The organism is Mesorhizobium sp. WSM4898 (genome assembly GCF_029625845.1).
GTDB lineage: Bacteria > Pseudomonadota > Alphaproteobacteria > Rhizobiales > Rhizobiaceae > Mesorhizobium.
Genome location: NZ_JARTVQ010000003.1, coordinates 605,195 through 716,147, shown reverse-complemented (window position 1 = coordinate 716,147; position 110,953 = coordinate 605,195). Strand labels below are relative to the sequence as shown.

The 110,953-nt window shown below is 63.4% G+C and carries 118 protein-coding genes, 4 tRNA genes and 2 pseudogenes (1 of these 124 only partly in view); 69 read left to right on the top strand and 55 right to left on the bottom strand.

The annotated features are described in order from the left end of the window. A protein-coding gene (locus P9228_RS18325) for a substrate-binding domain-containing protein (RefSeq protein WP_067000691.1) crosses the window boundary here: on the bottom strand, positions 1-815 show its 5' portion. Its footprint begins 265 nt before the window's first position; the window shows 815 of its 1,080 coding nt (coding positions 1-815); its start codon is at positions 813-815; the stop codon falls past the left edge of the window. A gap of 173 nt (positions 816-988) precedes the next feature. Between P9228_RS18325 and P9228_RS18320 the strand changes: the two genes are divergently transcribed. Both P9228_RS18320 and P9228_RS18315 read left to right on the top strand, forming a co-directional pair. After that, positions 989-1,123: a hypothetical protein gene (locus tag P9228_RS18320; protein ID WP_278054710.1), complete on the top strand. Its 135-nt coding sequence runs from the start codon at positions 989-991 to the stop codon at positions 1,121-1,123. Positions 1,124-1,179: 56 nt separating this feature from the next. Beyond that, positions 1,180-1,317 carry a hypothetical protein gene (locus P9228_RS18315; RefSeq protein ID WP_095801262.1) on the top strand — a complete coding sequence of 46 codons (138 nt, stop codon included), beginning with the start codon at positions 1,180-1,182 and terminating at the stop codon, positions 1,315-1,317. A 44-nt stretch (positions 1,318-1,361) separates the two neighbouring features. On the opposite strand, the gene P9228_RS18310 is transcribed toward P9228_RS18315, so the two are convergent. Together P9228_RS18310 and P9228_RS18305 are read right to left on the bottom strand one after the other, a co-directional pair. Continuing rightward, entirely contained in the window at positions 1,362-1,736 is a 375-nt protein-coding gene (locus P9228_RS18310; RefSeq protein ID WP_278054707.1) for a DUF423 domain-containing protein, read from the bottom strand. Positions 1,737-1,766: 30 nt separating this feature from the next. Then, positions 1,767-3,011, bottom strand: a complete 1,245-nt coding sequence (locus tag P9228_RS18305; RefSeq protein WP_278054706.1) for a multidrug efflux MFS transporter — start codon at positions 3,009-3,011, stop codon at positions 1,767-1,769. Positions 3,012-3,129: 118 nt separating this feature from the next. Between P9228_RS18305 and P9228_RS18300 the strand changes: the two genes are divergently transcribed. Together P9228_RS18300 and P9228_RS18295 are read left to right on the top strand one after the other, a co-directional pair. After that, positions 3,130-3,795 (top strand): GntR family transcriptional regulator, encoded by a 666-nt coding sequence (locus tag P9228_RS18300; protein ID WP_067330206.1) that lies wholly within the window; start codon positions 3,130-3,132, stop codon positions 3,793-3,795. Between the two features lie 114 nt (positions 3,796-3,909). Beyond that, complete coding sequence (locus P9228_RS18295) at positions 3,910-4,881, top strand: glycosyl transferase family 90 (protein ID WP_067330017.1); 972 nt, start codon at positions 3,910-3,912, stop codon at positions 4,879-4,881. A gap of 39 nt (positions 4,882-4,920) precedes the next feature. Here the strand turns inward: P9228_RS18295 and P9228_RS18290 are convergent, their stop codons facing one another. Then, positions 4,921-5,964 carry an aldo/keto reductase gene (locus P9228_RS18290; protein ID WP_067330020.1) on the bottom strand — a complete coding sequence of 348 codons (1,044 nt, stop codon included), beginning with the start codon at positions 5,962-5,964 and terminating at the stop codon, positions 4,921-4,923. A 264-nt stretch (positions 5,965-6,228) separates the two neighbouring features. On the opposite strand from P9228_RS18290, the gene ppk2 reads away from it, so the two are divergent. Then, a complete protein-coding gene (gene ppk2, locus P9228_RS18285; RefSeq protein ID WP_278054704.1) occupies positions 6,229-7,149 on the top strand; it encodes a polyphosphate kinase 2 in 921 nt (306 codons plus the stop codon). A gap of 41 nt (positions 7,150-7,190) precedes the next feature. On the opposite strand, the gene P9228_RS18280 is transcribed toward ppk2, so the two are convergent. The 3 genes from P9228_RS18280 to P9228_RS18270 form a co-directional block, all read right to left on the bottom strand. Beyond that, complete coding sequence (locus P9228_RS18280; protein ID WP_278054703.1) at positions 7,191-7,838, bottom strand: dihydrofolate reductase family protein; 648 nt, start codon at positions 7,836-7,838, stop codon at positions 7,191-7,193. Positions 7,839-7,984: 146 nt separating this feature from the next. Then, a complete protein-coding gene (hemB, locus tag P9228_RS18275) occupies positions 7,985-9,016 on the bottom strand; it encodes a porphobilinogen synthase (RefSeq protein ID WP_278054701.1) in 1,032 nt (343 codons plus the stop codon). Positions 9,017-9,195: 179 nt separating this feature from the next. Then, on the bottom strand, positions 9,196-10,011 hold the full coding sequence (locus P9228_RS18270; protein ID WP_067330032.1) for a DUF2066 domain-containing protein: 816 nt from the start codon (positions 10,009-10,011) through the stop codon (positions 9,196-9,198). A 167-nt stretch (positions 10,012-10,178) separates the two neighbouring features. On the opposite strand from P9228_RS18270, the gene P9228_RS18265 reads away from it, so the two are divergent. The 15 genes from P9228_RS18265 to P9228_RS18195 all read left to right on the top strand — a co-directional run bounded on the left by P9228_RS18265 (position 10,179) and on the right by P9228_RS18195 (position 25,860). After that, positions 10,179-11,222 carry an enoyl-CoA hydratase/isomerase family protein gene (locus tag P9228_RS18265; RefSeq protein ID WP_067330035.1) on the top strand — a complete coding sequence of 348 codons (1,044 nt, stop codon included), beginning with the start codon at positions 10,179-10,181 and terminating at the stop codon, positions 11,220-11,222. Next, entirely contained in the window at positions 11,219-11,641 is a 423-nt protein-coding gene (locus P9228_RS18260) for a DUF6163 family protein (protein ID WP_278054700.1), read from the top strand. The genes P9228_RS18265 and P9228_RS18260 overlap by 4 nt, the downstream gene beginning before the upstream one ends. Positions 11,642-11,880: 239 nt before the next feature. Next, a complete protein-coding gene (locus tag P9228_RS18255) occupies positions 11,881-12,396 on the top strand; it encodes a winged helix DNA-binding protein (RefSeq protein WP_067001002.1) in 516 nt (171 codons plus the stop codon). Between the two features lie 176 nt (positions 12,397-12,572). After that, positions 12,573-13,025, top strand: coding sequence for a hypothetical protein (locus P9228_RS18250; protein WP_095824862.1), 453 nt, complete (start codon positions 12,573-12,575; stop codon positions 13,023-13,025). A 334-nt stretch (positions 13,026-13,359) separates the two neighbouring features. Continuing rightward, positions 13,360-14,613 (top strand): L,D-transpeptidase family protein, encoded by a 1,254-nt coding sequence (locus P9228_RS18245; RefSeq protein WP_278054695.1) that lies wholly within the window; start codon positions 13,360-13,362, stop codon positions 14,611-14,613. 138 nt (positions 14,614-14,751) lie between these two features. After that, on the top strand, positions 14,752-16,392 hold the full coding sequence (locus tag P9228_RS18240) for a Na+/H+ antiporter (RefSeq protein WP_278054694.1): 1,641 nt from the start codon (positions 14,752-14,754) through the stop codon (positions 16,390-16,392). A gap of 126 nt (positions 16,393-16,518) precedes the next feature. Next, positions 16,519-17,832, top strand: a complete 1,314-nt coding sequence (gene glyA, locus P9228_RS18235; protein ID WP_067000730.1) for a serine hydroxymethyltransferase — start codon at positions 16,519-16,521, stop codon at positions 17,830-17,832. Between the two features lie 79 nt (positions 17,833-17,911). After that, positions 17,912-18,490, top strand: coding sequence for a hypothetical protein (locus P9228_RS18230; protein WP_067330212.1), 579 nt, complete (start codon positions 17,912-17,914; stop codon positions 18,488-18,490). 217 nt (positions 18,491-18,707) lie between these two features. Continuing rightward, complete coding sequence (gene nrdR, locus P9228_RS18225) at positions 18,708-19,187, top strand: transcriptional regulator NrdR (protein WP_059184872.1); 480 nt, start codon at positions 18,708-18,710, stop codon at positions 19,185-19,187. A gap of 2 nt (positions 19,188-19,189) precedes the next feature. Next, the gene (gene ribD / locus P9228_RS18220) at positions 19,190-20,317 is read left to right on the top strand and encodes a bifunctional diaminohydroxyphosphoribosylaminopyrimidine deaminase/5-amino-6-(5-phosphoribosylamino)uracil reductase RibD (protein ID WP_278054693.1); all 1,128 of its coding nucleotides are present in this window, start codon (positions 19,190-19,192) and stop codon (positions 20,315-20,317) included. A 61-nt stretch (positions 20,318-20,378) separates the two neighbouring features. Next, the gene (locus P9228_RS18215) at positions 20,379-20,996 is read left to right on the top strand and encodes a riboflavin synthase (protein ID WP_095801276.1); all 618 of its coding nucleotides are present in this window, start codon (positions 20,379-20,381) and stop codon (positions 20,994-20,996) included. Positions 20,997-21,280: 284 nt separating this feature from the next. Further along, complete coding sequence (gene ribH, locus P9228_RS18210; protein ID WP_067000738.1) at positions 21,281-21,775, top strand: 6,7-dimethyl-8-ribityllumazine synthase; 495 nt, start codon at positions 21,281-21,283, stop codon at positions 21,773-21,775. Beyond that, the gene (gene nusB / locus P9228_RS18205) at positions 21,772-22,266 is read left to right on the top strand and encodes a transcription antitermination factor NusB (protein WP_095824739.1); all 495 of its coding nucleotides are present in this window, start codon (positions 21,772-21,774) and stop codon (positions 22,264-22,266) included. The genes ribH and nusB overlap by 4 nt, the downstream gene beginning before the upstream one ends. After that, a complete protein-coding gene (locus P9228_RS18200; protein ID WP_278054689.1) occupies positions 22,263-23,483 on the top strand; it encodes an MFS transporter in 1,221 nt (406 codons plus the stop codon). Before nusB ends, P9228_RS18200 begins: the two co-directional genes overlap by 4 nt. A 235-nt stretch (positions 23,484-23,718) precedes the next feature. Then, positions 23,719-25,860 (top strand): sodium-translocating pyrophosphatase, encoded by a 2,142-nt coding sequence (locus P9228_RS18195; RefSeq protein ID WP_067330052.1) that lies wholly within the window; start codon positions 23,719-23,721, stop codon positions 25,858-25,860. A 139-nt stretch (positions 25,861-25,999) separates the two neighbouring features. On the opposite strand, the gene P9228_RS18190 is transcribed toward P9228_RS18195, so the two are convergent. Further along, positions 26,000-26,515, bottom strand: a complete 516-nt coding sequence (locus tag P9228_RS18190) for an outer membrane protein assembly factor BamE (protein WP_067000750.1) — start codon at positions 26,513-26,515, stop codon at positions 26,000-26,002. A gap of 117 nt (positions 26,516-26,632) precedes the next feature. Between P9228_RS18190 and P9228_RS18185 the strand changes: the two genes are divergently transcribed. From P9228_RS18185 to P9228_RS18155, 7 genes are all read left to right on the top strand, one after another. Continuing rightward, positions 26,633-27,175 (top strand): ubiquinol-cytochrome C chaperone family protein, encoded by a 543-nt coding sequence (locus tag P9228_RS18185; RefSeq protein WP_278054686.1) that lies wholly within the window; start codon positions 26,633-26,635, stop codon positions 27,173-27,175. 11 nt (positions 27,176-27,186) lie between these two features. After that, positions 27,187-27,735: a DUF177 domain-containing protein gene (locus P9228_RS18180; RefSeq protein ID WP_278054684.1), complete on the top strand. Its 549-nt coding sequence runs from the start codon at positions 27,187-27,189 to the stop codon at positions 27,733-27,735. 130 nt (positions 27,736-27,865) lie between these two features. Then, positions 27,866-28,936 (top strand): phosphate acyltransferase PlsX, encoded by a 1,071-nt coding sequence (gene plsX, locus P9228_RS18175; RefSeq protein ID WP_278054682.1) that lies wholly within the window; start codon positions 27,866-27,868, stop codon positions 28,934-28,936. A 9-nt stretch (positions 28,937-28,945) separates the two neighbouring features. Next, positions 28,946-29,917 carry a beta-ketoacyl-ACP synthase III gene (locus P9228_RS18170; RefSeq protein ID WP_067000775.1) on the top strand — a complete coding sequence of 324 codons (972 nt, stop codon included), beginning with the start codon at positions 28,946-28,948 and terminating at the stop codon, positions 29,915-29,917. A 102-nt stretch (positions 29,918-30,019) separates the two neighbouring features. After that, complete coding sequence (locus tag P9228_RS18165; RefSeq protein WP_067000778.1) at positions 30,020-30,343, top strand: integration host factor subunit alpha; 324 nt, start codon at positions 30,020-30,022, stop codon at positions 30,341-30,343. 125 nt (positions 30,344-30,468) lie between these two features. Beyond that, positions 30,469-31,008 (top strand): MerR family transcriptional regulator, encoded by a 540-nt coding sequence (locus P9228_RS18160; protein WP_067000781.1) that lies wholly within the window; start codon positions 30,469-30,471, stop codon positions 31,006-31,008. Between the two features lie 105 nt (positions 31,009-31,113). After that, the gene (locus P9228_RS18155; RefSeq protein WP_095778647.1) at positions 31,114-31,416 is read left to right on the top strand and encodes a DUF883 family protein; all 303 of its coding nucleotides are present in this window, start codon (positions 31,114-31,116) and stop codon (positions 31,414-31,416) included. A gap of 106 nt (positions 31,417-31,522) precedes the next feature. On the opposite strand, the gene P9228_RS18150 is transcribed toward P9228_RS18155, so the two are convergent. The 3 genes from P9228_RS18150 to P9228_RS18140 all read right to left on the bottom strand — a co-directional run bounded on the left by P9228_RS18150 (position 31,523) and on the right by P9228_RS18140 (position 33,211). Further along, positions 31,523-31,783, bottom strand: coding sequence for a hypothetical protein (locus P9228_RS18150; RefSeq protein ID WP_067000787.1), 261 nt, complete (start codon positions 31,781-31,783; stop codon positions 31,523-31,525). A 405-nt stretch (positions 31,784-32,188) separates the two neighbouring features. Next, the gene (locus P9228_RS18145; protein WP_278054676.1) at positions 32,189-32,383 is read right to left on the bottom strand and encodes a hypothetical protein; all 195 of its coding nucleotides are present in this window, start codon (positions 32,381-32,383) and stop codon (positions 32,189-32,191) included. Between the two features lie 228 nt (positions 32,384-32,611). After that, positions 32,612-33,211, bottom strand: coding sequence for a hypothetical protein (locus P9228_RS18140; RefSeq protein WP_278054674.1), 600 nt, complete (start codon positions 33,209-33,211; stop codon positions 32,612-32,614). A gap of 303 nt (positions 33,212-33,514) precedes the next feature. Here P9228_RS18140 and P9228_RS18135 point away from each other — a divergent pair, with 303 nt between their 5' ends. Both P9228_RS18135 and P9228_RS18130 read left to right on the top strand, forming a co-directional pair. Further along, on the top strand, positions 33,515-33,781 hold the full coding sequence (locus P9228_RS18135; protein WP_067330074.1) for a helix-turn-helix transcriptional regulator: 267 nt from the start codon (positions 33,515-33,517) through the stop codon (positions 33,779-33,781). 176 nt (positions 33,782-33,957) lie between these two features. Further along, entirely contained in the window at positions 33,958-34,416 is a 459-nt protein-coding gene (locus P9228_RS18130) for a YbaK/EbsC family protein (protein ID WP_278054672.1), read from the top strand. 44 nt (positions 34,417-34,460) lie between these two features. On the opposite strand, the gene P9228_RS18125 is transcribed toward P9228_RS18130, so the two are convergent. The 5 genes from P9228_RS18125 to P9228_RS18105 form a co-directional block, all read right to left on the bottom strand. Then, positions 34,461-34,537 (bottom strand) — tRNA-Pro (locus P9228_RS18125). A 54-nt stretch (positions 34,538-34,591) separates the two neighbouring features. Beyond that, the gene (locus P9228_RS18120) at positions 34,592-35,839 is read right to left on the bottom strand and encodes an O-antigen ligase family protein (RefSeq protein WP_278054952.1); all 1,248 of its coding nucleotides are present in this window, start codon (positions 35,837-35,839) and stop codon (positions 34,592-34,594) included. Positions 35,840-35,904: 65 nt separating this feature from the next. Continuing rightward, a complete protein-coding gene (locus P9228_RS18115) occupies positions 35,905-37,437 on the bottom strand; it encodes an undecaprenyl-phosphate glucose phosphotransferase (protein WP_278054671.1) in 1,533 nt (510 codons plus the stop codon). Positions 37,438-37,575: 138 nt separating this feature from the next. Next, positions 37,576-38,706, bottom strand: a complete 1,131-nt coding sequence (locus P9228_RS18110; RefSeq protein ID WP_095824732.1) for a glycosyltransferase family 4 protein — start codon at positions 38,704-38,706, stop codon at positions 37,576-37,578. 8 nt (positions 38,707-38,714) lie between these two features. Continuing rightward, positions 38,715-39,278 (bottom strand): polysaccharide biosynthesis/export family protein, encoded by a 564-nt coding sequence (locus P9228_RS18105; RefSeq protein WP_278054670.1) that lies wholly within the window; start codon positions 39,276-39,278, stop codon positions 38,715-38,717. Positions 39,279-39,541: 263 nt separating this feature from the next. On the opposite strand from P9228_RS18105, the gene P9228_RS18100 reads away from it, so the two are divergent. Beyond that, on the top strand, positions 39,542-41,746 hold the full coding sequence (locus tag P9228_RS18100) for an exopolysaccharide transport family protein (protein ID WP_278054669.1): 2,205 nt from the start codon (positions 39,542-39,544) through the stop codon (positions 41,744-41,746). 54 nt (positions 41,747-41,800) lie between these two features. Here P9228_RS18100 and P9228_RS18095 read toward each other — a convergent pair whose 3' ends face one another. After that, on the bottom strand, positions 41,801-43,030 hold the full coding sequence (locus P9228_RS18095) for a GNAT family N-acetyltransferase (RefSeq protein WP_278054667.1): 1,230 nt from the start codon (positions 43,028-43,030) through the stop codon (positions 41,801-41,803). A gap of 81 nt (positions 43,031-43,111) precedes the next feature. On the opposite strand from P9228_RS18095, the gene P9228_RS18090 reads away from it, so the two are divergent. Continuing rightward, positions 43,112-44,170 (top strand): polysaccharide deacetylase family protein, encoded by a 1,059-nt coding sequence (locus P9228_RS18090; RefSeq protein WP_278054665.1) that lies wholly within the window; start codon positions 43,112-43,114, stop codon positions 44,168-44,170. Here the strand turns inward: P9228_RS18090 and P9228_RS18085 are convergent. Next, positions 44,167-44,592, bottom strand: coding sequence for a hypothetical protein (locus P9228_RS18085; protein ID WP_278054663.1), 426 nt, complete (start codon positions 44,590-44,592; stop codon positions 44,167-44,169). The genes P9228_RS18090 and P9228_RS18085 overlap by 4 nt on opposite strands. A gap of 86 nt (positions 44,593-44,678) precedes the next feature. After that, positions 44,679-44,894 (bottom strand): DUF2842 domain-containing protein, encoded by a 216-nt coding sequence (locus tag P9228_RS18080; protein ID WP_067330098.1) that lies wholly within the window; start codon positions 44,892-44,894, stop codon positions 44,679-44,681. A 152-nt stretch (positions 44,895-45,046) separates the two neighbouring features. On the opposite strand from P9228_RS18080, the gene P9228_RS18075 reads away from it, so the two are divergent. Then, positions 45,047-46,138: a COX15/CtaA family protein gene (locus tag P9228_RS18075; protein WP_278054660.1), complete on the top strand. Its 1,092-nt coding sequence runs from the start codon at positions 45,047-45,049 to the stop codon at positions 46,136-46,138. Positions 46,139-46,160: 22 nt separating this feature from the next. Here P9228_RS18075 and argC read toward each other — a convergent pair whose 3' ends face one another. Both argC and speB read right to left on the bottom strand, forming a co-directional pair. Then, positions 46,161-47,093, bottom strand: coding sequence for an N-acetyl-gamma-glutamyl-phosphate reductase (gene argC / locus P9228_RS18070; RefSeq protein WP_278054658.1), 933 nt, complete (start codon positions 47,091-47,093; stop codon positions 46,161-46,163). Between the two features lie 29 nt (positions 47,094-47,122). Then, positions 47,123-48,124, bottom strand: a complete 1,002-nt coding sequence (speB, locus tag P9228_RS18065; RefSeq protein WP_067000830.1) for an agmatinase — start codon at positions 48,122-48,124, stop codon at positions 47,123-47,125. A 232-nt stretch (positions 48,125-48,356) separates the two neighbouring features. Here speB and P9228_RS18060 point away from each other — a divergent pair, with 232 nt between their 5' ends. Continuing rightward, on the top strand, positions 48,357-49,415 hold the full coding sequence (locus tag P9228_RS18060) for a glycerophosphodiester phosphodiesterase family protein (RefSeq protein ID WP_278054656.1): 1,059 nt from the start codon (positions 48,357-48,359) through the stop codon (positions 49,413-49,415). A gap of 211 nt (positions 49,416-49,626) precedes the next feature. Here P9228_RS18060 and P9228_RS18055 read toward each other — a convergent pair whose 3' ends face one another. Beyond that, the gene (locus tag P9228_RS18055) at positions 49,627-50,499 is read right to left on the bottom strand and encodes an aldo/keto reductase family oxidoreductase (RefSeq protein ID WP_278054654.1); all 873 of its coding nucleotides are present in this window, start codon (positions 50,497-50,499) and stop codon (positions 49,627-49,629) included. A 95-nt stretch (positions 50,500-50,594) separates the two neighbouring features. Between P9228_RS18055 and P9228_RS18050 the strand changes: the two genes are divergently transcribed. After that, entirely contained in the window at positions 50,595-51,503 is a 909-nt protein-coding gene (locus P9228_RS18050; RefSeq protein WP_278054652.1) for a LysR family transcriptional regulator, read from the top strand. 57 nt (positions 51,504-51,560) lie between these two features. On the opposite strand, the gene rpsI is transcribed toward P9228_RS18050, so the two are convergent. From rpsI to P9228_RS18035, 3 genes are all read right to left on the bottom strand, one after another. Beyond that, a complete protein-coding gene (gene rpsI, locus P9228_RS18045; protein ID WP_127246950.1) occupies positions 51,561-52,037 on the bottom strand; it encodes a 30S ribosomal protein S9 in 477 nt (158 codons plus the stop codon). Further along, positions 52,037-52,501, bottom strand: coding sequence for a 50S ribosomal protein L13 (gene rplM, locus P9228_RS18040; protein ID WP_066989450.1), 465 nt, complete (start codon positions 52,499-52,501; stop codon positions 52,037-52,039). Before rplM ends, rpsI begins: the two co-directional genes overlap by 1 nt. Before the next feature lie 225 nt (positions 52,502-52,726). Further along, the gene (locus tag P9228_RS18035; RefSeq protein ID WP_095801293.1) at positions 52,727-53,188 is read right to left on the bottom strand and encodes a PaaI family thioesterase; all 462 of its coding nucleotides are present in this window, start codon (positions 53,186-53,188) and stop codon (positions 52,727-52,729) included. A gap of 148 nt (positions 53,189-53,336) precedes the next feature. Between P9228_RS18035 and P9228_RS18030 the strand changes: the two genes are divergently transcribed. The 5 genes from P9228_RS18030 (at position 53,337) to P9228_RS18010 (ending at position 57,286) form a co-directional block, all read left to right on the top strand. Then, the gene (locus P9228_RS18030) at positions 53,337-54,158 is read left to right on the top strand and encodes an enoyl-CoA hydratase (protein WP_278054649.1); all 822 of its coding nucleotides are present in this window, start codon (positions 53,337-53,339) and stop codon (positions 54,156-54,158) included. A 45-nt stretch (positions 54,159-54,203) separates the two neighbouring features. Beyond that, positions 54,204-54,980 (top strand): AAA family ATPase, encoded by a 777-nt coding sequence (locus P9228_RS18025; protein WP_278054647.1) that lies wholly within the window; start codon positions 54,204-54,206, stop codon positions 54,978-54,980. Then, complete coding sequence (locus P9228_RS18020; protein WP_278054645.1) at positions 54,977-55,498, top strand: CoA-binding protein; 522 nt, start codon at positions 54,977-54,979, stop codon at positions 55,496-55,498. The genes P9228_RS18025 and P9228_RS18020 overlap by 4 nt, the downstream gene beginning before the upstream one ends. A 157-nt stretch (positions 55,499-55,655) precedes the next feature. Further along, positions 55,656-56,936: an O-acetylhomoserine aminocarboxypropyltransferase gene (locus P9228_RS18015; protein WP_278054644.1), complete on the top strand. Its 1,281-nt coding sequence runs from the start codon at positions 55,656-55,658 to the stop codon at positions 56,934-56,936. Positions 56,937-56,941: 5 nt separating this feature from the next. After that, positions 56,942-57,286, top strand: a complete 345-nt coding sequence (locus tag P9228_RS18010; protein WP_095824721.1) for a cupin domain-containing protein — start codon at positions 56,942-56,944, stop codon at positions 57,284-57,286. A gap of 18 nt (positions 57,287-57,304) precedes the next feature. On the opposite strand, the gene P9228_RS18005 is transcribed toward P9228_RS18010, so the two are convergent. From P9228_RS18005 to P9228_RS17995, 3 genes are all read right to left on the bottom strand, one after another. Further along, the gene (locus P9228_RS18005; RefSeq protein WP_278054641.1) at positions 57,305-58,012 is read right to left on the bottom strand and encodes a transporter substrate-binding domain-containing protein; all 708 of its coding nucleotides are present in this window, start codon (positions 58,010-58,012) and stop codon (positions 57,305-57,307) included. Positions 58,013-58,038: 26 nt separating this feature from the next. After that, the gene (locus P9228_RS18000) at positions 58,039-59,277 is read right to left on the bottom strand and encodes a cytochrome P450 (protein ID WP_278054640.1); all 1,239 of its coding nucleotides are present in this window, start codon (positions 59,275-59,277) and stop codon (positions 58,039-58,041) included. 132 nt (positions 59,278-59,409) lie between these two features. Further along, positions 59,410-60,132, bottom strand: a complete 723-nt coding sequence (locus tag P9228_RS17995; RefSeq protein WP_278054638.1) for a hypothetical protein — start codon at positions 60,130-60,132, stop codon at positions 59,410-59,412. 118 nt (positions 60,133-60,250) lie between these two features. On the opposite strand from P9228_RS17995, the gene P9228_RS17990 reads away from it, so the two are divergent. Next, positions 60,251-60,529 (top strand): hypothetical protein, encoded by a 279-nt coding sequence (locus P9228_RS17990; RefSeq protein WP_347404298.1) that lies wholly within the window; start codon positions 60,251-60,253, stop codon positions 60,527-60,529. A gap of 73 nt (positions 60,530-60,602) precedes the next feature. Further along, the gene (locus P9228_RS17985) at positions 60,603-61,130 is read left to right on the top strand and encodes a gamma carbonic anhydrase family protein (protein WP_095801300.1); all 528 of its coding nucleotides are present in this window, start codon (positions 60,603-60,605) and stop codon (positions 61,128-61,130) included. A 32-nt stretch (positions 61,131-61,162) separates the two neighbouring features. On the opposite strand, the gene P9228_RS17980 is transcribed toward P9228_RS17985, so the two are convergent. From P9228_RS17980 to P9228_RS17965, 4 genes are all read right to left on the bottom strand, one after another. Beyond that, complete coding sequence (locus tag P9228_RS17980) at positions 61,163-61,714, bottom strand: ankyrin repeat domain-containing protein (RefSeq protein ID WP_278054636.1); 552 nt, start codon at positions 61,712-61,714, stop codon at positions 61,163-61,165. A gap of 256 nt (positions 61,715-61,970) precedes the next feature. Then, positions 61,971-62,576 (bottom strand): transglutaminase-like cysteine peptidase, encoded by a 606-nt coding sequence (locus P9228_RS17975; protein WP_067321612.1) that lies wholly within the window; start codon positions 62,574-62,576, stop codon positions 61,971-61,973. A 267-nt stretch (positions 62,577-62,843) separates the two neighbouring features. After that, positions 62,844-63,458, bottom strand: coding sequence for a PilZ domain-containing protein (locus P9228_RS17970; protein WP_067321610.1), 615 nt, complete (start codon positions 63,456-63,458; stop codon positions 62,844-62,846). 171 nt (positions 63,459-63,629) lie between these two features. Next, the gene (locus P9228_RS17965; RefSeq protein ID WP_278054633.1) at positions 63,630-64,268 is read right to left on the bottom strand and encodes a PAS domain-containing protein; all 639 of its coding nucleotides are present in this window, start codon (positions 64,266-64,268) and stop codon (positions 63,630-63,632) included. Between the two features lie 426 nt (positions 64,269-64,694). Between P9228_RS17965 and P9228_RS17960 the strand changes: the two genes are divergently transcribed. The 4 genes from P9228_RS17960 to P9228_RS17945 all read left to right on the top strand — a co-directional run bounded on the left by P9228_RS17960 (position 64,695) and on the right by P9228_RS17945 (position 68,136). Next, positions 64,695-65,432 carry a rhomboid family intramembrane serine protease gene (locus tag P9228_RS17960; protein WP_127217009.1) on the top strand — a complete coding sequence of 246 codons (738 nt, stop codon included), beginning with the start codon at positions 64,695-64,697 and terminating at the stop codon, positions 65,430-65,432. Between the two features lie 104 nt (positions 65,433-65,536). After that, positions 65,537-65,968, top strand: coding sequence for a CBS domain-containing protein (locus tag P9228_RS17955; protein WP_066989480.1), 432 nt, complete (start codon positions 65,537-65,539; stop codon positions 65,966-65,968). Positions 65,969-66,143: 175 nt separating this feature from the next. Next, entirely contained in the window at positions 66,144-67,643 is a 1,500-nt protein-coding gene (gatB, locus tag P9228_RS17950; RefSeq protein ID WP_278054631.1) for an Asp-tRNA(Asn)/Glu-tRNA(Gln) amidotransferase subunit GatB, read from the top strand. 4 nt (positions 67,644-67,647) lie between these two features. Next, the gene (locus tag P9228_RS17945) at positions 67,648-68,136 is read left to right on the top strand and encodes a GNAT family N-acetyltransferase (RefSeq protein ID WP_278054630.1); all 489 of its coding nucleotides are present in this window, start codon (positions 67,648-67,650) and stop codon (positions 68,134-68,136) included. Here P9228_RS17945 and panC read toward each other — a convergent pair. Both panC and panB read right to left on the bottom strand, forming a co-directional pair. Beyond that, positions 68,133-68,996 (bottom strand): pantoate--beta-alanine ligase, encoded by an 864-nt coding sequence (gene panC / locus P9228_RS17940; RefSeq protein WP_278054629.1) that lies wholly within the window; start codon positions 68,994-68,996, stop codon positions 68,133-68,135. The two genes, P9228_RS17945 and panC, sit on opposite strands and share 4 nt — an antisense overlap. After that, positions 68,993-69,832, bottom strand: coding sequence for a 3-methyl-2-oxobutanoate hydroxymethyltransferase (gene panB / locus P9228_RS17935; protein WP_278054628.1), 840 nt, complete (start codon positions 69,830-69,832; stop codon positions 68,993-68,995). The genes panC and panB overlap by 4 nt, the downstream gene beginning before the upstream one ends. A gap of 225 nt (positions 69,833-70,057) precedes the next feature. Between panB and P9228_RS17930 the strand changes: the two genes are divergently transcribed. From P9228_RS17930 to P9228_RS17920, 3 genes are all read left to right on the top strand, one after another. Further along, on the top strand, positions 70,058-70,456 hold the full coding sequence (locus tag P9228_RS17930) for an NADH:ubiquinone oxidoreductase subunit NDUFA12 (RefSeq protein WP_067321589.1): 399 nt from the start codon (positions 70,058-70,060) through the stop codon (positions 70,454-70,456). 117 nt (positions 70,457-70,573) lie between these two features. Further along, entirely contained in the window at positions 70,574-71,155 is a 582-nt protein-coding gene (locus P9228_RS17925) for a DUF2155 domain-containing protein (RefSeq protein ID WP_067321586.1), read from the top strand. A 69-nt stretch (positions 71,156-71,224) separates the two neighbouring features. Further along, the gene (locus P9228_RS17920; RefSeq protein WP_066989496.1) at positions 71,225-71,608 is read left to right on the top strand and encodes a hypothetical protein; all 384 of its coding nucleotides are present in this window, start codon (positions 71,225-71,227) and stop codon (positions 71,606-71,608) included. 9 nt (positions 71,609-71,617) lie between these two features. On the opposite strand, the gene aat is transcribed toward P9228_RS17920, so the two are convergent. From aat to P9228_RS17890, 6 genes are all read right to left on the bottom strand, one after another. Further along, complete coding sequence (gene aat, locus P9228_RS17915) at positions 71,618-72,235, bottom strand: leucyl/phenylalanyl-tRNA--protein transferase (RefSeq protein WP_066989498.1); 618 nt, start codon at positions 72,233-72,235, stop codon at positions 71,618-71,620. Between the two features lie 23 nt (positions 72,236-72,258). Continuing rightward, entirely contained in the window at positions 72,259-73,602 is a 1,344-nt protein-coding gene (accC, locus tag P9228_RS17910) for an acetyl-CoA carboxylase biotin carboxylase subunit (protein ID WP_066989500.1), read from the bottom strand. 19 nt (positions 73,603-73,621) lie between these two features. Then, on the bottom strand, positions 73,622-74,089 hold the full coding sequence (gene accB / locus P9228_RS17905; protein ID WP_067321651.1) for an acetyl-CoA carboxylase biotin carboxyl carrier protein: 468 nt from the start codon (positions 74,087-74,089) through the stop codon (positions 73,622-73,624). 26 nt (positions 74,090-74,115) lie between these two features. Continuing rightward, positions 74,116-74,550 (bottom strand): type II 3-dehydroquinate dehydratase, encoded by a 435-nt coding sequence (aroQ, locus tag P9228_RS17900; protein ID WP_066989889.1) that lies wholly within the window; start codon positions 74,548-74,550, stop codon positions 74,116-74,118. 200 nt (positions 74,551-74,750) lie between these two features. After that, positions 74,751-75,554: a DsbA family protein gene (locus P9228_RS17895; protein ID WP_067321649.1), complete on the bottom strand. Its 804-nt coding sequence runs from the start codon at positions 75,552-75,554 to the stop codon at positions 74,751-74,753. Between the two features lie 57 nt (positions 75,555-75,611). Next, entirely contained in the window at positions 75,612-77,003 is a 1,392-nt protein-coding gene (locus tag P9228_RS17890) for a M48 family metalloprotease (protein ID WP_127246961.1), read from the bottom strand. 207 nt (positions 77,004-77,210) lie between these two features. Here P9228_RS17890 and P9228_RS17885 point away from each other — a divergent pair, with 207 nt between their 5' ends. Further along, positions 77,211-78,359, top strand: a complete 1,149-nt coding sequence (locus P9228_RS17885) for an aminotransferase class I/II-fold pyridoxal phosphate-dependent enzyme (protein ID WP_127246962.1) — start codon at positions 77,211-77,213, stop codon at positions 78,357-78,359. Between the two features lie 5 nt (positions 78,360-78,364). Continuing rightward, entirely contained in the window at positions 78,365-79,294 is a 930-nt protein-coding gene (locus tag P9228_RS17880; RefSeq protein ID WP_278054625.1) for a glutaminase, read from the top strand. A gap of 102 nt (positions 79,295-79,396) precedes the next feature. On the opposite strand, the gene P9228_RS17875 is transcribed toward P9228_RS17880, so the two are convergent. Beyond that, positions 79,397-82,351 (bottom strand): Rne/Rng family ribonuclease, encoded by a 2,955-nt coding sequence (locus P9228_RS17875; RefSeq protein WP_127246964.1) that lies wholly within the window; start codon positions 82,349-82,351, stop codon positions 79,397-79,399. A gap of 638 nt (positions 82,352-82,989) precedes the next feature. Between P9228_RS17875 and P9228_RS17870 the strand changes: the two genes are divergently transcribed. From P9228_RS17870 to P9228_RS17835, 8 genes are all read left to right on the top strand, one after another. Then, on the top strand, positions 82,990-84,246 hold the full coding sequence (locus P9228_RS17870; protein WP_278054623.1) for an N-acetylmuramoyl-L-alanine amidase: 1,257 nt from the start codon (positions 82,990-82,992) through the stop codon (positions 84,244-84,246). 230 nt (positions 84,247-84,476) lie between these two features. After that, positions 84,477-86,933, top strand: a complete 2,457-nt coding sequence (locus P9228_RS17865) for a penicillin-binding protein 1A (RefSeq protein ID WP_066989516.1) — start codon at positions 84,477-84,479, stop codon at positions 86,931-86,933. A 127-nt stretch (positions 86,934-87,060) separates the two neighbouring features. Continuing rightward, positions 87,061-88,192, top strand: a protein-coding gene (prfB, locus tag P9228_RS17860; protein WP_278054620.1) for a peptide chain release factor 2 whose coding sequence is annotated in 2 segments (ribosomal slippage) — positions 87,061-87,126 and positions 87,128-88,192 — 1,131 coding nt in all. Because the reading frame shifts where the segments join, the coding sequence is not laid out codon by codon here. Positions 88,193-88,240: 48 nt separating this feature from the next. After that, positions 88,241-88,666, top strand: a complete 426-nt coding sequence (locus P9228_RS17855; protein WP_127240097.1) for a GFA family protein — start codon at positions 88,241-88,243, stop codon at positions 88,664-88,666. 299 nt (positions 88,667-88,965) lie between these two features. Further along, positions 88,966-89,343: a hypothetical protein gene (locus tag P9228_RS17850; RefSeq protein ID WP_066989898.1), complete on the top strand. Its 378-nt coding sequence runs from the start codon at positions 88,966-88,968 to the stop codon at positions 89,341-89,343. 168 nt (positions 89,344-89,511) lie between these two features. Continuing rightward, complete coding sequence (locus tag P9228_RS17845; RefSeq protein WP_278054617.1) at positions 89,512-89,880, top strand: GFA family protein; 369 nt, start codon at positions 89,512-89,514, stop codon at positions 89,878-89,880. Between the two features lie 100 nt (positions 89,881-89,980). Next, positions 89,981-90,631: an OmpA family protein gene (locus P9228_RS17840; protein WP_059184805.1), complete on the top strand. Its 651-nt coding sequence runs from the start codon at positions 89,981-89,983 to the stop codon at positions 90,629-90,631. Between the two features lie 246 nt (positions 90,632-90,877). After that, on the top strand, positions 90,878-91,486 hold the full coding sequence (locus tag P9228_RS17835; RefSeq protein WP_066989524.1) for a hypothetical protein: 609 nt from the start codon (positions 90,878-90,880) through the stop codon (positions 91,484-91,486). Between the two features lie 108 nt (positions 91,487-91,594). On the opposite strand, the pseudogene P9228_RS17830 reads toward P9228_RS17835, so the two are convergent. From P9228_RS17830 to P9228_RS17800, 7 genes and pseudogenes are all read right to left on the bottom strand, one after another. Then, positions 91,595-93,144: pseudogene (locus P9228_RS17830) on the bottom strand (DEAD/DEAH box helicase). Positions 93,145-93,335: 191 nt separating this feature from the next. Further along, entirely contained in the window at positions 93,336-94,109 is a 774-nt protein-coding gene (locus P9228_RS17825) for an NAD kinase (RefSeq protein ID WP_067321550.1), read from the bottom strand. 423 nt (positions 94,110-94,532) lie between these two features. Next, on the bottom strand, positions 94,533-95,294 hold the full coding sequence (locus tag P9228_RS17820; RefSeq protein ID WP_127217311.1) for an MBL fold metallo-hydrolase: 762 nt from the start codon (positions 95,292-95,294) through the stop codon (positions 94,533-94,535). Positions 95,295-95,298: 4 nt separating this feature from the next. Beyond that, positions 95,299-96,363 (bottom strand): ABC transporter ATP-binding protein, encoded by a 1,065-nt coding sequence (locus P9228_RS17815; protein ID WP_127217312.1) that lies wholly within the window; start codon positions 96,361-96,363, stop codon positions 95,299-95,301. Continuing rightward, on the bottom strand, positions 96,360-97,142 hold the full coding sequence (locus P9228_RS17810; protein WP_278054612.1) for an ABC transporter permease: 783 nt from the start codon (positions 97,140-97,142) through the stop codon (positions 96,360-96,362). Before P9228_RS17810 ends, P9228_RS17815 begins: the two co-directional genes overlap by 4 nt. Positions 97,143-97,144: 2 nt before the next feature. After that, positions 97,145-97,990 carry an ABC transporter permease gene (locus tag P9228_RS17805; RefSeq protein ID WP_067321534.1) on the bottom strand — a complete coding sequence of 282 codons (846 nt, stop codon included), beginning with the start codon at positions 97,988-97,990 and terminating at the stop codon, positions 97,145-97,147. Between the two features lie 7 nt (positions 97,991-97,997). Continuing rightward, positions 97,998-99,071, bottom strand: a complete 1,074-nt coding sequence (locus P9228_RS17800; RefSeq protein WP_127241911.1) for a spermidine/putrescine ABC transporter substrate-binding protein — start codon at positions 99,069-99,071, stop codon at positions 97,998-98,000. Positions 99,072-99,163: 92 nt separating this feature from the next. Here P9228_RS17800 and P9228_RS17795 point away from each other — a divergent pair, with 92 nt between their 5' ends. After that, on the top strand, positions 99,164-99,778 hold the full coding sequence (locus P9228_RS17795) for a TetR/AcrR family transcriptional regulator (protein WP_095801323.1): 615 nt from the start codon (positions 99,164-99,166) through the stop codon (positions 99,776-99,778). Between the two features lie 55 nt (positions 99,779-99,833). Here the strand turns inward: P9228_RS17795 and P9228_RS17790 are convergent, their stop codons facing one another. Both P9228_RS17790 and P9228_RS17785 read right to left on the bottom strand, forming a co-directional pair. Further along, positions 99,834-100,037 (bottom strand): DUF2905 domain-containing protein, encoded by a 204-nt coding sequence (locus P9228_RS17790; protein ID WP_278054606.1) that lies wholly within the window; start codon positions 100,035-100,037, stop codon positions 99,834-99,836. A 69-nt stretch (positions 100,038-100,106) separates the two neighbouring features. Further along, positions 100,107-100,182: transfer RNA gene (locus P9228_RS17785), tRNA-Thr, on the bottom strand. 151 nt (positions 100,183-100,333) lie between these two features. Here P9228_RS17785 and P9228_RS17780 point away from each other — a divergent pair. Both P9228_RS17780 and P9228_RS17775 read left to right on the top strand, forming a co-directional pair. After that, positions 100,334-100,501, top strand: coding sequence for a hypothetical protein (locus tag P9228_RS17780; protein ID WP_082953745.1), 168 nt, complete (start codon positions 100,334-100,336; stop codon positions 100,499-100,501). Between the two features lie 270 nt (positions 100,502-100,771). Then, the gene (locus tag P9228_RS17775) at positions 100,772-101,083 is read left to right on the top strand and encodes a BA14K family protein (protein WP_066989901.1); all 312 of its coding nucleotides are present in this window, start codon (positions 100,772-100,774) and stop codon (positions 101,081-101,083) included. A gap of 107 nt (positions 101,084-101,190) precedes the next feature. On the opposite strand, the gene P9228_RS17770 is transcribed toward P9228_RS17775, so the two are convergent. Together P9228_RS17770 and bhcR are read right to left on the bottom strand one after the other, a co-directional pair. After that, positions 101,191-101,550, bottom strand: a complete 360-nt coding sequence (locus P9228_RS17770; protein WP_278054604.1) for a hypothetical protein — start codon at positions 101,548-101,550, stop codon at positions 101,191-101,193. Between the two features lie 226 nt (positions 101,551-101,776). Beyond that, the gene (bhcR, locus tag P9228_RS17765; protein ID WP_278054602.1) at positions 101,777-102,598 is read right to left on the bottom strand and encodes an HTH-type transcriptional regulator BhcR; all 822 of its coding nucleotides are present in this window, start codon (positions 102,596-102,598) and stop codon (positions 101,777-101,779) included. 202 nt (positions 102,599-102,800) lie between these two features. Between bhcR and gcl the strand changes: the two genes are divergently transcribed. The 3 genes from gcl to P9228_RS17750 all read left to right on the top strand — a co-directional run bounded on the left by gcl (position 102,801) and on the right by P9228_RS17750 (position 106,485). Then, entirely contained in the window at positions 102,801-104,582 is a 1,782-nt protein-coding gene (gene gcl / locus P9228_RS17760) for a glyoxylate carboligase (protein WP_278054600.1), read from the top strand. Between the two features lie 27 nt (positions 104,583-104,609). Further along, positions 104,610-105,407 carry a 2-oxo-tetronate isomerase gene (gene otnI, locus P9228_RS17755; protein ID WP_067321520.1) on the top strand — a complete coding sequence of 266 codons (798 nt, stop codon included), beginning with the start codon at positions 104,610-104,612 and terminating at the stop codon, positions 105,405-105,407. A 193-nt stretch (positions 105,408-105,600) separates the two neighbouring features. Continuing rightward, a complete protein-coding gene (locus tag P9228_RS17750) occupies positions 105,601-106,485 on the top strand; it encodes a 2-hydroxy-3-oxopropionate reductase (protein ID WP_278054598.1) in 885 nt (294 codons plus the stop codon). Between the two features lie 61 nt (positions 106,486-106,546). Here P9228_RS17750 and P9228_RS17745 read toward each other — a convergent pair whose 3' ends face one another. Beyond that, on the bottom strand, positions 106,547-107,410 hold the full coding sequence (locus P9228_RS17745) for an RNA methyltransferase (protein WP_278054597.1): 864 nt from the start codon (positions 107,408-107,410) through the stop codon (positions 106,547-106,549). A gap of 200 nt (positions 107,411-107,610) precedes the next feature. Between P9228_RS17745 and P9228_RS17740 the strand changes: the two genes are divergently transcribed. Then, a tRNA-Tyr gene (locus tag P9228_RS17740) sits at positions 107,611-107,695 on the top strand. 68 nt (positions 107,696-107,763) lie between these two features. Beyond that, positions 107,764-107,837 (top strand) — tRNA-Gly (locus P9228_RS17735). A gap of 76 nt (positions 107,838-107,913) precedes the next feature. Here P9228_RS17735 and P9228_RS17730 read toward each other — a convergent pair. Next, entirely contained in the window at positions 107,914-108,366 is a 453-nt protein-coding gene (locus tag P9228_RS17730; protein ID WP_278054596.1) for a YidB family protein, read from the bottom strand. Between the two features lie 127 nt (positions 108,367-108,493). Here P9228_RS17730 and P9228_RS17725 point away from each other — a divergent pair, with 127 nt between their 5' ends. Further along, positions 108,494-108,751 (top strand): GlsB/YeaQ/YmgE family stress response membrane protein, encoded by a 258-nt coding sequence (locus P9228_RS17725; RefSeq protein WP_066989559.1) that lies wholly within the window; start codon positions 108,494-108,496, stop codon positions 108,749-108,751. 121 nt (positions 108,752-108,872) lie between these two features. After that, positions 108,873-109,679: a sulfotransferase family 2 domain-containing protein gene (locus P9228_RS17720; RefSeq protein ID WP_278054595.1), complete on the top strand. Its 807-nt coding sequence runs from the start codon at positions 108,873-108,875 to the stop codon at positions 109,677-109,679. 26 nt (positions 109,680-109,705) lie between these two features. Here P9228_RS17720 and P9228_RS17715 read toward each other — a convergent pair whose 3' ends face one another. Further along, positions 109,706-110,593 (bottom strand): DMT family transporter, encoded by an 888-nt coding sequence (locus P9228_RS17715; protein WP_278054594.1) that lies wholly within the window; start codon positions 110,591-110,593, stop codon positions 109,706-109,708. A gap of 282 nt (positions 110,594-110,875) precedes the next feature. Here P9228_RS17715 and P9228_RS17710 point away from each other — a divergent pair. Next, positions 110,876-110,953: pseudogene (locus P9228_RS17710) on the top strand (elongation factor Tu); the annotation flags it as partial.

Below are 110,953 nucleotides of genomic sequence, written 5' to 3'. Positions count from 1 at the left end.
ATTGCCAGGATGGCGGTCGGCCGCTCGCCGCCGGCAAAGATCGCTTCGAGCCCCGCCCAGGTGCTCCTTTGCTCGTTCTCGGTCTCGAAGACCGGGATGCTCTTCGTGTCGACACCGAAGCCGGACAGTTCCTCGAAATAGCCGGCCAGACGGTCGCGCGTTCCCGTGTAGACGGCCGAGCGGACCATTTCGGGTGTGACGAAGCCGGTGCGGTCATCACCGAGAGTAAGCGACAGCACGGCGAAACGGCGATGTCCGAGTTCGGCAAGATGCCGCGCGGCGAGCCGTCCGCCGGCGATGTTGTCGACGCCGATCGCCGAGATCGTCTCGTCGTGAAAGCCGAGCTCCAACGCCACGAAGGGCAGCCTGCGTTCGCGCGTCAGCTCGACGAGACGCGAGCCACCTTCGATGCAGAACAGGATGAAACCGTCGACCAGCGCGCTCTGGATGTTCCAGGCGAGCTTCTCCTGGTTGGCCGCCGAAACCAATGCGATCCCGGCGCCGGTGGCGTCGCAGGCCTCGGAAATGCCCGCCATCATGACGCGGGCGAAGGGATCCTCGAAGAAGTAGGAAAGGGGCTCGGTCGTGCCGACGCCGATGGCATTGACCTTGCCGGCGCGCAGCAGGCGGCCTTTCGGATCAGGCCCGGCGTAACCCATCGCCTCCGCCACCGCCCTGACCCGCTCGCGCACCTCGGCGCGCACGACCTCCGGGCGACTGAAGACATTGGAGGCCGTCCCATGCGAGACGCCCGCCGCCTTGGCAATATCCGCCAGCCGGATGGGGCGTGCCTGGCCTTCGATAAGTGATGCCATGTCTGTTCTCCGAATCCGGTCGCATGTCGAACATGGACGCGGAATGTCTGACGGTCCACTTACTACTTTTATTGGATCGATTCAAATTTTCGCTTGACTACGGCGGTGCAGGGGTTATGATTTGAATCGATCCAAGTCTCTGACATGAAGCAAGATTCGAGAAGGAGGGTGCCGTGCATCCGGTCATCGAGGACGTCTACCGCAACGATTGGGGCATTGCTTCGGCCGAGCAGAGTGAGCGGCGCCGCGGCAAGACAGGCCCGTGGAAGCGTCAGCCCCGCTTCATCGTGGAGCGCAAGCGCGCCTGAGCAGCCGTCTTTTTCGCGTCGGTCTATTGGATCGATTCAATTCAAGGAAGTAAGTCATGCATCCCATCAGCCATCTCTTCGAGGACATCTATCGCAACTACTGGGGCATCTCGCGGCCAACCGACCGGCCGGAACGGCGGCGCGCGGCGGAGCCGGCGTCGCGCAAGCGGCGGCTGCGTCGGGGAGGGCGGTAGTCGCGGCCCATTTTCCGACGAGCCTCAGCAATGGCAAGGCGGATCTAGGACCCTGGGCGCCACTGCGCCGAGATCGCAATCGCCAGCCAGCCGACGATAAGCAGCGTGCCGCCGATCGGCGCCGACATCGGAAACAGCCGCGAACCGAGGAAATCCCGGGCGAGAAGATCGCCCGAGAACAGCAGCAGGCCGACAAGCAGCGCCAGGCTTGCGATCCTGAGATACCGGCTGCCGCCGATAAGACCGATGGCGAGCAAGACCGGCGCATGCATCAGCAGGAAGGATGCGGCCGTGCCGGTGAAGGCGCCGCCGCGATGCGCGGCCGCCGCCGACAGCGCCACCCCTGCCGCGCCGACGAGACCGCCTGCCAGCACGAGGATGCGGCTGCCGCCGTCTGATGGTTGCCCGGCAAGACTCATTTCGATGCTCCGTCTTCGATCGCACGCGGCTCAGGATTCGCCGGCCTCGAGCAGCATATGCCGTGCGCGCCGCGTCTGGACAATCCAGTTATAGACCGCCCCCAGCGCCATCAGCACCGATGTGCCCAAGAACACCGCCCGCATGCCGAAATGGCCGCCGACGAAGCCTCCGGCGAGCGGTCCCGCGACCTGGCCGATATACTGCGCCGAGATCGATAGTCCGAGCACATTGCCGCCGACGCCGTCGGGGATGTTGTGACGGATGACGCTGGTGATGCAGGGCAGGAGGCCGCCCAGCGCCAGCCCCATCAGGAAGCGCAACCCGATCAGCTGCCAGCCGTCGGTGACGAAAGCTTGCGGGACAAGCAGCAGCGCAGAAATCGCGAGCGCGCCGACGACCACGTTCCAGTGGCCGACCCGATCGGCAAGCTTGCCCAGCCACGACGAGGACAGGATGGTTCCAAGCGCGGCCGCCGACATCACCACGCCCGCGACCATCGTCACCTTGCTCTGGTCCACGACGAGCTGCTGCACATAGACCGTGATGATCGGCTCGATCGACATGGTTGCAAAGGCGAGCAGCAAGCCGGTCGTCAGCATCGCGACGACCGGACGCTTGTCGGCGATCTGTGCCCAGCCGCTCTTCGGCTTTGCCGACGAGACAGGTTTGGGAGCCGGCGGGTTTTCCTTGATCAGGAAAGTCGTGGCCAGAAAAGCGAGAAAGATGACAGCGCCCGACAACAGGAAGGTGGCGCGGATGCCGATCAGCGGCGGCAGCATGCCACCAAGCAGCGGTCCGACCAGCGAGCCGGCCGTGATGCCGGCCGACAGCACGCCGAGCGCCCAGCCGGAGCGCTCCTTTGGCGTCTGCATCGCCACCAATATCGTCGAGCCCGAGGAGTAGCCGCCGGCAAAGCCGATCAGGAGCCTCAGCAACACCAATTGCCAGACGCTTTCGACCATACCGGTCAGCGACATGCAGATCGCCATGCCGAACGAGGCGCGCACCAGCATCAGCTTGCGGCCGTAACGGTCGCCGAGCCGCCCCCACAGAGGGGCGACCAGCGCCGCGGCAAAGAAGGTGGCACCGTAAGCAACTCCTGACCATTGCACGATTGCCGCGTGCCCTTCGGCACCCAGCTGTTCGACATAAAGCGGCAGGAACGGCAACAGCAGCGTCATGGCAATCAGCGTGCTGAACGAGCCGGCGAAGCAGACGGCGAGATTGCGTCGCCAATGGATATTGTAGCCGCTCTGGGTGCTATTTTCTGCCATGTCATGCCTGCTTGGTTATCCGGGATTGTTCCGGATACCATTTTGGGATACCAAATCGGTATCCGTCATGAACCTCAACCCCGCCGCTGTCAATGCGGTGCCGAAGAGCGGAACGACAATGTCGCAAATGCAGAATGTCGAAAGGCAGCTTCGCGAAATGATCCTCGGGCTCGAGATCGGCCCGGGCGAGCGGCTGACCGAGCGTTGGATCGAAAGCCGCTTCGGCGCCTCCCGCACCCCGGTCAGGGCGGCGCTGCTGCGCCTCGAGACCGAAGGGCTGATCGCTCGTGACGGCCGCGGCTGGACGGTGGCGCCGATCAATCTCGCCGAGCTCGGCCAGATCGCCGTCTACCGCGAGGCGGTCGAGGTGGCGGCGGTGCGGTTGACGGCGTCGCTGGAAGATCGCAGCGGGATCGAGGTGATCGCGGCGATGCTCGATTCCTGCGACGCCGGTACGCCGCGCGAGGAATGGCACCGCGTTGGTCTGGATTTTCACATCGAGCTGGCCAGGCTTTCCGGCAATGAATTCCTGCTTAGGGGAGTCCGCGATGCAATGACCAGGCTCTCCCGCGCGCGTTGGCTGGAAGTGCGCGACGAGGCGGCGCTTGGCCGCGCCTGGGCCGAGCACCACGCCATCCTGGCTGCCGTGCGAAAGGGTGACGCCGAAAAGGCGGCACGGCTGCTCTCGGCCCACATCGCCGGCAGCCGCGACCGCCTGGTGACTTCGCTGCATGACGAGCGGCGCGGCCTGCGCGCCAGGGGCTTTGCTGTCGTCGGTGGCTGATCCTCGGCCATCGTCGAATATTAGAACTTCAACAAGTTCGTCAGCTTGGGCGGGCTTGCAAGATGTTCGGCACAATGCTGTAGGAGGCGACGGACATCTTTAAACGACGGACGCATGGCCTCGCCCTTACGCACCGCAGCGCGGGTATTTTATTTCATACGCAACATCACGCGCGATGTGGCGCCGCAGGCTCTCTTTCGCCAGCGGCTTGCGCGCCGGCTGGAGCAGGCACGGCTCTCCAGCAAAACGGTCCGTGATCGGGTCAACTACTACAACCGGCTCGACCATAGCTTCGTGCCGAGCGCGGCGGCCGTGCCGGCCAGTCAAATACCCAAGTTCGGGAGTATGTACTATTACGACCTGAAGGAGTTCGCCCGCTACTTCGATCGCCACCTGCTCATCGATCTCGAGTTTGGCGACGTCGTCGACGTTCCGGCAGTGCCGTCAATCGTCAAGGACCGGCCGATCCGTAACGACAACGGCAACGCCGTAATCATGAAGCTCGACAAGTTCCGCCATTTCAACATGCCAAAGGACAATTTGTCCTTCGCCGACAAGCGCCCGATGGCGGTCTGGCGCGGTCATTTCAACAATCCGATCCGCAAACGGTTCGTCGATGCCGTGCGCGACCTGCCGTCTTGCGATGCCGGCTCGCCCAAGCCAAGCGCCCCGGAGAACTATCGCAAGCCGTATCTCACGATCGCGCAGCAGCGGCAGTTCCGCTACATCGTCTCGCTCGAAGGCAATGACGTGGCGACGAACCTCAAGTGGATCATGAGCTCGAATTCGCTCTGCCTGATGCCGCCGCCGACCTACGAAACCTGGTTCGCCGAGGCTGAGCTCGAGGCCGATGTCCACTACGTGCCTCTGGCGTCGGATTTTTCGGACGTCGCCGACAAGATCGCCTATTTCGAAAAACACCCGGCGGAAGCCCAACGCATCATAACGGCAGCCAACGCCTATTGCCGCCGGTTCAGCAACGAAAAGGACGAGCGGGCGGTATCGCTGCTCGTCCTCTACAAATATTTCGTGCTCAGCGGCCAGATCGAACCCGACCCGGAGGTCTGGCGTTTTATCGCCGGCTGACCTCCGCGCGTTTTCGGGCGCGGAGCACGGCGCGGATTCTTAGATATCGCTGCGGTCGAGCACCAGGTCGGCGGGGCCGAACCGGTTCTTGGCGGTGAGCTGCTGGTGCCAGTAGGGATAAAGCACCGGCGGGCGGCTGACGTCGTCGAGGCGCAGGCGCTCGTCCAGGGACAGCGTCAGGCTGGCCGCGGCGAGGTTGTCCTTGAGTTGGGCTTCGTTGCGGGCGCCGATCACCAGCGAAGAAACGGCCGGGCGGCCGAGCAGCCAGGCAAGCGCCACCTGTGCCGCCGAAACGCCGCGCGCCTTGCCGATTTCGACCAGAACGTCGACGATCCGCCACAACCTTCCCTCGTCCCGGATCGGCGGTTCGGACCAGCCGCCAAGCTGGCGGGCCGTCGGGCTGTCGCGACGGTATTTGCCCGACAGCAGGCCGCCGGCCAGCGGGCTCCACACCAGCACGCCAAGACCCTGGTCGACCGAGATCGGCAGCAACTCGTACTCCGCCTCGCGCGCTTCCAGCGTGTAGTGGATCTGCTGCGTGACGAAGCGCGGCTGATGATGGCTGTCGCTGATCGAGAGCGCCTTCATCACCTGCCAGCCCGAATAATTGGAACAGCCGACATAACGGATCTTGCCCTGGCTGACCAAAGTGTCGAGCGCAGCGATCGTTTCCTCCAGCGGCGTGACCCCATCCCACTCATGCAGGAAATAGATGTCGATGACGTCGGTCTTGAGCCGCTTCAGGCTCCGCTCGCATTCCCGGATCAGGTGATGGCGCGACAGGCCTTCGTCGTTGGGGCCGTTTCCGATCCGCATGCGCGCCTTGGAGGCGATGAGCACATCGTTCTTGCGCTTGCCGCCGAGCGCCTCGCCGACGATCTCCTCCGACAGGCCGTTCGAATACACGTTGGCGGTGTCGATGAGATTGATGCCGGCATCGATGCAGGTATCGATGATGCGGCTCGCCTCCGAGAGATCGGATTTGCCGACGGCGGCGAACGGGCCCGTCCCGCCGAAGGTCATCGTGCCAAGGGTCAATGTCGAAACCTTCAGGCCGGAACGGCCAAGCGTGCGGTATTCCATGTCAGTTCCTTGCGATTTGTTTTGAAGAGGCGCGCCGTCGCGGGCGCCGGAAGAGGCGAGGGTATTTGTAGGACAATTCGGGCGGCTTGTCGCCCCGCCATCGATACGGGCCGATCACATATCGGCTGGTCCAGCGTTGCCGGCTCCTGCTAGCAATAAAACCGTCATTGCGCGTCTGTATCTCAGTCGGCTTACGGAGTTGTGCTTCCGGCCGCGGCCGGAGCGCATCCGAGGCGAAAGTGGCTGACAGGCAGGAGCTGCGCAATGAACGAGGTCAAGACGAATTCCGGAGCCAAGGACTGGCTGGAAGCCGAACTGGAGGACACGCTCGACGAGGACTATGAGCTGGAGATTTCCGAACCCGCGCTCTCGCTCGAGATCGCCAGGATCTACAAGAGGTCGCATCCGCCCTCCATCGAGCGAACGACCTATTTCCGCGAGCTGCTGCGGCTGCAGTCGGAGCTCATCAAGCTGCAGTCCTGGGTTGCCTACCACAAGAAGAAGCTGGTGGTGATCTTCGAGGGACGCGACTCGGCCGGCAAGGGCGGCGTCATCAAGCGCATCACCCAGCGCCTCAACCCGCGCATCTGCCGCGTCGTCGCGCTGCCTGCGCCGACCGAGCGTGAAAGATCGCAATGGTATTTCCAGCGCTACGTGCCGCATCTGCCGGCGGGCGGCGAGATCGTGCTGTTCGACCGCTCCTGGTACAACCGATCGGGCGTCGAGCAGGTGATGGGCTTTGCCAATGCGGATCAGGTCGAAGAGTTTTTCCGCGACGTGCCGGAATTCGAACGCATGCTGGTGCGCTCCGGCATCACGCTGGTGAAATACTGGTTCTCGATTACCGACGAGGAGCAGCAGATGCGCTTTTTGATGCGCATCCACGATCCGATGAAGCAGTGGAAGCTGTCGCCGATGGACCTGCAGTCGCGCGTGCGCTGGGAACAATACACCAAAGCCAAGGAAGAGACCTTCGCCCGTACCAACATCAAGGAAGCGCCGTGGTTCATTGTCGAAGGCAACGACAAGAAGCGGGCCCGACTGAACTGCATCGATCACCTGCTGCAGCAAATGCCTTACGAAGACGTGCCGCATGAGGAGATCACGCTGCCGGAGCGCGTCTTCAACCCGGCCTACGAGCGCCAGGTGCTGCCGCGCGCGCTTTATGTGCCGGAAAAGTATTGAGCACTTCCGCATCTCCCACAGGGGAGAAGGGGGAGCCTAGCTTACTCGCGCCCGATCATCACATGCGTCGCGTCGGCGGTCGCGACCTGGCTGGTGCAGCGGTAGCCGAGCTTCGGCATGTCCAGCCCGGCGAAAAGATGCTCGCCGGAGCCGAGCAGGATCGGCGAGATCGCGAGATGCATCTCGTCGATCAGGCTTTCCTTCAGATATTGCCGGATCGTGGCGACGCCGCCGCCGACCCGCACATCCTTGTCCTTGGCGGCCGTCTTCGCCTGCTCGAGCGCCGAATGGATGCCGTCGGTGACGAAGTAAAACGTCGTGCCGCCTTCCATTAAGATCGGCGCCCGCTTGTGATGGGTGAGCACGAAGACCGGCACGTGATAGGGCGGGTTGTCGCCCCACCAGCCTTTCCAGCTCTCGTCCGGCCATTCGCCGCGAACCGGCCCGAACATGTTGCGGCCAAGGATCCAGGCGCCGACATTCTCAAAACTGCGCGCGGCGAAGCTGTCGTCGCTGCCGGTGGTGCCGCCGTCTTTGCCGATCACCATCTCACGAAAGGTGCGCGTGCGGATCATCCATTTATGCAGTCCTTCGCCGCCGACGCCGAGCGGGCTTTCGAGAGTCTGATCGGGGCCGGCGCCGTAACCGTCCAGCGACAGGGTGAAAGCGTTGACGCGCAGCTTTGACATGATCGCCTCGTGAACTAGTTGCATTTTGCAAGCTGTCATGGAGTAGCTTAACTGATTGCATTATGCAAGCGGAATTTTCCGGCGAGCGATCAACTCGTCGGGCGGCGCCCAGGTGACGCGGCGAGAATTTAAAATTGCGCCTGGGCCTAGCCCCTCAGCATCTCCGCAACGGTCGGCGCGAAATAGGTGAGGACACCGTCGCAGCCGGCTCGCTTGAGCGCGAGAAGCGATTCCAGCATCGCCTTTTCGCCGTCGATCCAGCCATTGGCGCTGGCCGCCTTGATCATCGAATATTCGCCCGACACCTGGTAGGCGAAGGTCGGCATCTGGAACTCGTCCTTCAGCCGGCGGATAATGTCGAGATAGGGCAGCCCAGGCTTCACCATCAGCATGTCGGCGCCTTCGGCCAGATCCTGCTCGGCCTCGCGCACGGCTTCATCGGAATTCGCGTGGTCGATATAATAGGTCTTCTTGTCGCCCTTCAGCAGGCCGGCGGTGCCGACTGCCTCGCGATAGGGGCCGTAGAAGGCCGAGGCGAATTTCGTCGCATAGGACATGATCGCCACGCCCTGGAAGCCGTTGGCGTCCAGCGCGTCGCGGATCGCGCCGATGCGGCCGTCCATCATGTCGGACGGCGCGATGATGTCCGCGCCGGCGGCTGCCTGGATGACGGCCGCGGCCGTGACCTGTTCGACGGTTTCGTCATTGACGATGATGCCGTCGCGCAGGATGCCGTCATGGCCATGGCTGGTGAATGGATCGAGCGCCGCGTCGGTAATGATGCCGATCTCCGGCACCGCGTCCTTGATGGCGCGGGTGGCCCGGTTGATGACATTGTCGGGATCGAGGATATGCGAGCCCGTCTGGTCGCGCAGCGAAAGCTCGATGTTGGGGAAAGTCGCGATCGCCGGGATGCCGAGCTTGGCGGCGCGCTCCGCTTCCTTCACCGCGAGGTCGACCGACAGGCGGTAGACGTCCGGCATGGCGGCGATCGGCTCGCGCACATTTTTGCCGTCGACGACGAAGATCGGCCAGATCAGATCGTTCACCGAGAGCTGGTTTTCCTGCACCAGCCGGCGCGACCAGTCGGCCTTGCGCATGCGCCGCAGCCTGCGGCTGCCTGTGATCTCGTCGACGCTGCGGGCGCCGGCAGGCTTTGCGGGGGTAAACTTGTTCATCGCCAGAACTCTGTTGTCGTCCCGGCTTTTACCATGCGCCCCTGCCGCTGACCAATGCGACACGATTGTGCCAGTTGCTTCCGCGAAGAACGAGGAGAGGGGATCGCCGGCGCTGGAGCACTTCCCTTCTCCCTTGACGGGGAGAAGGTGCCGGCAGGCGGATGAAGGGCAGCCGACGTTTACGGCTGTCCATTCCCCGACAGAATCTGTGCCGCGCCCTTCACAGCCACGCGAAAAGCCTCGTCGAAGCTGACGCCGCGCACCTGCCATTGATAGGTCTTGCCGTGTTCGGCCAGCCGCCAGTCGGCGATCCAGCCCAATTCCTTGTCGTTCCACACGATGCTGCCGGCGAGCGCCCGGTCGGCACCCGCCTGCCGGGCGAGCTGGTCGAGCTTTGCCATATCGGCAGTGCGCAGCGCCTTGTCGTCGAGGCCGGCGAGCTGGTCAGCCTTTGGAAAGCTGACATACACCGAGAGCGGCGCCGTCGCGTTGGCAAAGGATTCGCGCATTGACTGGCCGCGATCCTCGTCGGCCGTCAGCACGAAATGTTGCGCCCCTTGCTCGGCCGTTATGAAGACGGCAATCAGCGGCCGCTCGCCGTGCCATGGCTTGCTGCCGAGCTGCGCCAGGAGCTTGTCGACGACTGTGGGCTTGTAGAGGCAGGTGAGATCGTGCGGCCGGTCATGCGTGCCTTGCTCGTCATGGATCGGAACGCCTTCCAGCCGGTCGCGGTAGCGGAAGGATTGGACAAAGTCGGCCGCCTTATTGCGCAGCGCCAGCATCTCCGGCTTCTGCGTCAGCCGCTGATCGCCTGAAACCTTGACCAGCACCTTGTCCAGACAATCCTTGAAGCCGATCTCGCGATTAGCCTCGCCGGTGCCGGTGACGATCGTCTGCGCCAGGTAGAGTTCAGAGGCTGCCTCGGCGGCGGCCGGCGCAACTCCCAGAAAGAGGAGACCTGCCAATCCAGCAACGAGACGAGAAACCCCAGCCATGTCGATTAGCTCGAAATCTGTCGCGCCGCCTACGCGCGACACTTTGCCGGTTACCTAACACCGGAAGCGGCTGGCCGCCAGCGCGGCGTTGCCGCCATTGACGCATCCTTATGCCGCCTTTAGCACTTCAATCCCCCTGGAAGGGCGGAGAGGAGGATTCTCTGGCGATGGATTTTGGCGGAGGCGACGAGATTCGCTTCGAGCGTCTAGGCAAGGCGGGCGTCGTCACACTGACGCGGCCGCAGGCGCTCAATGCCGTCACCCATCGCATGGTCAAGGCGCTTGGCAAGGCGCTTGACGCCTGGGAGGGCGATGCCGGCGTCGCCGTCGTCGTCGTCAAGGCTGAGGGCAGGGCGTTTTCCGCCGGTGGCGATATTCTGCACATTTACGAGGCGGGCCGCGCCGGCAAGCCGCCGGTCGACTTCTTCGCCGACGAGTATCGTCTCAATGCCCGCATCGCCCGCTTCAGGAAACCCTATGTCGCGCTGATCGACGGCATCGTCATGGGCGGCGGGGTCGGCATTTCCTTCCACGGCTCGCACCGCGTGCTGACCGAGAACGCGCAATTCGCCATGCCGGAAGTCGGCATCGGCTTCTTCCCCGATGTTGGCGCCAGCCATTTGCTGCCCGATCTCGGCGGCAGCTTCGGCATGTATCTGGGGCTGACGGGAAACCGCATCCGCTATGGTGATGCCCTGTGGTCGGGCCTCGCCACCCACACGATCAAGGCCGAGGACCAGGCGGGGCTTCTTGACGAGCTGGCGACAAGCGGCGACGCGAACGCGGAGTTGCGCGATTTCTTCACACCCGCAAGACGCGAGACCGAGCGGCAGGATCTGGAATCGATCGCCCGCCATTTTTCGCAACCCTCGCTCGCCGCTATCGTCGCCAGCCTGGAACGAGCATCCGCCACCGACGCTTTCGCCGCCAAGACGCTGGCGACGATCAGGACGCGTTCGCCGACCAGCCTCAACGTCGCTTGGCGCGAGATCAGCGCCGGGTCGACGCTGTCGATGGACGAGTGCATGAAGATGGAGTTCCGCATCCTCAACCGCATGCTGGCCGGCCACGACTTTTATGAAGGCATCCGCGCCGCCATCATCGACAAGGGTTCGAAGCCGGAATGGCGGCCCGCCAGCCTCGATGCGGTGAGCGCGGCCGATGTCGACGCGTATTTCGCGCCGCTCGGGGCCGGGGAGCTGGAGCTGTGAGCGAGGTCACCTCCAGGCGCGTGGTGCTGCAGCCCTCGACCACCGAGATCATCTTCGCCTGGTTCCAGCGGGTCATTGCCGGCTACTGCCTGCTGTTCGGTGTCCTCTACTGGGTCCGGCTGATCGGCATCTATCCGGGCGAGCTCTGGCGCTTCGACCTGATGCCGGTGCACTGGCAGGTGGCCGCGGCCACGCTTGCCGTCTTCTTTCCTTTCGCCGCCGCGGGCCTTTGGATGCTTGCCTCTTGGGGGCCGGTGATCTGGTTCATCTGCGCGGCGACCGAGACCGTCATGTATGCCGGCTTTCCCAATCTCTTCGGACATCGGATCCTGATCGTCGTCTCACATGCCTCCGTGGCGCTGCTCTACATCGTCTTCCGCGTGGTCATCTGGCTGCAGAAGCGCCAGCTCAGGCAATAGCTTGCCGGGCGGCGTAAGGAACCTAGATACGGGGTCGGCGACTGCCCCAAAACCCTTGGCTAAATCTTTAGGTTAATTGTTCTTGCTCGTATGACCGTTCGTTAAGCCTCTTTCGAAACCTCTTACCGGTAAGCTCTTGTTAGCCCTGGCGTTTAAGTCGAATTTTATGAGTATTCGATAGTGTCGCGATCAAGGTGAAGAACAAAAAATCACCGGGCGACAAACGAGAGGCAAAGACAATGATCAATTCGCGTCCGGCGGCGAAGACCGCCAACGTTTCCGACGATCGCCGCGAGGCGATCCGTTCGCTGTACATGGAATCGCTGCAGCTGGTGGAGCGTCTGCATCGCCGTCTGCTTGACGTGATCAAGGACGAGTTCGACCGCAACGGCCGCTCCGACATCAACGCCATCCAGGCGCTTTTGCTCTTCAACATCGGCAATTCGGAGCTGACCGCCGGCGAGCTGCGCTCGCGCGGTTATTATCTCGGCTCGAACGTCTCCTACAATCTGAAGAAGCTGGTCGACCTCGGCTTCATCAACCACCAGCGCTCGCGCATCGACCGCCGCTCGGTCCGCGTCTCGCTGACGCCGAAGGGCAACGAGGTGGCCGAGGTCGTCGCCGGCCTCTACGAGCGCCATGTCGGCTCGATCGAGGCCGTGGGCGGCATCAACACCGACGAGTTCAAGCAGATGAACCGCGCGCTCCAGCGTCTGGATCGCTTCTGGAACGACACGATCGCTTACCGGATGTAAGCGGATTCGAAATCTGAGACGATCGAAGTCGCGCCGAAGAAGCGCGGCCGGAGGAAGCAATCAGGGCCGGTGCCGACAGGTGCCGGTTCTTTTCTTTTGCGAAAGCGCGCTGCAGCAGGGCGCTTGACCGCCGAGCAGCGCGCGTGGAAGCTCTGCAGGCAAAAGAGGAGGGCCTCATGCGTCATATCCTGCTTGCGATTTGCGCTGTGATCCTTGTTTCACCGGCCGCTGCCCGGACTCTCGGTTATGGCTCCAAGGCCGGAATGGAGGTTACGGTCGTCAAGAAATCCGGCATCAACACCTCGCATGCCAGCATCCTGACCAAACATACGAGGCAGAACGCCATCGGATACTGCCGCGACTATGTCGGTAAGGTGACCGAGGATTGCATCGCTAAGGAAATGAAAACGCCCTTGCATCTGGAGATCACAGCGGACTGCAAGAGCGGAAAATTCACCACCTTTTACGGCGCCAACATGCTGTTCCAGAGGCGCAGCCCCGCCGGAAGCGAGACGGATTATCAGATCACCGACACCGACGAGAACGTGGTGCTCGATGGCTCGGGGGCCTCGGGCTACGACTACACGCTGGAGCAGTTCAAAGCCCTCTGCCCGAACCGGGTGAAATAGGGCAAACCGAGGATGACGGCGGGCATCCTGTGAACCCGCCGCTATCGGCGATGCCAAAATGCCTCGGTCCCATTTTTTGATCATCTTGCCGGATGCAAATCGCGGGCCAAGGTCACGTTGCCGCCATAATCGCAGTGAAAGCGAGAATGCGGGTGATGCTGCGGGCCGAGGCCCTGCGCTTCCTGGAGCAGGTGTCGTGGTCCTACGTTTTCACGCCCTGCTGACGCAAGTCATGGTTGGCTAATTGTTAAGATTGCCGACCCTAGAGTGCGGGCAACCCGCCAGTAGAGCGAACTGAGCGAGATTAGATATAGCTAAAATGTCTGGAACATCCATGAGAACCAGCCGCCGTTTCTTCCTGACCGGAGCCTCTGCGCTCGCCGCCGCCGTCGTCGCCGGCCATGCCAGCGCGCAGGATGTGATCGGCGACATTCTGAAATCCTCGACCCGCGGCAATTGGGACGACCAGTTCGACGCCCGTGCAAGCGAGACCGGCAAGGTTGCCTCGACGCTGCCGATCTTCAGCCTGCAGACCGTAGCCTTCACCGAGCAGGCGGTGGCGCAGTACCAGGGCATTGTCGGCCAGGGCGGCTGGGAGCAGGTTCCGGCAACCAAGAAATTGCAGCTCGGCGTCGACGATCCGGATGTCGTGCCGCTGCGCAAGCGGCTGATGGTCTCGGGCGACCTGTCGCAGAGCGCCGGCATTTCGACGGCGTTCGATTCCTATGTCGACTCGGCGGTCAAGCGCTTCCAGCTCCGTCACGGCCTGCCGGCCGACGGCTCCATGGGCAAATACACTTATTCGGCGATGAACGTGCCGGCGCCGATCCGGCTTGGCCAGCTGCAGACCAATCTGCAGCGGCTGCGCGAAAAGGCGGGCACGCTTGGCGACCGCTATGTGCTGGTCGATATTCCGGCCGCGCAGGTGGAAGCCGTCGAGAACGACCGCGTCGTGCTGCGCCACACCGCGATCGTCGGCAAGATCGACCGCCAGACGCCGATCGTGAATTCCAAGATCAACGAGATCATCGTCAATCCTTACTGGAACGCGCCGGTTTCGATCGTGCGCAAGGACATCATTCCGCTGATGCGGAAGGACCCGAACTACCTCAAGGACAGCCACATCCGGCTGTTCGCGCCTGACGGCAGCGAGGTCGATCCGATGACCGTCGACTGGTCGACGGACGATGCCGCCAAGTACCGCTTCCGCCAGGATCCCGGCGCCGGCAACGCCATGGCCTCGGTCAAGATCAATTTCCCGAGCCCGGACGGCGTCTACATGCACGACACGCCGCAGCAGAGCCTGTTCGGCAAGCTGATGCGCTTCGACTCTTCCGGCTGCGTGCGCGTCCAGAATGTGCGCGACCTCGTCACCTGGATCCTGCGTGATACGCCCGGCTGGGATCGCCAGCATTTCGAGGCGGCGATCAAGACTGGCGCGAATACGCCGGTGCAGGTGGTCAACCCGGTGCCGGTCCACTTCCTGTATCTGTCGGCATGGTCGACCGGACCCGGCGTCGTGCAGTTCCGCGACGACATTTACGGCCTCGACGGCAACAGCGAGCTGCAGATTACTTCTGCTCTGTAACCGATTGATATAAATCAAGAAAAGGCCGCTCTTGGAGCGGCTTTTTTGTTTGCATGTCCCCAAACAGTGCGCAGCGGTTTTGGCAGAGCGACATGCGTCGAATATGAGACTTACAGCGCGAACAGCTGGAATAGCATCATGGACGTGGCCGTCTTCATTCTCGTCGTGCTTGCTTTCGTGGCGCTTTCCGGCGCTCTCGTGCGGCTGGTGCGGGTGCCGCTCCCCGTGCTGCAGATTGCGATCGGCGCCGCGCTTGCCTGGCCGGCCAAGGGACTGCATGTCGAGATCGATCCGGAACTCTTTCTGCTGGTGTTCATTCCGCCGCTTCTGTTCGGTGATGCCTTCGCGGCGCCGAAACGGGAGCTGATCGAGCTGCGCCGGCCGATCCTCGATCTCGCCGTCGGACTTGTCTTCTTCACCATCGTCGGCTTCGGGTATGCTCTGCACTGGCTGGTGCCAAGCATCCCGCTGGCGGTTGCGTTCGCTTTAGCCGCCGTGCTGTCACCGACCGATGCCGTTGCCGTGTCCTCGATTGTCGACCGCAATGTCGTTCCGGCTCGGCTGATGCACATATTAGAAGGCGAATCCCTGCTCAATGATGCCTCCGGCCTGGTCATGTTCCGCTTTGCCGTTGCGGCGGCGCTGACTGGCAGCTTTTCGTTCGCCGCCGCCTCGTTGAGCTTTCTTTACGCCGTGGCGGCCGGCATCCTCGCGGGCATTGCGGCGTTGTTCGTCGCCGCCAAGGCGCTGCAGGTGCTTGGCCGCATCGGCGGCACGCCGGCGGGGGCGCAGGTGCTGGTGATGGTTCTGCTGCCCTTCGTCGCCTATCTCATTGCCGAGCATGTCGGCGCTTCCGGCATTCTGGCCGCGGTCACCGCCGGCCTGGTTACGGGCACCTCCGGCATTTTCCGCCATCTCTCGGTCTCGGCGCGGATTCAGGCGATGTCGCTATGGTCGATGCTGACCTTCGTCTTCAACGGCGCTCTCTTCATCCTGCTCGGCCTGCAGCTTCCTGACATCATTCGCAGGGTCCCGCCGGAGCTCACCAGCCGGCACTGGCTGTTCGAGCCGGTGCTGACCGTGCTCATTTTGACGCTCTGCGCGATCGGCCTGCGCTTCCTCTGGATCTGGATCGGCGACATGGCATCGATGATCGCCGCGCGGCTCGGCAAGCGCAAGGCAGAGCCCTTTGGTTTCCGCGTCAGGCTTGCCGGATCGGTGGCCGCTGTGCGCGGCGCGATCACGCTTGCCGGCATCCTGTCGCTGCCGCTCGCGCTGCAGGATGGCTCGCCCTTTCCAGCGCGAGACGTGGTGATCTTCCTCGCCGCCGGCGTCATCATCTGCTCGCTGGTCATCGCCAGCCTTGCTTTGCCGGGGATCGCCCGCGGGCTGGTCGAGCCAGGCGAGGATCCGGGTGCGGCCGAGGAGCGGCGGGCGCGTGCGGGCGCCGCCAAGGCCGCCATCGCCAAGATCGAGAGCCTCGCCAGCGAGGGCGGCGAAGGCGAGGCGGCCGAGGCCCGGCTCGCGGTCGCCGACAGCATCGTTGCCGGCTACCGGCGCCGCATCGCGGCTTCCGACGAGGCCGAAGAGGCGCGCGCCGAGGCGCGCGAATCCGGGCGGCTGGAGCTTGAGCTCAGGCACGCCGGCATAGAGGCGGAGCGCGCCGCCGTGCGCGCCATGTTCCGCACCCGCCAGATCAACGACCACACGATGCGGGCGCTGCTTTCCGAGATCACTTTGACAGAAGCGCTGCTCAAAAGCCGGCGCGACCGGAAATAGTGTTCAGCCGATTTGCTTGGCGCAATCCGGCCAGCAAATTTCGCGCCGCAAACGTGGCGGGCTCCAAACAACTGTGTTAATGGCGCGGCGACCTCGCAGACCTCCGGCCCCAAGGGAAAGCAAGCCATGTCAAATGCCGCGGCAGCCTCCAACAAATTCGAATCCTTCTTCGAGACCACGCTTGCCGACGCCGATCCGGAAATTTTCGGCGCTATCCGAAACGAGCTTGGCCGCCAGCGCCATGAGATCGAACTGATCGCCTCGGAAAACATCGTGTCCCGCGCCGTGCTCGAGGCGCAGGGGTCGATCATGACCAACAAATATGCCGAGGGTTATCCGGGCAAGCGCTATTACGGCGGCTGCCAGTTCGTCGACGTGGCCGAGGAACTGGCCATCGAGCGCGCCAAGAAGCTTTTCGGCTGCAACTTCGCCAATGTCCAGCCGAACTCGGGCAGCCAGATGAACCAGGCCGTCTTCCTGGCGCTTCTGCAGCCCGGCGACACGTTCATGGGCCTCGATTTGAACTCCGGCGGCCATCTCACGCATGGCTCGCCGGTCAACATGAGCGGCAAATGGTTCAAGGTCGTTTCCTACGGGGTGCGCAAGGACGACCACCTGCTCGACATGGACGCGATCGAGAAGACCGCGCATGAGACGAAGCCGAAGCTGATCCTGGCCGGCGGCACGGCCTATTCGCGCATCTGGGACTGGAAGCGTTTCCGCGAGATTGCCGATTCGATCGGCGCCTATCTGATGGTCGACATGGCGCATATCGCCGGGCTAGTCGCCGGCGGTATGCACCCGTCGCCGCTGCCTTATGCGCATGTCGTGACCACGACGACGCACAAGTCGCTGCGCGGGCCCCGCGGCGGCATGATCCTGTGCAACGACGAGGAGATCGCCAAGAAGATGAACTCGGCGGTTTTCCCAGGCCTCCAGGGCGGCCCGCTGATGCATGTCGTCGCGGCCAAGGCGGTGGCGCTCGGCGAGGCGCTGAAGCCGAGCTTCAAGGCCTATGCCGAGAGCATCGTCGCCAACGCCAAGGCGCTGGCTTCGAGCCTGCAGGAAACCGGCCTCGACATCGTGTCGGGCGGCACCGACAACCATCTGATGCTGGTCGACCTGCGCCCGAAAAACGCCACCGGCAAGCGCGCCGAGGCGGCTCTCGGCCGCGCCAACATCACCTGCAACAAGAACGGCATCCCCTTCGACCCCGAAAAGCCGTTCGTCACCTCCGGCGTTCGCCTCGGCACACCGGCCGGCACCACGCGCGGCTTCGGCCAGGCCGAGTTCCGCGAGATCGGCAAGCTAATCGCCGAGGTGCTGGACGGGCTGAAGGCGGCGAATTCCGACGAGGGCAATGCGGCAGTCGAGGCCGCGGTCAAGGCCAAGGTCACGGCGCTGACGGATCGTTTCCCGCTCTATCCTTATCTCGGTTGACCGGAAGCCGCGCGTCATCTTTTATCCGCCGGCAGTGCGCCGTCCTGATTGGGCGGCGTCGCGAACTGGAGACTTGATGATGCGCATTTTCCATCTTGCCGCCTTGGCCCTGGTCGGCTCGCTGGCCGGTTTCGCCGTGTCCGGCGCGGCCGGGCAGGAGCAGGCGCAGCCAGAACCGGCCACAAACACCTTCGGCAGATGGACCACGATCATCGACACGCTCGACACCGGGCAGGATGCGCACAAGACCTGCGCGGCCTCCGCAGCTTTCGTCGACGGCATCGGCAATGCTGGCACGCTAACGCTGTCGATCTCGACCGGCGACGCGCTGCCGCCGGATGCCTATCCCGCCATCATGATCGCCGTCGACAACAAGGACCTGCCGACCGGCAAGGACATCGCGGCGACCTTCGGCGACCCCGGCATCAAGGTTTCCGCGAAAGTCTATTCGAATGCCGTCGGCGGTCGTCCCAGCTGGACGGTCGACAACCAGGCGAAGACAAGTCTCGCTCTGCTGCGCGCCATGCGCAAAGTCACTTCGCTCGATGTTGTTTTTGGCAAGCAGACCGTCGCCAGCATTCCGATGGACGGCTTCACCAAGGCCTACCGCAACCTCGGCACGTCCTGCGGATTCCCGACCAAGGACGTCGCGCCCTGAACCGACCGGGCACGACAGGGGCAGGGCGCTGGCAATCTTTCTCGCGCCTCGCTATCTCTGAGAAATGAAAGGCTCCAAGCCTTCCGCTCACCAGAGCGAGATGACGCTTCCTTGAATCGCCATCTCGCTCTAAGATTTTGTTTTTGAAGCATGATCTTCTCCGAAGAGTCTGCAACTTTTCGGGATCATGCTCTGAATCGCAAACCCAAGGCTCTCCATGCGCTGCCCCTATTGCCAGTCCGAAGATACGCAGGTGAAGGATTCGCGTCCCGCCGAGGATGGCGCGGCGATCCGCAGGCGCCGCGTCTGTCCGGACTGCGGCGGCCGCTTCACCACCTTCGAGCGCGTGCAACTGCGCGATCTCGTCGTCATCAAGAAGTCCGGCCGCAAGGTGCCGTTCGACCGCGACAAGCTGCTGCGCTCGGTCGAGATCGCGGTGCGCAAGCGCAATGTCGACCCCGAGCGGATCGATCGCGCCGTGACCGGCATCGTGCGCCAGCTCGAAAGCTCCGGCGAGACGGAAGTGGCCTCCGGCGAGGTCGGTCGGCTCGTCATGGAGGCGCTGAAATCGCTCGACGACGTCGCCTATGTCCGCTTCGCTTCGGTCTATCGCAATTTCCGTGAAGCCAAGGATTTCCACGAGTTGCTGGGCGAACTGAAGGGCGACGAAGAAAAGACCGAAGAGGACGCCGGCTGATCATGGCGAAAGCTCAATTGGGCGGGGCCGAGCAAGCAGCCCTTGATCGCCGTTTCATGGCGGCGGCCATCCGGCTGTCGCGCCGCAATGCCGGCCGCACCGCGACCAATCCTTCCGTCGGCACCATCATCGTGCGCGACGACGGCGCCGGCCCGATGATCGTCGGCACCGGCGTCACTGCTGTCGGCGGCCGGCCGCACGCCGAGACCGCGGCGCTGGCCGAGGCCGGCGAACTGGCCCGCGGCGCCACCGCCTATGTGACGCTTGAGCCCTGCGCCCATCACGGCCGCACGCCGCCTTGCGCCACCGCGCTGGTCAATGCCGGCATTGCGCGCGTCGTCGGCGCCGCGAGCGATCCCGATCCGCGCGTTTCCGGCAGGGGTTACGCCATGCTGCGCGCCGCCGGCATCGAGGTCGTGGAGAAGGTGCTCGCCACAGAGGCCGCCGAGCAGATGGCCGGCTATCTGATTCGATCTTTGAAGAAACGTCCCGAAGTGACGCTGAAGCTTGCGCTTTCGAGCGACGGCAAGATCGGCCGGAAAGGCGCCGGCCAGGTCGCCATCACGGGTGAGATCGCCAGGCGCGAAGTCTATCTTATGCGCGCGGAGGCCGACGCTATCCTCGTCGGCATCGGCACTGCGCTGGAGGACGACCCGGCGCTGACCGTGCGCCTGCCGGGGTTGGAGAACCGCTCCCCGGCTCGCATCATCCTCGATCGCCAGATCCGGCTGCCGGAGTCGTCGAAGCTCGTTTCCGGGGTGGATCGTGTCCCGCTCTATGTCGCGGCATGCGCCGAGGCCGACCCGCAGCGGCGGGCTGCGCTCGAACGCGCGGGCGTGCACTTCATCGGCACTGAAACTTACGAGAGCGAAGTAGCCCTGCCGGAACTGCTCGAGGATATTGCAGCCCTCGGCATGGCGAGCGTGGTGGTCGAAGGCGGCGCCAAGGTAGCCGAGGCCTTCCTGGCGGAAGACCTCGTTGACCGCATCGTCCTGTTCCAGGGACCGGAGGCGATCGGCGAGGATGGTATCGCCTCGCCGATCGACGCTGCGCATATCCCGCCGGGTTTCCGCAAATTGCGTGCGATGCGCTTCGGCGAGGACAGCTATGCCGAGTGGGTAAGACCATGATCCCAAAAAGTGGGCAATGGTTTTCGGATAAGAGCATGGTCAAACTGGAAGACACGATCTGATGTTTACGGGAATCGTTACGGATGTCGGCACTGTCGCTTCGGTGAAGCCGCTCAGCGAAGGCGTCGGCCTGCGCATCGACACGGCCTATGACCCGGAAACGATCGCGATCGGCGCTTCGATTTCCTGCGGCGGCGTCTGCCTGACCGTGACGGCGCTGCCCGAGAACGGCTCGAACGCGCGCTGGTTTGAGGTCGAAGCCTGGGAAGAGGCGCTCAGGCTGACGACTGCATCCGGTTGGAAATCGGGCACCAGGATCAATCTCGAACGGGCGCTGAAGATCGGCGACGAGCTCGGTGGCCATATCGTCTCCGGCCATGTCGACGGCACGGCGGAAATCGTGGAGCGCAGGGAAGAGGGCGATGCCGTGCGCTTCACGCTGGAGGCGCCGCGTCACCTGGCGAAGTTCATCGCGCCGAAAGGCTCCGTCGCGCTCGACGGCACCTCGCTTACCGTGAACAAGGTCGAAGCTACGCGCTTCGATGTGCTTCTGATCCAGCACTCGCTGAGCGTCACTACCTGGGGCGAGCGCCAGGCTGGCGACCGCGTCAACATCGAGATCGATACCATGGCCCGTTATGCCGCGCGCTTAGCCGAGGCGGCGAAACAGGGGCTTTGAGCGCAGCCGAGGGTTCCGGGGAGGCGGCGCGGATCGCTGAGGTGCCAGATCGCGCCGGCGCCTCAGCTGCCCTTCTCGAACTGACAGCTTGAGCGGCTGATCGGCCCTCGAGCATCGATCTCGATCCTCGAGGCTTCGCCTGCTAGCTGAAGAAAGCCCCGGAAGATCGCGCGGCTTGGGATCTGGGCCTGTCGGGAGATGCTGGACCTGTGTCGGGCGGCAATCTTGTGCTTGCGATCAATCCGGCTTCGGCCTAAGTCACCGGCAACCCCCCGGAGACGTTTATGGCAGGCATATCCCAACACGGCAAAGCGTTCATTCGTCCGCAGGCGAAGGCGCATCTGCTTATCGTCGAGGCGCGTTTCCACGACGACCTCGCCGACGCGCTGCTCGAAGGCGCGACCAGCGCGCTGGACGAGGCCGGCGCCACTTATGACGTCGTGACTGTTCCTGGCTCGCTCGAAATTCCGGCCGTCATCACCTTCGCGCTGGACGGTGCCGGCGAGGGCGGCGTACACTATGACGGCTTCGTCGCGCTCGGCACCATCATCCGTGGCGACACCTATCATTTCGACATCGTCGCCAATGAATCGAGCCGTGCGCTGATGGATCTTTCCGTGCAGGAAGCGGTCGCGATCGGCAACGGCATCCTGACCACCGAAAACGATGCGCAGGCCTGGACGCGGGCCAAGCGCACCGAAGGCGACAAGGGCGGCTTTGCCGCCCGCGCGGCGCTGACCATGATCGCGCTCAAAGAGAAATTCGGAGCCCAATCGTGAGCGATCCTGCCCAGACCGGTGCGGCGCGCCACGCCAACAAGCGCGGTGCCGCCCGTCTTGCCGCCGTCCAGGCGCTCTATCAGATGGACGTGGCCGGGAGCGGTGTTTTCGAGATCACCGCCGAATACGAGGCCTTCCGCCTCGGCAAGGAAGTCGACGGCGCACTTTATCGCGAGGCCGACCCGCAGTGGTTCCGCGCCATCCTGACCGGCGTCGTCGAGAACCAGAAGACCATCGATCCGATCATCCGCCAGGCGCTGACTGACGACTGGCCGCTGTCGCGGCTGGACTCGACGCTGCGCGCCATCCTGCGCGCCGGCGTCTATGAGCTGATGAAGCGCGAGGACGTGCCCGTGGCCGTGATCGTGTCGGAATATGTCGACATCGCCAAGGCCTTCTACGAGGAAGACGAGCCGAAGCTGGTCAACGCCCTGCTCGACCGTGTCTCGCGCCGGGTACGGGGCGAGGGTCGCGGCAAGGACGCATCGTGACCGCCACGGCAGTCGTCGCTGACGCCGGCAGGGAAGCGCGCCGCACGGCAGTGCTCCTCGCGGCCGCGCAGGCGATCGTCGGTTCCGCCGCGCCGATCGCCATTTCCATCGGCGCGCTTGCCGGCCAATACCTGCTCGGCCAAGACAAATCTCTGGCGACGGCGCCGGTCACCGGCTTCAACCTCGGAGTTGCGCTCGGCGCCCTGCCGGCGGCCGCCATCATCCGCCGGCTCGGCCATCGCGGCGGCTTCATGACCGGCACCATCGTCACCGCCCTCGGCGGGCTGATCGCGACGCTCGCGCTCTTTCAGGCGAGCTTCTGGCTGTTCGCCTTTGGCCTGGGCGTGATCGGTGTCGGCGGCGCCTTCGTGCAGCAGTTCCGCTTCGCCGCCGCCGACAACGCGCCGCCGCAATTCAAGGCGCGCGCCATCTCCTTCGTGCTGGCTGGCGGCATCGTCACCGCCATCCTCGGGCCTCAGATCGTCATCTACACCGGCGACCTTCTGGCGCCGGTGATGTTTGCCGGATCCTTCGCCTCCATCCTGGTGCTGGCCGCCATAGGCGCGATTATCCTTTCCTTCCTGCATACGTCCAGGCGGACGAGCAGCGCCGCCGAAGCCGCCGCAAGCGACGCACGTCCGCTGGTCGAGATCGCCACCCAACCGCGTTTCGTCGCGGCGCTGTTCTGTGCCGTAGGCAGCTATGCGCTGATGAGCTTCGTCATGACCGGCGCGCCGCTCGCCATGGTCGGCTGCGGTCTTTCGACCGACGATGCCACGCTTGGCATCTCCTGGCACGTTATGGCGATGTTCGGGCCGAGCTTCTTCACCGGTTCGCTGATCCACCGCTTCGGCGCCGAGCGCATCGTCGCTATTGGGTTGGTGCTGCTCATCGCCTGCGCAGTGGTGGCGCTCTCAGGCCTTGCGCTATGGCAGTTCTGGACCGCGCTGATCCTGCTCGGCCTCGGCTGGAATTTCGGTTTCATCGGCGCGACCGCCATGGTCGCCGCGAGCTACCATCCATCCGAAAAAGGCAAGGTGCAGGGCTTCCATGACTTCGTCCTGTTCGGCTCCGTCGCCTTCGCCTCGCTGATGTCGGGCGCGGTCTACAATGCCTGGGGCTGGACCATGCTGAACTGGATCGTGTTCCCGGTCGTTGTGCTCTGCTTCCTGGCGCTCGGCACCCTGAAGCTGCCGGGCTTGCGCCGCGCCAACTGACATTGCGCCGTTTGCCGGCGCGCAATCGATCTAAATGCACGGCGGCCCCTGCCGGTGAGTCGCGGCGTTCGTCTTTCCGGCGAAAGCCGGGCAAAAACCGAACAATATCTTGACGTTCCCAGCCCTGTTTCGCATACACCTTAGCCAAGGGGTGGATTCCGCGTGCGGCGTTCATCTCCGTCCCAACGGCCCAGGGAGGGGTTCTTCTGGGCCATCAATCGAGGAAAATTCGGCAATGACCATCATTACCGCCGTCATCGCCTGCGGCTTGCTGTCAGTCCTGTACGCCATCTGGGCGACACGATCGGTCCTGGCGTCCGATCAGGGCAACCAGCGCATGCAGGAAATCTCCGCCGCCATTCGCGAAGGTGCTCAAGCCTATCTGGCGCGCCAGTACACCACCATCGCCGTCGTCGGCATCGTCGTGCTTCTTCTCGCCTGGTGGCTGCTCTCCATCACGTCCGCGATCGGCTTCCTGATCGGCGCCGTGCTTTCGGGCGCTGCCGGCTTCATCGGCATGCATGTCTCGGTGCGCGCCAATGTCCGCACCGCGCAGGCTGCTTCCAACAGCCTCGCCGCCGGCCTCGACATCGCCTTCAAGTCGGGCGCCATCACCGGCCTGCTGGTGGCGGGCCTGGCGCTGCTCGGCGTCTCCATCTACTACCTCATCCTGACCGGCCCGATGGGCCTGCAGCCAAACGACCGCATCGTCATCGACGCGCTGGTCTCGCTCGGCTTCGGGGCCTCGCTGATCTCGATCTTCGCCCGTCTCGGCGGCGGCATCTTCACCAAGGGCGCCGACGTCGGCGGCGACCTCGTCGGCAAGGTGGAAGCCGGCATTCCGGAGGACGATCCGCGCAACCCGGCCACCATCGCCGACAATGTCGGCGACAATGTCGGCGACTGCGCCGGCATGGCCGCCGACCTGTTCGAGACCTATGCGGTGACGGTCGTCGCCACCATGGTTCTGGCCGCAATCTTCTTCGGCGGCACGGCGGTGCTGGGCGCCGCCATGCTCTATCCGCTCGCCATTTGCGGCGCCTGCATCCTGACCTCGATCGTCGGCACCTTCTTCGTCAAGCTCGGCTCCAACGGCTCGATCATGGGCGCCCTCTACAAGGGGCTGATCGTCACCGGCCTGCTGTCGATCGTCGGCCTGGCCGTCGCTACTTCGGCCACTCTCGGTTGGGGAGAGGTCGGCACCGTCGCCGGCATCGTCATCACCGGCAAGAACCTGTTCATCTGCGGCCTGATCGGTCTTCTGGTGACCGGCCTCATCGTGGTGATCACCGAATACTACACTGGCACCAACAAACGCCCGGTGAATTCGATCGCCCAGGCCTCGGTGACTGGCCACGGCACCAACGTCATCCAGGGCCTCGCGGTCTCCTTGGAATCGACGGCGCTGCCGGCCATCGTCATCGTCGGCGGCATCATCGCCACCTACCAGCTTGGCGGCCTCTTCGGAACGGCGATCGCCGTCACCACCATGCTCGGGCTCGCCGGCATGATCGTGGCGCTCGACGCCTTCGGCCCGGTCACCGACAATGCCGGCGGCATCGCCGAAATGTCGGGCCTGCCCAAGGAAGTGCGCCACTCCACCGACGCGCTCGACGCGGTCGGCAACACCACCAAGGCCGTGACCAAGGGTTATGCCATCGGCTCCGCCGGCCTCGGCGCGCTGGTGTTGTTCGCGGCCTATTCGAACGACCTCAGGTTCTTTGCCGCCAATGGCGACAAGTACCCGTACTTCCAGGGCATGGGCGAGATCTCCTTCGACCTCTCCAACCCGTATGTCGTTGCCGGCCTGATCTTCGGCGGCCTCATTCCGTATCTGTTCGGCGGCATCGCCATGACCGCCGTCGGCCGCGCGGCGGGCTCGATCGTCGAGGAAGTGCGCAAGCAGTTCCGCGAGGACAAGGGCATCATGGCCGGGACCTCGAAACCGAACTACGCGCGCGCCGTCGACCTGCTGACCCGGGCAGCGATCCGGGAAATGATCATCCCGTCGCTGCTGCCGGTGCTGGCGCCGCTCGTCGTCTATTTCGGCGTGCTCCTGATCTCGGGCTCGAAGGCCTCGGCCTTCGCGGCCCTTGGCGCCTCGCTGCTCGGCGTCATCGTCAACGGCCTCTTCGTCGCCGTCTCGATGACCTCCGGCGGCGGCGCCTGGGACAACGCCAAGAAGTCGTTCGAGGACGGCTTTACCGACAAGAATGGCGTCAAGCACCTGAAGGGCTCCGAGGCGCATAAGGCCTCGGTCACCGGCGACACCGTCGGCGATCCCTACAAGGACACCGCCGGCCCGGCGGTCAATCCGGCGATCAAGATCACCAATATCGTGGCGCTGCTGCTCCTGGCCGTGCTCGCGCACGGCTGAGCCACATTCTTTCTGCACCAAGTGACCCGCGGGAGCGATCCCGCGGGTTTTGTTTACGGCCAAGCCGTTTCGGCGAAACAAAAAACCCGCCGAAGCGGATTCGGCGGGTCTTGGTCCGTGGACGTCGCTGACAGCGAACTCAGGGCGTGCCGCCGCCCGGGATCCCGGGCGCCAGCTTGCTGGCGCCGTTGATGATCTGGCTGAGGAAGTTCTGGTCCTTGCCGCCCGTCGGCGTCGTCCTCGAGATGAAGTCGAAGACCTTGCCGTCCTTCAGGCCGTAATTGGCGATCTGGGTGACGCGGCCGTCGGCGCCGAAATAGACCGCCAGCACGTGCTGGTCGACGATGCGCGGGTTGTCGAAGGCGACGTAGCGCTTGCGCGTCTGCGAGATATAATAGAACGCCTCGTTGTCGAAGGTCGCCGTCGTCGACGGCGTGCCCAGCGCAAGAAGAACCTGCTCGCGACTCGATCCGACCGGCACCGAGTCGATCGCCGCCTGGTCGATGACGTAGCCTTTCGTCAGCGTCTCGCTCGGACGCAGATCACCGAACATCTTGGACGAATTGCAGGCGGAAAGCGCGGATACCGCCACCAGCAGAGTGGCCACGCCCGCCCGCACAGGCATGAAAAACGACTTGAATTTCAGCGCACCCAACAACAATTCTCCATCACATCCCCGCAGCTTGCGCTGGGCCGCAAAACCGGTAAACCAGCTTGCATGCCGATGCAACAAGGCCAAATCAAACAAAAGGTCCCCGGGAGACCACCCTCAATGTTCCAGCGCCTTTTTGGTCGCGAACGTCACGCCAACCGCGCCATCACCGAGGCGCTCTACGCGCAAATCGTGGCGGCGGCGCGGCAAACGATGTTTTATTCCGACTGGAATGTGCCGGATACGCCGCTCGGCCGCTTCGAGATGCTGTCGCTCCATATGTACCTGATCCAGCACCGGCTGCGCGGCGAGGGCGGAGCCGCGGCCGAGATCGCTCAGGTGCTGATCGACGAGTTCTTCCTCGATGTCGACCATTCGCTGAGGGAACTCGGCATCAGCGATGTCGGCGTGCCGAAGCGCATGAAGAAGCTGGCAAAGATGTTCTATGGCCGCACTGCGGCCTACGACGAAGCCTTGCGGGACGACGACGGCGCGGCGCTTGCCGTGGCGCTCGCCCGCAATGTCAGGCCCGATGCCGGCGAATGGCCCGAGGCGTCGCTGCTGGCGAATTATGTTAGCGCGGCGACCGGGCAGCTTGCCGCTCAGCCGACCGAATCGATCATGGCTGGCGCCGTCGCGTTCCCGGCCGCCGGAGCCAGCTGAAGGAGGCGAGAATGAAGCACGCCGAACCGCAGAGCCCCGTATCCTTTGTGGCCAATGTCGCCCGCCTGCCGCAAAAGGGTTTGCCGGTTGCAATCGAGGCCGACGAAAGGCAGCGCACTGCGCTTGCCGCCGAACATGACCTGCTTTCCGTCGAGAGCTATCGCGCCGAGCTCTTGGTGGCGTCCTGGAAACGCAACGGCGTCAAGGTCAGCGGCCGCGTCGAGGCCGACATCACCCAGGCCTGCATCGTCACACTCGATCCGGTCGCGGCTCACATCGACGAGCCCGTCGAGGCGCTGTTCTTGCCGGAGCAGTCGAAACTCGGACGCGAAGGCTTCGACGCCGGCGGCGAGATCGTCCTCGACGCCGACGGGCCCGACAGCCCGGAAACTTTTTCCGGCGACACCATCGATGTCGGGGCGCTCGCCGAGCAGTTTTTCGGCCTGGCGATCGACCCTTATCCGCGCAAGCCCGGCGCCTCGCTCGAGGGCGCGGGTGGCGATCAGCCCGAGGAAAGCGAATTCCAGAAAAAGCTGCGTTCGCTGCTCGGAAAATCCTGAAGGCGGCCTGGATTTTGGAAAAGTTGGTTGTGCGGCAGCCCAAAACCGCTATTTTCGCCGAACCTTCGCGAGCCCCCTTACCTCGGCAGGCGCCCGCCGCTAGCCAGGCAAACCGTGAGAAAAACACCGCGTGATCAGGATTTCCATCGATGCCATGGGCGGGGATCACGGACCAGGCGTCGTCATCCCCGCGCTGATGACGGTCGCCATCCGCCGCCCTGACATCCGTTTCGTCATCTATGGCCGCGAGGACGCTGTGCGTCCCGAACTGGCCAAGTTTCCCAAGCTCGCCGAGGTGAGCGAGTTCGTCCATTGCGAGATCGCTGTCAGGATGGACGACAAGCCGAGCCAGGCGCTGCGCCATGGCCGCTGGAAATCGTCGATGTGGAAAGCGGTCGAGGCGGTGAAGAACGGCGCCGCGCAGGCCTGCATCTCGGCCGGCAACACCGGCGCGTTGATGGCGATGTCGAAATTCTGCCTGCGCACCATGGCCACCATCGACCGCCCGGCGATCGCGGCGCTTTGGCCGACGACGCGCGGCGAGAGCGTGGTGCTCGATGTCGGCGCCACCATCGGTGCGGATGCGCATCAGCTCGTCGATTTCGCCATCTTGGGCACCGGAATGGCGCGCTCGGTGTTCGGTATCGAGCGGCCGAGCGTCGGCCTGCTCAATGTCGGCGTCGAGGAGATCAAGGGCCAGGAGGAGGTCAAGGAGGCCGGGCGCATGCTGCGCGAGGCCAACATGGCCTCGATGAACTATCGCGGCTTCGTCGAGGGCGACGACATCGGCAAGGGAACGGTCGACGTGGTCGTCACCGAGGGCTTTGCCGGCAACATCGCGCTCAAGACCGCCGAGGGCACCGCAAGGCAGATCGCCGGCTATTTGCGGGCCGCCATGAGCCGCACGCTGATGGCCAGGATCGGCTACGTCTTTGCCAAAGGTGCCTTCGACCGGCTGCGCGAAAAGATGGATGTCGGCCGCTCCAATGGCGGCGTCTTTCTGGGCCTGAACGGCATTGTGGTGAAGAGCCATGGCGGTGCCGATTCGGATGGCTTTGCCGCGGCGATCGAGCTCGGCTACGACATGGTGCGCAACAATCTGCTTGACCGGATCGAGGCCGATCTCGATCTGTTCCATGCGCGCAATCCGACTGCCCAGGCAAATAGGAAATCCGGCGCCGCCGTCGAGGCCGAGGAATAGGAACGAACCTTGATCAGATCAGTTGTGCGCGGCAACGGTGCCGCGCTGCCCCGCCGCATCATGAAGAATGCCGATTTCGAAGGCATGGTCGAGACCTCCGACGAGTGGATCGTCCAGCGCACCGGCATTCGCCAGCGCCACGTCGCAGCCGATGACGAGACGACGGCCTCGCTGGGCGAGGCGGCGGCGCGCGCCGCGCTCGACAGCGCCGGCCTGACGCCAGCCGATATCGACCTGATCGTGCTGGCGACCTCGACGCCTAATAACACGTTCCCGGCGACGGCTGTCGAAATCCAGAACCGCCTCGGCATGCATCACGGCTTTGCCTTCGACATGCAGGCCGTGTGTTCCGGCTTCGTCTATGCGGTCGCCACCGCCGATCTCTATATCCGCGGCGGGCTGGCAAAACGCGTCCTGGTGATCGGCTCCGAAACCTTCTCGCGCATCCTCGACTGGAGCGACCGCTCGACCTGCGTGCTGTTTGGCGATGGCGCCGGCGCCGTGGTGCTCGAAGCGGCGAAAGGGGCTGGCAACATCGCCGATCGCGGCGTGCTGGCCGCCAGCCTGCGTTCGGATGGCGTCCACAAGGAAAAACTCTTCGTCGACGGCGGCCCGTCCACCACGGGAACGGTCGGCCATCTCAAGATGGAAGGCCGCGAGGTCTTCAAGCACGCGGTCGGCATGATCACCGACGTTATCGAGGCCACTTTCGCCGAGGCCGGCATCACGGCGGAAGACCTCGACTGGTTCGTGCCGCATCAGGCCAATAAACGGATCATTGACGCTTCCGCCAAGAAGCTCGGGATAGCCGAAGAGAAAGTCGTGGTCACCGTCGATTTGCACGGTAATACCTCGGCTGCCTCCGTGCCGCTCGCTTTGTCGGTGGCCGTCGCCGACGGCCGCATCAAGAAGGGCGACCTTGTTCTGCTCGAGGCGATGGGCGGGGGTTTTACCTGGGGCGCGGTGTTGCTGCGCTGGTAAGTGCCGAGCGCGTGGGTTCGGTCCTTGACCTTGCCGGATCAATTACTTACGCTCTGCCGCTGCCTGTATCGATTTATGTTTTTGAGCTGATGGGACGGTCGCATGGGGGGAAAGACACTGACGCGTGCCGACCTAGCCGAAGCCGTTTACCGCAAGGTTGGTTTGTCGCGAACTGAATCGGCCGAGCTGGTCGAGGCCGTCCTGGATGAGATTTGCGAAGCCATCGTTCGCGGCGAGACGGTGAAGCTGTCTTCCTTCGCGACTTTCCATGTCCGCTCCAAGAATGAGCGCATCGGCCGCAATCCCAAAACCGGCGAAGAAGTGCCGATCCTGCCGCGCCGCGTGATGACCTTCAAATCCTCGAACGTGCTGAAGAACCGCATCTTGCGTTCGCACCAGAACAGCAAGGCCAAGGGCGTCAAGTAACCCTCGAATGCCGGTTGAAAACCGCGGCCCCTTTGACGCCGGGCTTGAATATCGCTTCATAAACCGCTGAAATAAGGTGCGATTCGGATCAACTCCGGATTGCGGTCCAGCGTGAGGATTCGCCCATGGACAAGAGCCCCGATGCTTTCCGTACCATCAGCGAGGTTGCGGAAGATCTCGACCTGCCGCAGCACGTGCTGCGTTTCTGGGAAACCCGTTTCAACCAGATCAAGCCGATGAAGCGTGGTGGCGGCCGCCGTTACTACCGGCCGCAGGATGTCGAACTGATCAAGGGCATCCGGCACATGCTTTATGATCAGGGCTATACGATCAAAGGCGTGCAGAAGCTGTTGCGCGAGAACGGCAACCATTTCCTGGTCGCGATCGGCAATGGCGACATGGCAGCCGTCGAGGCGATCGCGCAGCGCCGCCAGGCCGAGCAAGTGCCGCTGACCGCGGCTGCCCAGCCGCGCGGCGACGAGGATGCGCTGGTCGGTCAGCCCAAGGTGAAGCCCAGCCGCCGTTTCTTCGGCCTTGGCAAGGGAGACGACGAAGGTCCCGTGCAGCCGGACTCCTCGAAATTGTCGCGCGACAACCGGGCCTTGCTGCAGGAGGCGCTCTTCGACCTTCTGGAGTGCAAGCGCCTGCTCGACCAGGTGCGTTGAGCTTCGGTTGCCGCTCCCGCGGCTTGGACGGCCGGCGTCCCTGACAGCCGGAACTGCTGTCGCATCCATGCGTTAGCCCTTCTGTGCAAGAGAAGGACATCAGGCATGGCGTGGTTTTCGACCCTTTCCGATCTCGATCTGGACAGGCAGGTCGCGGCGCTCTCGCGTCAACTTGACGATGTCAGGAAAGCCTTGGCCAAACGCGGCGACACCTATTACGAGGACGGCCGCGAGGCGGCGTCCGATTATTATTCGCAGCTCGCCGACCGCTTTCACGAAGCGCTGCCGGCAATCAGGCGCCGGGGCAGGGCGCTCGAGCACACTGCGCGCGAGCATCCGGCCACCGTGGCCGCCGTCGGACTGGTCGTGGTCGGCCTGCTTGCCGGCCTTCTGATCAGCCGGCGCTGACTCCGGGCTGCGAAACAGAAATGGCGACCGTTCGCGCCGGCCGCCATTCCGTCAGCACGAGAGCCCCAACCGGATGAAATCGGGATGGAGTGGGCTTCGGCTTCGATCAGTTCGCGAGCTTGATCCGGCTCTTAGGATCGACCTTCATGACCTGGCTGCACTTGCCGTAGACGGTGCCGTTCTTATCGGTGGCGTCGGTGTAGGTGCCCTTACAATCGAGCTGCAGCACCAGACAGGAGCCCGAGCCTTTGCAGACCGCGCCGCCGTCGCCGGTCGGATGCGTGCCGGCAAAGGCCGGCGCGGAAACCGAGCCGAAAGCCGAGACGACGAAGGCGGCGGCGAGCGAGATACGCTTGAAGTTGGTCATTTGAGCATTTCCTTCCATTGGTTGCTGGGAGCGCTTTCTGGCGTCCCGGTCGGGTTGAGGAACGCCTTCGTGGCGTCCATGACCGCTTGGTGCGGCCTCCAATGGAAAGGTTCATGGCTCGCGCGATTTTTGTCGCCTGGCGAGCATTGCTGTGAAGGTGTCAGGGTTCAGCGTTTACCGCAGGTGCCGGATCTGCCAGCAGCGCTAAGCGCTCGTTGGGCAGTGGCGGCTTGATGCGGCAAGAGGTCGGGACCGCTTGACAAGCGATCGAACCCGGCTGCGCGCTCATCAGGGGACAGCGGGTGCTCGAAGGAGAGGCTTGTCCCACGAAGCGAATAATTCCGATGGGAAGACTTGCGCGACCAATACAATGAAGGCCTGTCTTCCCATCGGCAGGTGGGAGGATCAGGCCTTCTTCTCAACCACCTTCTTATGGTGGTGATGATGGTGGTGGTGATGATGATGATGGAGCCGGCGATGATGCTTGTGATGGTGGTGCTTTACCACCGGGGCCGCATCGGCGCTGGTCGTGCCGAGGATCGGCATGGTGAATGCCAGGGCCAGAGCCAGCCCGAGCGCGGAGAGGAGGGACTTCTTCATGATTTCGTTTCCTTTTACGCGGGCGTTCCGGAGTTCACCGGACCAAATCGGTGACCCAAGCCCCGCGATCGGCACTATCCTCCTGGATTTTTTCGACACTTTTTCCGGACTGTAGATTTTTGTTTCTGGATTGTTTCTGGCGAACCACGATCGCGCCGCGCGCCCTTACGGGCGCGCATGGACGGCTCGACATCATGCTTTTCGAGCCTGATGCGTCAGCTGCGCGCCTCACATCGGCGGCGCCACGCCATGATTGCCGACCACCACCCGGCGCGAAACGAGCTTGCCGCCGCTGCCGCGCTCGGCGCTGACGAACACGGTCATGCCTGGCTTGAGATCCGCAGGCGCAGCGGGCGCGAATTTCACGATCGGCGTCGATTGCGGGATGGCGATCTCTTTCTTCTGGCCATTGCTGTAGGTCAGCGTCACGGTCCTGCCGTTGACCTCGGTCACGTCGGCGACAGTGCCGTTGGTCATTCGGCTGTTGGGCTGCAAATCCCAATCGCGGTCGCCTTCTCCGGTTCCCTTTAACGCCGCCGGGAAGATCACGACTTCCAGCGCGCCGCTGCCGCCGTCGGCCTTGGACACCGATGCGATGCCGAGGAAATCGCCCTGTTTGATATCGGTGGCCGACGCCTTGGCGACACCGGAGATCATCCAGTCGGGGGAAAGGGTGATCGTATCGGTCTTGCCGTCGCGGGCTTTCACCTTCAGCGTCGTACCGGCGAGGTCGACCACCGTGCCGCGCAAGCGCACGGTGTCCGCCTGAGCGGCGCCCGCAAAGCCTGAGATCATGCCGAGTACGATAGCGAATAGCTTCAGTTTCATGGAATCCGATCCTCTTCAAAGGGGCTGGCGTCGCCCGCCTTCCGGCAAGCGACGAGAGCTAACGAATCGTAGTGGGCAAAATGCCGGCGGGTGCGGCCTTCGGCGCTTCAAAAGATCTTGATTGAACTTCGCGCCACCTTACATGTCGGTGGCCTGCGGCCGCGGCTCCCAGCCGATGACCACGGTCACGATGGCGTGACGGCCAAAACGGCCTCTTGGCAAATCATCCGTTAACGGCCATTCTCCCGCCCGTCTCAGGCAACGCCACATTTCATCTGTGTTGTTTCATCCCAAGGAGTTGCCATGCCCAACACCGCAAGAAACGCTGTTTCCAACAACATCATTGCCGCGTCCGGCCTCAATCCGCTGAAAGCCGTCCGCGAAACGAGGGGATATACGATTGAGGAGCTTTCCTTGACCTGCGGCCTGGCCGTGGGCGAGATCGTCGACATCGAGGACGGCAAGGATGCCGACCCCGCCAAGCTCAGGCGTATCGCTTCCGCGCTGCAAGTGCCGGAAGAGGAATTGATCATGATGCCGACCGAAGAGAATCGGCCCACACAGCAATAGAGACGGCGAAGCGTCCGCGAAAAAAGCCCGCCATGGCCCGCCCTGGCGGGCTTTTTGCGCCTTCCACAGATGGTCCCCTGGCCCTTGCCAACTGCCAGCGCGCCATGCGGCAATCCCGGCCGCTGCCACGATTCGGCGGCATCGAGTGGCCAACATGCCTGATTGAGGTTTCGCTCATGAGCTTGGAATCGGTCCGCGCCTTCTTTGCCGAACATGCTCCCGACATCGAGGTGCTGGTCACCGCAGCGAGCTCGGCGACCGTGGCACTGGCGGCCGACGCCCATGGCGTGCTGCCGGCGCAGATCGCCAAGACCATCTGCCTGCGCGTCGGCGAGGAGACCATGCTGGTCGTGACCAGCGGCACTGCCAGGCTCGACAACCGCAAATGCAAGGACACGCTCGGCGGCAAGCCGCGCATGCTCGACGGCGAACAGGTGCTTGCCGCGACCAGCCACCCGCCGGGCGGCGTCTGCCCCTTCGGTCTGCCGGCGCCGCTGCCGGTCTTTTGCGATGTGACGCTGCGGGCCTTCGACGAGGTCGTTCCCGCCGCCGGCGCGACGAATGCCGCCGTGCGGATTTCGCCGCAGCGGATGGCCGAACTTGTCGACGCCAAATGGGTCGACGTGTCCCAGTAGGGATTGGAGAGGACTTCTGGGGGACAAGTCTCAGGCTTGAAAAATGGTCGGAGTGGCCGGATTCGAACCGACGACCCCTTGACCCCCAGTCAAGTGCGCTACCGGGCTGCGCTACACTCCGGACCGGGTGGCGATGTATCGTGATAACCCCGTGCGGGTCAACCGAATTCGGCGGCTAATTCGCCGATGACAGTGCCGCAGCAGGGAGGGCGCGCGCCAACCGCGATTCCTTCTGGTGCCGGTATTCCAGCGCGATCGCGCCCCAGATCAGCCCGAGCAGCAGATAGAGATGGCGCCAGTGGTCGATGTCGATGAAGGTGCCGAGCCCGATATTGCCGAGATAGGCGACATAGGCGCAAAGCAGATAGGGCTGCCAGGGACGAGCGCGCAGGAGGATGCGGAACCCGGCGCAGATCGTCCACAGGGTTAGGGTCAGGAACGAGACGAAGCCCAGCCAGCCATAGTCCATCAGCGCCTTCAGCCAGATGTCGTGCGTGTCCTCGCCGTAGATCGTGCCGAAGACCAGCGGGCCGATGCCGAACGGGTGTTCCAGTGCCAGCTGGAAGCCGATCGTATAGCGTGCGAAGCGGCCGAGGCGCGCGGTATCGTAGCTTTGCTCGAGATGCGCGCGCTGGGTGAACATGTCCGACACGCCGGGCAGCTGCAGGATGACGAGGATGGCGATGATCAGTAGCGCGAGCGCGGCGATCGTCATCACCACGACCCGCAGGCGGAACATGCCGCTGGCGCTCTGCAGGAAGAGGCAAGCGGTGAGCAGCACCGCCGAAACCGCGAACATGCCCCAGGCGCCGCGCGAGAAGGAGAAGAAGATGCCGGCGGTGATGATCAATAGCGGCACCGCCAGAAGCGGCATGCGCGATACAGGGCCGGTCAAGAGCAGATAAAGCAGGTAGGTGCCGGGCAGCACCAGGAACGGACCGAACACGTTCGGGTCCTGAAAGGCGCCGGCGGCGCGGTCGTATTTTGTGAACATCTCCGCGCCCGGAAAGGCATGGAAGTAGCCGGCTATTCCCAGCAGCGAGGTCGCCACAGCCGAGACCACATAGGCGATGAAGATCAGCCGGTAGAGGTCAGGCTGGACCGATGCCACCGAGGCGAAGAAGACCGCGCTGAAGGCGAGAAACAGCGAGACCGCGAGGTAGAGCGGTGTGTTGGCGAGGTCCGCCATCTGCGTCATTGCGATCATGCCGCCGATGTTCATCGCCACCAACAGCACCAGCAGCGGCAATATCGCTCGCGATATTCTGAGGCCGAACAGCGCCCAGACGGCGATCAGTCCGGCCATGTAAAGTTCGTAGGGCGCCGGCTCGCTGATGACGAAGCCGGAAAGCAGAATGCCGACGACGATAGCGGCCGACGAGATCAGCGCAATCAGCTTGGCGTTGACCGCCTGCGGCGGCAACTGGTTGACCGCCTGCGGCGGCAACTGGTTGACCGCGACCGCCGGCAACTGATGCGCGAGCGCGCTCAATAGGCGTTTTCCGTGTTGAGCAGGCGGACCGGCGTCAGGAACAGGATGCGCAGGTCGAACAGCATCGACCAGTTCTCGATGTAGTAGAGATCGTATTCGGTGCGCATGCGGATCTTTTCATTGGTGTCCATCTCGCCGCGCCAGCCGTTGATCTGCGCCCAGCCGGTGACACCCGGCTTGACCTTGTGGCGGGCGAAATAGCCGTCGACCACCTCGTTATAGAGCAGGTTGTGCGACTGGGCGGCGATCGCATGAGGGCGCGGCCCGACCAGCGACAGCGAGCCGAACAGCGAGTTGAAGAACTGCGGCAGCTCGTCGATCGAGGTCTTGCGGATGAAGCGGCCGACGCGGGTGACGCGCGGGTCGTTCTTGGTCACCGTCTGCTTGGCGGTCGGGTCCGACCTGTCGATATACATCGACCGGAACTTGTAGACCTCGATGACCTCGTTGTTGAAGCCGTGGCGCTTCTGCTTGAACAGCACCGGCCCCTTGCTGTCGAGCTTGATGGCGATCGCGGTGGCGAGCATCACTGGCGAGAAGACGAGGATGCCGACAAGCGAGAAGATGATGTCGAAGCTGCGCTTGGCGACAGAGTCCCAGTCGTTGATCGGCTTGTCGAAGATGTCGAGCATCGGCACCGAGCCGATGTAGGAATAGGCGCGCGGGCGGAACTGCAGCGCGTTGGAATGCGCCGAGAGCCGGATGTCGACCGGCAGAACCCAGAGCTTCTTCAAAAGCTGCAGCACGCGCGATTCCGCCGTCAGCGGCAGCGAGACGATCAGCATGTCGATGCGGGCGATGCGGGCGAACTCGATCAGCTCGGAAATGGTGCCGAGCTTCGGATAGCCCGCGACGATCGGCGGCGAGCGCTTGTCGCCGCGATCGTCGAAGATGCCGCAGATGCGAATATCGTTATAGGGCTGCTTCTCGACCGAGCGGATCAGCATTTCGGCCGACTTGCCGCCGCCGACGATGAGCGCGCGGCGCTCCATGCGCCCATCGCGCGCCCAGCGCCTGATCAGCCTGGACATCACCAGTCTGAGCCCGAAGATCAGCACGAAGCCGACCACGAACCAACTGCCGAACAGAAGACGCGAATAGTCCTCCGAAGCCTTCATGGCGAAGGCCGTGAGAGCCATCAGCGCGAAGGTGCCAGCCCAGACGAGGAGCACGCGGCCGAAATTGGCGAGGGGGCGCATCAGCGCCGCGATCTGGTAGCTGTCGCTGACGTCAAGCAGCACCACCGCCAGGAACGAAGCTGCCGCGATCGTCAGCGGATATTGCCAGGCGAGATAGTTGAAGAACCCGACATAGTAGAAATAAAGGCACATGCCTGACAGGAAGAGCACGGCGAATTCGACCATGCGCAGCACGCCGCTGACCATGATCGGCGACATCGTATCGCGCCGGTACTGCGAGGCGACCTGTCGCGCCACGTCATTGATGCCGGGCACTTGAGCTTCGGCCGGGCCGTCGAATTTGCGCACCGCCTCCATCGAAAAGCGGTGCGCGGGGTCGATCTCGTTCATGGGGATTGTCCGCGAGCTTCGCGCGAGTGAATAGCAAAAGAGAGCTAAGAAAGCCTTGAAACAACAGGTGGCTTTGAATGCGTATTGTTGCTTGCGACGACTGGCGGTTTTTTCACGCCTATTGCAAATTAGTAAATTCTAAAGCTTTAGCGCCGCGAAGTAAGCCTTCTCGATCTCGGCCGCCATCACGTCGGCCCCGAATCGCGCCTTCAACTCGGGGTTTTGCGGCATCAGCTTGCGGTAGGCGCCGCGATCGTCGAGAGCCGTTCTGAGCCTGTCGGCAAGTTGGCGGGCATCGGGTCGGATCAGGGCAGGGGAGTCTTCGCCGAAGATCTCGGGAATGCCGCCCACGGCGGTGGCAATCATCGGCATGCCGGCTGCCAGCGCCTCGAGCACGATATAGGGCATTGCTTCCGCGCGGGACGGGACGACGATCAGCTCGGCCAGGGCGAAGGCTTCTCTGGCCGGCATCGGCGGCAGGAAGCGGACGTGGCCCTTCAGTCCGAGTCGCTCCACCTGAGCGTGGTAGCGTGGCAGGTCGTCGCCGGCACCGACCATCACCGCGCTTAGCCGGCGTCCGAGCTCCCTGCCGGCGCGCGCCAGCGCATCGATGAAGATGTCGGGGCCTTTGAGATCGCGCATCATGCCGATGTATATGAGATCGGCCGCATCAGCCGCCGGCGCCACCGGTTCGAACTCGACGGCCCGCAGGCCGTTATAGACCAGCCTGTTGGGGATGGGCGGCTCGCCGACCTTCCGTCGATAAGTTGTCCGCTCGTAGTCGGAAACGAACAGAAGGCAGTCGCTGAAGCGGGCCATGAAACGCTCCAGCGCGAAGAACAGCTTTCCGGTCGCCGTCGTTTCGTCATAGTGCAGCGAGCCGCCATGCGGCGAATAAAGGCGGGCCACGCGAGACCTTGAAACCCGCAACAGTGAGCCGAACAGACGGGCATAGGCGCCACCCTTGGCGCCATGCCCGTGCAGCACGTCCGGCCGCAATTCCTTGATGATTTGATAGGTGCGCCAGGCCGCGGCGATGTCGCCCGGTCCGATATGGCGCTGCATCGGCGTGCGATGGATGCCGAGCGCCAGGCGCTCCTTCATCGCTCCGAACAGCCGCTCCTCATAGTCGCCGCCCGTGGTCGAATCGCAGACGATACCCACGGAATGGCCGGCGGCGACCTGCGCCTCGGTCAGGTCGCGCACATGCCGGAAGATTCCCCCGACAGGTGAGCGGAAGCAGTGGACGATCCGGAGGTGAGCCGCCACGTTGATTGTCAGAACAGGCGTTCGCGGACGTAGACGGTGTCGCCGGGCAGGAGCGGATCGGATGTTTGCACCCTGCCGGTCATGACCTTGCCGTTGATGTCGCGGGTGATGTCGACGCTTTCCTGGTTGGCGCGCGGCGTGAAGCCGCTGGCGATCGCGATCGCCTTCTGCACCGTCAATCCCGGCACATAGGAATATTGCCCTGCGGCGCCGACTTCGCCCATGACGAAGATCGGCCGGTAGCGGTCTATCTCGACCGAGACGTCGGGATCGCGCAGATATCCTTGGCGCAATTTATCGGCGATTTCCTTTTCGAGCTGCTGGGCGGTGTGGCCGCGCGCCGGCACGGCGCCGACGAGCGGGAAGGAGATGTAGCCGGACTGGTCGACGCTGTAGGTGTTGGTCAGCCCGTCCTGCTCGAACACCGTGACGCGGATGCGGTCGCCGGCGCCGAGTCTGTATGGCTGGTCGAGCACTTCATGAAAGGCGGCGGGCGCCGGCCGGTAGCTGGAACAGCCGGTAAGCAGCGACAAGGCGAGCATGGCGCGAAAGAGATGAGCAGTGCTTTTCATGATCGGACACGAACCTTCGTCGCTCTCGCCACCGGTGAGGCGGCCAACCCCAGGAAGTGCGCCCGTTATCATCCTGTTAGGGTTAATGGTCGGTAAAGGATAGGCCTTAGACTCGTCGGCTGCTGGCAAAAAACCCAATTGTTCTATTGCTTTCGCGGGACGTTCTTTGAGTGCGTTCTAATAAGTACGCATCCTGATCTTAACGGCTGGGTTACCATAGTTGTTTACGGTCCATCCTCGACTCAAAGTTCGGAGCAGGATGCATGTCCGTTCAATCCGCGGCCGCAGATGTCGATGTCGACCTGAGACAGCTCTTCGCCAGCCTGGCGAGGAATTGGCTGCGCATTGTTCTCGTCACGCTTGTCGTGACCGGGCTGGCGTTTGCCTTCGCCTGGCTGGCGACGCCGCAATATAAGGCAGTGGCCAAGCTGGAGATCGGGTCGCGCGAATCGGTCTTCACTCGGCCGGCCGGCACAACCAGCGACGACAAGCCGGCGACCGATGAGGAGGCTGTAGCCACCGAAGTCCAGATCATGTCCTCGCCCGATATCCTCAAGAAGGTTGCCTCGGACCTCAACCTGGAAAAGTTGCCGGAATTCGACGAAGCGTTGAAGATGTCGGCGCTCAGTCGCGCGCTTGTGCTTGTCGGCCTGAAGAGCGACCCCTTTGACATCCCGCCGGAAGAGCGCGTGCTCAAGGCAATGCACGATAAGCTCAACGTCTACGGCGTTGAAAAATCCCGCGTAATTGCCGTTGAGTTCTCCTCGAACAATCCAAAGCTCGCCGCCCAGGTCGCGGACGCCATTGCGCAGGCCTACCTTGCCTCAAAAGGCAGTGCGAAGATGGAATCGAACACCGCCGCCACAGGCTTCCTCGGCCCGGAAATCACCGATCTGCAGAATCGGGTGAAGGATGCCGAAGCCAAGGTTGCCGCCTATCGCGCGCAATCCGACCTGTTGATGGGCGGCAACAATTCGGTGCTCGCGACGCAGCAGCTCTCGGAACTGTCGAGCGAGCTTTCCCGGGTGCGCGCCAATCGCGCCGCCGCAGAGGCGACCGCTGACAGCGTGCGCAAGGCGCTGCAGAATGGCGGCACGCTGGACAGCGTGCCGGAAGTTCTGTCTTCCGAGCTGATCCAGCGCCTGCTCGAGCGGCAGGTAGAGCTCAGGACCAATATTGCCGATCTGTCGACGACGCTGCTCGACAACCATCCTCGCATCCGGGCGCTGAAGTCGCAGCTTGCCGATCTCAATGGCCAGATCCGCAACGAGGCGCAGAAGATCCTCAAGGGATTGGCGACTCAGGCACAGACCGCCAAGGCTCGCGAGGACCAGCTGGTCCAGGAGGTCAACACGCTGAAAGCCGCTTCGGCCCGCGCCGGCGAGCAGCAGGTGGAGCTCGATGCGCTGCAGCGCGACGCCAATGCCCAGCGCCAGCAGCTCGAATCCTATATGGCAAGCTACCGCGAGGCGGCCTCGCGCGCGGACCGCAACTATCTGCCAGTCGACGCCCGTCTGCTTTCGAAAGCACAGGTGCCGACCGAACCGTATTTTCCGAAGATCGGCCCGATCACTGGTGCCGCCGCCGCCGCGTCGCTGCTGCTGATGGCGATTAGCACGCTTCTGAGGGAATTGTTCTCCGGCCGTGCCATGCGTCCGGCCGCCGGAGCCCGATTCGAGCCGATCGAACAGGTGGCGATGCCGGTGGCGCGCACCGAACCGGCGCTCGCCGATGCCGAGGATGAAGCTAGCGACAATTCGGTCGCTGACGAGCGGATCGGGCAGGGCACCGTCATGGAGGCAGCGCCTGCCGAGCCGGTAGATCCACCAGACCCGGCACAGCCCGAAGCGCGCCGGTCATGGCAGCCGAGACTTGGCGAGATCGATGTCGAGAAGGCGGCGGAAAAGCTGATTGCCTCGGGTGCCGCGCGCGCCATCTTTGTCTCCCCGGAAGGTGACGAGGCCGCCGCCACCGCCGTGCTGGTGGCGCGCGAAGTGTCGGATGCGGGCCTGCGGGTGCTCCTGCTCGATCTCACCGCCTCGGGCGCCGCCTCGCGCCCGATGCTGGACAGCGGACTGCTTCCCGGCATCACCAATCTGCTGGCCTCCGAGGCGCAGTTCAGCGACGTCATCCATCCCGATCTCTATTCGGACGCGCATGTGATTCCGGTCGGTACCGCCGATCCTATCCGCGCCATGCGCGCCGCCGACCGGCTGCCGATCATCATGCAGTCGCTGACCACGGCTTACGACCTCGTCGTCGTCGAATGCGGCCCTGCCGACGCACAAGGCATCGGCCGCCTGGTTGGCGATGGCACGGAAGTCTTCCTGTCGATGCTCGAAGCCGATGACGAGGTCACGCAGGCGGCGGTCAAGCTGATCGAGAATGGTTATCCGGACGTCACGCTGGTCACGCCGGTTGGCTGTGAACCGGGAGATCCGTTGCCCGGACGCCGGTCGGCGGCCTGAGCAGATATCGCCCGCGAAGTGCTCGGATTTGAGTCTCGGGCTGACGGTCGACGGTCAGGCGTCGTCCTCGGCAACAATAGGGGCGGCCTGTCCGGCAGCCTTCCGGCGCAAGCTTTTGGTCAGTGTCCACACCGTCGGATTGTTCTTGATGAAGGCCTTCGCCCGCGCGCCTTGCCGCAGCCCTGTGGCTAGCACGCGACCTTTCAGCGTCAGCGGCATCAGCACCTCGAAATGCCGGACCTCAATGTCGCACCAGAGCCGCTTGTAGGGCTCGTCGCCGACCGAGAAATCATAGAGGTCGAAGCCTTGCTCGCAGGCTTCCTGGATGTTGTCGAAGAACAGGAAGTCGCCGGGGCTGGTGAAGGCGAGATCATCCTCGGCGATCGCGCCGAACTCGCAGATCAGGCGCTTGCCTGAGCGGCTGGAGCCGGTAACGGCGCGAAGTTTTCCCGCTACCTCCAGCCCGTGCAGCAGGAAGGATGGCTCCTGCTCGGCAAGCGCATCGGCAAACAGCGCCCGGAAGAAGGCGCGCACGCCTTCATCGCCGAACACGTTGGCGATGCCCATCTTGGCGAAGCGCGCCTGCTTCATGTCGAAGAAAGCGTCGAGCAACCTGTCGACCTCCTTGCGGCTTCGCCCCTCGATACGGCGGAAGCTGCCGACGGCCTCGAACTTGCGCGTCTGCGAGCGGTGCTTCTTGCGCTTCCGCTTGCCGCTCGCGCGGCTGAGCAGCGCCTCGAAGCCGCCATCGAGGTCGACGGCCAGCGCAAGGTTAGGGCTCGCAAAATTGGGCAACGCGGCGAGCGGGTTGGCGGTGCCGTCGAGATCGGGCAGCAGCCGCTCCAGTGAAACGAGGTCGATGTCGGGCCGTGCCGTGGCGATTGACGAGAGCAGGGAGCGTATCGCAGGACCGTTTACAGCAGGCAAAAGCCGCGGGTCGGTTGCGGGGAAATTGCCGTTGGCATGACGTCCGCCGGTGAAACGAGCGACGCGGAACGGGCCGTTTCGGACCACTTCCAGCGCCAGCGAAAGAGCCGGTCGACCCTCGATGCTTAGCGTGGCGACCGCCATATCGGGTTTGGTCTTGGCCGCCCAGTTGCTCACCCAGGACGCGCTCTGCGCCGGAGCAAACAGCGCCGAAGCGCAGAATTCTGCATAGCCCGCAAGACCGGTGCCATCGGTCACCGCCGCCGTCAGTCTGCCTCGGCTCGAGGCAGGCGCACGCGCCGGCGCTTCGTTGGCAGCGACGCGATTGCCGTCAAATGACGCGGCGGCGTCAACCATCCCTCAATCCTTAAGACGTATTGGTTGCAACCTGGGGTTCGCGTAGGTTCTTGGATGAGCCTAGGCGCAAAAGGTGAAGGAATGATCGACGGGGCCGAGGCAATCCGGAAGCTGGCGTTGAACGTTGCCCGCTACACCGGTCTCGCTCCGCTGGCGAGGCCGTTTGTCGGCGGCATCGGTGCCATCTTGATGTTGCATCGCGTGACCGCGACGCCCGAGAAGCCGAACAGCGTCAATCGCCATCTGAACATCGCCCCTGCCTTCCTCGACAAGCTGATCGCCGACATGAAGGAAAGGGGCTATGCCTTTGTTGCCCTTGATGAAGCGATCGAACGCATCGGGGCGGGCGGCAAACACGGCCAGTTCGCCACCATCACCGCCGACGATGCCTATCGCGATAACATGACGGAGGCGCTGCCGGTATTGGAGAAGCACGGTGCGCCGATCACCATCTATGTCGCGCCCGGCCTGATCGACGGTGCCGTCGACCTGTGGTGGGAAGTCATCGAGGATATCGTCGACACCGGCTCGCACCTGACGCTGAAGACTGCGAGAGGATCGACGGTCGTCGATTGCTCGACACCCGGCCGAAAGATCCAGACCATTGCAAGGCTGAACGCATGGTTGACCCTAGAGGTCCCCGAGGAAGAACAGGGCGCCGCGCTGCGTGAACTGGCGCGCTCCAACGGCATCGAGCTCGGCACCGGCCGCCCCGGCACCCTGATGAGCTGGGATGAGATTCGCAGGGTGGCCGCCCATCCGCTGGTGACGATCGGCGCGCACACCATCAACCACCGCAACCTCAAGCGGTTGTCCGAGGCGGAAGCGCGTCACGAGATCGGCGACGTCCGCCGTATTCTCATGGAACGGCTGGGCGCAGAGCCGCGCCACTTCGCTTACCCCTACGGTTACCCCAGCGCGGTTGGCTGCCGCGAGGTCGGCTTCGCTCGTGATGCCGGCTATGTCTCGGCGGTGACAACCCGGCATGGCGTCCTGAGAGCCGAGCATGCCGGCTTCCTGCATGCGCTGCCGCGCATTTCCGTCAACGGCCGCTACCAGAGCGTCGCCCACATCCGCACGATGCTGTCGGGTGTGACCACGCCGCTTGCCAACGCCGGCAAGATGGTCGTCACCATTTAGCCCGAAGGGGCGTCAGCATCTGTGGAAATAGCGGTAGGTGCCGGCGCGTTCATCCATTTGAGCTGTGACGCAAGCCCGCCATGCGCGTTGATCCAGCCTCTGATGTCGGCAGCATAGGCATTCCACAAGACGGCGGTCATGTCGGTGCGGTGCGCCAGATGGAAGCCGAAGCTTGCCGCAGGCGTCACGCAGATGCGGCTGCGGGGAATATAGCCGAGCAGCACCGTGCAGGCCGACTGGCATTTGCCGACGATGCGGACATTGACGCCGCGCGCGGCGAGCCCCTTCCAGCGCTGGCTGTACGCGGCGACGCTGCCGCCATGATCGTCCGACACGTTGATGGTTCGGCGGCTGCCATCGAGGCCGCCATGCAGGCGATGATCAGGATCAATCCCGCGAACGAGGCTTTTGGCATGACGCAAGCCCTCCCTGCCATGCGGTCAAGCCACGCAAGTTAGTCCCAATGCGCAATCACGTATGAATCACGTTAGCGTTGGCGCGGCCGCGCTCAGCCCTTCTGAGGCGGCTCCAGGATCAGCCATTTGATGATGCCCATCGCCGGCAGCACCCAGAGCAGGCCGCTGAGCAGGAAGAACAGGAAATGCGCCAAGGAGCCGTATTCGGCGAGCCTTGTGACCGCGATGGCCGAGGCGATCAGCGCGTAGATGACGACCAGCGCCACCAGCAGGATGGTTCCGATCAGCTTTTTCAGGCGAATGGGCATGTCGCGGTCCCGTTGACCCGCCTCGCTTAGGCCGATTGCGGAGCGGGCGCAACCGCCGCGGGCCGGCGCGACGGCGTGCCGCGCTGTCCGGTCTTGCCAGCCGGGCGGCCATGGTCCACCAATCCCGCGATTTCAACTGCCGGGAAACTCCCATGGCCGCCATAACCACCACGGCCCCATACGCCGCCCGCGACCGCGATCTGCACAACCGCGCGCTGGTGCGCGGCTGGCTCTATTTCGTGCTGGTCGTGCTGGCCGCGCTGGTGCTGGTCGGCGGCGCCACAAGGCTCACCGGTTCCGGCCTGTCGATCACCGAATGGCAGCCGATCCACGGCGTGATCCCGCCGCTCAACGATGCCGAATGGCAGGAAGAGTTCCAGCGCTACCAGCAGATCCCCCAATATACAGAGCTCAACAAGGGCATGAGCTTAGAAGCTTTCAAGTCGCTCTTCTGGTGGGAATGGGTGCACCGCATCCTCGCCCGCAGCGCCGGCGCGGTCTTCGCATTGCCGCTGCTGTTCTTCTGGGCGACGCGCCGCATCGAACGCGGCCTCGGGCCGAAGCTTCTAGGTATACTTCTGCTCGGCGGCCTGCAGGGGGCCATCGGCTGGTGGATGGTGGCCTCGGGTCTAGTCGACCGTGTCTCGGTCAGCCAGTACCGGCTGGCGACGCATCTGACGCTCGCGGCGCTAATCTTCACCGCCACCATGGTTGTCGCGCGAGGATTGGCGCCGCACTCCGAGCGCGCCGCCGACCGCTCGGCCCAGCGGCTTGCCGGCGCGATCGTGCTCTTGGCACTGATCCAGATCTATCTCGGCGGCCTGGTTGCCGGCCTCCACGCCGGCCTCTCCTACAACACCTGGCCGCTGATGGACGGCAAGGTGATCCCGGCCGATCTCCTGCTCTTGAAACCTGCCTGGCTGAATTTCTTCGAGAACCCGAAGACGGTGCAGTTCGTGCACCGGCTCGGCGCTTACACGCTCTTTGCGGTGGCGCTCTGGCACATGATCGCCACCAGGCGGCGTCAGCCCGGCACCACGCATGCCCGCCGCGCCACGCTGCTGTTCCTGCTGGTGCTGGCGCAGGCCTCGATCGGAATCGGCACGCTTTTGATGCAGGTGCCGCTGCATATGGCGCTCACCCATCAAGGCGTCGCGCTGATCGTGCTCGGCTTCGCCGCCGCGCACTGGCGCGGCACCAAGGGTGCCTATCCGCTGCCGACCGAGATCGCCGTCAGAGGCTGAGGCGCGCCTTGCGCATCGTCGCTCAATGCTTGATGCCGAGCATCAGGTCGAGATTCTGCACGGCAGCGCCGGAAGCACCCTTGCCGAGATTGTCGTAGACGGCCAAGAGCAGCGCCTGCGCCCGCTCGTCATTGGCAAACACATAGACCTTCATCCGGTTGGTGCCGTTATAGGCCTCCGGATCGATCTCCGGCATGCGCTCCATATGCGTATAGGGCGCAACCTCGACCACGCCGCGGCCGACCGACGCATAGTGATCGGCGATCGCCGCATGAAGCTCCGCGCCGCTCGGCACACGGTTGAGGCCGCCGAGCTGCAACGGCACCACCGTGATCATGCCTTGCGCGAAATTGCCGACGGCGGGCTGCATGATCGGATCGTGCGACAGCTTCGCGTAGGTCCTGAGCTCCGGCACATGCTTGTGCTGCAACGTGAGCCCATAGGGCAGGAATTCAGGCGCGTCCTCGCCCTTGCCGACATAGTCCTCGATCATCGGCCGGCCGCCGCCGGAATAGCCGGAGATGCCGTTGACGGTGACGGGGAAATCGGCAGGCAGCAGGCCGGCCGAGACCAGCGGACGCAGCGTCGCGATAGGGCCCTGCGGCCAGCAGCCGGGATTGGCGATGCGTTTTGCGCTGGCGATCTTGTTGGCCTGATCCTTGTCCATCTCGGCAAAGCCATATTCCCAGCCTTCGGCCACACGATGCGCGGTCGAAGCGTCGATGACCTTGGTCGTATCGTTCTCGATCAGCGATACGCTTTCCTTGGCCGCGGCATCCGGCAGACAGAGGATCGCGACATCGGCGGCGTTGAGGAATTCGGCCCTGGCCGCGGCTTCCTTGCGGCGATCGGCGGGAATGGAGATGATCTCCAGGTCGCCGCGGTCGGCCAGCAGCGCCCTGATCTGCAGGCCTGTCGTGCCATGTTCGCCGTCAATGAAGATTTTCGGTTTCATCGGTTGCCAAAATCCCTGCAATTCCAGAGCTATATGCCTTGCGCGTTATGTAGCACGGCATGAGTGCCGTTGTTCAGGTCGTCGAGCCGCGCCTTCCTTTCGGCCACCAGGCCGAGATAGTGCATGGCGATGATCGATCCGGCGATCGCCGTAATATCGGCATGATCATAGGCCGGCGCAACCTCGACGACGTCGGCGCCGACGATATCGATCTGGCCGAGTTGGCGCAGCGTCGAAAGCATCTTGGCCGAAGACGGGCCGCCGGCCACAGGCGTGCCGGTGCCCGGCGCGAACGCCGGGTCGAGGCAATCGATGTCGAAGGTAAGATAGGTCTTCCTGCCGCCTGTGCGCTCCACGATCGCGTAGGCGATGTCGGAGGCGCGCATCTCCTCGACTTCATGGCCGTAAATGATCTTGATGCCGAACGTGTCCGGCGCATGGGTGCGGATGCCGATCTGGATCGAGCGGTCTGGATCGATGACGCCTTCTTTGACCGCGCGGGCGACGAAGGAGCCGTGATCGATGCGCCTGCCGTCGTCCGGCCAGGTGTCCTGATGCGCGTCGAACTGCACCAGGGCCAGCGGCCCATGGATCGCTGCATGCGCCTTCAGCAGCGGCCAAGTGACGAAATGATCGCCGCCGAGCGTCAAAAGAAATGCGCCTGAGCTCAGGATCTTGGCCGCCTCGCGCTCGATCGTACCGGGCGTCTTCTGGTGGTTGCCGCTGTCGAGCAGGCAATCGCCGTAGTCGACCACGGCGAGCTGTTCGAACAGGTCGCGCGAGAACGGATATTGCGGATCGTTGTCGAGGATCGCCGAGGCGCGGCGAATCGCCTGCGGCCCGAAGCGCGCGCCGGGACGATTGGTGACCGCGGCGTCGAAGGGAATGCCCCACACGACGGCGTCCGCGCCCTTCGCATCCTTCGTATATTTGCGCCGCATGAACGACAGCGCGCCGGCATAGGTCGGCTCGAGCGACGCCCCCGTTTTGGAACGGGCGGTGAAGGCGTGGTCGATCTCTTGGTTCGCCATTACGGGTCCTCGGTTGTCATCGGGGAGCCACAACTACAGAACCGGCACGCAACTTGCCAGTCACAGCTTGCCGATATCGAGCGGCGCTCGAGGAGTGCCACGGCAACACAGGATTTGTCTCGCCATGACGCCTCGCCAAACAAATTTGAGCAAACAGCTAGCCGGCTTCGTTCACCTCCCTGTCATGGGCATCGCCTAACCGGGTCCCGACCCGGAACGGAGCGATTCCCCGATGCGAACACTCTGGCTGAGCCTTCTTCTGTCCGCCGCGCTTGCGACTGCCTCGAGTCAAACCTTAGCCGGTGAGACGCGCGCCGCCCAAATCCTCGACCGCTTCGAACACGCCAACCAGTGGCGCGATCATGTGATGATCGCGGCGCATCGGGCCGGCAGCATGCAGGCCGGCAAGACGCTTTATGCCGAGAATTCGCTTGCCGCGGTCGAGGGCTCGATCGCGATCGGCGCCGAGATCGTCGAGGTCGATGTGAGGCGCTCGAAGGACGGCGCGTTCGTCATCGTGCATGACAGCTGGCTCGACCGCACCACGAACTGCAAGGGCGAGGTGGTGGAATATACGCTGGCGGAACTGAAGAAGTGCCGGCTGGTGATCGAGGGCACCGGCGCCGTCACCAGCGAGCCGGTGTTGACGCTGCGCGAGATGCTGCTGACGACCAGGGACAGGATCCTGATCAATCTCGACAACAAGCTCGAGGTGACGGACCTGCCAGGCATGATCGCGGTCGCCCGCGATCTCGGCATGGCCGATCAGGTGATCGTCAAGGAGAACCTGTGGAACCAGGCGCGCATTGAAGCCGCGAAGGCCGCGCTCGCCCAGGCGGGCGGCGGCTTCCAGTTCATGCCGATCCTTGCCGATGACGCCGTGCACGATGCCGCCTTTGCCGGCGAGGTCGACAACGCGTTCGCGCCAGGCGCTATCGAGCTGATCAACTGGCGCAACGGCGCCGAGACGTTGACCGCAAACGGCGGCCCGCTGTTCAGCACGCGCATGCGGGCTACAGCCGTCCGCGGTGACTGGCACCTCTGGGCCGATACTTATGTCATCGTCAACAAGCCGGGCGGCTTCCTTGCCGGCGGCCGTGGCGACGAGCTGGCGGTCGCTGCCAGCCTGCCGCGCGAGGCTTGGGGTTTTTGGGTCGATCGCGGCGCCACCATCATCCAGACCGACGAGCCAAAAGCGGCGATCGAATGGCTGGCTGCCAATGGCTATCGCGTGCCTTATATGGACGAGGCGCGCCCGGCTGAGCCGGCGCGCACGGCGAGCATCAATTAGCTGGCGTCGGTGCTCCACCCCACCGAGAGCTCGCGCCGACCTCCCCATCGAGGAGCCATCGCGGGGAGGTCGAAGTTGCGCCAAGCTCGCCGGCGGTCGAGTGCTACAACGGCTGCGGGACGCTGCAAATGGGACGCCGAAAGATAGGCGCGGTACCTCCTCTTGATGGGGAAGTGGCGCCGCTGGCGCGGGTGGGATGACGGCGCTTGACCTAGGCGGCTTTCGCCTCGCCCTCCAACTCGGCCAGCACTTCGTCCGACAATTCCAGTTCCGCTGCCGCAAGGTTCTCGCGCAGATGCCCGACCGACGACGTGCCCGGGATCAAAAGGACGTTGGGGGAACGCTGCAACAACCATGCCAGCGCAACCTGCATCGGCGTCGCGCCGAGCCGCTCGGCCACGCCGGACAGCGTCGACGATTGCAACGGGCTGAAGCCGCCAAGCGGAAAGAACGGCACATAGGCGATGCCGTGGCGCGCCAGTTCATCCATCAGCGCGTCGTCCTCGCGATGCGCCAGATTGTACTGGTTCTGCACGCAGACGATGTCGCAAATCTTGCGGCCTTCCTGGATTTGCGCTCGGGTGACGTTGCTCAAGCCGATATTGCGCACCAGGCCCTTGCGCTGAAGCTCGGCGAGCTTGGTGACCTGCGCCTCGATGGAGCCCTCGGCTGGACCATGCATCCCGAACATGATGCGCAGATTGACGACGTCCATCACCTCGAGGCCAAGATTGCGAAGATTGTCGTGTACGGCCTGTTCGAGCTCATCGGCTGTGAAGGCCGGCAGCCAGGAGGCGTCTTCGCCACGACGGGCGCCGATCTTTGTGACGATGGTGAGGTCGTCGGGGTAGGGCAATAGCGCCTCGCGGATCAGCTTGTTGGTGACGTGCGGACCATAGTAATCGCTGGTGTCGATATGGTTCACGCCTTGCGCTATGGCTTCGCGCAGCACGGCGATGGCCGCGTCATGGTCTTTCGGTGGACCGAAGACTCCTTTGCCTGCGAGCTGCATGGCGCCGTAGCCGAGGCGGCGGACCGACCGCTCGCCGAGTTTATAGGTGCCGGATTTGTTTACGCTGGACATCGTGCTTCTCCTTCGTTGCCGGCGAGGGAGATAAGGCATAGCCGCTGTCCCGATAACCAGCTATATTCGGCACAGCTTGTACGAAATTTGGGACAATGGCGGCCGAACTCAACGATCTCCAGGCATTCATGGCCGTGGCGCGCGCCGGCGGCTTTCGCGAAGCAGCTCGCGCCACGGCCGGCAGCGCGTCAGCGCTCAGCGAAGCCATCCGCCGTCTGGAAACCCAACTCGGTGTTAGGCTCTTCAACCGCACCACGCGCAGCGTTGCTTTGACCGAGGCCGGTGCCAGCCTGCTGGCGCGGCTAGGGCCCGCATTGGGCGAGGTAGAAGCTGCGCTCGATGTGGTGAACGGCTTTCGCGACCGGCCCGCCGGAACCTTGCGTCTCAACGTGCCGATAAGCGCCTCGCGGCTGGTGCTGCCCAAAATCGTTCCGCGATTTCTCGCGGCCTATCCCGCCATTCGCCTGGAGGTGATCGCCGAGGAGAACTTTGTCGATGTGCTGGCGGCCGGCTGCGACGCCGGAATCCGCTATGACGAGCGGCTGGAGCAGGACATGATCGCGGTGCCGATCGGACCGCGCGCGCAGCGCTTCACGACCTCCGCCGCGCCGTCCTACCTTGACCGGCACGGTCGGCCGCAGCACCCGCGCGACCTGCTTGGCCATGCCTGCGTGCGCGGCCGCTTCCCGAGCGGGGTCATGACGCCCTGGGAATTCGAGCGGGAGGGCGAGGTGGTGCGGGTCGATCCGACGGGGCCGTTGGTCGTCAGCATCGGTGGAGGCGTCGATCTCGCTGTCGAAGCGGCGATCGCCGGCGTCGGCATCCTTTGGCTCTTCGAGGACTGGGTGCGCCCGTATTTCGACAGCGGCGTTCTGGAACCTGTGCTCCAGCCCTGGTGGCAAAGCTTCTCGGGGCCGTTTCTTTATTACCCTGGCCGGCGCTTGGTGCCGGCGCCGCTGCGCGCGTTCATCGACTACATAAAAACGCCGGCCGGGCACTGGTGACGGAAACAAAAAAGCCGCCCGGAGGCGGCCTTTTCGAAAGCTGGGGACCCGTAGCGCTTAGCGCTTCGAGAACTGGAAGCTGCGGCGCGCCTTGGCCTTGCCGTATTTCTTGCGCTCGACCACGCGGCTGTCGCGGGTGAGAAAGCCGCCCTTCTTGAGCACCGAACGCAGGCCCGGCTCGTAATAGGTCAGCGCCTTGGAGATGCCGTGACGCACGGCGCCCGCCTGGCCGGAGAGACCGCCGCCGATGACGGTGACGACGATGTCGTACTGGCCGGCGCGGTTGGCGGCGACGATCGGCTGGTTGAGGATCATCTGCAGCACGGGACGCGCGAAATAGGTCGCGAATTCCTTGTCGTTGACGATGATCTTGCCGGAGCCCGGCTTCACCCAGACGCGCGCGATCGCGTTCTTGCGCTTGCCGGTGGCATAGGCGCGGCCCGACTTGTCGAGCTTCTGGACGTGGACAGGCGCGGCCGGCTGCGCGGCGGTCGTGACAGTCCCGAGTTCTGCGAGCGAGGAAAGCTCAGCCATTACGAGGCCCTCTTGTTCTTGGAGTTCAGCTTGGCCACGTCGAGCGTGACGGGCTGCTGGGCCGCGTGCGGATGCTCAGTGCCTGCATAGACGCGGAGATTCTTCATCTGGCGGCGGCCAAGCGGGCCGCGCGGGATCATGCGTTCGACAGCCTTCTCGACGACGCGCTCGGGGAAGCGGCCCTCGAGCAGCTGGCGCGCGGTGCGCTCCTTGATGCCGCCGGGATGGCCGGTGTGCCAGTAATAGACCTTGTCGGTGTACTTCTTGCCGGTGAACACCACCTTGTCGGCATTGATGACGATGACATTGTCGCCATCATCGACATGCGGGGTGAAAGTGGGCTTGTGCTTGCCGCGCAGATGGTTGGCGATGACAGTGGCAAGGCGGCCGACGACGAGACCCTCGGCGTCGATCAACACCCACTTCTTCACCACATCCGCAGGCTTCTGCGAAAAGGTAGCCATGGTTTTGCTCTCAGGTTGACCGTCCTATCCGCGAACGGCAGGAACAGGCGTTTTTTGTTGCTTGAATTGACGGAGAGGCCAAGCCGTCCGGCAATAACAAAACGGCGGCCCTTTCGGCCGCTGTTTCGTGACGGCTTATAGGCGAGGGCGCCGGATGCGTCAAGCCAAGCGGAAACTCTACTGGCGCTGAAAATAAAGCAAAAACAACCAACTGGCGAAACGGTATTATTTTACCTCATCCATTCGCTTCGGCGGGATCGAATAGGTCCCGGTGGCGTGGGCCACCGTGTGCCGGTCGGCCCCGGCGACGATGTCGATGTCGAAGACCATCAGGCTCTTTCCGAGCTTGAGGATACGGCAATGGCCGTCAATCGGTCCGGCCTCGGCCTTGCGCATGAAGTTGATGTTGAGATTGGTCGTCACCGAAAGCGCATCCGGCCCGGCATGGCTGAGCACGCACACATAGCCGCCGATGTCGGCAAGCGTGAACAGCGCCGGACCCGAGACGGTGCCGCCGGGACGCAGATGCCGCTGGTCGGCATTGAGCCGCACCGTGCAGCCGCCCGGAAACACTTCCAGCGCCTCATAAAAGGAGAACTGGTCGTTGAGCTGCGGATAGACGCTTGCCATCAGCCCGTTTACTTCGGCTGCGGTCAGCACCGGCTTGAGATTGCTTTGAGCGGGCATGCGCGATTCCTATATACGGGAAGTTCCAGGCGGCGCGCCTGGACCAAACGGTGCCACGGAGAAAACACGTCTCGCGGCTGTTCTTCAATCGGCAGCATGTTAGTTCTGTTGCTCCATAACCCGGGACCGCTGATCGAGAGGTTCAAAAATGGCCGAAGTCGTTGCTATCAAGCCCGCCGTCGCCGACGGCCCGGTTCTTGTCAGCCAAGACAAGGGCGTGCTGCGCCTCACTCTTGCAAGCCCGCCGGCCAACGCGCTGTCGCTGGCGACGATGGCGGCGCTGCAGGCCGAGTTCGACCGCGTGAAGGACGACAAATCCGTACGCGTCATCATCCTGGCAGCGTCAGGCAAAGTGTTTTGCGCCGGCCACGACCTCAAGGAAATGACGGCGCGCCGCGCCGAACCGGATCGCGGCCGCGCCTTCTTCGAAAAGACCTTTGTCGCCTGCGCAAAGCTGATGCAGACCATCGTGCGCCATCCGAGGCCGGTGATCGCCGAGGTCGACGGTCTGGCTACCGCGGCCGGACTGCAGCTTGTCGCGAGCTGCGACCTCGCCATCGCCTCGCACGAAGCGACCTTCTGCACGCCCGGCGTCAATATCGGCCTGTTCTGCTCGACGCCGATGGTTGCGCTGTCGCGCAACGTCTCGCGCAAGCAGGCGATGGAAATGCTTCTCACCGGCGAGACGATCGATGCGGCGACGGCCAAGGAGTTCGGTCTCGTCAACCGGATCGTGCCGCGCGAATATCTGAATCAGGTTGTCAACAAATACGCGCAAACCATTGCTTCAAAATCGTCTTTGGTGGTCAAGACCGGCAAGGAGGCGTTCTACGCCCAGGCCGAAATGGGGCTGGCCGACGCCTACGCCTATACCGGCCGTGTGATGGTGGAAAACATGCTGGCGCGCGACGCCGAGGAAGGCATCGGCGCCTTCATCGGCAAGCGCAAGCCGGAATGGGCCGACGAATAATTGACCCGAGAATGCAGCGCGCTTTTTTATGATTGAAGGTCCGACGTGGCTGCCCGCAAGCAACTGACGCGGCTGAAAGCGCCCTATCTCAAGCGCATTCTGCTTGAGCCTTCGCGCGTCGCGGATTGGGATGGATATCCATGGAGCCTGCCGATCTTCCGGGATCGCGAATTCGAGTTCGAATTCACGTCGGCCATCACCATCATCGTTGGCGAGAACGGCACCGGCAAATCGACGCTGCTCGAAGCCATCGGCGCGCTGGCTGGCTATGACGAGGCCGGCGGCGGCAAAGGCTATATGCCCGTCGACCACTCAGGCGCCATCGACAAGAACGGTGCGGCGCTTGCCGCTGCGCTGCGCTGCCATTGGCTGCCGAAGGTCACCGCGGGCTGGTTCTTCCGGGCGGAGTCCTTTTACTCCGTGGCTCGTCATCTTGACCATGCGGCGCTGGAGTCTGGCGGAGCGCCGCCGGACTTCCTGTCATGGTCGCATGGCGAAGGGTTCATCCGCTTCTTCGAGGAACGCTGCCGACGACAGGGCATCTACATCCTCGACGAGCCGGAAAGCGCGCTCTCGCCGGCGCGCCAGATCGAGTTGCTGAAGCTGCTTCAGCGCATGGAGCGGTCCGGTACGGCGCAGGTGATCATGGCGACGCACTCGCCGTTGCTGATGGCCTGCCCGAACGCGCGGCTCTTCCGCATCAGCCGCTTCGGCCTCGATCTGATTGATTTTCAAGACACCGATCATTTTCGCATGATGCGTGACTTCTGCAGCGATCCGGCTGCCTTTCTCGCCGAAGCGCTGTATGAGGACGAGCCATGAATCACGACGCCTACGACAACAGCTACATTGCCGGCATTCTGAACTCGGTGAAGACCATTGCCATGATCGGCGCCTCGCCCAACGACGTGCGGCCGAGCTATTTCGTGCTGAAATATCTGCTGGCCAAGGGTTTTTCGGTATCGCCGATCAATCCCGGTCATGCCGGCAAGCAGATCCTTGGACAGACGGTCTATGCCAGCCTGGCCGACCTGCCGCATCCGGTCGACATGATCGACATTTTTCGCGGCTCGGCCGCTGTCCCTGGCATCGTCGAGCAGGTACTGAAGCTCGATCCGCTGCCGAAGGTCGTTTGGATGCAGCTAGGTGTTCGCCATGACGAGGCCGCCGCGCGCGCCGAGGCAGCCGGCATCAAGGTGGTCATGAACCGCTGTCCCAAGATCGAATATGGCAAGCTGTCGGGCGAGATCGGCTGGACCGGCGTCAACTCCGGCGTGCTATCGTCGAAGAAGCCATTGATGCGCAAGGGTTTCCAGAGTTTTGGCGTGCGCCAGAAATAGGCGGACAACCAGGCGCGCAAAATTATTCCGGGAAGAAATGGATTTTCCCGGGCGTTCGCCGCAGATCGCACGCCGAAAGGTATTTTGTTCTTTGCATTCACGACCGCGCTTGGCCAAGAATGCCCGCGATTTTCGCAAGTTTGAGAGGGAGGCTTCGATGACCCGTACGCCCGGTTTCAACACGCTCGCCGTCCATGCCGGCGCCAAGCCGGACCCGGCGACCGGCGCGCGCGCCACGCCGATCTATCAGACCACCTCCTATGTCTTCGATGACGCCGACCACGCCGCCTCGCTGTTCGGGCTGAAGGCCTTCGGCAACATCTATACCCGCATCATGAACCCGACGCAGGCGGTTCTCGAGGAGCGTCTCGCCGCGCTCGAAGGTGGCACTGCCGCGCTGGCCGTCGCCTCCGGCCACGCCGCCCAGGTCATCGTCTTCCACAATCTGATGCGGCCGGGTGACAATTTCGTATCTGCCACAAAGCTTTATGGCGGCTCCATCAACCAATTCGGCCACGCCTTCAAGAATTATGGCTGGGAGGTCCGCTGGGCCGATACCAACGATCCATCGACCTTTGAGAGCCAAATCGACGACAACACCAGGGCGATCTTCATCGAAAGCCTCGCCAATCCGGGCGGCATCTTCGTCGACATCGAGAAGATCGGCGACATCGCTCGCAGGCACGGCCTGCCGCTGATCGTCGACAACACGCTGGCCTCGCCCTATCTCGTGCGGCCGATCGAGCATGGCGCCGACATCGTGGTGCATTCGCTGACCAAGTTCATCGGCGGCCACGGCAATTCGATCGGCGGCGCCATCGTCGACGGCGGCACCTTCGATTGGTCGAAGTCGGGCAAATACCCGATGCTGTCGGAGCCTCGCCCTGAATATGGCGGCCTCGTCCTGCACGAGACTTTCGGCAACTTCGCCTTTGCCATTGCCGCGCGCGTGCTCGGCCTGCGCGACCTCGGCCCGGCGATCTCGCCCTTCAACGCCTTCCTGATCCTGACCGGCCTGGAAACCTTGCCGCTCAGGATGCAGCGTCATTGCGACAACGCCGCGAGCGTCGCCGCCTGGCTTTCCAACCATCCAAAAGTCGCCTGGGTGAACTATCCCGGACTGTCGAGCGACAAGAACAATGCGCTGCAGAAGAAATACTCGCCGCAGGGTGCCGGCGCCGTTTTCACCTTTGGCCTCAAGGCCGGCTACGAGGCCGGCGTCAAGTTCGTCGAGGCGCTGGAACTGTTCTCGCACCTCGCCAATGTTGGCGACACCAAGTCGCTGGTCATTCACCCGGCCTCGACCACACACCGGCAACTGTCCGACGAGCAGAAGGTAAAGGCCGGTGCCGGCCCGGACACGGTCCGCCTGTCGATCGGCATCGAGGACGTCAACGACATCGTCGCCGACCTCGAACAGGCGCTGAGCAAGGTCTGAGCGCGATGTCCGCCTTTCTCGCGGTTGATCCCGAAACTGTCGAGCCGGAGGCCGGCGCGCCGGCCCCGGAACGCTTGATCTCCGGCGATCCGAAATTCCGCACCTGGAATGTCGAGGAGCGGGACGGCAGCCTTTATGCCGGCATCTGGGAAGCGACGCCGGGCAAGTGGCGCATCGTCTATGACGAATGGGAATTCTGCCACATCCTGTCCGGCGTCTCGGTGATCGCCGAAGACGGCGGCGACGCGCGCACGGTCAAGGCCGGCGACAGTTTTGTGCTGCGGCCGGGTTTCAAAGGGACCTGGGAAGTGGTGGAGACGACTCGCAAGGAATATGTGATCAAGCTGTGAAGCGCGCTTGCCGGGCTGTTAGAGCAGCCGGTCGACATCCGCTTCGGAGAAACCGAATCCGGCCATCAGGTCGCGGTGCCACCGGCTTCCAAGCAGGTCGCCCAGACAATCATCCACACGCCGCCTCAACGCGTCGTTGCCTTTGGCGACCGCAAACGCGCCGGCGGCGGGCAGCCGTTCGGACGCGGGAACGTCAATGACATCGGCCAGAGTAGCCGGTCGCCGCGCGATGTAGCCGCGATGCGCCATGGCGACGCTGGCATAGGCCTGCACCATGCCGGTAGCCACCGCCTCCGCCGCTTGGGCCTGCGTGGTGAACACACTGATCCGCTCCGGCGGCACGCCATTCTGCAGGGCCGTCCGATGCTGGATCTGGTTCGATATCACGCCAAGCCTCGCGGAGGGGTGGCCTGCAAGAGAGCGATAGCCTTCAAGGTCGAGCGGGTTGCCCTTGGCGACCATCAAGCCGTCCGGCAGCGACCAGATCGGGCGACTGAAGTCCACCAGCTTGCTGCGCTCTTCCGAGATGAACAGGCCGGTGGTCATGTCCCAGCGACCGTCGGCCAGTCCCGGCAGCAACTCGGCGAATTCAGTCTCGACGGGCGTGAAAGCCGTCGTTTCGGACATCGCGAAGATCTTCTCGGCCAGCATAGCGTCGCAGCCGCCGACTTTCCCGGATGCATCGGTGAAGCAGAAGGGAGGTTCCTGCAGAAAGGCGAATCTCATTTTCCAGGCCTTCGGATTTTTGCGGCTCAGAAGCGCACCGAGAGCGCTTCCAATCCATGAAAATGATAGGTGTCGCGGAAGCGCGGCTCTTCCGTCAGGCCTAGATCCGGCAGCCGGTCGAACAGCGTCTTCAGCGACACCTGCAACTCCAGCCTGGCCAGCGGCGCGCCGATGCAGAAGTGGATGCCGGCGCCGAACGACACGTTCTTCTGGTCCGTCCGCGCCGGGTTGAATGTGGCCGGTCCGGCGAAAGCCAGCGGGTCGTGATTGGCCATGCCGAGCAGCAGCGCCACCGTCTCTCCGGGCTTGAGCAAAATGCCCGGAGCAGCTTCCATCTCTTCATAGGCATAGCGCAGGAACATGTGCAGCGGCGCATCGTAGCGCAGGCATTCCTCGACCGTGGCGGCATTGGCCTCCGGTGTTGCAAAGAAGCGGCGCCCATCGCCGCCCTGCGCGAGGATCGTTCTCACGGCATTTCCGGTCTGGTGCACAGTCGCTTCGTGCCCTGCGTTGAGCAGAAGGATAGCTGAGGAAACCAGCTCCTCCTCCGAGAGCTTCTGGCCGTTGTCCTGGGCCTCGATCAGCAGCGAAAGCAGATCGTCGTCGAGTCTCTTGCGCCGCTCGGCGACATAGCCGCGCAGGAAAGCCGCGAAATCGTGCGCGGCGCGGTTGGCCGTCTCCTCGGTCTCGCGCGTGCGGCCGTGCATGTACATGGCGACCATCTGATGCGACCAGTCGAGCAGTTGCGGCCCCATCTCGATCGGAACGCCGAGCATCTCGGCGATGATGGTGATCGGCAAGGGCGAGGCGTAAGCGGGCAGAAGATCGACGGAGCCCGGCTCGAAGCGGTCGATCAGCTCATTGGCCAGAGCCTCGATGCGCGGCCGCAGCCGCTCGACCTGGCGCGAGACGAAGGCCCGATTGACCAGTGTCCGCAACCTCGTGTGCACCGGCGGCTCGAGCTCAAGCATCGAATTGGCTTCGATGGCGTCGAAGGCGGTCAGGTGCGAACGGTCGCCGCCAACCCCGCGGCTGTCGGGAATGCCGGCCGGGTTCTGGCGGCCGAAGCGACGATCGCGAAGCAGGCGGTTGACGTCGTCGAAGCCGCCGAAACACCAAAAACCGTAATTCTCCCAGAAGAAGGCGTTCGAAGCGCCGTGCAAGAAGGCGTAGCCCTCATACGGGTTCTGCACAAAGGCCGGTTCATGCGGGTCGAGGCGCAGGCGGCGGCTGACGGGGTCGAACGTGAGATAGGGTGGCATCATCTTCGACCAATAGCGCGCCTTGCCGGCCCGATGCCAGACCGCATCGCCGAGCCGGTCGTGCCGATATATTGAGCCAGGCTGGCCGCTGGAGAGGAAGAGCGGGTGGCGCGCCCATGACTCCGGCGCAGCGCTTCAGCTCCCCGTTTTCAGGATACCGGCCACCTTGGTGGCGATCGCGGCATCGAGCACCTGCCAGTTCCCGAGCAACTCGCGCGGGAAGCGGTAGGTGAGGCTGAGATCGTCGCCGACCTGGATGTCGCGCTCGCAGGGGGCCAGTGATTCCTCGGCACTTGGGACGCTCAGGCAGCGGGCGACGAACGGGTCTTTGCCGGGGCGGTCGGCGACCGCCAGGACCTCGTTGAGATAGCCCGATTTCTCGGCGAAGCCGTAGAGCGTCGTCCCGCCCGGGCCGGGTGTGCCCGGCTTGACGATCAGGGCGCTGTAGATCGGCGCGAAACGGCCGCTCATGTCGCGCGACATCATCCGCGGCTCGAATGACAGGAAGATGATCTTCCTGGTCGTGGTGTGGTTGAAGTCGCCGCGCGCGGCGGTGCTGTAGCCGTCCATTTCAGGATAGCGCAGATAAAGGTCGAGGCGCGAGGCGTTTCCGTCGCGCCTGGCCTGGTCGAAGCGGATGAAGTTGGCCGGCACACTGATCACATTGTTGCCCATGACGACCTGGCGCACGGTCGTGTCGTCGGTGTAGCCGGCCATGGCGATCGACCGGCCGAGCCATTTGCCGCCGAGACTGATAGCCACCGAAAGCAGGGCGAGCGCCGCGAAGACATAGAAGACCCGCTTCATCAAGGTCGAGTCGACAACCTCGAATTCCTCCGCGGCGGCTGCCTCTCTCATCCCAATTCCCCGATCCGCTCACCTGTCCTCAGGTGGCACAATTGGCGCGGCATGGCTCTTGCAGCGCGTCGGCACGACTGTGCGGTCTCATGGTAAACGGTTGGTAAAGATGGATCTCATGCTGCTCCCTCTCTACGCTTTTGCGGTCGGCCTGACGGCTTGCGGCCTCGCCGGCTCGGCGATGGAAATCGTCTGCGGTGGCCGGCTGGCCTTCGCCGAACCCTATGTCACGCCTGCCCATATTGTGCGCTCGCTCGCGGTGACCGCCTGCGCCGGCCCGTTCATGCTCACCAATGATGCTCTGGCTGCGCGGCGCGAGGGACGCATCGGCACGCTGGCGCTGCTTTCCTGGGCTGCACGGCGATTGCCTGGGCACTGGCGCTCGGCATCGTGCTGATCACCATTGCTTCCTGGGCAACGGGTCTCCTAAGCTCCGCCGAATTCTCGGCTTGAGACGAATCGGAGAAAAGATGCCGATCTATGCGATCGACGGGAAGGCGCCCCGGTTCGAGGACGCCGAAACCAATTGGGTGGCGCCCGACGCCACGCTGATCGGCGATATCGCGATAGGCCGCAATGCCGGCTTCTGGTTCGGCGTCGTCATCCGCGGCGACGGTGAAACGATCACCATCGGCGCCGACACCAATGTGCAGGAACATACGGTCATGCACACCGATCCGGGCTATCCGCTCACCATCGGGCAGGGCTGCACGATCGGTCATCGCGCCCTGCTGCATGGCTGCACGGTCGGCGACAGCAGCCTGATCGGCATGGGCGCCATCGTGCTCAACGGCGCGAGGATCGGCAAGAATTCGCTGGTCGGCGCCGGCGCTTTGGTGACGGAAAACAAGGTTTTCCCGGACAATTCGCTGATCGTCGGCTCGCCCGCCAAGGCGATAAGGGTGCTGGATGACGCGGCAATCGAGAGGCTGCGGGTCTCGGCCGCGCACTATGTCGCCAACGGCAGGCGCTTCAAGACCGGATTGAAGGAGCTGTGACAGCGGTTCAGTCCGCCGCTTCGCCCGCGACCTTATTCACTGCGTCGGGACATTGCCTGACGCAGCAGCGACGCCCCCGCTTCGAAACCGGCGCGGTCTGCACCTTCCAGGGCGGTTTCACAATCATCGATGCGCGTCCTGAGCGACGGATCCGCGCCCGACGCCAGCAGCAGGCGGATTGCCTCGGCGTCGCGCTGCGCCACGGCGTAATGCAGAGGCGTCCAGTCGTTGACCCCGCGCATGTTCGGGTCGGCGCCCTGCTCGAGCAGGATCTGGATAAGCTGCAGCCTGTCCGACCGCTCGGTGGATAGCGCGGCGATGATCGACGGGAAGCCGGCGGGATCCTCGTAATTCGGATTCGAGCCTGCATCAAGCAACGTGGCGATGAAGCCGGTCGGGCTCCAATAGATCGCGTATTCCAACGGATGGCCGAGGCCGAGCTCGAACGGCATCCTCTCGTCGTACCATCGCGCGGAGCCGCCGAGCGCCTTGCCAAGCCCATCGAAATCGCCGGCCTTGAAGGCGTCGTCTATCGCCTGGAACAGCTTGGCGCGCTCGCAGCGGTCGTCCGGGATTTCCAGCATCGCCGTCCATCCAAAAATAAACGGCCATAGTGCTCCGGTCTGCCGTTACGAGAAAGGCCCGCAGGCGGCGGCAAAAAAAGCGGAGCCGGCCCGGGGACAGGGCCGGCTCCTAAAACCCGGTCGTTGGGGACGGGGAGGGTGGGGACTCGACCGGGCTTTTTCCAGGCACGCCGTATGAATGCGGCGTGCTTAATCTCTTCGTGTGTGCCGTTGCCCCAAAAGCCCTGCGCATCTTGGGGCAGCATGCATTGGGATCCTAGCGGACGCTGGCGACCGCGTCCTCGCGGCCGTCGTTGATCGAAACCCAAACGCCTGAATTCTCTGTCGATTGACGTTTGAGGTAGGTGTAGACCGTGTCGTTCCAGGCGAGCACTTTCGGCTCGAGATTGTCGAGGATGAACTCGCCGAGGCTGGTGCGCACCGTCAGCACCGCGTGGCCGTCGCCGTTCGGCTGGCGCACGACCGTCATCAAAAGGTCGCCGGCGGGGACACCGGCGGCCATTAATTCGCGGCGCTTCTCCAACGCGTAGTCCTCGCAGTCGCCGAAACCGTTGTCGGGATAGGCCCAGTATTCCTCGACCCCGTAGATCTCCATATCGGTACGTGGCTTGACGCGGGTGTTGACCGAATTGTTGACCTTGATCATCGTCGCCCACAGCTTGCGGGTCAGCTCGACAGGAGACCCATTCGGCGTCCTCTCATTGCATTCGATGGGGATACGCTGGCAGAGTTCATAATGGCCGACGGGCTGGGTGGTGCGGCCACCCGTATGCATGAACAGCGGTCCCGCGCTTGCCGTGCCCCAGGCGGAAAGCTGCATCGCCATTGCCAAGAGCAACAGCTTGCCCCTCGTCATTTTCATTATGGTAGTCTCCCCGTTTGAGAGAGACTGTGCCACGTTGGGATTTATTTGACGCAAAAACCGGAAGTAGAGATTGAGTAAAACGCCCGTAGATTAAATATAAAATTTGAACTATTTCGACTGCGGATTGTTGAGAATCTAAACCGGCCGCCGCACCCGGATCACGTGGCGTCTCGACATGCCGCCCGGCTGCTAGAAGGTCCTGATCCGGCCAACAAAAAACCGGCCGCTGGAGGCCGGTTGGATGCATGTCCGCGTTCTAAGCGGTCAGGACCGCGGCGCGTTGAATTCCGAATCCAAGGTTTCCGGCCGCTGGATGACGGCAAACTCGATGGCGACGCCGTCCTCGAAGTGACGCACGACCTGGCCGCGCATCGTTCCCAGCATGACCTGCACGCCGATTGCTGGTTTGACGTCGATCTCGATCGCCGCGCCCGAGAGCGACAGGTCGATGATGCGGCACTGATACTGTCGCCCGTCGGTGAGCTGCAGCACGCTCATCGGATTGCGCGGCGCGACGCGCTCGTGGCGGCGGTCTTCCGGCAGGTCGAGCTCATGCTTGTTCGCAAGCCAGGTGAGCTGCGCGGCGAGCTTGTCCTTCTTGCGGTCCGAAGCGATGACGGTCATCGCGAAACCGTCCTGCGAGGTGCGCGTCACGATGCCTTCGATGCGACCGATGTGATCGATATAGGCAATGACCTTTTCCCCCGGCATGCCGACGCGATCGGTGCGCAAGGCGACATTGCCTGGCGACATGTCTATCACCTGGCACGCGTGTTCCGTGCGGTCCTCCAGCATGAAGCGTCCGTAGATTTTCACCCGGACACGCTGAAAATTGCGCCGCTCCACACGGGACGGCGCAAATTCCGCCGCTGACCTCATGACTGCCTACACCCCGTTGGCATTCCGCGCGACGTGCGAGGAATTTCACCGGAAAAAGCTACAGCAAAGCAGGTTAACAAACGGGAAAAAGCCGGCCCAAATGGGTTGGGGGCGGACGCCCACGCAAGGCAAAGGCCTGGACCAGATCGGGGCAAAATCTCGCGCTCCGCTCTACTCGTTGCGCCCGCCGTCGAAGACGACGAGATGCCGTATCCGGCGTACGCGGCCGAGCGCCGAAATGGTCTCGGGCGCGTCGAACTCCGTCGGCACGAGCGACGGAACATCGATCGCCGGCCGGTTCTTCAGGAATATCGGGTCCTTGTCGGGATCGATGACCCGGATCGCGTCGATCAGGGCGTCGGCCAGCGGGTCGGCACCAAGCCAGAACGGCCGATCCGCGGCGCTGACGATGCCGAGGCAGCGAGGGCTCTCGACGCCGCCATCGAGCGGCAGCGCCAGCAGCTCGAACTTGCTGGAACGACCGTTTCGGCTGAATCCTTCATAGGTCAGAAGCAGCACCGACTTCTGATCGAAGACGCCGTGGATAAGACGCGACATAAGGCGCTGGTCCTTCTCGCGCCAGAGCGAGGGGAAGGAAAACCCTTTGAGCTCGCGACCGTAATAGGCGCAGAGCCTGGTGCCGGCCAGCCGGAACACGGCCTCTCCGCGTGTGTCGCGCTCCAGGATGAACGTATCGGCCAGGAGCGTCTTGATGTCCGCCGGCTCCACTTCCGAGCGTTTCGGAGCCGGGCGGCCATCACGCAGCCGGTTCCAATATTGGAACAGCGCGATTGATCCGTTCTGATTCATTTCCATTCCGCTCCGGCAATCTGTCTTTCTTGTTGTCCCATCGGCGAACAGACAGGGCGCCCTCCGATGACCTTCATGCGGTGCGGAGCAGGATGCGTGCCAGCATCGTTAACGTTTGTTCACGTCTCGGGGTCGTTAAGGTTAACAAGTGGTTTACGTTGCGCGCCGACCGGGCCTGTGGCACGTCAAAAACCACTCCAAAACGGTCGTTTCAGCAGCGATCGGCAGCGCTTCAGTCAGTTTTCGGGGAGCAGGAGACTCGACCGGCCGTTCAGGGAAACCTGGACGGCTTTCTTTTGATTCGCAGCGTCGCCGATCCAGGCGCTATCCGATTTCAGCTTGGGGCGATTCGCGGTTTGTGATTCGATCCGGCGTGAACTACATGCTTCGGCCGAAATCGAGTCTCCAGCCAGCTGCAAAGAGGCCATGAGCGAACCGGTAACACCGACCGAATCCGAATTGCAACCAGACGACGAGGCGCCGGAGCCGCGCCGCGAGCCGGTGTTCAACTTGCCGCCGGTTGTGCTGGCGGTGATGGGGATCTGCGCGATCGTCTTCCTGCTGGAGCGATATGTGCTGAACGACGACCAGCAAATGATGCTGCTCTACGACGGAGCCTTCATTCCGGTGCTCTACACCGGCCGATACGGCTTCGACTGGTTCCTGTTCACGCGCCCCTTCACCTATGCTTTCATGCATGGGGGCCTCGCTCACATTGCCGTCAACATGGTCTGGCTTGCCGCTTTCGGCTCACCGCTCGCCAATCGTTTCGGCGCGGCCCGATTTGCGGTGTTCTACGCCGTGACCGGGCTGGCTTCGGTCGCGCTGTTCTGGGCCATGCACCCTTATGGCGAGATGCCGCTGGTCGGCGCTTCCGGCGCGATCTCGGGCATGATGGGAGCTGCGGCGCGCTACGGCTTCCGGATCGATCGCTCGTCAGGCCAGGCGGCCTTCGCCGGCGAGCCGTTGCCGATCGCAATCGTGCTGCGTTCGCGCGGCGTCATGACCTTCCTCGGCGTCTGGATGGTGATCAACCTCGCCACCGGCCTTCTCGGCTTTGCGCCGGGGATCGAGGGACAGATCGCCTGGGAAGCCCATATCGGCGGCTTTGTCGCCGGCTTTTTCGGCGTGCGCTTTTTCGATCGGCCCCAGCCGCCCGAGTAGCACTGCGGCGCACTTGAAATGCAACCAATCACGGCGCACCATGTTCACCGGAACGTGAATGCCGGTCAGGGCAGGAGCCGGCGGGCAAGGCACAGGAGGACGCCATGACTGTGAAGGCAATTCTTGAGCAAAAAGGCCATGACGTGTTCACACTCGGGCCTAATGAAAAGCTGAGCGAAGCCATTCGCATCCTGACCGAGCATAGGATCGGCGCGCTGGTCATCACCAATGGCGATCGCAAGATCGTCGGCATCCTTTCCGAGCGCGACATCGTGCGAGTATTGGCCAGGGAGGGCGCGGCCGCGCTCGATATTCCGGTCCGATCGGCCATGACGCCGAAGGTCAAGATCTGCAACGAGAACCACACGGTCAACGAGGTCATGGAGATCATGACGAAGGGTCGCTTCCGCCACCTGCCGGTGGAGAAGGACGGGATGCTCGACGGCATCGTGTCGATCGGCGATGTGGTCAAGCGCCGGATCGAGGATGTCGAGCGCGAGGCCGAGGAGATCCGGGCCTACATCGCCACCGCCTGATACAGGCGGGAAGGTGCCGCCAGCACAGCCCGTGGGCTTACAAGCGCAAGCTGCCTGGAGGCCTGCGCGCGGCTTTGGACTTGTCTCAAGGAACGGTTTGCACTAGCGAGTGATGCGATTTTCGCAACGCGATAAGCAAAATCGCGCCAGCCACAAATGCGACCCATAGGCCTCCATGAGCATCATCGATACCCGCACGCCCGACCCGAAACGCCTGATCTCCGGCGCCACCGGCGACTGGGAAATCATCATCGGGCTCGAAGTGCATGCGCAAGTGACGTCCGAGGCAAAGCTGTTCTCCGGCGCCTCGACCTCTTTCGGCGCGGCGCCCAACGCCAATGTCAGCCTGGTCGACGCGGCGATGCCCGGCATGCTGCCGGTGATCAACGAGGAATGCGTCAAGCAGGCGATCCGCACCGGGCTGGGCTTGAAGGCCGCGATCAACCACAAGTCGGTCTTCGATCGGAAGAACTATTTCTACCCGGACCTGCCGCAGGGCTATCAGATCTCGCAGTACAAGCAGCCGATCGTCGGCGAAGGCAAGGTGATCGTCTCGGTCGGACCGGACCGGCAGGGCGAGTTCGAGGACATCGAGGTCGGCATCGAGCGCCTGCATCTGGAGCAGGATGCCGGCAAGTCTATGCACGACCAGCATCCGACAATGTCCTATGTCGACCTCAACCGGTCCGGCGTTGCGCTGATGGAGATCGTCTCCAAGCCGGACATGCGCTCTGCCGACGAGGCCAAGGCCTATGTCAGCAAGCTGCGCACCATAATGCGCTATCTCGGTACCTGCGACGGCAACATGGACGAGGGTTCGCTGCGCGCCGACGTCAATGTCTCGGTGCGCCGCCCGGGTGGCGCGTTCGGCACGCGCTGCGAGATCAAGAACGTCAACTCGATCCGCTTCATCGGCCAGGCCATCGAGTCCGAAGCGCGCCGTCAGATCGCCATCCTCGAAGACGGCGGCGCGATCGAGCAGGAGACGCGCCTATTCGACCCCAACAAGGGCGAGACGCGCTCGATGCGCTCCAAGGAAGAGGCGCATGACTACCGCTATTTCCCCGACCCCGACCTTCTGCCGCTGGAGTTCGACCAGGCCTATGTCGATGATCTGGCACAGCATCTGCCGGAACTCCCGGACGAGAAGAAGGCGCGGCTGATCGGCTCGCTAGGCCTATCGCCCTACGACGCCTCGGTGCTGGTCTCGGAAAAGCCGATCGCCGACTATTTCGAGAAGGTGGCCTCGGGGCGCGACGGCAAGCTTGCCGCCAACTGGGTCATCAACGACCTGCTGGGCGCTCTCAACAAGGCTGGCAAAGATATTGAAAACGTTCCGCTTTCGCCTGAGCAGCTCGGTACCGTCGTCGACCTGATCAAGGAGGGCACGATCTCCGGCAAGATCGCCAAGGACCTGTTCGAGATCGTCTGGAACGAGGGCGGTGATCCGCGCCAACTGGTCGAAAGCCGCGGCATGAAGCAGGTGACAGACACCGGCGCCATCGAGAAGGCGGTCGACGAGGTCATCGCCGCCAATCCGGACAAGGCCGAGCAGGCGCGCGCCAAGCCGACCATGGCCGGCTGGTTCGTCGGCCAGGTGATGAAGGCGACCGGCGGCAAAGCGAACCCGCAGGCGGTCAACGAACTGGTCAAGGCCAAGCTCGGCATCGAATAGCGCGATGTTCGTCCGCACCGCCAGCGAGCGCGATCTTGGTGCGATCCGCGCGCTGCTGGTCGAGACGTGGCATGCGACCTATGACGCCATTTACGGCGCCGAGCATGTAACGGCGATCACCGACGACTGGCATTCTCTTGCTTCGCTCAAGGCGCAACTGGCCCGGCCGAATTCCGAATTCCTGGTCGCTGACGATGGCAAGCGGCTTGGCGGCATGGCTTTCGCGACCGCCACCACCGACCCGAAAATCGTCCTTCTGAACCAGCTCTACGTATCTCCGGATTGTCAGCGGCAAGGGATCGGCCAGGCGCTGCTCGACGAAGTCGAGGCCAGTTTTCCGGAGATGCGGACGCTGCGTCTGGAGGTCGAGCAGGCGAATGCGGCGGCGATCGCCTTCTACGAGGCGAACGGATTTCGGACGGCAGGCAGGACAGCGGATTGCGGCGGCAGTTCGGGATGGACCGCGCTCATCCTGGAGAAGCGGCTCGGCTAAAGCGCCGGCGGAGCGGCAGGGATTTCCACATTGTCGATCAGCCTGGTGGTGCCGAGCCAGGCCGCCGCGAGCAGGCGGCCGTCGCGGTCTCGTCGCCAGGGCGCGAGCGCTGCGGCCTCCCGCGCGGCGACGTAGTCGACCTTCCGAAAGCCCGCCCTGACGAGCGCTTCGGCAGCCTCACTCACCGCACGTGCCTCATCCGCGCCGGACGCGAGTTCGGCCGCGGTCTGACGCAGAACCACGTTGAATTTGCGCGCGATCTCGAGCTCGGCCGCGCCGAGATAGGCGTTGCGCGACGACATGGCGAGGCCGTGGGAATCACGCACGGTCGGCGCGCCGACGATCTCGACCGGCAGATCGAGATCACGGCACAGCTGCCTGACAACGCAAAGCTGCTGGTAGTCCTTCTCACCGAACACGGCACAGTCGGGCGCTGCCTGCAGGAAAAGCTTGGCCACGACAGTGGCGACGCCGTCGAAGAAGGCAGGCCGAAAATCCGTCTCCAGGCCGGAGGAGGGGCCTCCGACCGAGATTTTGGTGGCGAAGCCGGCCGGGTACATTTCCGCCACGCCTGGCGTGAAGGCCAGATGCACGCCTGCTTCCCGCAGTTGGTCGAGATCGCGGGCCAATTGGCGCGGATATTTGTCCAGGTCCTCGGTCGGCGCGAACTGGGTCGGATTGACGAAGACGGAGACGACGCAGCGCTCCGCCTTTTTGAGCGCGATCCTGACCAGCGAGATGTGGCCGTCATGCAGCGCGCCCATGGTCGGCACCATCGCGATCTTGAGGCCAGCCCGGCGCCAATCCCGGATCTGCGCGCGAAGGGCCGCAACGCTCTCGACGACGATTGGCCCGCTCATGCCTGGTCCTTGCCCGATGCCGCCGAAAAAACGTGGTCAGGTCCGGGAAATGCGCGGCTGCGCACCTCGTCGGCGTAACGCGCCGCCGCATCCGCAATGGTGTCGCGCAGCACTGCGTATTCCTTGACGAATTTCGGCACGCGGTCGACGGTCATGCCGATCATGTCGTCTACCACCAGGATCTGGCCGTCGCAGTCGCCGCTGGCGCCGATGCCGATGGTCGGGATCGCGATATGACGGGTGAGGTCCGAAGCCACCGCCTCGACCGTGCCCTCGATGACGACCGAGAAGGCGCCGGCCTTTTCAACCGCTTCGGCGTCGCGAAAAAGGGCGGCGATGTTTTCCCTGCTCCTGCCCTTGATCTTGTAGCCGCCGTCCTTGTCCACCGACTGCGGCTGCAGGCCGATATGGCCCATGACCGGGATGCCTTCCGCGACGATTGCCGCGATCTGCGCGGCCATGTCGACCCCGCCCTCGAGCTTGACCGCCTGGCAGGCCGTCTCGCCGATGATGCGCCTTGCCGAGGCAACGGCTTGCGCCACCGAGGCCTCGTAGCTGCCTGCCGGCATGTCGACCACCACACAGGCCTTCGCCGAGCCGCGCATCACCGCTTGTCCATGCGCGATCATCATCTCCAGCGAAGCGCCGAGCGTCGTGGCATGGCCATGCAGCACCATGGCGACGCTGTCGCCGACCAGAAGCAGGTCAACATGCGGATCGAGCATGCGGGCTATCGGATAGGTATAGGCGGTGAGACAGACGATCGGCACGCCGCCCTTGCGGCGGCGAATGTCTTCGGCGCCGATCCGATTGCCGGTGGACCGTTCTGGGGCCAATCGTCACCTCCCTCAACCGGCGCGGGCCGGCCGCCAGCTTTGCCGGGCGTGCGAGCTTTAGAAACTGCGCAAACGCTTGGCAAGCCGAGGTGGCGATATCTCCACGCGTGTATCGATTTAGCGCACGAAGCATTTACATCGCAGGCTAGGCAAAACCCTTGCCTTCGCGTTGACCTGACGCCATAAGCAGGAAACGGCGCGGCCGCTGCCGCAACGAGGATCTGGATGAAGACTTTCCTGCTGCAGTTTTTCACCTGGTGGAACAGCCAGACGCTTGGCACGCGCTTCCACACCTGGCGCTTCGGCAACAAGGTCGGCGAGGACGAGGTCGGCAACGTCTATTACGAGGGCGGCATCGATTCGGAAGGTCGCACCCGCCGCTGGGTCATCTATCGTGACTATTCCGAAGCCTCGAAGATCCCTCCGGGATGGCATGGCTGGATGCATCATCGCGTCGACACGCCTCCGTCGAGCGAAAGCTATAAGGCTCGTGATTGGCAGAAGCCGCACCGTCCCAACCTCACAGGAACGCCGGGCGCCTATCGCCCGCAAGGTTCCATTCTGACCAACCAGCATCGCCCGCAAGTCACCGGCGACTACGACGCTTGGACGCCCGGTTCGTAAACGCGTTTTCGGTCTTTTGTCGCCACAATTGGCGTTTAGCTCCTTGCTGATAGCGCAGCCCTGACTAGCCTTGGGCGATTGAGAGAATCACCCGGGCGCAACCACCGGTATCCCTGCATGAACTCTTTCGGCCGACTCTCGACGGGACTGTTCGCGGCAGCGTCCGTTCTGGCTGCCTCGACGGCAGGGTTCGCCGCCGCGCAGACACCGGCGGCGCCGGCGGTTTCCGACCGCATCACCAATCCGGTCGCCGAATTCGCCGGCATCGACAAGATCACCGGCCGCATCATCACCTTCGACGTCTATATCGACGAGACGGTGCAGTTCGGCGCCCTGCAGGTGACGCCGCGCGTCTGCTACTCTCGGCCTGAGACCGAACAGCCGAAGACCGATTCCTTCGTCGAGGTCGACGAGATCACGCTCGATCGCAAGATCCGCCGTATCTTTACCGGCTGGATGTTCGCCGAAAGCCCCGGTCTCAACGCGGTCGAGCACGCCGTCTATGACGTCTGGCTGAAGGGCTGCAAGCAAAAATCGGACGTGCCGCCGCCGACCGCCGCCAAAGCCGATACGGGCAAGCCGAAGACGAATGCCGCCAAGCCGAAGCCGCCCGTGCAGGAGCCGCCTGCCGAGGCAGCGCCTGAGCCGTCGGACGCGGCGCCCGCGCCGGATGGCGCCGACACCACAGACACGAACTGATCTCGGAACTCTCGGAACCCTCTTTTTCGCAATCCGTTGGATAAACGGTGATGGCGACGGGAGATTTCCATGGCAACGATCAGGCCGATCACTGCCAGCAAGAAAGAGCTTCTCGATATCGAGAAAGGCTTCTGGACCGGCGATTCCGCGTATTTCGCGGCCCACGCCGATGTGGATTGCCTCGTCGCCTTTCCGGAGATGGCGCAGGCGATGACCAATGCCGATCTGGCCAAGACCGCCACCAAGCCCAATCGCTGGCGCGATCTCGACATTCGGCTGAAAGGCATGGTCGAACCCGGCAGCGATATCGTCATGCTAACCTACGAGGCGCGCGCGACGCGGGAAAACGGCGAGCCCTATGCCGCTCTCGTCAGCACCGGCTATGTTCATCGCGCCGATGGCTGGAAGATGATGTTTCATTCCCAGACGCCAATTGAAACTGCGAGCGGGTGACCGCTTACCTCAGGGATAAAAGACCGCGTCGCCCTTCAGGGCCTCTGCCAGCATTTTTTCGTAGCGGCTGCGCGGCACGTCGATGGCGCCGAAGCGCTTCAGGTGCTCGGTGGTGAACTGCGTGTCGAGGAGCGCGAAGCGGCGTTCGTTCAGCCGCTCGACGAGATAATAGAGGCAGGTCTTCGAGGCGTCGGTTTCCCGGGCGAACATACTTTCGCCGAAGAAGACGCGCCCGAGTGACACCCCATAGAGACCGCCGGCCAGCCGGCCCTCGCGCCACGCCTCGACGGAATGGCAGTGGCCCAGCCGATAGAGCTCGACATAGGCTTCGCGGATCGGCGCGTTGATCCAGGTCGAGCGGCGCTCGTCGCGCCTTTCCGCGCAGCCGTCGATCGTCGCCTCGAAGTCGAAATCGTAGCGGATGTCGAAAGGGTGCCTGCGGATCGTCTTCTTCAGACTGCGCGGCGTGTGGAATCCGTCGAGCGGGATGATGCCGCGCGTCTCCGGCCGCACCCAGAACACTTCCGGGTCGGTGGCGCTCTCTGCCATCGGGAACACGCCCGAGGCATAGGCTTTCAGCAGCAGGTCGGTCGGGATGCGGTAGCCGGGCGCGTAGGGACGAGTCATTGCGCCATTATAACCGCAAGATCCTATTCCTCCTTGGCCAAATATTTCTCAAGCCAGTGGATGTCGTAATCGCCGTTGGCGATATCCGGATTTCCGACGAGGTCGCGGAACAGCGGCAGCGTCGTCTTGATGCCGTCGACGACGAATTCGTCGAGCGCCCGGCGCAGCCGCATCATGCATTCGACGCGGTTGCGCCCATGCACGATCAGCTTACCGATCAGGCTGTCGTAATAGGGCGGGATCCGGTAGCCGGAATAGACGCCGGAATCGACGCGGATGCCGAGGCCGCCCGGCGTGTGGAAATGCGTGATCGTACCGGGCGACGGCGTGAACGTGCGCGGATCCTCGGCGTTGATGCGGCACTCGATGGCGTGGCCGTTGAACTTGATGTCTTCCTGCTTGACCGACAGTCCGCCGCCGGAGGCGACACGGATCTGTTCATGCACGAGGTCGATGCCGGTGATCGCTTCGGTCACCGGATGCTCGACCTGCAGGCGTGTGTTCATCTCGATGAAATAGAATTCACCGTTCTCGTAGAGGAATTCGATCGTGCCGGCGCCGGAATAGCCAAGATCGGCGATCGCCTTGGCGCAGATGCCGCCGATGCGCGCACGTTCCTCGGCGTTGAGGGCCGGTGAGTTCGCTTCCTCCCACACCTTCTGGTGGCGGCGTTGCAGCGAGCAGTCGCGCTCGCCGAAATGCACGCCGCGTCCGGCGCCGTCGCCGAACACCTGCAATTCGATATGGCGCGGCTTTTCCAGATATTTCTCGATGTAAACGGCGTCGTCGCCGAAGGCAGCGCCGGCTTCTGATCTGGCGGTCTGCAGCGCCACTTCGAGGTCGGCTTCGGTGCGGGCGACCTTCATGCCGCGGCCGCCGCCGCCGGCCGAAGCCTTGATGATCACCGGATAGCCGATCGCGGCGGCAATGCGCTTTGCTTCCTTCTCGTCGCTGATCGCGCCGTCCGAACCAGGCACCACCGGGATGCCGAGGCGCTTTGCCGTGCGCTTGGCTTCGATCTTGTCGCCCATGATGCGGATATGGTCGCCCGAAGGGCCGATGAAGGTGATGTTATGGGCGGCGAGGATATCGGCGAACTTGGCGTTTTCTGACAGGAAGCCGTAGCCCGGGTGCACGGCATCGGCGCCGGTGATCTCGCAAGCGGCGACGATCTGGTGAATGTTGAGATAGCTTTCGCGTGACGGCGGCGGGCCGATGCAGACGCTTTCGTCGGCAAGCCGCACATGCATGGCGTCGGAATCGGCCGTCGAATGGACCACCACCGTCTGGATGCCGAGCTCCTTGCAGGCGCGCAGCACCCGAAGCGCGATTTCGCCGCGATTGGCGATGAGGATTTTTTGGAACATCTGCCCGCTGTTCCCGGCTCTACTCGATGACCACGAGCGGCATGCCGTATTCGACCGGCTGGGCGTCCTCGATCAGGATCGCCGTCACCGTGCCGGCGCGCGGCGAGGGAATCTGGTTCATCGTCTTCATCGCTTCGATGATGAGCAGCGTCTGGCCTTCCTTCACCTTCTGGCCGATCTCGATGAACGCCTTGGCGTCGGGCGAGGGCGCGAGATAGGCGGTGCCGACCATCGGCGAGGGCACGGCGTTCTTGGAAGGATCGGCTGCCGTCGCGGGCGCGGCCGCTACCGCCTGAGCCGGCCCGGCAACCGCCGCGGACGGCATAGGAAGCGGAGCAGCGACCGCGTGGACGGCCTGAGACTGACGCGACACGCGCACTTTCAGATCGCCGAGCTCGACCTCGATCTCGGTCAGGTTGGTGTCGTTCAGTATGCCCGCCAAGTCGCGGATCAGCTGCTGGTCAACACCGTTCTTCTTTATCGACATTTTCGAGCCTTCTGTTTGGGAGCCGGTCACAGGCGCGCCGCCAGTGCCTGCAGCGCAAGCGTATAGCCGAGTGGCCCGAACCCGCAGATCATGCCGACAGCGACCGGCGCGACCATGGAGACGTGGCGGAAAGGCTCCCGCGCGTGGATATTGGAAAGATGGACTTCAGCGACGGGCAGCGGCGCGATCGCGCGGATGGCGTCGTGAATGGCAATCGAGGTATGGCTGTAGGCCCCGGGATTGATGACGATGCCTGCGGCCTTTTCACCGGCTTCCTGGATCCAGTCGACGAGATCACCTTCGTGATTGGACTGACGAAAATCGATCTCGAGCCCGAGCGCCGTGCCGGCGGCCTTGCAATCCTCGGCGATGGCGGCAAGCGTCTTGCCGCCATAGATCCCCGGCTCGCGCTTGCCGAGTGCATTGAGATTGGGACCGTTCAGGACGAAAATCGTTTTCAAATATGCCGACCTCTTCGGCGCCGGCCTCAAGCCGGCGCGCCGGACCTCTATAATGGGCATATCCGCCCGCGAAAAGAGCGCAAGTACGTTCTTTCGCTGTCCACAACAGGCGGAAAACCGCCTGTTATCGCGACTCGCAATCGCTTAGAGCATGATCCCGAAAACTGTGCAGCGGTTTTCGGAAAAGACCATGCCCAAACCTAGAGCGCGCTCTTGGCCTGCTCGATCTTCTCCGCCAGAACCTGCTGTCCGAGCGCGCCGAACACCACCTCATTGCCGACCACATAGGACGGCGTGCCGGTGATCGACAGCTTGGTGGCGAGATCGTAGGTGCGCGAGAGCGCTTCGTTGATGCTCGGATCCTTCATCTTCTCGCGCAGCTTCGCCTCGTCGGCACCGAGCGAAACAGCGACCTTCATGGCGGTGGATTCGGTGGCACGGCCCTGGCTGCCGAGCAGCGCAGTGTGGAACTCGCTGTACTTCTCCGGCATCATCAGATGGAAGGCCATCGAGACCACGCTGGCCTTTTGCGAATCCGGGCTGAGGATTGGAAACTCCTTGAGCACGAAGCGCAGGTCCGGATCGGCTTTGGTCAGCGCCTTCATGTCCTCAATGGCGCGTTTGCAGAAGCCGCAATTGTAGTCGTAGAACTCGACGATGGTGACTTTGCCCTTCGGGTTGCCGACCACGCCGTCGAAGGTGGAGTTGAAGATCTCGTCCTTCGCATCCTTGATGACGCCGAGTGCGGCGAGCCGCTGCTCTTCCTTCTGCTTGGCCTCGAGCGCGTCCTGAACCTCGAGCAGGACCTCGGGGTTTTTCAGCAGATAGTCGCGGATGATGCCTTCGACCTCCTTGCGGTCGATCTTGCTGTCCGCCGAGGCCACCTGGATGGCTTGCGTCGTGTCGGCCCTAGCGGCCTGCGGGCTTCCTGCCACGAAGCCGAATGCCAGCATGCCGAGCGCCACCGCCACGCCGGCGCTGCCGAGCAGGATTGCCTTGTTCATGATCAGTTCCTTCTGCCTGTCCCGGTCCAACCTGGTCGCCGCGCGCGGCCGGGAGGTTCACTTGAGTTTGTTAGATGGCGTGTAGTTTATGATATCCTGCGCGCGAAGCCAGCGGGGCTCGCCGCGCTTCAATTTCTGTTGAGCGCGCATGGCGAAGATCTTCGCGTTCTTATAGTCGGCCGAATAGAAATGGCCCTCCGCTGTCGCAAGGTCGGCGGCCGGGATTTGCCCCAATTCGCCATAGGCTTGAGCCAGATAGCGGTAGGCTACGGCGTTTTCCTTGTCGCGCCCGATCCCGCTGTTGAGCTGCGCCACCGCTTTGTTGATTGAGTCCGGCGTGCCGACCGCCATCAGCGCCTGGCCGAGCGAGACCAGCAGCAAGCCGGACCGCGCCGCGTCGAGGCTCGCCGCTTTGGCATAGGCATCCGCGGCGTCCTTGGGCCTGTTGGCCTTCATCAGGATGTCGCCGCGCAGTTCCTGGAAATAGGGGTTCTTCGGCTGTTCCTTGATCAGGGCCGCGGTTTTCGTCAGCGCGGCGCCAGGATTGCCGTAGAGATAGGTCTGCTGCGCGTCGCCATAGCGCGAGGCCAGGCTGGTCGGGTTCTTGCGCATCAGCCGCGCCACGGCCGCCTGGCCTTGCATATAGGCCGCGATCTTGATGCGCATCATGTCATGCCGCTGCTGCAGCGCCGGCGCGTCGACCTGGCTGACATATGGGCTCGCCTTGACCAGCACCTCGAGATTGGCGATGCGCTCCCGGGGCATCGGATGGCTGATCCGGTAAGGATCGAGCTGGGTGCCCGACAGCGAAAGCGCGCTCTGGAAGCGCCCGAAGGTCTTCAGCATGCCCATGCCGGACTGGCCGGTGGCATTGAGGTAGGTGATCGCCGAGCGGTCGGCGGTGATTTCTTCGCCGCGCTGATAAGCAAGGATGCTGCGCTGCGCCATCTCGCCGCCGCCGGCGGCGACGCCCATGCCGGCGCCGGCAAGGCCGCGGCTGTTGGTGGTGGCGCCGGCCACGATCGCGCCCGCCCCGAGCAGCGTGGCGATGATGGCCATGGTCTTGGCGCGATCGAGTTGATCGCGCAGCTTCTGCTGGTGGCCGCCGGCAATATGGCCGGCCTCGTGCGCGATGACGCCGATGATCTCGTTCGGCGTCTCGGCCGTCACTAGCGCGCCGGTGTTGATGAACAGGCGGCGGCCGGTCACGAACGCATTGAAGCTCTGGTCGTTGACCAGAACGATGTCGATCCCGTCATTGGCAAGGCCCGCCGCCTTGAAGATCGGTCGGGCATAGTCGCGCACCAGCGCCTCGATCTCGGCGTCGCGCACCACCGGCACGCCTTGCGCGAAGGCGCTCAGCGAAGTGGACACCGCGACGGCGGCGGCAAGCAGGAGCGTCGCGAACCCGCGCGCGGTTCGCCCTATTGCGGTCGATCTATCGATCATCGTTCGGGTCGGCTCAACATGACAGGTCCACTGGTAGACGAGCGGGCGAAGGATGAAAAGTCGGCGCCGATAACTTCCTGCGCGCTTGTGATCCCCACACCAATCGGGCATTTGTGCGGCGCTGCCGTCGAACTCCCGGCAGTTCCAGGGCAAGCGAGCGATGGTTTGCCTGTGGATTTGCCAACCAAAGGCAGGCTGAAGAGTCAGATGGTCGTTTCGCTTTCACGCCGCGGCGAGGTCGAGCCGTTCCACGCCATGGATATTCTGGCCGAGGCCAACCGGCTGAAGGCGACCGGGATTCCCGTGGTGTCGATGGCGGTCGGCCAGCCGTCGGACCCGGCGCCGGTCGGCGTCCGCGAAGCCGCCGCTCTCGCGCTGAAGCACGGCCGCATCGGCTACACCGATGCTCTTGGCCTGGCGGAGCTGCGCAAGGCGATCGCCGCGCACTATGGCGAGCATTACGGAATCGATGTCGCGCCCGCCCGTATCGCCGTCACTACCGGCTCGTCGGCCGCCTTCAACCTGGCTTTCCTGGCGATGTTCGATCCCGGCGACCGCGTCGCCATCGCCGCGCCCGGCTATCCGGCCTACCGCAACATCATGGCCGCGCTTGGCATCGAAATCGTCGAGATCGAGCTTGGCTCGGACGCCTATCTGCATGCCGACCACCTGAAGAGCGCACATCGCGAGAAGCCGTTGAAAGGCGTGCTGTTTGCCAGTCCAGCCAATCCGACCGGCGCGGTCATTCCAGCCGACGAGCTTTCCGCGTTGGTGAAGACCGCGGACGAGCTTGGCATCGCGGTGATCTCGGACGAAATCTATCACCGGCTGGCCTATGCCGCGCCCGACGTCACTGCACTTGCCTGTGGCGCCGGCGTGACGGTGATCAACTCCTTCTCGAAATACTATTGCATGACCGGCTGGCGCATCGGCTGGATGGTGCTGCCGGACGAACTGGTGCGGCCGGTCGAGCGCATCGCGCAGAGCCTCTACATCTCGCCGCCGGAACTGTCGCAGGTCGCGGCGGTCGAGGCCTTCAATGCCACGCAAGAGCTGGAAGCGGTGAAGGCGCGCTATGCCTGGAACCGCGACCTGCTGATGAAGCGTCTGCCGGAGCTGGGCTTCCTGCTCGCGGCGCCCATGGACGGCGCGTTCTACGCCTTCTGCGATGTCACGCGGCACACCAATGACAGCATGGCCTTCGCGCGCAAGATGCTGGCCGAGGCGCATGTGGCGGCCACGCCCGGCCGTGATTTCGATCCGCTCCAGGGCCATCGCACCATGCGCTTTTCCTATGCCGGCAGCCATGACGACATGGTCGAGGCGCTGGCGCGCATCGAAAGTTGGCTGAAATAGACGCTATGCCCGAGCTTGAACAGGCGCTGGCGGAAGTGGCCGCCGAAATGACCGAGCGCAGCGATCGCGGCGATGTCGCCACCTATATCCCGCAGCTCGGCAAGGTCGATCCGAAGAAATTCGGCATTGCCGCCGTGACCAATGACGGGCGCATCATCCTTGACGGCGAAGCCGATCAGCCCTTTTCGATCCAGAGCGTCTCGAAGGTGTTCACGCTGACCCTGGCGCTGGGCAAGGTCGGCGATGCGTTGTGGCAGCGTGTCGGCCGCGAGCCGTCGGGCAATCCGTTCAACTCGATCGTCCAGCTCGAGCATGAGAGCGGCATTCCGCGCAATCCGTTCATCAACGCCGGCGCCATCGTCGTATCCGACATCCTGCTTGCCGGCCACCAGCCGCGCGAGGCGATCGGCGAGATCCTGCGCTTCGTCCAATTCCTGGCCGACGACGACACGATCATCATCGACCGCGAGGTCGCGGCCTCGGAACGCGCTACCGGCTACCGCAACTTCGCTCTGGCCAATTACATGAAGTCCTTTGGCAATCTCGACCATGAGCCGGAGCTGGCGCTGGGCGTCTACTTCCATCATTGCGCCATCGCCATGAGCTGCCGGCAGCTCGCCATGGCCGGCCGCTTCCTCGCCAATGGCGGTCGGAACCCGGCGACCGGGCTGTCGGTAGTGTCGACCGAGCGTGCGCGCCGCATCGGCGCGCTGATGCTGACCTGCGGCCACTATGACGGCTCCGGCGATTTCGCCTTCCGTGTCGGCATTCCGGGTAAGAGTGGCGTCGGTGGCGGTATTCTTGGCATCGTGCCGGGCGTCGCCTCGCTCGCCGTCTGGTCCCCCGGCCTCAACGAGAACGGCAATTCAAAGCTCGGCTCCATAGCGCTTGAGAAGCTCGCCAGGATGATGAACTGGTCGATCTTCGCGCCTTAGCAGGTGCTGGGGCGCAAGATTGGAAGGCCAGAAAACGAAAATCCCGCGCCGGGCGGCACGGGATCTTCTGTTTAACAACTAAGCCTAATGAGCTGACAGAGCTTAGAAAAAGCCCTTCCGCTGCCACCAGCCGGCACGCTTCGGCTTTTCTTCGGTCTTGGCTTCCTCGCTGACGTTGGACGAAACGACGGGGACAGCCGGCGTGTCGATCGACTGCGGTTTGCGCCGCGTCGGATGGGCATTGACCTGCGCTTCGGCCTCGGTCGGAGCAGCAGCGGCCGCTGTCAGCTCCGGTTCGGCGGCCGCAGGTTCAGCGGGAAGTTCCGCCGCCCGCTCGGGCGCTTTCTCGGAGACGGTTTCCTCGACAGCCTTCTTCGATCGCGGTGCACGGCGAGGCTTCTTCGGCTTCTCCGTTTCCGCGACATCGTCATTGGCGGGCGAGGGCGCGGCCTGCTCTTCGGCTGCAGCGACCGGCGGCGCGCCTTCGGGAGCTTCGACTTCCGCTTCTTCGCCTTCGAAACCATCGCCGGCATCGGCATCGGCAGGGATTTCGCCTTCCTCGCGGCGATTGCGCTTGCCGCCGCGCTTGCCGCGACGGCGCTTCTTGCCCTGCCCCTCTTCGGCTGCTTCCGCCCCGGCCGGTGCTTCAGCCGTTACCTCGGCTGTCGCTTCGCCAGCAATCGTGCCGGCGTCCGCAGGTGCGGGGGCCGAGACGGCATCGCCATGGCCTTGATGCTCGCGGTCGCGATCCTTGCCGCCGCGCCGCCGACGGCGTTTGCGGCGCTTGCGGCCGCCTTCGCCGTCCTCGGACCGATGCGGATGCTGTCCCTGCTGTGGATGGCGCGGCTGTTCGGCCTGAACCGATACCTCTTCTTCCTCCTCGACGACGATCTCGTCCTCGGGCTCTTCCGGCTCGACATAGGTCGGCAGGCTGCGCACCTCGACGAAGCCTTCCGGCTTCTCAGCCACCGCGCCGCGGAAGATCGCGTAGTGTTGCGCGCCCAGCGTCTCGTCGGCTTCGAGCGTGATGCTCAGGCCGAACCGGGCCTCGAGCTCGACCAGATTGGCGCGCTTGTGGTTGAGCACATAAAGCGCGGTCGCCGCCGGCGTGCGCACTGTGATGTGGCTGCGCGAATCCTTGAGCAGGAATTCCTCGATTGCCCGCACCACCATCAGCGCCACCGAGGAGTCCGATCTCACATGGCCTGTGCCGCCGCAATGCGGGCAGGGCTTCATCGTCGATTCCAGCACGCTGGCACGGATGCGCTGGCGCGACATCTCCATCAGGCCGAAATGCGAGATGCGACCGACCTGGATGCGGGCGCGATCGTTCTTGAGGTGATCCTTCAGCCGCTTCTCGACCGCGCGGTTGTTGCGGTTCTCCTCCATGTCGATGAAGTCGATGACGATCAGGCCGGCAAGGTCGCGCAGCCTGAGCTGCCGCGCGACTTCCTCGGCGGCCTCCAGATTGGTGTGGAGCGCGGTGTCTTCGATCGAATGCTCCTTGGTGGAGCGGCCGGAGTTGACGTCGATCGAGACCAGCGCCTCGGTCTGGTTGATGATGATGTAGCCGCCGCTCTTCAGCGTCACTTGCGGCTGCAGCATCCGGTCGAGCTGCGCCTCGATGCCGTTGCGCACGAAGATCGGCGTGGTGTCGCGGTAGGGCTGAACCACCTTGGCATGGCTCGGCATCAGCATCCGCATGAAGTCCTTGGCCTCGCGGTAGCCGTCCTCGCCGGAGACCAGGATCTCGTCGATATCCTTGTTGTACAGGTCGCGGACCGAGCGCTTGATCAGGCTGCCTTCCTCATAGACCAGGGCAGGGGCCGTGGACTGCAGCGTGAGATTGCGGACATTCTCCCAAAGCCGCATCAAATATTCATAGTCGCGCTTGATCTCGGCCTTGGTGCGGCTTTCGCCGGCGGTGCGCAGGATGACTCCCATGCCCTGCGGCACCTCGAGATCGGCGACGACCTCCTTCAGCCGCTTGCGGTCCTGGGCATTGGTGATCTTGCGCGATATGCCGCCGCCACGCGCGGTGTTCGGCATCAAGACCGAATAGCGGCCGGCGAGCGACAGATAGGTGGTCAGCGCCGCGCCCTTGTTGCCGCGCTCTTCCTTGACGACTTGGACCAGCAGGATCTGGCGGCGCTTGATGACTTCCTGGATCTTGTACTGGCGGCGCACCGGCTTGCGGCGGTTACGGACCTCTTCAAGCGCATCCTCGGCGCCGACCGATTCGATTTCGTGTTCGTCCGAATGTGCGGACGAAACTTCTTCGAGCATGCCGCGATCATCGTCGCTGGGAGCGGCTTCCTCGGCCGGAGCGACCTCGCTGGTCGATTCGGCCTGCACCGGTTCCGAAATCACATCCGCATCGATGCTCGCGGCGATCGAAGTGGGGCCGCTCTCGGAAGGCTGGCGATTCTCGCTGTCGGTCGCATCGGCGTCTTCGGTGTCGCTGCCGGCTTCGGGGGCCTTGTTCTCCTCTTCGCCGGCTGCCTCGGCTACGGTCTCAACGGTTTCGGAGCCTTCGGTGGCTTCGGTCGAGGTATCGGCCGCATCGCCGGGCTCATCAGCGGAAGCGCTGGAAGCTGCGACCTCATCGGCGCTTTCGCCGCCTTCGTCGGCACCGGCAGCATCGGAACCGCGCTTTTGCTCGGCCCGGTCGCGGTTCTTGCCGCCGCGCCGGCGGTTGCGGCGGCCGCCGCGATCGCGCGCCTGCTGTTCCTCGCCGGTCTCGGCCTCCTCGTCCTCTTCGTCGTCCGCCTCCTGCGCTTCGGCGCGCAGCAGGGCCTGACGGTCGGCTACCGGGATCTGGTAATAGTCGGGGTGAATTTCACTGAAGGCGAGAAAACCGTGACGGTTGCCGCCATATTCGACAAAGGCTGCCTGAAGGGAAGGTTCGACGCGGGTTACGCGGGCGAGATAGATGTTTCCTTTGAGCTGCTTCTTGTCCTGGGATTCAAAGTCGAATTCTTCGATGCGGTTACCGCGAACGACAACAACGCGTGTTTCCTCCGGGTGGGAGGCGTCTATCAGCATCTTGTTGGGCATTATTTCGTTTCCTCCCGGCAGCCATCAGCCGCAGCTGGCGAGGCAGACCCCGCCGCTGTGTGCCTGGATTTGTGTGGCTGCCGGATAATTGAATGTCCGCCGGCCGGAGCTTGAGCGCGATGGCGGTGCCGCCCGCAGCCACAATGGCGCGGTTCGATGCGGACCTTTCCATGATTGCGCTTGAAGCCATCGGCACCCAGCAGAACCTTTTGAACCAAAGCCCGGGCTTGGCCGGACCAGCTTGTTTGCTCGCACAGAGCCGGCGCGGGAGATCCCGGCCGTTTTCATCGCGCAAGCGATTCCCCCGCCACGGGAGCACGCCTGCGAAAATCGTCGCGATCACCTGAAACCCGGAAGCGCCTTGCACATCTTACCCTGGCGGGAAGCTGCAGGGCGGGCGGTTCCGGGATTGCAGTGATCCAATGTCGCTTTTATGATTTGGCGGGGTGGAAGGCAACCCCGATTTCGGATGCCGGCAAAAAGCGCTTCCGCAGGGGAAGGTCGCGCTCCACCTGCTGCATGAAAAGGCTTGGTTAACCTTCTCTGGATACCAATCGTTAATCGGGTTGGCCGCCAGACAGGCCGTTCTGCCAAACAGGCCGGCGCGAGGCGCCTAACGGGGAGCGACTGGAATAGAGATGGGACTGGCAGGCACCGCAGACAAGGAGCGTGGCGCCGCCGGGCATCTGCGGCTCATGGCAAGGGCTGTTTTCCTGCTGGTGATCCTGCTTGGCCTGACCGCCGCCTCGCGGGCCGACGGGTCGCTTGGCGCCACCGGCTACAAGATGGCCGGCAATGCCACCAAGATGCGCATCGTCGTGAGCTTCGACAGAGAACCGGACGTGAAGTGGTTCCTGCTGCGCGGTCCCAGCCGCCTTGTGGTCGACCTGCCGCGCACGCGATTCGCCCTCAACGCCAAGGACGTGAAGCCGCGCGGGCTGGTGCGCGCCGTTCGCTACGGCGATCAGGGCAAAGGCTCGCGGCTGATCCTCACCGGCAAAGGACCGTTTGCCGTCGACAAGCTCGAGGTGCTGAAGAATGACGATGGCAGCGGCTATCGCGTGGCCATCGACATGTCGGCCGCATCGGAAAGGGAATTCGACGAGGCTTTGGCCAACCAATCGCTGACGACCGGCTCGACCGTTTCCACCGACAAGGGCGGCCGTGTCGGGACCGGGCCGATTTCGGCGCCTGGGCACCGCTTCACAGTGGTCATCGATCCGGGTCATGGCGGCGTCGACGGCGGCGCGGAGAGCGCCGGCGGCACGGTCGAGAAGAACGTCACGCTCGCCTTTGCCACAGAATTGCGTGACAAGCTGGCCGCGGTCGGCAGCTATGATGTCTATATGACGCGGGACAGTGACGTATACCTGCCGCTCGACGAGCGCGTGCGCATCGCTCGCCAGCACGAAGCCGATCTGTTGATCTCCATCCATGCCGATACGATCGCAGTGAAGGGACTCCGCGGCGCCACGGTCTACACGCTCTCGGACAAGGCCTCCGATCCCGAGGCTCAGGCGCTCGCCGATCGTGAAAACCTCTCCGACCAGTTCGCCGGCCTGAAGATCGAGGACGACAATAAGGAAGTCACCGACATCCTGATCGACCTGATCCGCCGCGAGACCCACGGATTTTCGATGAGCTTTGCGCACACGCTGGTCGGCCAGTTGTCGACCAGCGTCGGTCTGATCAACAATCCGCAGCGCTCGGCCGGCTTCAAGGTGCTGAAGGCGCCCGACGTGCCCTCGGTTCTGGTCGAGCTTGGTTACCTCTCCAACAGCAAGGACGAGGCGCAATTGCTCAGCGCCGACTGGCGCGGCAAGGCGGCTCAGAGCATAACCAATGCCGTTGCCCTGTTTGCCGCAGCGAAAGCGGGAGCCAGGGCCGGGGGCTGACGGGACCCACCTGCCCACAACCTTGAGCCGTCCTACAACCGCAAGCAGCGTTGCGCGACGACAACACGTGGCGTTATTATTTGGCGGACTGAGTTCCTGAAACTTCGTGCTGCCGTATTTTGTCCACATGGTCGCGACAATGGGTTTCCATTGCGGATTGGGACCGCCCCTGAAGCTTGCGCGACTGTCGGCTTCGTTTAGGAAATCCCGAACCTCGGACTGGAGCGGGCATGATTCGTCTCATCGGCTATTTCTTCGGCATCGGCACGACGCTGGCGCTGCTGGTCGCTGCGGGCCTTGCCATCTACATCGGCCATCTGACGAAGGATCTGCCCGACTACGAGGTTCTGGCCAAATATGAGCCGCCGGTGACGACGCGCATCCATGCCTCGGATGGCTCGCTGATGGCCGAATATGCTCGCGAGCGGCGCCTTTATCTGCCGATCCAGGCGATCCCGGACCGCGTCAAGGCAGCCTTCATGTCGGCCGAGGACAAGAACTTCTATAACCATCCGGGCATCGACATCACCGGCCTCGGCCGCGCCATCATCGTCAATCTGCAGAATTTCGGCTCCGGCAGGCGTCAGGTCGGCGCCTCGACGATCACGCAGCAGGTTGCAAAGAACTTCCTGCTGACCTCCGACCAGACCTACGAGCGCAAGATCAAAGAGATGATCCTGGCCTTCCGCATCGAACAGGCCTATTCGAAGGACCGCATCCTCGAGCTCTATCTCAACGAGATCTTCTTCGGCTTCGGCGCCTATGGCGTGGCCGGCGCCGCGCTGACCTATTTCGACAAGTCGGTCAACGAACTCACCGTCGCTGAAGCCGCTTACCTTGCTTCGCTGCCCAAGGGCCCCAACAACTATCATCCCTTCAAGCATGCCGACCGGGCGATCGAGCGCCGCAATTGGGTCATCGATCAGATGGTCGAGAACGGCTACGTCACGCGCGAGGAGGGCGACAAGGCCAAGGCCGAGCCGCTCGGCGTGAAGCCGCGCCGCAACGGCTCCTACCTGTTCGCGGGCGAGTATTTCACCGAGGAGGTGCGCCGCCAGATCATCGCCCGCTACGGCGAGAATGCGCTCTATGAGGGCGGCCTGTCGGTGCGCACCACGCTCGATCCGAAAATCCAGCTCATCGCCCGCAAGGCGATGCAGAACGGATTGCTGAAATACGATACGCTGCGCGGCTATCGCGGACCGGTGACCCATATCGACGTCTCCGGCGACTGGGGCGTGCCGCTCGGCGCGGTCAAGGGGCTGGAGGACGTGCCGGAGTGGACGCTCGCCGTCGTGCTTGACAGTTCTGCCGACGGGCTGACGATCGGCATTCAGCCGGCGCGCCAGGTCTCCGGCGACCTCGTCAAGGACCGCGTCGAGGGAACAGTCAGCAAGGACGACATGGGCTTTGCCATGCGCCATTTCGTCAACGGCAAGTCCGTCCGGGCGAAATCTCCGGCGGAAGTGCTTGAACCCGGCGACGTCATCTTCGTGCAGAAGAACGAGGGATCCGACAACGCCTATAGCCTGCGCCAGGTGCCCGAGGTCGAAGGCGGTCTGGTAGCCATGGACCCGCATACCGGGCGTGTGTTGGCCATGGTCGGCGGCTTCTCCTACGCGCAGTCGGAGTTCAACCGCGCTACCCAGGCGATGCGCCAGCCGGGCTCCTCGTTCAAGCCGATCGTCTATTCGGCGGCGCTCGACAACGGCTACACGCCGGCTTCCGTGATCATGGACGGGCCGATCACCATCCAGAGCGGCAACACGACCTGGACGCCGAAGAACTATGACGGCACGGCCGCCGGCCCGGCCACCTTGCGCTCGGGCATCGAGAAGTCGCGCAACCTGATGACGGTGCGGCTGGCCAACGACATGGGCATGAAGCTGGTCGTCGAATATGCCGAGCGTTTCGGCGTTTACGATCATCTTGCGCCCTATCTGCCGATGGCTCTGGGCTCCGGCGAGACGACGGTCATGCGCATGGTGTCGGCCTATTCGATCATGGCCAATGGCGGCAAGTCGATCAAACCGTCGCTGATCGACCGCATCCAGGATCGCTACGGCAAGACCGTGTTCAAGCAGGACGAACGCGGCTGCGAGGGCTGCAACGCCGCCGAATGGAAGAACCAACCCGAGCCGGAACTGGTCGACAATTCCGAGCAGGTGCTCGATCCGATGACCGCCTACCAGATCACCTCCATGATGGAGGGCGTGGTGCAGCGCGGCACCGGCGCCACCATCGCCGAGCTCGGCCGCCATATCGCCGGCAAGACCGGAACCACCAATGACGAGAAGGACGCCTGGTTCATCGGCTTCACGCCGAACCTCGTCGTCGGCCTCTATATGGGCTACGATACGCCGCGCGGCCTGGGCAAGGGGGCCACGGGTGGTGGCCTCGCCGCGCCGATCTTCAAGGACTTCATGCGCGTCGCGCTCGACGGCACGCCCAATGTCGACTTCCAGGTTCCGGAAGGCATGAAGCTGATCGCCATCAACCGCAAGACCGGCATGCGCGCGGCCGAAGGCGACCCCAACACCATCATCGAGGCGTTCAAGCCCGGCACCGGCCCGGCCGACAGCTATTGGGTCATCGGCATGGGCGCGGACGGCTCCAATGGTGCCGGCGGCGCGCTGTCGCCGCAGGCCAATCAGGCCATCCAGGACGGTGGCGGCGGCCTTTACTGACTTCCCCAGGTTTCGAATGGGCCGGCAGCTTAACGCCGGCCCATTTCGCTTTACAGGCGTCGGTGCCGTGCCTATGTATCGCGCCGATTCCGAAAAGAACGACAAGAACAGGACAGAACGAAGAGCCATGCGCGCGGAAACGCAGAACATTGTCGACGAGATCAGGCAGGCGATAACCCTGCTGAGGAGGCATCTTTGACTGGGATCCGGCCCTCAAGCGGCTTGAATATCTGAACTCGCGCGCGGAGGATTCCAGCCTCTGGAACGACCCTGCGGAAGCGCAGAAGCTGATGCGGGAGCGCCAGAGCCTCGATGAGGGGATCGCGGCGGTCAAAGGCCTGACCCAGGCGCTCGAGGACAATATCGGCCTGATCGAACTCGGCGAGGAAGAGGGCGACGAGGGCGTCGTCGCCGAAGCCGAAGCGGCGCTGCGTTCGATGCAGGGCGAGGCCAAGGCCCGTCAGGTGGAGACCCTGTTGTCGGGCGAGGCGGACGCCAACGACACCTATCTTGAAATCCATGCCGGCGCCGGCGGCACCGAGAGCCAGGACTGGGCCTCGATGCTCTTGCGCATGTACACGCGCTGGGCCGAGCGGCGCCGCTTCAAGGTCGAGGTGCTGGAAGTCCATGAAGGCGAAGAGGCCGGCATCAAGTCGGCCACCGTGCTCATCAAGGGGCACAACGCTTATGGCTGGCTGAAGACGGAATCCGGCGTTCACCGCCTGGTGCGCATCTCGCCCTACGACAGCAATGCGCGCCGCCACACCTCCTTCGCCAGCGTCTGGGTCTATCCCGTCATCGACGACACGATCGAGATCAACGTTTCGGAATCCGACGTGCGCATCGACACCTATCGTTCGTCCGGCTCGGGCGGGCAGCACGTCAACACCACCGACTCGGCGGTCCGCATCACCCATCTCGCGACCGGCATCGCAGTTGCTTGCCAAGCCGAACGCTCGCAGCACAAGAACCGGGCCAAGGCCTGGGAGATGCTGCGCTCGCGGCTCTACGAGGAAGAGCTGAAAAAGCGCGAGGCCGTGGCGAACGCCACCGAGGCGTCGAAGAGCGATATCGGCTGGGGCCACCAGATCCGTTCTTACGTCCTCCAACCCTATCAGCTGGTGAAGGATCTGCGCACCGGCGTCGAAAACACCAGCCCGTCAAGCGTGCTCGACGGCGATCTCGACGAATTCATGGAGGCCTCGCTGTCGCATCGCATCGAGGGCGGTGCAGGTGAGGCGAAGGCGGACCTCGACTAGGTATTCCGAGAACTTTCCGCCGGGTGGCGGCTGGCAGGGGGTGAGACCTTGGCAAATCCGGAAAAGGCAGGTGCTCGTACGCTTGCCGGGCAATGCTTCTGCGGCACCGTCCGCTACGAGGTGACCGATGAATTCGCCTACGCGGTGAATTGCCATTGCTCGAACTGCCGCCGTACCACAGGGTCGGCTTTCAAGCCCATTGCCGGCATCGCGCGCGACAAGTTTCATCTCATCGCGGGCGACGACAGGCTGCTGATCTATGGCGATGCCGGCGGCCACGACGCGCATTGCGGGCAGTGCGGCTCCTTGCTCTACTCCTTGGTGCGGGAGGGTGCCTACGTCCATGTTGCCATGGGAACCCTGACGGGCGATCCGAGCATTCGCCCAAGTGCACATATCTTCGTCGGTTCCAAGGCGCCATGGTTCACGATTACGGACGACCTGCCGCAATATCGTGAACATGTCACCGGCTGACGGTCGGAACTTCCGTCGGCAGAATTTCGTTCTTAGGCACCCCTGGTCGCAGGCTTGTCGTAGTTATTGTTAACCAAGTCGGCGCACCCTTTTCTGCGGCCGCTGCTGAACCCCGGTGCGATTCCGAGGGCACGCCCAGTTCTTGCGCCGGCCAAGGAATCAGCCCAGCATTCGGGCTGGGTATAGAAGCATGTATGGCCGGACGCGGCATATCTGCGACTGACGATCCGGCCACTGGGAAGACACGTTCCGGGAACGGGCAAGCGACAAAACGCTTGATGCTCGAAAGGAACGCTTCGATGTCTGCTGCCAAGTCAAGATCGGCCCGAGCCGTTCGCCCGGCCGGCCGGCTCCTGTTTTCCCTGTTCGCCACCTTCGGGACCATGATGCTGACCGCTACTGCCGTCGCGCACGACGCCAAACCTACGGCGGTGCTTCCGCAAGCCTGGAGCTATCCCTTTGCCTGCTGCGCCAACTACGACTGCAAGGAGGTGCCACAGACATCGATCGGCGAGCGGCCGGAAGGCTATGTGATAAAAGGCACGGGCGAGGTGGTCGCCTACAGCGACAAGCGGGTCAAGGATTCGCCTGATGGCGAATATCACTGGTGCGCGCACCAGGCCGGATTGGACGCCGGCAAGACCATCTGCCTGTTCGTGCCGCCGCCCTCTTACTAGGATTGCCGCGGCCAGGCAGTGCCATGTGAGCTCTCGACCGGGCGCTGCCGCGCCTGCTGACGAACGGTTGTCAGGACGACGTCTTTATGTTGCCTTGCTGCCACAGAAGTTCCGCCGCGTCTTCCGCACGGAACTGTGCGGGGCGGGCGGCGGACAACGGAGAGATCCATGATCATCAAGGGAAGCTGCCACTGCAAGGCCACGACTTTCGAAGTCTCCGAGGCGCCGCAGACGGTGACGCAATGCACGTGCTCATTCTGCTCCAAGCGCGGGTCGCTCTGGGCCTATTACGTCCCGTCGCAATTCAAGCTCACCAGCCCGCCTGAGAACGTCTCCTTCTACCGCTGGGGCTCGAAAACCATAAAGCATGGTTTCTGCTCGACCTGCGGCTGCCCCACCTTCACCGAAACGCCGGACTGGTCGACGGGCCAGCCCGACTTCGACAACCCGAGGATCAGCGTCAACTCTCGCCTGTTCGACGACTTCGACCTGGACAGGGTCGAAGTGGTGGTGATCGACGGCAAGAACCTCTGGTAGCTTTGCCGTTCCGCTTTTTGCCGCAATTCATGGTACAACGCGTGCGGAAGGGCTGATTTGGCGCGGCTGCAACGGCCGCGATTTGGAGAGGGACAATCTTATGAAGAAGACCGTGCTCGTCGTCGTGGCGACGGCTGTGCTCGTGAGCGCCTGCACCACCACCGATCCGTATACCGGCGACCAGAAGATCTCCAACACCGCGGCCGGCGCCGGCCTCGGCGCGTTGGCGGGTGCCAGCCTTGGTCTGCTGGCCGGCGGCAACGACCGCCGCAACGCGCTGATCGGTGCGGGCATCGGCGCCCTTGCTGGCGGCGCGATCGGCGCGACGATGGACCAGAACGAGGCCGAGCTTCGCCGTCAGCTGCAGGGCACCGGCGTCAGCGTCACCCGCAGCGGCGACCAGATCATTCTCAACATGCCGTCCGACATCACCTTCAACGTCGACCAGGACGCGGTGAAGCCGGGCTTTTATCCGGTGCTGAACTCGGTGGCGCTGGTGCTGAACAAGTTCCGCCAGACGACCGTCGACGTCTTCGGCCACACCGACTCGACCGGCGGCGACGAGCACAATTTCGACCTGTCGCAGCGCCGTGCGCTGGCCGTCGCCAACTACCTGTCGGGCCAGGGCGTCGATTCCCGCCGCTTCGCCGTCACCGGCTTCGGCAAGACACGTCCGGTTGCTTCCAACGCGACGGCTGCCGGTCGCGCCCAGAACCGTCGCGTCGAGATCCAGCTGTCGCCGCTGACCTGATAGAAGCTGCTGCCAGGAGAACTACTCTACTATGCAAAACGGCCCCGCGAGGGCCGTTTTGTTTTTGACCTCGAGATGGGAAAAGCCGTCGGGGCCTTAGCTAGTTCTAATTGATGCCTTTCCATCGCCTTGGAAAGGACTAGCATCGACGCTGTCCAGCGGGGATGAGGCGGTACAACCGGCCGCGCAATCAGCATTTTTCCGCCTCGGTCTTGCACGGCCAGTTCAAGAATCTGGGAGGAATGCATGACAAGAACGACTCGTCTTGGGCGCTGCGGCGTCCTCGTTTTGACTGGCCTCTTGGGCGCATGGGTTGGAGCCGCCACGGCCCGGGCCGAAGACGCCAACAAGGCCGACATCGAAGCTCTGAAAAAATCGCTGGCCAAATATGAGGACTACACGGCCGCCGTTCGCGACCTCTATCTGTCGACCGTCGGCTGCGTCTATTACTCGGGCGAGAAGATTCCGGGCACGATGGAATATCCGAAGGGCGCCATGGGCATCCATTTCGTCAACGTTCCGAGCGTCGGCCAGAAGCTCGACCCGATGAAGCCCAACGTGCTCATTTACGAACCGACCAAGAAAGGCTTGAAGCTGGTCGCCGTAGAATGGCTGGTGCCCTTGACCCCGGATGTCAAGGAACCACCGAGCCTATTTGGCCAGAAATTCATGGGCCCGATGGAGGGGCATTATCCGCTCATCCCGAAGGAGTTCGTCCATTACGATCTTCACGCCTGGCTGTTCAGGGACAATCCGAACGGCATGTTCAGCCCGACGAATCCGAAGGTGAAATGCAGCGACGCCGAGTTTCCGATGCTGGAGAAGCCGACCAAGATGATGCCCGGGCCGATGTAGGCGGCAGCAGGACAATCCCGGCAAAGCGCTTGTATCCTTCGAGCGAAGCGGCAGTAGAGGAACGGCCCCATTCGGGGCCGCCTCGTTGTTGCCGACGCGGTATTGAGGTCAGACCTTCGCGACGATGCGCATGAAGGCGGGCACGTCATCGCCGAAGCCGACGGTCGCGTCGTCCTCTTCATGGCGGTGGCGGCCAGGGCGGCTGTGGTCGCGCTGAGGACGGGAAGCCCCGCGCTGCTCGTTGCGGTTGTCGAAACCCTTGCGGTCGTTCTCGGAACGGATCGCATCCTTGCGGGCGCGGCGCTCGGCAATGTCGGCAATCTCGGCCACCGGCTGCTCTTCGCGTGGTGTCTCCGGCGTCTCGTCGTCGCTGTGCCTGGCGTGGCGGTCCGCGCTTTTCTTGCGCTCGCCACGGCTCTTGCGGTCCTCATCCTTGCGACCGGCGCGCCGCGGCCACGGCGAGGCGCTTCTTCGCCTTCGCTCTCGGCGACCGTTGACAGGTCGCCGTCATGCCATTCGATCTTGGTGCCAATCAGCTTTTCGATGGCGTCGACATATTTGGTGTCGGAGCGCGTCGCGATGGTGAAGGATTTTCCGGAGCGGCCGGCCCGGCCGGTGCGCCCGATACGGTGGACATAATCCTCTGCATGGATCGGCACGTCGTAGTTGAAGACGTGGCTGACGTCTGGAATATCGAGGCCGCGGGCGGCGACGTCCGAGGCGACGAGGTAACGCAGCTTGCCATCGCGGAAATTGGCAAGCATCTGCATGCGGGCGCGCTGATCCATGTCGCCATGCAGCGCGCCGGCGTCGAAATCATGCTTCAGCAGCGAGCGGAAAAGCTCCGACACTTCGACCTTGCGGTTGCAGAAGATGATGGCGTTCTTCAGATCGGACTCTTCGGCCCGCATGAGATTGCGAAGCGTCTCGCGCTTGTCCCACGGCTTGGAGCCTGACTTCACCAGGCGCTGCGTGATGCTGGTCGCGGTGGAAGCGGCTCTGGATACCTCGACGCGCACCGGCGCATGCAGGAATTTCTCGGTGAGCTTGGTGATTTCCGGCGGCATGGTCGCCGAGAAGAACAAGGTCTGGCGCGTGAACGGGATCATCTCGCAGATGCGCTCGATATCCGGGATGAAGCCCATATCGAGCATACGGTCGGCCTCGTCGATGACGAGGATCTCGACGCCGTTGAGCAAGAGCTTGCCGCGCTCGCGGTGGTCGAGCAGCCGGCCGGGCGTGGCGATCAGCACATCGGCGCCGCGCTCCAGCTTCTTGTCCTGCTCCTCGAAGGAGACGCCGCCGATCAGCAGCGCGATGTTGAGCTTGTGGTTCTTGCCGTATTTGACGAAGTTTTCCTCAACCTGGGCGGCGAGCTCGCGTGTCGGCTCGAGGATCAGCGTGCGCGGCATCCGGGCACGCGCACGGCCCTTTTCCAGCCGGGTCAGCATCGGCAGCACGAAGGAAGCGGTCTTGCCGGTGCCTGTCTGCGCAATGCCCAACACATCCTTCCCGAGCAGCGCATGCGGAATGGCGCCGGACTGGATCGGGGTAGGCTTGGTGTAGCCGGCATCGGTGACTGCGGAGAGGACCTTCGGCGACAGGCCGAGGTCTGTGAACGTCAACGCTTCTTGAGCGGTCTGAGTGTCTGCGGACAAGTTGTGGCTGTCTTTGGCTGGTTCGGGAAAAATCGCAACACGCGTTGCGGCGGGCGCCGCGCGCCTGCAAGATCGGGTTGCAGTTAGGCGCAAGTCCGCGATTTGTCAACAGAAACGGCCGGGAATCCGGCGGATTGTGAACACGTAACCTTAATTGCGATGCTTAATCGGGGTTATTGTCTTCTACCGGCTCAATAGCGGAATTGCTCGGCAAGAATACGCTCGTTCCATGAATGATTGGGATCGAACAGCAACGTCGCCGTCGCGGTCGGCGATTCCCGCACCGTGACAGAGGCGATCGCCTTGACCTCGGTGTGGTCGGCGGCGGCGTTCACCGGGCGCTTTTCCGACTCCAATATGTCGAAGCGCACGATCGCTTTGTTGGAGAGCAGCGCGCCGCGCCAGCGCCGGGGCCGGAAGGGGCTGACCGGCGTCAGCGCCAAAAGCGGCGCGTCGAGCGGTAGGATCGGCCCGTGCGCCGACAGATTGTAGGCTGTCGAACCAGCGGGTGTCGCGATCATGACGCCGTCGCAGTTCAATTCCTCCAGCCGCACCTGCTCGTCGACGGTGATGCGTATTTTCGCGGTCTGATAGGATTGGCGCCAAAGCGCCACTTCGTTGATCGCCAGCGCCGAGATCGTTTCGCCCTCGTGAGTCACCGCCTGCATTTCCAGTGGGCGGATCGTCTCGGATACCGCTTTCGAAATGCGTTCATCGAGACCGCCGGCGCGATATTCGTTCATCAGGAAGCCGATGGTGCCACGGTTCATCCCGTAGACCTTCTTGCCCGTGCTCATCGTGTCGCGCAGCGTCTGCAGCAGGAAGCCGTCACCGCCGAGCGCGATGATGATCTCCGCCTCGGCGACAGGTATTTGCCCATAGCGCGCCGACAAGGTTTCCAGCGCCGCGCGGGCGTCGTCGGTGTCGGAAGAGACGAAGGCGAAACGGCTGGTTTCTTTGCTCATGGATCCCGAACGGCGACCGCTACCGCCTGCCGGTCGCGCAGGCGACGGCGTAGCATGCGCCGACCGCATCTGCAAAGGGCGGTGCGCGCCGCCAGGCGGATAGGCGTTGGCGCTCGCGCTTCGTGACAGCCATGCAACGAATGTGATGGCTGCAAATGGTTAAGACCAGGCTTAAACACTCGTAAAGCCGGATCGATCATGTTAGCCGGCAGTGGATGGGTTGGCGGGGGCTGGCCAGTCGAGAGACCTGTCTATTGCCGGTGACGCGTCTGATAATAGTCTTCCTGATGATGGGAAGTTTCGCCCTCATGTTCGCCGAGCTTGTGCGCCACTCGGAGGAGATGAGCCAGCGGCCGCATCCGACGGCCTCCCGCTGCGGCGACGCCGCCGGGATGCCCTGTCCGCAAAGGGCGCTTTAAAGCGCTAGCGGTTCTGCAGCAGGTGACAGCCCGCCTGCCGCTTCTGCGCGAGATACTCGTCGATCACCTGGCGGTAGCGCACCTTGCCGAAGCTCGGGAAATGGCCGCCATGCACGACCGAGACGTCGAGGTCGCGCATGGCAAGCAGCGTCTCGACATAGTCGCCGATATCGGAGTGGTAGACGCCGTCGATCAGCGGCCCGTCATAGACGATGTCGCCGGACAAGAGGATGCGGGTCTTTCGCTCGTAGAGCGCGATGCCGCCGGGTGAGTGGCCAGGCGTGTGGATGACCTCGAAGGCACGATCGCCGAGATCGACAACGTCGCCCTGCTCAAGCAGCCGGTTGGCCGGCGCAGGCGGGATGCGGTAGCTGGCCGTATCCCATCCGTCGGGCATGCCGTCGAACATCTCGTCTGTCGCGTAGCGGTCGGCGACCGTCCACTCGTTGCGCGGATCCGCGAGGATTTTGGCTTCAGCCGAATGCACGCAGCGATCCGGAAATTCGTGGTGGCAGCCGATGTGGTCGAAATGCGTGTGGCTGGCGACGCAGACAAGCTTGCGTTCGGTGACCAGCGGCACATGGCGCCGCAGGCTGACATGGCCGAGGCCGGTATCGAACAAAAGATCGCGGTCGCGGCCGCGCACATGCCAGATGTTGCAGCGGAAGAACGGCTTTATCCATGGCTCATGGATGAGCGTGACGTCGTCGCCCATGCGGATGGCCTCGTACCAGTCCGGAGCCTCGATGACCGGAAGCATGCTCATTGGATCAGTCCGCCAGCAGGATGATGTCTTGAGCATTGCATGAAACCGCGACCGTGTCGCCGGCCTGGACGGTCGCGGGAGCTGGTGCCTTGGCGATGAACTGCAATGTAGGATCCTGCGCCGAGGTGGCGAGCACCCGCTTGAAGCTCCCTTGGAAAACGACGTCGCTCACTTTGGCGGTGCCGAGCGCGACGTCGCCTTTCGCTCCCGCAAGGATGAGGTGCTCGGGCCGGATGGCAAGCGCCACAGCCGCGCCAGCCGGCGCAGTGCCGGGCAGCGAGATCGGCCCGAGCCTGGTCGCGACTTCGACGCGTCCATCCTGCGTTTCGCCGGCTTTGCCTGCGAGAATCGTGCTTTCGCCCATGAAGGTCGCCGAGAAGCGAGTCTTCGGCCGCGCATAGACCCGCTCGGGCGCGCCTTCGTCCTCGATGCGCCCATCATTCATCACCACGCAATGGTCGGCCAGCGCCATCGCTTCTTCCTGGTCGTGCGTGACATGGACGAAAGCGGTGCCGACCCGCTTCTGGATCGCTTTCAACTCGTCCTGCATCTGCCGGCGCAGCTTAAGATCCAGCGCGCCGAGCGGCTCGTCGAGCAACAGCACCGCCGGCTCGATGACCAGCGCGCGCGCCAGCGCGACGCGCTGGCGCTGGCCACCGGAGAGCTGGTGCGGCTTCTTGTCGGAGGAGTCTGCAAGCCCGACGAGGGCGAGCGCTTCGCGTGCCTTTGCCGTCCGCGTCGCGCCATCGACGCCCTGCATGCGCAGCCCGAAGCCGACATTCTTACCGACGCTCATATGCGGGAACAGCGCGTAGTCCTGGAAGACGGTCGTCGTCGGGCGCTTGGCCGGCGGCACGGCGGTGCAATCCGCGCCGCGAATGAACACCTCGCCTTCGCTGGGGGTGACGAAGCCGCCAAGGATCGAAAGCAGCGTCGTCTTGCCGGAGCCGGACGGGCCGAGGAGGATCGTGTAGCTGCCGGGCTCGATCGCGAGCGAGACGTTCTTCAAAACGGCGAGGAGGCCGAAACGATGCGAGACGTTGCGGATGTCGACCAATGGGGCGCTCATGCCGGCTTTCTCCGCAGCAGGGTCAATTCGAACAGCACCACGAGCACAATCGAGACCGCAAAGACCAGCGAGCCGACGGCATTGGTCTTGGGATTGAGGCCGGAGCGCAAGAGGTTCCAGATCTCGACCGGGAGCGTCGTCTCGAATCGGGTGAGCAGGAAGGAGATGACGAACTCGTCCCAGGAGAAGGTCATCGACAGGAAGAAGCCGGCGAAGATCGCCGGCGCCATGAGCGGCACGGTGATCATCAGCAGCACCTTCCATTCGGGAGCGCCGAGGTCGCGCGCGGCGCGCTCGATGTTGATCTGGTGGTCGCCCATCTGGCTGTAGATGATGGCGAAGCAGAGCGGCAGGTTGATCACCACATGACCGATGCCGGCGGCGATGAGCGATTTCGGCACGCCGGCCCAGTTGAACAGCACCAGCAGCCCCATGCCGATGATCAGATAGCTGACGGTGAGCGGCAGCGTGATCAGCCCGCGCAGCAGGGCCGAGCCCGGCAGCACGAAGCGCGCGAAACCCCAGGCGGAAAGGAAGCCGAGCGTGACGGATGCGAGCGAGGACAGCACCGCCACCAGCAGCGAATTGACCAGCGCGGAGGTGAGGCGTGCATCGGACAGCACCGCCTGGTACCAGCGCAGCGACGGGCCGGTGAAAGGCGGGATGGGGAAAGAGGTCGCCTGCAGCGAGAACAGTATCAGCACGACCACCGGCAGGAAGATGAAGCCGTAGACGGCGATCGCGTAGAGCCAGGCAGCGAGGCGGACGGCAGCACGCATGGTCAAGCCCGCTCGATCTTCAGCCAGCGGGCGCAGGCGAGATAGGCGACGGTGACGACGGCCATCAGGATGATCGAAAGCGCCGAGGCCAGCGGAAAATCGCCGCGCCGGCCGATCTGCATCATGACCAGTTGCGGCATGAGCAGCTCGTTGTTGCCGCCGAGGATCTGCGGCGTGATGTAGTCGCCGATGCAGAGTACGAAGGTGAGGAAAGCCCCGACCATGATACCGGGCAGGGTCAGCGGCAGCACGACATGCAGGAAGGTCCGCACCGGCCCGGCACCGAGGTCGGCGGCCGCCTTGCGATAGCTCGGGCTGAGTTGTTTCAGATTGGCGAAGATGGTGAGCGTCAGCAGCATGACGAAGAAGTGGACGAAGCCGGTGACGGTAGCGAACCGAGTGTTCGCAAGCTGCAGCGGCTCCGCGACCAAGCCGATGCCGGTGAGCGCCCGATTGATGACGCCGTTCTGCGCCAGCACGAGCAGCCAGGAATAGGAGCGCACGACGTAAGACGTCCAGAACGGCAGCACGGCGAGCATCAGTGCCAATCGCTGCCAGCGCTCCGGTACTTGTTCGGCGAGGATCCAGGCGAATGGGTAGGCGAGCACGATCGAAATCACGGTGACGATTGCGGTCACCTGCAGCGAGTTCACCATCGCCCGCCAGTAGGATGGATCGGTGAAGAACTGGCTGTAATTGGCCAAAGTGAAGCCGCCGCCTTCATGCGCCGTCAGGCTCGACAATCCCATGGCGACGAAGGGCAGCACGAAGAACAGAAGCGTCCAAGCCAGCGCCGGCGTGACCAGCGCCCAGGGCAGGGCACGCGGGCTACCTCCGGAACCGCTCATCGGCCGATTACTGTGCCTGCAGCATTTCGGTCCACATGTCCTGCATCTTCTTGTCGAGATCGGCGTTCGGCGCCGGATAGGCCTGGGCGCGGGCGAGAAAGCCGGGCTGCTCGTCGAAGCGCAGGATCTTCTTCTGCTCGTCGGTGAGCGCTGCCTTCTTGTTGGACGGCATGCCCCAGTAGCAGGAGGAGGTGGCAAGGCGCGCCTGGCCTTCCGGGCTCAGGATGTACTGAATGAATTTTAGCGCCATGTCCTTGTTCTTGGATTCCTTGAACATGGCAAGCGATTGCGACCACAGCACCGCGCCTTCCTTGGGGATCGAGAAGTCGAGCGCCGGGTTTTCCTTGGCGAGCCCCGCAGTTACCCACTCGCCGCCGCCGACAAGGACGTCCACCTCGCCGGTCGCAAGCGCGGTCTGGCTGGCGGTGACTTCCCCGACCAGCTTGGCGTTGGCCTTCATCTTGAGCAGCTCGGCCTTGAGAGCGGGCAGGTCTGCCTCGGTGAGGTCGGCCGTCTTCTTGCCGATCGCCAGAGCCGCCATGCCGATGACCGGCAGGTAATAGTCGTAGATCGCGATCTTGCCCTTGTATTTGTCGCTGGTCAGCGAAGCCAGCGACTGCATGTCGGCCGGATCGACCTTGGTCTTGTTGAAGCCGATCGTGTTGTAGCCGAACTTTTCGGTGATGCCGTAGCGCTTGCCGTCGACCACGGTGGACTTGTCCATCTTCACTTCCGGAAAGAGGTCGGCGAAAGGCAGCTTGTCCTCCGGCAGCGGCTCGAACAGGCCTTTCTCGACACCGCGCGGTACGTCGATGGAATCGATCACCATCACGTCCCAATCGCCCGGCTGCGACTGATCGACGATCGCGAGCCCTGCGCCTGTGCCCTCGAATTCCTTGACGTTGACCTTGACGTTGTTGGCCTCCTCGAAGGGCTGCAGCAGCGCCGGATCGGAGTGGTCGCACCAGATCAGCGCGTTGAGATCGGCGGCCTGAGCGCCGCCAGCGGCGAGCAGTGCCACAGCAGCGCAGGCGGCTCCGAGACGGGACTTCAGGCTGGAAAGCGGATTCCGGACAGTCATCGAGTGTTCTCCCTGCCTTGCTGGCTTGTTGAGGAAAAGTTGAACCAATTCTAAAATTGAGTCAATTATGATTTTGTGGCAGAGAGGCCGATATGAGCGGATTGCGCGCACGGCAGAAGGCGGACAGGCACCGCCGCATCATCGATGCGGCGACGGAGCTTTTCCGTGAGGCCGGCTATGAAGGCGCCAAGATCGAGGCCATAGCTGCGCAGGCAGAGGTCTCGATCGGCACGATCTACAATTACTACCAGAATAAGGGTGACATCCTCGGCGCCATCGTCGCTATGGAGGTCAACGAGGTGCTGAATGCCGGGCAAGGCGTGGTCGGCAGCCCGCCGGCCGATGTCGGCGACGCGCTCGACAGGCTGATCGGCATCTATATCGAGCACTCGCTCAATTACCTGAGCAAGGAGATGTGGCGGCAGGCGATGGCAATCTCGACCCAATTGCCCGACAGCCCTTTCGGCCAGGCCTATACCGCGCTCGACCGCGCCTTGACCGAACAGATCCGGGCGCTGATCGCCCGCCTGCAGGAGATCGGCCTGGTGCGGTCAGACATCGACGGCCCAGCGGTGGGCGAGTTGATCTTCAACAACATGAACATGATGTTCATCGAGTTCGTGAAGCGCGACGAGGCGAAAATCCCGGAGCTGCGCGCGGCGATAAAGCGGCAGAACCGGATCTTGGTGGCTGCGATCGGCGTATAGAAGATCAAGAGCGAGCGGGTAGAGGGCTTTCAGCAAAGCGCTGCGGCCGAACTACTCAGTGACGGTTGATCAGCCACAGAATGGTCGAGAGAAAGACACTGATCAGAATTCCCGTGGTGATGGGGAAGTAGAGCCTGAAATTCTCGCGCTCGATCACGATATCACCGGGCAACCTGCCGAGGCCGATCCTGGTCACCCATGGCCACAGCAGGCCAGCGGCAACTATGCTGAGGCCAATGACGATCAGAGTTCGCGACATGGCAGCACCTGCCGGAAATAGCGCATTGCCAGAATATAGTGATGCTTCGAAAGCTGGCAGAGCGAAGGATGGTGCCCCCGGCAGGGATCGAACCCGCGACCTTCGGTTTACAAAACCGCTGCTCTACCAGCTGAGCTACAAGGGCACGGCGCTCCGGTAGCACATTTCGTGCGCCAGTAAAGACAAAACTCCGTTTTGGGTTGCTAATGGACCGCTTGGCTTAGTCGGCATGCTGAAAAGAGGCGCGCCGCTTCCTACATCTCTGTCGGGTGCAATCGCGTCGAACGGGGTGTCGCATGATCAGATTCGTCATCATCCTACCGCTCATCGTCGTGACCTGGCTTCTCCTGATGAAGGCCGTCAGCGATCTGAAGAAGGCCAACATCGACTGGACGGGCGTCACCACGATCATCGGCTTCATCGTGCTGGCCTTCTGGCTGCGGCACGTGACGGGAATGGGGTGAAGGGGAGTGAATGGTTAATGGTGAAAGGCGGCGTTTTCTCGACCATTCACTCATTCACCCATCCATCGAACCTTTTGCCGCCGCTCCGCCACAACTGATCACCAGAGGCGAATGGTCGCCTCGATCAGAGATAGGAGCAGTCCCGAAAGATTTGAGCCGCTTCCGGGCACTCAAAAAAATCAGAAAAAAACTTCGAACCTTTTCCGCGCTGCAACGACAGATGATCAAGAGGCGGATGGATCGCCTCGGTCAGGAACCAAGGAGATCATCATGTTCAAGCGCACGCTCGTTTCGACCCTTATCGCCACCTCTGTCGCCGCCGGCACGCTGGCCGGCACCGTCCAGCCTTCGGCCGCTCACGACCATCATCACCGCCGCGAGCTCGGCATCGGCATCGCCGCCGGCGTTGGCGGCTTCGTCCTGGGCAACCTGCTCGCTCAGCAGCCGCGGACGGTCTATGTCGAGGATGGCTACCACGGTTCCTGGCATGTTCGCCGCTGCATGGCCCGCTATGCCAGCTACGATCCGGGCTCGAACACCTACATCGGCTACGACGGCTATCCGCATTACTGCCGCCTCTGAGAGCAATTCCAGGAAAAGCGCATAGCGGTTTTCCGTCCGGAATTGCGTAAAACAGAGGAGAGCCACCGTCCGGAAAGGGGGCTTCGCGGCCCCTTTTTCGTTTGGTGCTACGAAGTCTTGGCCTCGATCGCCAATCCCGCGCTGCGGCAAACGCCGGCAACGGCAAGCCCGGCATTAGACGTTTCACCGCTCATCGCGACAAGTTCGAAGCTGTTTCCGGCATCCGGGTTGACCTTGGCAATGAAGGCTTTGCCGTCGCTGGAGCCGCCGGCCGAGCGCTTGTCGTCGACAAAGCCGCAAACCACGATCTCATGGCGGCCGTTCAACGTCCGCTCACCGGCAAGCATCGTCCCGAACTTCGCCGAGACTGGACCCTTCAAGTGCTGGCGGACGCCGGCGGTAATGATCTCCTCGAGGGCAAGCGAGATCGGTATGGAATCGACGCGCTGCCCGTTCGAGTCCGGCACCGGTGTCGTGGCAGCGCATCCGCAAAGTGAAGCGGCGAGCAATAGTTGAACCGTTTTCCGCATCCACGCCCTTTCGCATGCATTCGAACGCCTCGGCAAGACGGCAGGGCCTATGCAGCCGAGGGTGTACAGCGATACGTTTAGTCCGGCCGTCCCGAGATGGTGGCCAAGAGCGCGCTGCCCGGCGCATGACGCCGGGGTCATGCGCAAACAAAAGCTGTCGCAGTCAGTAGACTTTCACGCCGCCGATCATCTTCGTCACCTCGGCCGCGGCCTCGCGCACCAGCGGACCGATCTCGGCCAGGCGCTCGGGCGTCACCCGCACCGTCGGGCCGGACACGGAAACGCCGCCGATCGGCTCGCCGAACTCGTTGAAGATGGCAGCGGCGACGCAGCGCATGCCGGGATGGCGTTCCTCGTCGTCGACCGACCAGCCGCGATGCTTGATGGTCGCCAGATCATGAGCCAGCGCCGAGATGTCGGAGAGCGTCTTGTCGGTGAAGCGCTGCAGGCCGGCCTTGCGCAGGATGGCGGCGACCCGCTCCGGCTCGAGATGCGCCAGCACCGCCTTGCCGATGCCTGATGCATGGAAGGAACTGCGCGTGCCCGGCCGGAAGAAGGCCCGGATCGCCTGATGCGTCTCGACCTGACTGACGAAAACCACGCAATCGTCCTCGGCGACGCCCAGATTGGCGGTCTCGCCGGTCTTTTCCATCAGTTCCTGCATGACGATGCGGGCGCGGTCGACTAGCTTGCGGCGGCGCAGGAAGGCGGCGCCCATGCGGTAGGTCTCGACGCCGATCGACCAGAGCTGGTCGGTCGAGTCGAACTCGACCATGCCGTGGTTCTCCAGCGTCGTCAGCATGCGGTAGGCCGTTGAGGCGGCGATGCCGCTGTGCGCCGCGATCTCGCTCAAGGACAAGCCGCTGGCGTCCGCGACGATCGCCAGGATGCGCAGCGCGCGGTCGAGCGACTGCACCGAAGCCGCTTCCTGCGGGCCGTTGAAGGCACGCGGCCGGCCGCGTTGGCGTTTTTCCGTGGTTTCCATGCACGCATTCTCCGCAATTTCGCGCGGAGCGCAATGAAAAAGTTTTTCACTAGCCCGTCGTGGCGATTTTCTGGAAAAGGAAAAGATCAGTGAATTCAGCCAGGTACAACAGTTTCCCAGAAATGAAAAAATATTCTGAAAAAATTGAAAAATCGGGAACGCGCTGGCATTCTGAAGCCAATCAACGAAGTGGAGGCTGAACATGGCCAGGATGCGCGCTGTCGACGCGGCGGTTCTCGTTCTAGAAAAGGAAGGCATCACCAATGCCTTCGGCGTGCCGGGCGCGGCGATCAACCCGCTCTATTCGGCGCTGAAGGCGCGCGGCACCATCCGCCACGTTCTCGCGCGCCATGTCGAGGGCGCCTCGCACATGGCTGAAGGTTTTACCCGCGCCAAGGCCGGCAATATCGGGCTCTGCATCGGCACCTCAGGTCCGGCCGGCACCGATATGATCACCGGGCTCTATTCCGCCTCGGCGGATTCCATTCCCATCCTCTGCATTACCGGGCAGGCGCCGCGCGCTCGCCTCAACAAGGAGGATTTCCAGGCCGTCGACATCGCTTCGATCGCAGCACCCGTCGCCAAATGGGCCGTCACCGTCATGGAACCCTATCTGGTTCCGATGGCGCTGCAGAAGGCGTTCCACCTGATGCGCACCTCGCGACCTGGCCCGGTGCTGATCGACCTGCCGCTCGATGTGCAGCTTGCCGAGATCGAATTCGACATCGAGGCCTATGAGCCGCTGGTTCCCTTCAGGCCGGCAATGACGCGCGCCCAGGCCGAAAAGGCTTTGGCAATGCTCAACCAGGCGCAAAAGCCGCTGATCGTCGCCGGCGGCGGCATCATCAACGCCGATGCTTCCGATTTGCTGATCGAGTTCGCCGAAGTCACCGGCGTGCCGGTCATTCCGACGTTGATGGGCTGGGGCGCGATCCCCGACGATCACCGGCTGATGGCCGGCATGTGCGGCCTGCAGACGTCGCACCGTTACGGCAACGCGACAATGCTTGAAGCCGACTTCGTCTTTGGCATCGGCAACCGCTGGGCCAATCGCCACACCGGGTCGGTCGACGTCTACACCAAGGGCAAGAAATTCATCCATGTCGACATCGAGCCCACTCAGATCGGCCGCGTCTTCGCGCCGGATCTCGGCATCGTCTCGGATGCGGGCGCGGCGCTGAAGATGCTGCTCGACGTCGCCACCGAGTGGCGTACGGCCGGCAAGCTGCGCGACTGGTCGGGCTGGGCGAAGGAATGCCAGCAGCGCAAGAAAACCATGAAGCGCAAGACGCATTTCGAGCAGGTGCCGCTGAAGCCGCAGCGCGTCTATGAGGAGATGAACAAGGCTTTTGCCCGCGACACCACCTATGTCACCACGATCGGCCTGTCGCAGATCGCCGGCGCGCAATTCCTGCATGTCTACAAGCCGCGCAACTGGATCAACTGCGGCCAGGCCGGCCCGCTCGGCTGGACGCTGCCGGCCGCGCTCGGCGTGCGCGCCGCGGATCCCGATCGCGCCATCGTCGCGCTCTCCGGCGACTACGACTTCCAGTTCATGATCGAGGAGCTGGCGGTCGGCGCGCAGCACAACCTGCCTTACATCCACGTCGTCGTGAACAACGCCTATCTCGGGCTGATCCGCCAGGCGCAGCGCGGCTTCTCGATGGACTACGAGGTGAGCCTCGCCTTCGAGAACGTCAACCGGGCAAACGATCCCGAGGCCGGCTACGGCGTCGACCATGTCGCGGTCGCCGAGGCGATGGGCTGCAAGGCGGTTCGCGTGCGCAAGCCGGAAGAGTTCGCCGGCGCCTTCAAAGAGGCTGAGCGGCTGATGAAGGACCACCAGGTCCCGGTCGTTCTCGAATTCATCCTTGAACGTGTCACCAACATTTCCATGGGCACCGAAATCGACAAGATCACCGAATTCGAGGAGCTTGCCGAAAGCCACGAGGATGCGCCGACGGCGATCGTGATGCTCGATTGAAGTCCGGCGGAAAGAAGGAGCAAAAGAATGCCGCGTTTTTCAGCCAATCTTTCGATGCTCTTCGGGGAGCACGATTTCCTAGACCGTTTCGATGCCGCTGCCCGCGCCGGCTTCAAGGGCGTCGAATATATCGGGCCGTACGACCATGCGCCGGACGTTGTTGCCGCTCGCCTCAAGAAGAACGGCCTGACGCAGGTTCTCTTCAACCTGCCGGCCGGCGACTGGGCAAAGGGCGAGCGCGGCATTGCCGTGCTGCCCGACCGCGTGCCTGAATTTCGCCAGGGCGTCGCCAAGGCGATCACTTATGCGCACGCGCTTGGCTGCGAGCAGGTCAACTGCCTCGCCGGCATCGCGCCGCAGGGTGCCGATCGCACTACTTTGGAAAACGTCTTTGCCGAAAATCTCGCTTTCGCGGCCGAAAAGCTGGAGCAGGCCAGCATCAAGCTGCTGATCGAGCCGATCAACACTCGCGACATTCCGGGCTTCTTCCTGAATTACACCGATCAGGCGCTGGCGCTCATCGACCGCATCGGCTCGAAGAACCTGTTCCTGCAATACGACATTTATCACATGCAGATCATGGAGGGGGATCTCGCCCGTACCATCGAGGCAAACCTTGGCCGCATCGCGCATATCCAGCTTGCGGACAATCCCGGCCGTCACGAGCCGGGGACGGGCGAGATCAATTATCCCTTCCTCTACGACCATATCGACCGGCTCGGCTATTCCGGCTGGATCGGCGCCGAATACAAACCGAAGGCCGGCACGGAGGTGGGACTCGGCTGGTTCCGGCAGTTCGCCGGGCAGGGGAGTGCGGCGGCTTAGGCGCTTCTCAACCAGCCTCGGCGCTGCCCCTCACCCTTACCCCCTCCCCGTGAAAAACGGGGGAGAGGGGGGTCGCCAGCGCTGGAGCGTGTCCCTTCTCCCCATCCTTCACGGGGAGAAGGTGCCGGCAGGCGGATGAGGGGCGGCGCCAGCCTTCGATCCATTCGGACAAAGACCTTCAGGAGACCGCAAAATGGAAACCATCGGCTTCATTGGCCTCGGCATCATGGGCGCGCCGATGGCGGGGCATCTGCTCGACGCCGGCTACCCGGTCATCGCCAGCGACCATCGCTCGAAGCCGCCGGCCGCTCTCGCGGCCAAGGGGCTGAAGACCGTCACCGGCCACGACGCGGTGGCCAGCGCCGCCGACATCATCATCACCATGGTGCCCGACACGCCGCAGGTGGCGGATGTGCTGTTCGGCGAAAACGGCGTCGCTTCAGCTCTGTCGAAAGGCAAGCTCGTCATCGACATGAGCTCGATCTCGCCGATCGCCACCAAGGACTTCGCCAAGAAGATCAACGATCTCGGCTGCGACTATCTCGACGCGCCGGTATCCGGCGGCGAGGTCGGCGCCAAGGCAGCCTCGCTTACCATCATGGTCGGCGGCGAGGACAAGGCGTTCGAGCGCGCCAGGCCGGTGTTCGAGAAGATGGGCAAGAACATCACGCTGGTCGGGCCGAACGGCGTCGGCCAGACCACCAAGGTCGCCAACCAGATCGTCGTGGCGCTCACCATCGAGGCGATCGGCGAAGCCCTGGTTTTCGCCTCGAAGGCCGGCGCCGATCCTGCAAAGGTTCGCCAAGCCCTGATGGGCGGTCTCGCCGCCTCGCGCATCCTCGAAGTGCATGGCGAGCGCATGATCAAGCGCACCTTCGCGCCCGGTTTCCGCATCGAACTGCACCAGAAAGACCTCAACCTCGCGCTGGAAGGCGCCAAGGCGCTCGGCGTTGCGCTCCCCAACACCTCGACGACGCAGCAACTGTTCAATTCCTGCGCCGCCAATGGTGGGGCGAAGGAGGATCACTCGGCGCTGGTCAGGGCGCTGGAGCGGATGGCGGGCCACCAAGTGGCCTAGCGAATAGGGAGTAGCGAATAGGGATTTGCAGGCCGACGGGCCGCCGTGTCTCGGCTATTCGCTATTCGCTATTCGCTATAAATTTCCTGGCCGCATAAAGGCTCACCGCCGCGGCGTTGGAGACGTTGAGCGAGCGGATGGCGCCGGGCATGTCGAGGCGGGCAAGCGCCGTCACCGTCTCGCGCGTCTTCTGGCGCAAGCCCTTGCCCTCGGCGCCCAGAACCAGCGCAATTTTTCCTCCGGCGAAGCTCTTTTCCAGCTCCGACGGTCCCTCGGAATCGAGCCCGATCGTCTGGAAGCCGGCATCGTGCAGTTGACCCAGCGCGTCGGCGAGGTTTTTCACCTCGATCTGGTCGATGTGCTCCAGCGCGCCCGAGGCCGATTTCGCCAGCACGCCCGATTCCTGCGGGCTGTGGCGGGCCGTCGTGATCAGCGCGCCGGCGCCGAAAGCCACCGCCGAGCGCAGGATAGCGCCGACATTGTGCGGGTCGGTGACCTGGTCGAGCACCAGCACCAGCTTTGTGTCGCCGAGCGTGTCAAGGCGCTTGGGTTTAAGCGGTTCCGCCTCGATCAGCACGCCCTGGTGCACGGCGTCCGAGCCGGTGATTTTGTCGATATCTTTCGGCTCGACCAACTCGGCCTTGAAGGGCAGGGCGGCAAGATCGCCGATCGCCAGACGCTCGGCGGCGTTGCGGGTCACCAGCATTCTTTTGATCTTGCGTCGCGGATTGTCGAGTGCGGCCCGCACCGTGTGCAGGCCGTAAAGCCGCACCAGTCCGTCGGCGGGGCCTTCGCCTGGCGGCACCGGTTGGCGCGGCCGGAATGCCGGCGCGCCGCCCGCCTTCTGGTCGCGATGCGCGCGCCTCAGCTTGGCGTAGTGGGTATCCTTCGGGGTGCCCGGTTTGCTGCTTTTGCTGTCGCTCATGCCGGCCTCTATAACCGTCCCGGCCGGCTAAGGATACGGGCTGCGGCGACGAATGCCGAACATCCTCGAAAAACCCTGGCCGCGCCGGTTGACACCCACCGGCCTTGCCGCCATAAGGCGCATCGCTGATTTCGGAGAAGATCCTTACTCGGGCTCCGGGTCGGCTGAAATGCCTCGTTGCATGGCTCCGGCGGCAGACTGGAGAGGTGCCCGAGTGGTTAAAGGGGACGGACTGTAAATCCGTTGGCTTAGCCTACGTTGGTTCGAATCCAACCCTCTCCACCACTGCCGGCCCGGTAGCCCTGAAACGAAAAAGCACCGGAAGTGTGCCGCTGTTTCCGGGGCTAGCGCAGGCGGGTATAGCTCAGTGGTAGAGCAGCAGCCTTCCAAGCTGAATATGCGGGTTCGATTCCCGCTACCCGCTCCAGATTTTCTTCGTCGTAGGCCTCAAAAGAAAAACGCCGAGCACCCGTGGCGCGCGGCGTGTTCGATCTGCCTTGTGCTTAGCTGTTGAAAGCCGATGTCACCTGATGTTGCGGCGGGACTTGGCCGTTCGGCGTCAGCTTGTCGACAACGCCGGGCAGCGCCGTGGACAATTGCTGCAGCAGCTCATGCTCGTTCATACCGGTACGTTGCGCGATCTCGCGGATCACCGCCGGCCCCAGCGCCGAGCCGAGATCGTTGGCGTTGATCGGCTGGTTCTGGCCGGTGCTGACCCAGGAATCGGCAACGTTGCCGTGGCCGGAGTCTCGCAGTCTGTCGAGCAGCCCGCCCAGTCCGCCGAGCAGGCCGCCATCGGCGGAGGTTCCGGCGGGAGTTGGGGCGGGGGCCTCACCGTCGGCCGGCTGTTCCTCGCTTCTGCCGCTCAGCATCTTGCCGACCAGCAGTGCGCCGAGCGCGATCATCAGGGGTTTGGTGATGTTGCCGCCGGGAACGGCGTTGTCAAAAAGGCCCATCATGGATCTCCTATCAACCAAGTCCACCCGTCGCCAGAATGGCGCAACCGGGGGGATTTTCAAGCTGTCTTGAGCTTTTCACCATCATATGAAAATGATTGGCACCGGGGGGAATTGGAGGGAAGAAATGGGCATCATCAGCTGGATCATTCTCGGCGCGATCGCCGGCTTCATCGGCAGCAAGATCGTCAACAAGACCGGTCAGGGCTTGATCATGGACATCGTGCTCGGCATCGTCGGCGCTATCGTCGGTGGCGTGATCTTCAGCGCCTTCGGCGCATCGGGCGTCACCGGCCTCAACATCTGGAGCCTGATTGTGGCCGTCATCGGCTCGGTCGTCGTGCTCTGGGCCTATCACCAGTTCTCCGGCAGGCGCACGCTGTAGAACGGTCGAACGATCGGCGAAACCACGGCTCGATCGCCGTGGTGGGATCGTCAGCCGAGCGCTGGTCGTCGAACGCGACCGCGCTGCTTATTGGCATTGGATGGCGTGGGGCGGAACGGCGATGGCGGTCCAGATTCAAGGCCTTCCGGTCACCTATTATCCAATCCCGAAAAGCGGCACCAGCAGCGTCAAATACGCGCTGATGGCGCTCGGCGGCAAGGAAGCCGTTCTGCTTGACCCGGACAACGACGTCCACAGTCAAATTGCAACCAATTGGGCCGATCCGTTCGAGCCGGTCTATGACGGGCTCAGCGGCAAATTCACGATCGTTCGTGATCCGCTGGAGCGGCTGCTCTCGGCTTATTCCAGCAGGATATTGGACACCGATGTCCTACGGTCACGCTCGCCCAACCTCGAGTTGCTCGAGAGCTTTGGGCTGCCGACCAATCCGGATCCCGATACCTTCATCCTCAACATCGAAAAATACTGCGCATGCTCAGGGGACATCCACTTTCACGTCGCCTCGCCACGCCGGTTCATCGGTTCCAGCCTGTTCCTGTTCGAGCACGTCTTCAAATTCGAGGACATGGACAAGGTCGGCGCCTTCCTGTCCACGGTCAGCGGCAAGACAGTCTCTATGCCGCGGCTGCAGGCAGCCCGGGGCAAGGTCAGTCCCTCGGATCTTTCCCCCGCGGCGTTCAGAAAGGCGATGCGCTTCTGCCGCTACGACTACGGTTTCCTTGTCGACTATTACGATCCGGCACGATGGGGAGGCATCCCCCAAGGCGATCCCGATGAGACGTCCTCGCTGCATGTCGCCGGCGATCTGACCGCTTTTCGCAACGGCCGTCTGGTCTACCCGCGGACGCTGCGCAACCTCGTCGGATTCCTTGCCAAACGTCCGTTGAAGAAAAGGGTGGGGCTGTAGCGTTCAGCTTTTCAGTCCGGACGACCTCAGGCCACAACGCTCAAGCGCCTCCTTCGCTCGTCGAGCGACACGATGGCGAGGCCGCTGCCGATCACCAGGAGAATGCCGCAGACGGCGAGCGTGTTGGGGAGCTGCCCGAACACCAAAAGGCCGGAAATCACCGCCCAGACGGTGAAGCAATAGTAGAAGGGCGCCACCGCGCTTGTCGGTCCGACGCGATAGGCCATGAAGATGAAGAAGTGACCGAAGATCAGGAACAGGCCGGCGCCGGCAAGCAAAAGGAGATGACGGCCCTCCGGCATCACCCACTGTTCCGAGACAAGGTGTGCGACACCTGAGCCGAGCAGCACGACAACCACGGCGGAGATGGCGACGATCATGCCGGGCACCTCGGCGCCCACCTTACGTCCGGCGAGGTCGCGCGCCGCGGCCAGGGCCGCGTTGCCCAGCGCCAGCAAGGCATAGATGGAAATGCCCTGCATCGTCGGTTGCGCCACCATGACGGCGCCGACAAAGCCTAGGCTAATCAGCGCCATTCGCACGGCGCCGATCTTCTCGCCGAAAAGGAGCGAGGACCCGACCAGCACGATGAGCGGCGTGATCTGCCCGAGCGCCGTCGAATCGGCGATCGGCATGTTGGCCAACGCCACGACGTAGCAAAGGATCGCCGCCAGCTCGCAAAGGTTCCGGCGCAGCACCTTGCGTTCGAACAGCAGCGGGATCTGCCTGCCATAGCCGAGCATCAGCAGAAGCGGCATGCCCCACAGTGTGGCGGCCGCGCCACGCAGCAGCAGCACCTCATAAGGCGGCAGCCCTGCGGTCGCGAGCTTCATCATCGTGTCATTGACGAGGTAGGATCCCGTCGAGACGATCATGAACAGCGGGCCGCGGATATTTGCCGGAAGGAATTGCATTGGCTGAAGAAATCAGAGGCGGATCGGGGCGGCAATGGGCCAGTTCCGGCCGATCGGGCGTCTACCCGCGCGAAACTGTCGATGAGCTAGCCGAGGCAAGACGCGCGGATTTGAATTCGCCTGTCGCGATCCTATATCCGCGCCATACCCTGAAATCAGATCATTGGTTCGGCTCGAGCGAGAGAACGCTCAACCACAAGGCACTTGTGTTTTGCGGCCGTTGTCGCTAATCGCCCCGCATTCGACTGAACTGAAGGTCAAGGCCGCCCAAGGAAAGAGACTATGGCAAAAGGTAAATTCGAGCGCACCAAGCCGCATGTGAACATTGGCACGATCGGCCACGTCGATCATGGCAAGACG

Coding starts and splice junctions, on each gene's coding strand:
- P9228_RS18315 (WP_095801262.1), top strand. CDS start 1,180: ATGCATCCCATCAGCCATCTCTTCGAGGACATCTATCGCAACTACTGG.
- P9228_RS18310 (WP_278054707.1), bottom strand. CDS start 1,736: ATGAGTCTTGCCGGGCAACCATCAGACGGCGGCAGCCGCATCCTCGTG.
- P9228_RS18305 (WP_278054706.1), bottom strand. CDS start 3,011: ATGGCAGAAAATAGCACCCAGAGCGGCTACAATATCCATTGGCGACGC.
- P9228_RS18300 (WP_067330206.1), top strand. CDS start 3,130: ATGTCGCAAATGCAGAATGTCGAAAGGCAGCTTCGCGAAATGATCCTC.
- P9228_RS18295 (WP_067330017.1), top strand. CDS start 3,910: ATGGCCTCGCCCTTACGCACCGCAGCGCGGGTATTTTATTTCATACGC.
- P9228_RS18290 (WP_067330020.1), bottom strand. CDS start 5,964: ATGGAATACCGCACGCTTGGCCGTTCCGGCCTGAAGGTTTCGACATTG.
- ppk2 (WP_278054704.1), top strand. CDS start 6,229: ATGAACGAGGTCAAGACGAATTCCGGAGCCAAGGACTGGCTGGAAGCC.
- P9228_RS18280 (WP_278054703.1), bottom strand. CDS start 7,838: ATGTCAAAGCTGCGCGTCAACGCTTTCACCCTGTCGCTGGACGGTTAC.
- hemB (WP_278054701.1), bottom strand. CDS start 9,016: ATGAACAAGTTTACCCCCGCAAAGCCTGCCGGCGCCCGCAGCGTCGAC.
- P9228_RS18270 (WP_067330032.1), bottom strand. CDS start 10,011: ATGGCTGGGGTTTCTCGTCTCGTTGCTGGATTGGCAGGTCTCCTCTTT.
- P9228_RS18265 (WP_067330035.1), top strand. CDS start 10,179: ATGGATTTTGGCGGAGGCGACGAGATTCGCTTCGAGCGTCTAGGCAAG.
- P9228_RS18255 (WP_067001002.1), top strand. CDS start 11,881: ATGATCAATTCGCGTCCGGCGGCGAAGACCGCCAACGTTTCCGACGAT.
- P9228_RS18250 (WP_095824862.1), top strand. CDS start 12,573: ATGCGTCATATCCTGCTTGCGATTTGCGCTGTGATCCTTGTTTCACCG.
- P9228_RS18245 (WP_278054695.1), top strand. CDS start 13,360: ATGAGAACCAGCCGCCGTTTCTTCCTGACCGGAGCCTCTGCGCTCGCC.
- P9228_RS18240 (WP_278054694.1), top strand. CDS start 14,752: ATGGACGTGGCCGTCTTCATTCTCGTCGTGCTTGCTTTCGTGGCGCTT.
- glyA (WP_067000730.1), top strand. CDS start 16,519: ATGTCAAATGCCGCGGCAGCCTCCAACAAATTCGAATCCTTCTTCGAG.
- P9228_RS18230 (WP_067330212.1), top strand. CDS start 17,912: ATGCGCATTTTCCATCTTGCCGCCTTGGCCCTGGTCGGCTCGCTGGCC.
- nrdR (WP_059184872.1), top strand. CDS start 18,708: ATGCGCTGCCCCTATTGCCAGTCCGAAGATACGCAGGTGAAGGATTCG.
- ribD (WP_278054693.1), top strand. CDS start 19,190: ATGGCGAAAGCTCAATTGGGCGGGGCCGAGCAAGCAGCCCTTGATCGC.
- P9228_RS18215 (WP_095801276.1), top strand. CDS start 20,379: ATGTTTACGGGAATCGTTACGGATGTCGGCACTGTCGCTTCGGTGAAG.
- ribH (WP_067000738.1), top strand. CDS start 21,281: ATGGCAGGCATATCCCAACACGGCAAAGCGTTCATTCGTCCGCAGGCG.
- P9228_RS18195 (WP_067330052.1), top strand. CDS start 23,719: ATGACCATCATTACCGCCGTCATCGCCTGCGGCTTGCTGTCAGTCCTG.
- P9228_RS18185 (WP_278054686.1), top strand. CDS start 26,633: ATGTTCCAGCGCCTTTTTGGTCGCGAACGTCACGCCAACCGCGCCATC.
- P9228_RS18180 (WP_278054684.1), top strand. CDS start 27,187: ATGAAGCACGCCGAACCGCAGAGCCCCGTATCCTTTGTGGCCAATGTC.
- P9228_RS18165 (WP_067000778.1), top strand. CDS start 30,020: ATGGGGGGAAAGACACTGACGCGTGCCGACCTAGCCGAAGCCGTTTAC.
- P9228_RS18160 (WP_067000781.1), top strand. CDS start 30,469: ATGGACAAGAGCCCCGATGCTTTCCGTACCATCAGCGAGGTTGCGGAA.
- P9228_RS18155 (WP_095778647.1), top strand. CDS start 31,114: ATGGCGTGGTTTTCGACCCTTTCCGATCTCGATCTGGACAGGCAGGTC.
- P9228_RS18150 (WP_067000787.1), bottom strand. CDS start 31,783: ATGACCAACTTCAAGCGTATCTCGCTCGCCGCCGCCTTCGTCGTCTCG.
- P9228_RS18145 (WP_278054676.1), bottom strand. CDS start 32,383: ATGAAGAAGTCCCTCCTCTCCGCGCTCGGGCTGGCTCTGGCCCTGGCA.
- P9228_RS18140 (WP_278054674.1), bottom strand. CDS start 33,211: ATGAAACTGAAGCTATTCGCTATCGTACTCGGCATGATCTCAGGCTTT.
- P9228_RS18135 (WP_067330074.1), top strand. CDS start 33,515: ATGCCCAACACCGCAAGAAACGCTGTTTCCAACAACATCATTGCCGCG.
- P9228_RS18130 (WP_278054672.1), top strand. CDS start 33,958: ATGAGCTTGGAATCGGTCCGCGCCTTCTTTGCCGAACATGCTCCCGAC.
- P9228_RS18115 (WP_278054671.1), bottom strand. CDS start 37,437: ATGAACGAGATCGACCCCGCGCACCGCTTTTCGATGGAGGCGGTGCGC.
- P9228_RS18105 (WP_278054670.1), bottom strand. CDS start 39,278: ATGAAAAGCACTGCTCATCTCTTTCGCGCCATGCTCGCCTTGTCGCTG.
- P9228_RS18100 (WP_278054669.1), top strand. CDS start 39,542: ATGTCCGTTCAATCCGCGGCCGCAGATGTCGATGTCGACCTGAGACAG.
- P9228_RS18095 (WP_278054667.1), bottom strand. CDS start 43,030: ATGGTTGACGCCGCCGCGTCATTTGACGGCAATCGCGTCGCTGCCAAC.
- P9228_RS18090 (WP_278054665.1), top strand. CDS start 43,112: ATGATCGACGGGGCCGAGGCAATCCGGAAGCTGGCGTTGAACGTTGCC.
- P9228_RS18080 (WP_067330098.1), bottom strand. CDS start 44,894: ATGCCCATTCGCCTGAAAAAGCTGATCGGAACCATCCTGCTGGTGGCG.
- P9228_RS18075 (WP_278054660.1), top strand. CDS start 45,047: ATGGCCGCCATAACCACCACGGCCCCATACGCCGCCCGCGACCGCGAT.
- argC (WP_278054658.1), bottom strand. CDS start 47,093: ATGAAACCGAAAATCTTCATTGACGGCGAACATGGCACGACAGGCCTG.
- speB (WP_067000830.1), bottom strand. CDS start 48,124: ATGGCGAACCAAGAGATCGACCACGCCTTCACCGCCCGTTCCAAAACG.
- P9228_RS18060 (WP_278054656.1), top strand. CDS start 48,357: ATGCGAACACTCTGGCTGAGCCTTCTTCTGTCCGCCGCGCTTGCGACT.
- P9228_RS18055 (WP_278054654.1), bottom strand. CDS start 50,499: ATGTCCAGCGTAAACAAATCCGGCACCTATAAACTCGGCGAGCGGTCG.
- P9228_RS18050 (WP_278054652.1), top strand. CDS start 50,595: ATGGCGGCCGAACTCAACGATCTCCAGGCATTCATGGCCGTGGCGCGC.
- rpsI (WP_127246950.1), bottom strand. CDS start 52,037: ATGGCTGAGCTTTCCTCGCTCGCAGAACTCGGGACTGTCACGACCGCC.
- rplM (WP_066989450.1), bottom strand. CDS start 52,501: ATGGCTACCTTTTCGCAGAAGCCTGCGGATGTGGTGAAGAAGTGGGTG.
- P9228_RS18035 (WP_095801293.1), bottom strand. CDS start 53,188: ATGCCCGCTCAAAGCAATCTCAAGCCGGTGCTGACCGCAGCCGAAGTA.
- P9228_RS18030 (WP_278054649.1), top strand. CDS start 53,337: ATGGCCGAAGTCGTTGCTATCAAGCCCGCCGTCGCCGACGGCCCGGTT.
- P9228_RS18020 (WP_278054645.1), top strand. CDS start 54,977: ATGAATCACGACGCCTACGACAACAGCTACATTGCCGGCATTCTGAAC.
- P9228_RS18015 (WP_278054644.1), top strand. CDS start 55,656: ATGACCCGTACGCCCGGTTTCAACACGCTCGCCGTCCATGCCGGCGCC.
- P9228_RS18010 (WP_095824721.1), top strand. CDS start 56,942: ATGTCCGCCTTTCTCGCGGTTGATCCCGAAACTGTCGAGCCGGAGGCC.
- P9228_RS18005 (WP_278054641.1), bottom strand. CDS start 58,012: ATGAGATTCGCCTTTCTGCAGGAACCTCCCTTCTGCTTCACCGATGCA.
- P9228_RS18000 (WP_278054640.1), bottom strand. CDS start 59,277: ATGATGCCACCCTATCTCACGTTCGACCCCGTCAGCCGCCGCCTGCGC.
- P9228_RS17995 (WP_278054638.1), bottom strand. CDS start 60,132: ATGAGAGAGGCAGCCGCCGCGGAGGAATTCGAGGTTGTCGACTCGACC.
- P9228_RS17990 (WP_347404298.1), top strand. CDS start 60,251: ATGCTGCTCCCTCTCTACGCTTTTGCGGTCGGCCTGACGGCTTGCGGC.
- P9228_RS17985 (WP_095801300.1), top strand. CDS start 60,603: ATGCCGATCTATGCGATCGACGGGAAGGCGCCCCGGTTCGAGGACGCC.
- P9228_RS17980 (WP_278054636.1), bottom strand. CDS start 61,714: ATGCTGGAAATCCCGGACGACCGCTGCGAGCGCGCCAAGCTGTTCCAG.
- P9228_RS17975 (WP_067321612.1), bottom strand. CDS start 62,576: ATGAAAATGACGAGGGGCAAGCTGTTGCTCTTGGCAATGGCGATGCAG.
- P9228_RS17970 (WP_067321610.1), bottom strand. CDS start 63,458: ATGAGGTCAGCGGCGGAATTTGCGCCGTCCCGTGTGGAGCGGCGCAAT.
- P9228_RS17965 (WP_278054633.1), bottom strand. CDS start 64,268: ATGAATCAGAACGGATCAATCGCGCTGTTCCAATATTGGAACCGGCTG.
- P9228_RS17960 (WP_127217009.1), top strand. CDS start 64,695: ATGAGCGAACCGGTAACACCGACCGAATCCGAATTGCAACCAGACGAC.
- P9228_RS17955 (WP_066989480.1), top strand. CDS start 65,537: ATGACTGTGAAGGCAATTCTTGAGCAAAAAGGCCATGACGTGTTCACA.
- gatB (WP_278054631.1), top strand. CDS start 66,144: ATGAGCATCATCGATACCCGCACGCCCGACCCGAAACGCCTGATCTCC.
- P9228_RS17945 (WP_278054630.1), top strand. CDS start 67,648: ATGTTCGTCCGCACCGCCAGCGAGCGCGATCTTGGTGCGATCCGCGCG.
- panC (WP_278054629.1), bottom strand. CDS start 68,996: ATGAGCGGGCCAATCGTCGTCGAGAGCGTTGCGGCCCTTCGCGCGCAG.
- P9228_RS17930 (WP_067321589.1), top strand. CDS start 70,058: ATGAAGACTTTCCTGCTGCAGTTTTTCACCTGGTGGAACAGCCAGACG.
- P9228_RS17925 (WP_067321586.1), top strand. CDS start 70,574: ATGAACTCTTTCGGCCGACTCTCGACGGGACTGTTCGCGGCAGCGTCC.
- P9228_RS17920 (WP_066989496.1), top strand. CDS start 71,225: ATGGCAACGATCAGGCCGATCACTGCCAGCAAGAAAGAGCTTCTCGAT.
- aat (WP_066989498.1), bottom strand. CDS start 72,235: ATGACTCGTCCCTACGCGCCCGGCTACCGCATCCCGACCGACCTGCTG.
- accC (WP_066989500.1), bottom strand. CDS start 73,602: ATGTTCCAAAAAATCCTCATCGCCAATCGCGGCGAAATCGCGCTTCGG.
- accB (WP_067321651.1), bottom strand. CDS start 74,089: ATGTCGATAAAGAAGAACGGTGTTGACCAGCAGCTGATCCGCGACTTG.
- P9228_RS17895 (WP_067321649.1), bottom strand. CDS start 75,554: ATGAACAAGGCAATCCTGCTCGGCAGCGCCGGCGTGGCGGTGGCGCTC.
- P9228_RS17890 (WP_127246961.1), bottom strand. CDS start 77,003: ATGATCGATAGATCGACCGCAATAGGGCGAACCGCGCGCGGGTTCGCG.
- P9228_RS17885 (WP_127246962.1), top strand. CDS start 77,211: ATGGTCGTTTCGCTTTCACGCCGCGGCGAGGTCGAGCCGTTCCACGCC.
- P9228_RS17880 (WP_278054625.1), top strand. CDS start 78,365: ATGCCCGAGCTTGAACAGGCGCTGGCGGAAGTGGCCGCCGAAATGACC.
- P9228_RS17875 (WP_127246964.1), bottom strand. CDS start 82,351: ATGCCCAACAAGATGCTGATAGACGCCTCCCACCCGGAGGAAACACGC.
- P9228_RS17870 (WP_278054623.1), top strand. CDS start 82,990: ATGGGACTGGCAGGCACCGCAGACAAGGAGCGTGGCGCCGCCGGGCAT.
- P9228_RS17865 (WP_066989516.1), top strand. CDS start 84,477: ATGATTCGTCTCATCGGCTATTTCTTCGGCATCGGCACGACGCTGGCG.
- P9228_RS17850 (WP_066989898.1), top strand. CDS start 88,966: ATGTCTGCTGCCAAGTCAAGATCGGCCCGAGCCGTTCGCCCGGCCGGC.
- P9228_RS17845 (WP_278054617.1), top strand. CDS start 89,512: ATGATCATCAAGGGAAGCTGCCACTGCAAGGCCACGACTTTCGAAGTC.
- P9228_RS17840 (WP_059184805.1), top strand. CDS start 89,981: ATGAAGAAGACCGTGCTCGTCGTCGTGGCGACGGCTGTGCTCGTGAGC.
- P9228_RS17835 (WP_066989524.1), top strand. CDS start 90,878: ATGACAAGAACGACTCGTCTTGGGCGCTGCGGCGTCCTCGTTTTGACT.
- P9228_RS17825 (WP_067321550.1), bottom strand. CDS start 94,109: ATGAGCAAAGAAACCAGCCGTTTCGCCTTCGTCTCTTCCGACACCGAC.
- P9228_RS17820 (WP_127217311.1), bottom strand. CDS start 95,294: ATGAGCATGCTTCCGGTCATCGAGGCTCCGGACTGGTACGAGGCCATC.
- P9228_RS17815 (WP_127217312.1), bottom strand. CDS start 96,363: ATGAGCGCCCCATTGGTCGACATCCGCAACGTCTCGCATCGTTTCGGC.
- P9228_RS17810 (WP_278054612.1), bottom strand. CDS start 97,142: ATGCGTGCTGCCGTCCGCCTCGCTGCCTGGCTCTACGCGATCGCCGTC.
- P9228_RS17805 (WP_067321534.1), bottom strand. CDS start 97,990: ATGAGCGGTTCCGGAGGTAGCCCGCGTGCCCTGCCCTGGGCGCTGGTC.
- P9228_RS17800 (WP_127241911.1), bottom strand. CDS start 99,071: ATGACTGTCCGGAATCCGCTTTCCAGCCTGAAGTCCCGTCTCGGAGCC.
- P9228_RS17795 (WP_095801323.1), top strand. CDS start 99,164: ATGAGCGGATTGCGCGCACGGCAGAAGGCGGACAGGCACCGCCGCATC.
- P9228_RS17790 (WP_278054606.1), bottom strand. CDS start 100,037: ATGTCGCGAACTCTGATCGTCATTGGCCTCAGCATAGTTGCCGCTGGC.
- P9228_RS17780 (WP_082953745.1), top strand. CDS start 100,334: ATGATCAGATTCGTCATCATCCTACCGCTCATCGTCGTGACCTGGCTT.
- P9228_RS17775 (WP_066989901.1), top strand. CDS start 100,772: ATGTTCAAGCGCACGCTCGTTTCGACCCTTATCGCCACCTCTGTCGCC.
- bhcR (WP_278054602.1), bottom strand. CDS start 102,598: ATGGAAACCACGGAAAAACGCCAACGCGGCCGGCCGCGTGCCTTCAAC.
- gcl (WP_278054600.1), top strand. CDS start 102,801: ATGGCCAGGATGCGCGCTGTCGACGCGGCGGTTCTCGTTCTAGAAAAG.
- otnI (WP_067321520.1), top strand. CDS start 104,610: ATGCCGCGTTTTTCAGCCAATCTTTCGATGCTCTTCGGGGAGCACGAT.
- P9228_RS17750 (WP_278054598.1), top strand. CDS start 105,601: ATGGAAACCATCGGCTTCATTGGCCTCGGCATCATGGGCGCGCCGATG.
- P9228_RS17745 (WP_278054597.1), bottom strand. CDS start 107,410: ATGAGCGACAGCAAAAGCAGCAAACCGGGCACCCCGAAGGATACCCAC.
- P9228_RS17730 (WP_278054596.1), bottom strand. CDS start 108,366: ATGGGCCTTTTTGACAACGCCGTTCCCGGCGGCAACATCACCAAACCC.
- P9228_RS17725 (WP_066989559.1), top strand. CDS start 108,494: ATGGGCATCATCAGCTGGATCATTCTCGGCGCGATCGCCGGCTTCATC.
- P9228_RS17720 (WP_278054595.1), top strand. CDS start 108,873: ATGGCGGTCCAGATTCAAGGCCTTCCGGTCACCTATTATCCAATCCCG.
- P9228_RS17715 (WP_278054594.1), bottom strand. CDS start 110,593: ATGCAATTCCTTCCGGCAAATATCCGCGGCCCGCTGTTCATGATCGTC.